Origin of the sequence: Tritonibacter horizontis (assembly GCF_001518015.1) — a bacterium.
GTDB lineage: Bacteria > Pseudomonadota > Alphaproteobacteria > Rhodobacterales > Rhodobacteraceae > Epibacterium > Epibacterium horizontis.
Genome location: NZ_LPUY01000134.1, coordinates 1 through 97,006 on the forward strand (window position 1 = coordinate 1; position 97,006 = coordinate 97,006).

83 protein-coding genes, 2 tRNA genes and 1 pseudogene are annotated in these 97,006 nt (G+C 61.8%); 46 read left to right on the forward strand and 40 right to left on the reverse strand.

Annotated features, from left to right (window positions below; translation table 11 throughout):
- Positions 1–135: 135 nt before the first annotated feature.
- Positions 136–597, reverse strand: a complete 462-nt coding sequence (locus tag TRIHO_RS20985) for a peroxiredoxin (RefSeq protein ID WP_068248449.1) — start codon at positions 595–597, stop codon at positions 136–138.
- 61 nt (positions 598–658) lie between these two features.
- On the opposite strand from TRIHO_RS20985, the gene TRIHO_RS20990 reads away from it, so the two are divergent.
- From TRIHO_RS20990 to arsJ, 7 genes are all read left to right on the forward strand, one after another.
- Positions 659–4,150: a YhdP family protein gene (locus TRIHO_RS20990; RefSeq protein WP_068248451.1), complete on the forward strand. Its 3,492-nt coding sequence runs from the start codon at positions 659–661 to the stop codon at positions 4,148–4,150.
- Between the two features lie 83 nt (positions 4,151–4,233).
- Positions 4,234–5,283, forward strand: coding sequence for a tRNA preQ1(34) S-adenosylmethionine ribosyltransferase-isomerase QueA (gene queA, locus TRIHO_RS20995; RefSeq protein WP_068248453.1), 1,050 nt, complete (start codon positions 4,234–4,236; stop codon positions 5,281–5,283).
- Positions 5,284–5,562: 279 nt separating this feature from the next.
- Positions 5,563–6,837: an MFS transporter gene (locus TRIHO_RS21000; protein ID WP_068248455.1), complete on the forward strand. Its 1,275-nt coding sequence runs from the start codon at positions 5,563–5,565 to the stop codon at positions 6,835–6,837.
- A 148-nt stretch (positions 6,838–6,985) separates the two neighbouring features.
- Positions 6,986–7,564 carry a DUF924 family protein gene (locus tag TRIHO_RS21005; RefSeq protein WP_068248459.1) on the forward strand — a complete coding sequence of 193 codons (579 nt, stop codon included), beginning with the start codon at positions 6,986–6,988 and terminating at the stop codon, positions 7,562–7,564.
- Between the two features lie 212 nt (positions 7,565–7,776).
- Positions 7,777–8,610, forward strand: a complete 834-nt coding sequence (locus tag TRIHO_RS21010) for an arsenate reductase/protein-tyrosine-phosphatase family protein (RefSeq protein WP_068248461.1) — start codon at positions 7,777–7,779, stop codon at positions 8,608–8,610.
- The gene (locus tag TRIHO_RS21015; protein ID WP_068248464.1) at positions 8,607–9,605 is read left to right on the forward strand and encodes an ArsJ-associated glyceraldehyde-3-phosphate dehydrogenase; all 999 of its coding nucleotides are present in this window, start codon (positions 8,607–8,609) and stop codon (positions 9,603–9,605) included. Before TRIHO_RS21010 ends, TRIHO_RS21015 begins: the two co-directional genes overlap by 4 nt.
- Positions 9,602–10,873 (forward strand): organoarsenical effux MFS transporter ArsJ, encoded by a 1,272-nt coding sequence (arsJ, locus tag TRIHO_RS21020; RefSeq protein ID WP_068248465.1) that lies wholly within the window; start codon positions 9,602–9,604, stop codon positions 10,871–10,873. The genes TRIHO_RS21015 and arsJ overlap by 4 nt, the downstream gene beginning before the upstream one ends.
- 12 nt (positions 10,874–10,885) lie before the next feature.
- Here the strand turns inward: arsJ and TRIHO_RS24445 are convergent, their stop codons facing one another.
- Positions 10,886–11,137 carry a hypothetical protein gene (locus TRIHO_RS24445; RefSeq protein ID WP_408646209.1) on the reverse strand — a complete coding sequence of 84 codons (252 nt, stop codon included), beginning with the start codon at positions 11,135–11,137 and terminating at the stop codon, positions 10,886–10,888.
- Between TRIHO_RS24445 and TRIHO_RS24450 the strand changes: the two genes are divergently transcribed.
- From TRIHO_RS24450 to uvrA, 4 genes are all read left to right on the forward strand, one after another.
- Positions 11,037–11,279 carry a hypothetical protein gene (locus TRIHO_RS24450; RefSeq protein WP_408646208.1) on the forward strand — a complete coding sequence of 81 codons (243 nt, stop codon included), beginning with the start codon at positions 11,037–11,039 and terminating at the stop codon, positions 11,277–11,279. The genes TRIHO_RS24445 and TRIHO_RS24450 overlap by 101 nt on opposite strands.
- A 139-nt stretch (positions 11,280–11,418) precedes the next feature.
- Positions 11,419–12,825 carry a dihydrolipoyl dehydrogenase gene (lpdA, locus tag TRIHO_RS21030; RefSeq protein WP_068248469.1) on the forward strand — a complete coding sequence of 469 codons (1,407 nt, stop codon included), beginning with the start codon at positions 11,419–11,421 and terminating at the stop codon, positions 12,823–12,825.
- Positions 12,826–13,054: 229 nt separating this feature from the next.
- A complete protein-coding gene (locus TRIHO_RS21035; RefSeq protein ID WP_068248471.1) occupies positions 13,055–14,239 on the forward strand; it encodes an MFS transporter in 1,185 nt (394 codons plus the stop codon).
- 93 nt (positions 14,240–14,332) lie between these two features.
- Positions 14,333–17,200, forward strand: coding sequence for an excinuclease ABC subunit UvrA (gene uvrA / locus TRIHO_RS21040; RefSeq protein ID WP_068248473.1), 2,868 nt, complete (start codon positions 14,333–14,335; stop codon positions 17,198–17,200).
- 105 nt (positions 17,201–17,305) lie between these two features.
- On the opposite strand, the gene mmsB is transcribed toward uvrA, so the two are convergent.
- Genes mmsB through TRIHO_RS21055 form a run of 3 tightly spaced genes read right to left on the reverse strand, consistent with a single transcriptional unit; the run spans position 17,306 to position 20,387 of the window.
- Positions 17,306–18,178 carry a 3-hydroxyisobutyrate dehydrogenase gene (mmsB, locus tag TRIHO_RS21045; protein ID WP_068248476.1) on the reverse strand — a complete coding sequence of 291 codons (873 nt, stop codon included), beginning with the start codon at positions 18,176–18,178 and terminating at the stop codon, positions 17,306–17,308.
- A 4-nt stretch (positions 18,179–18,182) separates the two neighbouring features.
- Positions 18,183–19,226: an enoyl-CoA hydratase/isomerase family protein gene (locus TRIHO_RS21050; protein ID WP_068248477.1), complete on the reverse strand. Its 1,044-nt coding sequence runs from the start codon at positions 19,224–19,226 to the stop codon at positions 18,183–18,185.
- A 15-nt stretch (positions 19,227–19,241) separates the two neighbouring features.
- Positions 19,242–20,387, reverse strand: a complete 1,146-nt coding sequence (locus TRIHO_RS21055) for an acyl-CoA dehydrogenase family protein (RefSeq protein WP_068248478.1) — start codon at positions 20,385–20,387, stop codon at positions 19,242–19,244.
- A gap of 289 nt (positions 20,388–20,676) precedes the next feature.
- Between TRIHO_RS21055 and TRIHO_RS21060 the strand changes: the two genes are divergently transcribed.
- A complete protein-coding gene (locus TRIHO_RS21060) occupies positions 20,677–22,521 on the forward strand; it encodes an O-linked N-acetylglucosamine transferase, SPINDLY family protein (protein ID WP_068248606.1) in 1,845 nt (614 codons plus the stop codon).
- Positions 22,522–22,648: 127 nt separating this feature from the next.
- Here TRIHO_RS21060 and TRIHO_RS21065 read toward each other — a convergent pair whose 3' ends face one another.
- A complete protein-coding gene (locus TRIHO_RS21065) occupies positions 22,649–23,251 on the reverse strand; it encodes a L,D-transpeptidase (protein WP_068248480.1) in 603 nt (200 codons plus the stop codon).
- Positions 23,252–23,461: 210 nt separating this feature from the next.
- Positions 23,462–24,961, reverse strand: a complete 1,500-nt coding sequence (locus TRIHO_RS21070) for a CoA-acylating methylmalonate-semialdehyde dehydrogenase (protein ID WP_068248482.1) — start codon at positions 24,959–24,961, stop codon at positions 23,462–23,464.
- 154 nt (positions 24,962–25,115) lie between these two features.
- Here TRIHO_RS21070 and TRIHO_RS21075 point away from each other — a divergent pair, with 154 nt between their 5' ends.
- The 3 genes from TRIHO_RS21075 (at position 25,116) to coaD (ending at position 27,128) form a co-directional block, all read left to right on the forward strand.
- Positions 25,116–26,012, forward strand: coding sequence for a LysR family transcriptional regulator (locus TRIHO_RS21075; protein WP_068248484.1), 897 nt, complete (start codon positions 25,116–25,118; stop codon positions 26,010–26,012).
- 55 nt (positions 26,013–26,067) lie between these two features.
- Entirely contained in the window at positions 26,068–26,502 is a 435-nt protein-coding gene (locus tag TRIHO_RS21080; RefSeq protein ID WP_068248486.1) for a CBS domain-containing protein, read from the forward strand.
- Positions 26,503–26,597: 95 nt separating this feature from the next.
- Entirely contained in the window at positions 26,598–27,128 is a 531-nt protein-coding gene (coaD, locus tag TRIHO_RS21085) for a pantetheine-phosphate adenylyltransferase (protein ID WP_068248488.1), read from the forward strand.
- Between the two features lie 21 nt (positions 27,129–27,149).
- On the opposite strand, the gene TRIHO_RS24000 is transcribed toward coaD, so the two are convergent.
- Together TRIHO_RS24000 and gap are read right to left on the reverse strand one after the other, a co-directional pair.
- Entirely contained in the window at positions 27,150–27,293 is a 144-nt protein-coding gene (locus TRIHO_RS24000) for a glyceraldehyde-3-phosphate dehydrogenase (protein WP_068248490.1), read from the reverse strand.
- 88 nt (positions 27,294–27,381) lie between these two features.
- Entirely contained in the window at positions 27,382–28,383 is a 1,002-nt protein-coding gene (gene gap / locus TRIHO_RS21095; RefSeq protein WP_068248495.1) for a type I glyceraldehyde-3-phosphate dehydrogenase, read from the reverse strand.
- A 264-nt stretch (positions 28,384–28,647) separates the two neighbouring features.
- Here gap and TRIHO_RS21100 point away from each other — a divergent pair, with 264 nt between their 5' ends.
- Positions 28,648–29,598 carry a DUF808 domain-containing protein gene (locus tag TRIHO_RS21100; protein WP_068248496.1) on the forward strand — a complete coding sequence of 317 codons (951 nt, stop codon included), beginning with the start codon at positions 28,648–28,650 and terminating at the stop codon, positions 29,596–29,598.
- A gap of 122 nt (positions 29,599–29,720) precedes the next feature.
- On the opposite strand, the gene tkt is transcribed toward TRIHO_RS21100, so the two are convergent.
- Positions 29,721–31,745 (reverse strand): transketolase, encoded by a 2,025-nt coding sequence (gene tkt, locus TRIHO_RS21105; protein ID WP_068248497.1) that lies wholly within the window; start codon positions 31,743–31,745, stop codon positions 29,721–29,723.
- Positions 31,746–32,060: 315 nt separating this feature from the next.
- Between tkt and TRIHO_RS21110 the strand changes: the two genes are divergently transcribed.
- Positions 32,061–32,987 carry a hypothetical protein gene (locus TRIHO_RS21110; protein ID WP_068248499.1) on the forward strand — a complete coding sequence of 309 codons (927 nt, stop codon included), beginning with the start codon at positions 32,061–32,063 and terminating at the stop codon, positions 32,985–32,987.
- Positions 32,987–33,400: pseudogene (locus tag TRIHO_RS21115) on the forward strand (cell division protein ZapA); the annotation flags it as partial. The gene TRIHO_RS21110 and the pseudogene TRIHO_RS21115, both read left to right, overlap by 1 nt.
- A gap of 340 nt (positions 33,401–33,740) precedes the next feature.
- Here the strand turns inward: TRIHO_RS21115 and grxD are convergent.
- The 4 genes from grxD to TRIHO_RS21135 all read right to left on the reverse strand — a co-directional run bounded on the left by grxD (position 33,741) and on the right by TRIHO_RS21135 (position 38,283).
- Entirely contained in the window at positions 33,741–34,103 is a 363-nt protein-coding gene (grxD, locus tag TRIHO_RS21120) for a Grx4 family monothiol glutaredoxin (protein WP_068248503.1), read from the reverse strand.
- A gap of 129 nt (positions 34,104–34,232) precedes the next feature.
- A complete protein-coding gene (locus TRIHO_RS21125) occupies positions 34,233–34,469 on the reverse strand; it encodes a BolA/IbaG family iron-sulfur metabolism protein (RefSeq protein ID WP_068248608.1) in 237 nt (78 codons plus the stop codon).
- A gap of 238 nt (positions 34,470–34,707) precedes the next feature.
- Positions 34,708–36,873, reverse strand: coding sequence for a phosphoribosylformylglycinamidine synthase subunit PurL (gene purL / locus TRIHO_RS21130; protein ID WP_068248505.1), 2,166 nt, complete (start codon positions 36,871–36,873; stop codon positions 34,708–34,710).
- Between the two features lie 504 nt (positions 36,874–37,377).
- On the reverse strand, positions 37,378–38,283 hold the full coding sequence (locus tag TRIHO_RS21135; RefSeq protein ID WP_068248507.1) for a LysR family transcriptional regulator: 906 nt from the start codon (positions 38,281–38,283) through the stop codon (positions 37,378–37,380).
- A 168-nt stretch (positions 38,284–38,451) separates the two neighbouring features.
- Between TRIHO_RS21135 and TRIHO_RS21140 the strand changes: the two genes are divergently transcribed.
- The 11 genes from TRIHO_RS21140 to TRIHO_RS21190 all read left to right on the forward strand — a co-directional run bounded on the left by TRIHO_RS21140 (position 38,452) and on the right by TRIHO_RS21190 (position 50,653).
- Entirely contained in the window at positions 38,452–41,871 is a 3,420-nt protein-coding gene (locus TRIHO_RS21140; RefSeq protein ID WP_068248610.1) for an indolepyruvate ferredoxin oxidoreductase family protein, read from the forward strand.
- 140 nt (positions 41,872–42,011) lie between these two features.
- Positions 42,012–42,890 carry a lysophospholipid acyltransferase family protein gene (locus TRIHO_RS21145; RefSeq protein ID WP_068248509.1) on the forward strand — a complete coding sequence of 293 codons (879 nt, stop codon included), beginning with the start codon at positions 42,012–42,014 and terminating at the stop codon, positions 42,888–42,890.
- A gap of 27 nt (positions 42,891–42,917) precedes the next feature.
- Entirely contained in the window at positions 42,918–43,727 is an 810-nt protein-coding gene (locus TRIHO_RS21150; RefSeq protein ID WP_068248510.1) for a glutamate racemase, read from the forward strand.
- An 85-nt stretch (positions 43,728–43,812) separates the two neighbouring features.
- Positions 43,813–44,841, forward strand: coding sequence for an N-acetyl-gamma-glutamyl-phosphate reductase (gene argC, locus TRIHO_RS21155; RefSeq protein ID WP_068248512.1), 1,029 nt, complete (start codon positions 43,813–43,815; stop codon positions 44,839–44,841).
- 16 nt (positions 44,842–44,857) lie between these two features.
- A complete protein-coding gene (ccmE, locus tag TRIHO_RS21160; RefSeq protein ID WP_068248513.1) occupies positions 44,858–45,301 on the forward strand; it encodes a cytochrome c maturation protein CcmE in 444 nt (147 codons plus the stop codon).
- 93 nt (positions 45,302–45,394) lie between these two features.
- On the forward strand, positions 45,395–46,003 hold the full coding sequence (locus tag TRIHO_RS21165; protein ID WP_068248515.1) for a holin-associated N-acetylmuramidase: 609 nt from the start codon (positions 45,395–45,397) through the stop codon (positions 46,001–46,003).
- A gap of 4 nt (positions 46,004–46,007) precedes the next feature.
- Positions 46,008–46,571 carry a holin family protein gene (locus TRIHO_RS21170; protein WP_068248517.1) on the forward strand — a complete coding sequence of 188 codons (564 nt, stop codon included), beginning with the start codon at positions 46,008–46,010 and terminating at the stop codon, positions 46,569–46,571.
- A gap of 72 nt (positions 46,572–46,643) precedes the next feature.
- On the forward strand, positions 46,644–48,608 hold the full coding sequence (locus TRIHO_RS21175; RefSeq protein ID WP_068248519.1) for a heme lyase CcmF/NrfE family subunit: 1,965 nt from the start codon (positions 46,644–46,646) through the stop codon (positions 48,606–48,608).
- Positions 48,605–49,075, forward strand: coding sequence for a cytochrome c-type biogenesis protein (locus TRIHO_RS21180; protein ID WP_068248520.1), 471 nt, complete (start codon positions 48,605–48,607; stop codon positions 49,073–49,075). The genes TRIHO_RS21175 and TRIHO_RS21180 overlap by 4 nt, the downstream gene beginning before the upstream one ends.
- A 186-nt stretch (positions 49,076–49,261) precedes the next feature.
- On the forward strand, positions 49,262–49,801 hold the full coding sequence (locus tag TRIHO_RS21185; RefSeq protein WP_068248522.1) for a DUF2087 domain-containing protein: 540 nt from the start codon (positions 49,262–49,264) through the stop codon (positions 49,799–49,801).
- A gap of 72 nt (positions 49,802–49,873) precedes the next feature.
- A complete protein-coding gene (locus TRIHO_RS21190; protein WP_068248523.1) occupies positions 49,874–50,653 on the forward strand; it encodes an enoyl-CoA hydratase-related protein in 780 nt (259 codons plus the stop codon).
- A 184-nt stretch (positions 50,654–50,837) separates the two neighbouring features.
- Here TRIHO_RS21190 and TRIHO_RS21195 read toward each other — a convergent pair whose 3' ends face one another.
- The 3 genes from TRIHO_RS21195 to gltX form a co-directional block, all read right to left on the reverse strand.
- The gene (locus TRIHO_RS21195) at positions 50,838–52,151 is read right to left on the reverse strand and encodes a calcium-binding protein (protein WP_068248525.1); all 1,314 of its coding nucleotides are present in this window, start codon (positions 52,149–52,151) and stop codon (positions 50,838–50,840) included.
- Between the two features lie 206 nt (positions 52,152–52,357).
- Positions 52,358–53,653 (reverse strand): citrate synthase, encoded by a 1,296-nt coding sequence (gene gltA, locus TRIHO_RS21200; protein ID WP_068248527.1) that lies wholly within the window; start codon positions 53,651–53,653, stop codon positions 52,358–52,360.
- A 141-nt stretch (positions 53,654–53,794) separates the two neighbouring features.
- The gene (gltX, locus tag TRIHO_RS21205; RefSeq protein WP_068248529.1) at positions 53,795–55,195 is read right to left on the reverse strand and encodes a glutamate--tRNA ligase; all 1,401 of its coding nucleotides are present in this window, start codon (positions 55,193–55,195) and stop codon (positions 53,795–53,797) included.
- Positions 55,196–55,274: 79 nt separating this feature from the next.
- Between gltX and TRIHO_RS21210 the strand changes: the two genes are divergently transcribed.
- Positions 55,275–57,308: a ComEC/Rec2 family competence protein gene (locus TRIHO_RS21210; RefSeq protein ID WP_068248531.1), complete on the forward strand. Its 2,034-nt coding sequence runs from the start codon at positions 55,275–55,277 to the stop codon at positions 57,306–57,308.
- Positions 57,309–57,551: 243 nt separating this feature from the next.
- Here TRIHO_RS21210 and lexA read toward each other — a convergent pair whose 3' ends face one another.
- From lexA to TRIHO_RS21245, 7 genes are all read right to left on the reverse strand, one after another.
- On the reverse strand, positions 57,552–58,259 hold the full coding sequence (gene lexA / locus TRIHO_RS21215) for a transcriptional repressor LexA (RefSeq protein WP_068248536.1): 708 nt from the start codon (positions 58,257–58,259) through the stop codon (positions 57,552–57,554).
- Between the two features lie 125 nt (positions 58,260–58,384).
- The gene (locus TRIHO_RS21220; protein ID WP_068248539.1) at positions 58,385–59,557 is read right to left on the reverse strand and encodes a molybdopterin molybdotransferase MoeA; all 1,173 of its coding nucleotides are present in this window, start codon (positions 59,555–59,557) and stop codon (positions 58,385–58,387) included.
- Between the two features lie 3 nt (positions 59,558–59,560).
- Complete coding sequence (gene moaC, locus TRIHO_RS21225) at positions 59,561–60,031, reverse strand: cyclic pyranopterin monophosphate synthase MoaC (protein ID WP_068248541.1); 471 nt, start codon at positions 60,029–60,031, stop codon at positions 59,561–59,563.
- 11 nt (positions 60,032–60,042) lie between these two features.
- Positions 60,043–60,855, reverse strand: coding sequence for an indole-3-glycerol phosphate synthase TrpC (gene trpC, locus TRIHO_RS21230; protein WP_068248543.1), 813 nt, complete (start codon positions 60,853–60,855; stop codon positions 60,043–60,045).
- Positions 60,848–61,567, reverse strand: coding sequence for a uracil-DNA glycosylase (locus TRIHO_RS21235; protein WP_068248612.1), 720 nt, complete (start codon positions 61,565–61,567; stop codon positions 60,848–60,850). The genes trpC and TRIHO_RS21235 overlap by 8 nt, the downstream gene beginning before the upstream one ends.
- Positions 61,567–62,589, reverse strand: coding sequence for an anthranilate phosphoribosyltransferase (gene trpD, locus TRIHO_RS21240; RefSeq protein ID WP_068248544.1), 1,023 nt, complete (start codon positions 62,587–62,589; stop codon positions 61,567–61,569). Before trpD ends, TRIHO_RS21235 begins: the two co-directional genes overlap by 1 nt.
- The gene (locus tag TRIHO_RS21245) at positions 62,586–63,167 is read right to left on the reverse strand and encodes an anthranilate synthase component II (protein WP_068248545.1); all 582 of its coding nucleotides are present in this window, start codon (positions 63,165–63,167) and stop codon (positions 62,586–62,588) included. Before TRIHO_RS21245 ends, trpD begins: the two co-directional genes overlap by 4 nt.
- A gap of 218 nt (positions 63,168–63,385) precedes the next feature.
- On the opposite strand from TRIHO_RS21245, the gene TRIHO_RS21250 reads away from it, so the two are divergent.
- Positions 63,386–64,957, forward strand: a complete 1,572-nt coding sequence (locus TRIHO_RS21250; RefSeq protein WP_068248548.1) for a divergent polysaccharide deacetylase family protein — start codon at positions 63,386–63,388, stop codon at positions 64,955–64,957.
- A gap of 167 nt (positions 64,958–65,124) precedes the next feature.
- Positions 65,125–66,918, forward strand: coding sequence for a methyl-accepting chemotaxis protein (locus TRIHO_RS21255; RefSeq protein WP_068248550.1), 1,794 nt, complete (start codon positions 65,125–65,127; stop codon positions 66,916–66,918).
- Between the two features lie 62 nt (positions 66,919–66,980).
- Here TRIHO_RS21255 and trpE read toward each other — a convergent pair whose 3' ends face one another.
- The 5 genes from trpE to fabI all read right to left on the reverse strand — a co-directional run bounded on the left by trpE (position 66,981) and on the right by fabI (position 73,160).
- On the reverse strand, positions 66,981–68,492 hold the full coding sequence (gene trpE, locus TRIHO_RS21260; protein WP_068248554.1) for an anthranilate synthase component I: 1,512 nt from the start codon (positions 68,490–68,492) through the stop codon (positions 66,981–66,983).
- 24 nt (positions 68,493–68,516) lie between these two features.
- Positions 68,517–70,352: a peptidylprolyl isomerase gene (locus TRIHO_RS21265; protein ID WP_068248555.1), complete on the reverse strand. Its 1,836-nt coding sequence runs from the start codon at positions 70,350–70,352 to the stop codon at positions 68,517–68,519.
- Positions 70,353–70,485: 133 nt separating this feature from the next.
- Positions 70,486–71,661, reverse strand: coding sequence for an aminotransferase (locus TRIHO_RS21270; RefSeq protein WP_068248556.1), 1,176 nt, complete (start codon positions 71,659–71,661; stop codon positions 70,486–70,488).
- A gap of 156 nt (positions 71,662–71,817) precedes the next feature.
- Entirely contained in the window at positions 71,818–72,348 is a 531-nt protein-coding gene (gpt, locus tag TRIHO_RS21275) for a xanthine phosphoribosyltransferase (protein ID WP_068248558.1), read from the reverse strand.
- A 5-nt stretch (positions 72,349–72,353) separates the two neighbouring features.
- On the reverse strand, positions 72,354–73,160 hold the full coding sequence (gene fabI, locus TRIHO_RS21280) for an enoyl-ACP reductase FabI (RefSeq protein ID WP_068248559.1): 807 nt from the start codon (positions 73,158–73,160) through the stop codon (positions 72,354–72,356).
- 145 nt (positions 73,161–73,305) lie between these two features.
- Between fabI and pdxH the strand changes: the two genes are divergently transcribed.
- From pdxH to TRIHO_RS21305, 5 genes are all read left to right on the forward strand, one after another.
- Positions 73,306–73,911: a pyridoxamine 5'-phosphate oxidase gene (gene pdxH / locus TRIHO_RS21285; RefSeq protein WP_068248560.1), complete on the forward strand. Its 606-nt coding sequence runs from the start codon at positions 73,306–73,308 to the stop codon at positions 73,909–73,911.
- A 127-nt stretch (positions 73,912–74,038) separates the two neighbouring features.
- Positions 74,039–74,581, forward strand: coding sequence for a cold-shock protein (locus TRIHO_RS21290; RefSeq protein WP_068248564.1), 543 nt, complete (start codon positions 74,039–74,041; stop codon positions 74,579–74,581).
- Positions 74,582–74,586: 5 nt separating this feature from the next.
- A complete protein-coding gene (locus tag TRIHO_RS21295) occupies positions 74,587–75,054 on the forward strand; it encodes a DUF192 domain-containing protein (RefSeq protein ID WP_068248566.1) in 468 nt (155 codons plus the stop codon).
- Positions 75,055–75,097: 43 nt separating this feature from the next.
- A tRNA-Pro gene (locus TRIHO_RS21300) sits at positions 75,098–75,174 on the forward strand.
- Positions 75,175–76,014: 840 nt separating this feature from the next.
- Positions 76,015–79,668 (forward strand): vitamin B12-dependent ribonucleotide reductase, encoded by a 3,654-nt coding sequence (locus TRIHO_RS21305; RefSeq protein WP_068248571.1) that lies wholly within the window; start codon positions 76,015–76,017, stop codon positions 79,666–79,668.
- 310 nt (positions 79,669–79,978) lie between these two features.
- On the opposite strand, the gene TRIHO_RS21310 is transcribed toward TRIHO_RS21305, so the two are convergent.
- Positions 79,979–81,526: a trimethylamine methyltransferase family protein gene (locus TRIHO_RS21310; RefSeq protein ID WP_068248575.1), complete on the reverse strand. Its 1,548-nt coding sequence runs from the start codon at positions 81,524–81,526 to the stop codon at positions 79,979–79,981.
- A gap of 417 nt (positions 81,527–81,943) precedes the next feature.
- Between TRIHO_RS21310 and TRIHO_RS21320 the strand changes: the two genes are divergently transcribed.
- The 4 genes from TRIHO_RS21320 to TRIHO_RS21335 all read left to right on the forward strand — a co-directional run bounded on the left by TRIHO_RS21320 (position 81,944) and on the right by TRIHO_RS21335 (position 86,517).
- Complete coding sequence (locus TRIHO_RS21320; protein ID WP_131811239.1) at positions 81,944–82,477, forward strand: hypothetical protein; 534 nt, start codon at positions 81,944–81,946, stop codon at positions 82,475–82,477.
- 275 nt (positions 82,478–82,752) lie between these two features.
- Positions 82,753–84,123 carry a cysteine--tRNA ligase gene (gene cysS, locus TRIHO_RS21325; protein ID WP_068248581.1) on the forward strand — a complete coding sequence of 457 codons (1,371 nt, stop codon included), beginning with the start codon at positions 82,753–82,755 and terminating at the stop codon, positions 84,121–84,123.
- Positions 84,120–85,751: a citramalate synthase gene (gene cimA, locus TRIHO_RS21330; RefSeq protein ID WP_207498762.1), complete on the forward strand. Its 1,632-nt coding sequence runs from the start codon at positions 84,120–84,122 to the stop codon at positions 85,749–85,751. Before cysS ends, cimA begins: the two co-directional genes overlap by 4 nt.
- A complete protein-coding gene (locus tag TRIHO_RS21335; protein ID WP_068248584.1) occupies positions 85,741–86,517 on the forward strand; it encodes a squalene/phytoene synthase family protein in 777 nt (258 codons plus the stop codon). Before cimA ends, TRIHO_RS21335 begins: the two co-directional genes overlap by 11 nt.
- Positions 86,518–86,542: 25 nt before the next feature.
- Here TRIHO_RS21335 and TRIHO_RS21340 read toward each other — a convergent pair whose 3' ends face one another.
- On the reverse strand, positions 86,543–87,766 hold the full coding sequence (locus TRIHO_RS21340) for an MFS transporter (protein WP_068248586.1): 1,224 nt from the start codon (positions 87,764–87,766) through the stop codon (positions 86,543–86,545).
- A gap of 78 nt (positions 87,767–87,844) precedes the next feature.
- Between TRIHO_RS21340 and TRIHO_RS21345 the strand changes: the two genes are divergently transcribed.
- Both TRIHO_RS21345 and TRIHO_RS21350 read left to right on the forward strand, forming a co-directional pair.
- Positions 87,845–88,477: a DNA-3-methyladenine glycosylase family protein gene (locus TRIHO_RS21345; RefSeq protein WP_068248614.1), complete on the forward strand. Its 633-nt coding sequence runs from the start codon at positions 87,845–87,847 to the stop codon at positions 88,475–88,477.
- A complete protein-coding gene (locus tag TRIHO_RS21350; RefSeq protein ID WP_068248587.1) occupies positions 88,474–89,139 on the forward strand; it encodes an alpha/beta hydrolase in 666 nt (221 codons plus the stop codon). Before TRIHO_RS21345 ends, TRIHO_RS21350 begins: the two co-directional genes overlap by 4 nt.
- Positions 89,140–89,141: 2 nt before the next feature.
- Here TRIHO_RS21350 and TRIHO_RS21355 read toward each other — a convergent pair whose 3' ends face one another.
- Positions 89,142–89,834 (reverse strand): pseudouridine synthase, encoded by a 693-nt coding sequence (locus TRIHO_RS21355; protein WP_068248589.1) that lies wholly within the window; start codon positions 89,832–89,834, stop codon positions 89,142–89,144.
- A 259-nt stretch (positions 89,835–90,093) separates the two neighbouring features.
- Between TRIHO_RS21355 and TRIHO_RS21360 the strand changes: the two genes are divergently transcribed.
- The gene (locus tag TRIHO_RS21360; RefSeq protein ID WP_068248616.1) at positions 90,094–90,678 is read left to right on the forward strand and encodes an HNH endonuclease; all 585 of its coding nucleotides are present in this window, start codon (positions 90,094–90,096) and stop codon (positions 90,676–90,678) included.
- A gap of 86 nt (positions 90,679–90,764) precedes the next feature.
- On the opposite strand, the gene TRIHO_RS21365 is transcribed toward TRIHO_RS21360, so the two are convergent.
- Together TRIHO_RS21365 and rocF are read right to left on the reverse strand one after the other, a co-directional pair.
- A complete protein-coding gene (locus TRIHO_RS21365; RefSeq protein WP_068248591.1) occupies positions 90,765–91,811 on the reverse strand; it encodes an ornithine cyclodeaminase in 1,047 nt (348 codons plus the stop codon).
- A gap of 111 nt (positions 91,812–91,922) precedes the next feature.
- Complete coding sequence (gene rocF, locus TRIHO_RS21370) at positions 91,923–92,852, reverse strand: arginase (protein WP_068248593.1); 930 nt, start codon at positions 92,850–92,852, stop codon at positions 91,923–91,925.
- Positions 92,853–92,962: 110 nt separating this feature from the next.
- On the opposite strand from rocF, the gene TRIHO_RS21375 reads away from it, so the two are divergent.
- Positions 92,963–93,394: an Lrp/AsnC family transcriptional regulator gene (locus tag TRIHO_RS21375; protein WP_068248594.1), complete on the forward strand. Its 432-nt coding sequence runs from the start codon at positions 92,963–92,965 to the stop codon at positions 93,392–93,394.
- Between the two features lie 8 nt (positions 93,395–93,402).
- Here the strand turns inward: TRIHO_RS21375 and TRIHO_RS21380 are convergent, their stop codons facing one another.
- The gene (locus TRIHO_RS21380; protein WP_068248596.1) at positions 93,403–93,867 is read right to left on the reverse strand and encodes a disulfide bond formation protein B; all 465 of its coding nucleotides are present in this window, start codon (positions 93,865–93,867) and stop codon (positions 93,403–93,405) included.
- Positions 93,864–94,442 (reverse strand): YqaA family protein, encoded by a 579-nt coding sequence (locus TRIHO_RS21385; RefSeq protein ID WP_068248598.1) that lies wholly within the window; start codon positions 94,440–94,442, stop codon positions 93,864–93,866. The genes TRIHO_RS21380 and TRIHO_RS21385 overlap by 4 nt, the downstream gene beginning before the upstream one ends.
- A 166-nt stretch (positions 94,443–94,608) precedes the next feature.
- Here TRIHO_RS21385 and TRIHO_RS21390 point away from each other — a divergent pair.
- Positions 94,609–94,694, forward strand: a tRNA-Leu gene (locus TRIHO_RS21390).
- Between the two features lie 122 nt (positions 94,695–94,816).
- On the opposite strand, the gene TRIHO_RS21395 is transcribed toward TRIHO_RS21390, so the two are convergent.
- The 4 genes from TRIHO_RS21395 to TRIHO_RS21405 form a co-directional block, all read right to left on the reverse strand.
- A complete protein-coding gene (locus TRIHO_RS21395) occupies positions 94,817–95,860 on the reverse strand; it encodes a tyrosine-type recombinase/integrase (protein ID WP_068248600.1) in 1,044 nt (347 codons plus the stop codon).
- A complete protein-coding gene (locus tag TRIHO_RS23455) occupies positions 95,857–96,066 on the reverse strand; it encodes a helix-turn-helix transcriptional regulator (RefSeq protein WP_082705267.1) in 210 nt (69 codons plus the stop codon). The genes TRIHO_RS21395 and TRIHO_RS23455 overlap by 4 nt, the downstream gene beginning before the upstream one ends.
- 152 nt (positions 96,067–96,218) lie before the next feature.
- On the reverse strand, positions 96,219–96,491 hold the full coding sequence (locus TRIHO_RS21400) for a hypothetical protein (RefSeq protein WP_068248602.1): 273 nt from the start codon (positions 96,489–96,491) through the stop codon (positions 96,219–96,221).
- A complete protein-coding gene (locus TRIHO_RS21405) occupies positions 96,491–96,778 on the reverse strand; it encodes a hypothetical protein (protein WP_068248604.1) in 288 nt (95 codons plus the stop codon). Before TRIHO_RS21405 ends, TRIHO_RS21400 begins: the two co-directional genes overlap by 1 nt.
- Positions 96,779–97,006 lie beyond the last annotated feature (228 nt).

Genomic DNA, 97,006 nt, shown 5'->3' on the forward strand with positions numbered 1-97,006 from the left:
GGGCCGGGCGCGGCCCCCGCCCGGCCCAACGCATCTTGCGATGAGGCTCTGCCTCTGTCGCAATGGGGCGGGAGGCCCCCCCGGTGCCTCAAAGGGGTCGAGTGGGCTGCCTGTGGCGGGCGTGCCGTCGTGAAATCAGAGGGATTTCACCGCTTCCAGCACCTCCTCGACGTGGCCGGGCACTTTGACCTTGCGCCAGATCCGGGCGATCTTGCCCTCGGTGTCGATCAGATAGGTGGCGCGCTCGATCCCCATGCTTTTCTTGCCATACATGTTTTTTTCGACCCAGACGCCATAGTCCACGCAGGTGGTGCCCTCCGCATCGGACAGCAGCGGCACGGTCAGGTCGTGTTTGGCGACAAATTTGTCATGTTTTGCGACGGTGTCACGGGAAATCCCGTAAACTGCCGCGCCGGCATCGGCAAAGGCTTGCAAATGTTCGGAAAAACCGATGGATTCCTTGGTGCAGCCCGGCGTATCATCGCGGGGATAGAAAAAAAGAACGACAACCTGACCCTTCAGGTCCGTCAGGGATACCTCACCACCGCCGTCTCGGGGCAGGGTGAACGCAGGGGCAAGGTCAGAGGGTTCGAGCATGTTTTGGGTCTCCAGACGTTTTCGCGCAAGGTGTCTTGCAAGTGCGAGCCATACATAGATCATGTCCGGCGAAGAAAAAGCAGAGATCGTCGCACCGCCGCAGGAAGATTTGCCGCAATTCGTGACGCCGGCCGATCTGAAGCTGGCACGCCGCCGCAAGCGACTGCGGCGGTTGCGGCGCTGGTCGGTCTGGATGGTGTCGATCGCGGCGGTGGTCGGGATCGGCATTCTGGCGCTGTTTGACAAGCGGATCGACGCCCCCGGCTGGCTGCGCGCCGCGGCAGAAGAGCGGATCGAAGAGCATCTGGGCGGGCTGCAGATTGAATTCGGGGAAATCCAGCTGGTCGTGCGGCGCGGTTGGCGGCCACGGTTGTCGTTGCGCGATGTGGCGCTGTTCTACCCGGACGGCTCGCCCGCGGTCCGGCTGGAGGATGCGCAGGCCGCACTGGCGATGCGGCCGCTGCTGCGCGGTCAGGTCCGGCCCCGCAGCCTGTCGCTGACCGGGCTGTTCGCCACCTTGCAACGGGACAGCGACGGCGCCGTTGCGCTCAGCTTTTCTGGTGGGGGCACACCGTTTCGCGAGGCCGGCAATCTGCCCCAGCTGATCGACGTCTGGGACAGCCAGCTGGAGCTGCCGATCCTTTCGGCCTTGACCCGGGTGGACACCCAGGCGGTGACGCTGCGCTATGAGGATCTGCGGATCGACAAGGCCTGGACCCTGGACGGCGGTTCCGTCCGGTTGGAGCGGGCCGGCGACAGCGTCACCATAGAGGCCGGGTTTTCGGTGCTGAGTGGCCGCGAATTTGCCAGCACGGTCGAGGCGCAATACCGGTCCGACATCGGCAATACGGCAGCGGAATTTTCCGTGGTGGTGGACCAGGTCGCCAGCGCGGATGTCGCCAGCCAGAGCCCGGCCTTCGGCTGGCTGGATGTGCTGCGGGCGCCGATCTCGGGATCGCTGCAAGGGGCGGTGGACAGCAACGGCGCGCTGCTGCCGCTCTCGGCCAGCCTGGAAATCGGCAGTGGCGTCATTCAGCCGAACGACACCCTGAAACCCGTGCCGATCCGGTCGGCCGAAAGCTTTTTCACCTTTGATCCGGCCCGGCAGGAGCTGGCCTTTTCGCGCCTGTCCGTGGACAGCGGCTGGGTCACTGGCGAGATGGAGGGCCGCGCGGAGCTGGTTGGCGTGCGCGATGGCCGCCTGACCGAACTGGTCGGACAGCTTCGGTTTTCCGATCTGCAGGTCAATCCCCTGCGGCTTTATCCGGAGCCGCTGGCCTTTTCCGGGGTGAATGCCGATTTCCGGCTGGAACTTGCGCCGTTTCGCCTGCGGCTTGGCGAAATGCTGATCCAGCGCGACGCGACCAATATCCTGCTGAGCGGTGATATCCGCGCCGGTGCGCAGGGGTGGGACTACGATCTGCAAGGGTCGGCGGATCATCTCGATGTGGAGATGGTGAAGGCCCTCTGGCCACCCTCGGCGCCGCCCAAGCCACGGGAATGGGTGCTGGAGAACGTTCTGCAGGGGGATATTCATGACGCGCAGGTGGCGCTGCGGGGCCGGGATGCGCAAAAGCCCTTTCTGGCGCTGGACCTCGGTTTTGAAAATGGCACCATCCAGTTCAACAAATTCTATCCGGCACTGCAACGGGCCAAGGGCCAGCTGAGCATCTATGGCAGTCGTCTGGTGGCCACCGCGACCGAGGGCTGGCTGACCGCGCGACAGGGGGGCGAGCTGGATCTTGGCGGCAGCTCCTTCATCATCCCGGATACCTCGCTGAAGGATGGCAACAGCATCGGGATCCTGCGGGCACAGGCCGAAGGCGCCGTGCTGGCATCGCTGTCGCTGCTGAACCGGACGCCGCTGGAAGTGCTGGACAAGGTCGGGTTGCCGGTGGATCTGGGATCGGGGCGGATTTCGCTGACCGGCACCGCCTCCCTGCCGCTGCGCGAGAAACTGAACCCGTCGGAGGTGGCCTATCACTATCAGGGTGACCTGCTGAATATTGAAACGTCCCAGTTGGTTCCGGGCCATGTCTTGTCGGCGCCCCGGCTGACGCTGAGCGGTGACAACGACTATGTCGAAGTGTCAGGGCCAGGGTTCTTTTCAGGTCTGCCGGTGAATGCCACCTGGCGGCAGCCGCTGGGACCGACCGAGGCGGATGCCGCTGCAGAGGCGACCGGCGCGGACAGCGAAACGGCGGGCGCGACGGGTTCGGTGGGGGCGGTGGCGGCGCGTGCGGGCCGGGTGACCGGCGACATCGAATTGTCCAGCCGCACCATCGAAACACTGAAGATCGGCCTGCCCGAGGGCGCCGTCAGCGGCACCGGACGGGCGCAATTCGAGGTCACGCTGCCGCCGGGCGAACCGGTCGCCATCGCGGTGTCCAGCGATCTGGCGGGGGTCGGGTTGCGGTTGCCGCAACTGGGGTGGCGCAAGCGTGAGGCCACCGCGGGCCAGCTGTCTTTTTCCACGGTTCTGGACGACACGCCAACGGTGGAGGCGCTGTCGCTGGACACCAGCGGCTTGCGTCTGGACGGGCGGGTGACGCTGAAGCCTGACGGGGGCCTGGACACCGCAGAGCTGTCGTCGGTCTCGCTCGATGGGTGGTTGCAAGGGGCGGTCACGCTGACCGGCCGGGGGGCGGCCACGCCTCTCATCGCGATGTCGGGCGGGCGACTGGATCTGCGGCGCGCCCCCTTCAGCAGCAGTGACGGCGCCGGGGGCACCAGCGCTGGCAATACCCCCATCACCCTGGCACTGGACCGTTTGCAGGTGACCGATGATATCGCCCTGTCACGGTTTCGCGGCCGGTTCGACACCCAGGGCGGGTTCAACGGCTCTTTCACCGGTAATCTCAATACGTTGACGCCGGTCGAAGGTGTGGTGGTGCCCCAGGACGGTGGCATCGCGATGCGGGTCCGGTCGCAGGATGCCGGCGGGGTGTTCCGCTCTGCCGGGGTGATCCGGCACGCCTATGGCGGCAGTTTCGAGATGACGATGATCCCGGCGCAAAAGACCGGCGAATACAACGGTCAGGTGCTGGTCAAGAATATCCGCATCAAACGGGCCCCGGCGATTGCCGCGCTGATCAATTCGCTCAGCCTGGTGGGGCTGTTTGATGAACTGGCGGGGCAGGGCATCCTGTTCACGGCGGTGGAGGCGGATTTCCGGCTTGGGCCGCGCTATCTGACGTTGAATTCCTCGTCGGCGGTCGGGCCGTCCATCGGGCTGTCGCTGGACGGGATTTATGATCTGACCAGCAGCAGCATGAACATGCGCGGGGTGCTGTCGCCGATCTATCTGATCAATGTGGTCGGCAGCGTGCTGACCCGCAAGGGCGAGGGTTTGTTCGGATTTTCCTTCACCCTGAAGGGCACGGCGGATGATCCCAAGGTGGCCGTCAACCCGCTGTCCGCTATTGCGCCGGGCTTCCTGCGCGAGATGTTCCGGGGCAGCCAGCCCACGGCGCCGGGCGCCACCGAGCCGGAAACCGGGCCCACCCTTGAGGAGCTGCGACAGGAGCGCAAGGAGCGCCAGGACCGGCGCTAGCCCACCGGGCCAATGCGGCCGGGACCCCGATGGGCAACAGGGAGCCATGGACATTTGTCCTGCACCGCAGTATCGCGCGATTCATGAAACTGAGTGATTTTGATTTCGACCTGCCAGAGGATCTGATTGCGACGCGGCCTGCCGTGCCGCGGTCTTCGGCGCGTCTGCTGGTGGCCGAACAGGACCGCCTGAGTGATGCGCGGGTCAGCGACCTGACGCAATGGCTGCGCCCCGGCGACCGGCTGGTGTTGAACGACACCCGGGTGATCCCGGCCCGGCTGAGCGGGCAGCGCCACCGCCTGTCCGCCCAGGGCCCGGTCGCGGCCCGGATCGAGGTGACGCTGCTGGAGCCGCAGGCCGATGGGGCCTGGACCGCGCTGCTCAAGCCGTTGAAAAAGATCAAACCGGGCGAGGAAATCGTCTTTGGTGCCGACCTTCGGGCCGAGCTGGTCGCGGTCATCGACGGCCAGGTGCGATTGCAGTTCAATCTGACGGGCGAGGATTTCGACGCCGCCCTGTCGGAGGCGGGCGCGATGCCCTTGCCGCCCTATATCGCCGCCAAACGGCCGGCGGATGCGCAGGACAAGACGGACTACCAGACGGTCTGGGCGAAACACGCCGGTGCCGTCGCCGCCCCGACCGCATCGCTGCACTTTGACGCGCCGTTGCTGGAGGCACTGGCGGACATGGGGGTGGCATTCACCTATGTAACGCTCCATGTCGGGGCCGGGACCTTTCTGCCGGTCAAGGTGGAGGATGTCACCACCCACAAGATGCATGCCGAGTGGGGCCAGGTGTCGCAAACGGCCGCCGAAGAAATCTCCGAAACGCGCGCTGCCGGGCATCGGGTGATCCCGGTGGGGACAACCGCGCTGCGGCTGATCGAAAGCGCGGCGCGCGCGACCGGTGCCATCGCCCCCTGGGAGGGCGAGACCGACATCTTTATCTACCCTGGTTTCACCTTTCGGGTGGCGGATGCGCTGATGACGAATTTCCACCTGCCGAAATCCACCTTGATGATGCTGGTCTCGGCGCTGATGGGACAGGAGCGGATGCGGCAGGTCTATGCCCATGCGGTGCAGGAACGGTATCGGTTCTTTTCCTATGGCGATGCATCGCTGTTGTTTCCGTGACGCCCGGCGGCATGGATCGCGCCCGCTCCACAGAGCGGGGTTTGACCGATCAAACAACTGTGGAAAGGTCGCCCCGACGACATTGCGAGTCGGAAACGCCGGGCCGCACGCGCCACATTAAGCTGATGTAGGGGGCGCGGGCGCGCAGGCAGAGGTCTGCACGCCACCCTTACGAGACAACCGGTCATCGGCAAGACACCGCCATGACCGGGCATTTTTCTTTTCCCGCGGGCGCGTTGCTGGCGGGCTCCTGACAAAGATCGAAGGAGACGAGACGACATGTTCCAAGTTCTGTCAAGCGCCTGGGCGCTGCTGCTGGGGATCGGGCTGCTGATGCTGGGCAACGGGTTGCAGGGGACGCTGCTGGGCGTCCGCGGCGGCATTGAAGGCTATTCGAGCTTTACCATGTCGCTGGTGATGTCCACCTATTTTGTCGGGTTGCTGATCGGGTCCTGGATGGCCCCTGGGATGATCCGTCGCGTCGGCCATGTGCGGGTCTTTGCGGCGTTGGCCTCGTTGATTTCGGCGGTGATGGTGATCTATCCGGCGTTGCCCAACCCGATTGTCTGGATGGTCGGCCGGCTGGTCGTGGGGTTCTGTTTCTCGGGCGTGTATGTGACGGCCGAGAGCTGGCTGAACAATGCCGCCGACAATGAAAACCGGGGCAAGGCGCTGTCGCTTTACATGGTGGTGATGACGCTGGGGCTGGTCGCAGCGCAGGGGTTCATCCTGATCGGGGATCCGGCGGGCTATCTGCCATTTGTCATCGCCTCGATCGCGGTTTCGATCTCTTTCGCGCCGATTTTGCTATCGATTTCACCGACACCGGCCTTTGGCACCACCAAGCGGATGACCCTGCGCCAGCTGATGGAGGCGTCGCCCCTGGGCTGTGTCGGCATGTTCCTGATCGGCGGTGTCTTTGCGGCCCAATTCGGCATGTCGGCGGTTTACGCAACCGAAATCGGGCTGAAGCTGCATCAGGTCTCGCTCTTTGCTGCCAGTTTCTATCTTGGGGCGCTGTTCTTTCAGTTCCCGCTGGGCTGGCTGTCGGACCGGATGGACCGACGCGTTCTGGTGATCTTTGTGGCCGGCACCGCCTCGGCGGCGTCGATCATGGCGATGATCCTCGGCAACAACTTCACTTTGCTGCTGGCGTCCTCCTTTGTGATCGGTGGGCTGGTCAATCCGCTCTATTCGCTGCTGCTGGCGCATACCAACGACTTTTTGGAACATGACGACATGGCGGCGGCCTCGGGGGGGCTGTTGTTCATCAACGGGCTGGGGGCCTCGACCGGGCCGCTGATCATCGGTTGGCTGATGACGGATGCGGTCTTTGGGCCCAATGGGTTCTTTCTGTTCATGGCGGTCTTGCTGGGGGTGATGGTTGTCTATGCGGCCTATCGTTCGACGCAGCGTGCCACTATCCCGGTCGAGGAAACCGGCAGCATGGCCGCGATGAGCCCGACGGCGACCACGGTCGCGGTCGAGGTCGCGCAGGAATATGCCATCGACACCGAGCTGGAAGAGCAGGAAAGCGCTGCCAACTCCGCCTGATAGCGCGATCATGCCGAAAATTCTGTCCCCCGATCACGAAATTCCTCCGGGGGGCAGGATTTGTAACCTAACGTCACTTGTACTTGGCAGGTGAATCAGGGTCATCTGGGGCTGTAGTGTTCCTTTTACAGCCGGTGGAGAAAAGCCAATGGCAGGCCCCGAAGAGATACTGGAATTCTGGCTCGACGACGTCGGAGAAAGTGGCTGGTATCGCCAAGACGACGCGCTCGACGCGGAAATCCGCAGCAGGTTCGAAGAGACCTGGACCCTCGCCAGCGAAGGCAACTTTTCTCTCTGGCTGACCTATCCCAGCGGTGTGCTGGCCTATATCATCCTGATGGACCAGTTCCCGCGCAATATGTTCCGCGGCGCGGGCAAGGCCTTTGCCACCGACCATCCGGCGCTGGCGGCGGCCAAGGCGGCGGTGGATCGCAAATGGGATCTGCGTATCGATGAGCCGGCGCGTCAGTTCTTTTACCTGCCGATGATGCATTCCGAGAGCCTGTGTGATCAGGACCGCTGCGTGCGCCTGATGCACGAGCGGCTGCCGAAAACCGGTGGCTCCAACCTGCTGCACGCACGCGCCCACCGCGAGGTTATTCGCCTCTTCGGTCGCTTCCCCTACCGCAACGACGCGCTGAGCCGGTCCAGCACTGCGCCAGAGCGCGATTATGTCGATGCTGGCGGCTATGTCACAACCGTGCGGGAGCTTCAGGCCATCGCCTGAGCCCCCCATATCAACCCAGATCCGACGCCATGCGGTAAGGTGATCTGACAATCGGCCCGGAGCGTTGCAACCGCTCGGGGCCGTTTTTGTGACCGGTCGCGCGCGCGGGCGGCGTGCCACCTGGGCCACCGGGGTGTCCTGCCATCGGTGCGGCCGTGCTGTCATGAAAATTTCACTTTGTCGGCGCTCCACAATTCAGTATTCCATGAAATATGGAAAAAGAAATTCCCGACCAACTGGCCACGCTGGGCCACCCGCAAAGACTGGCGCTGTTTCGGCTGCTGATGCGGCGCTTTCCCGACCGGGTTCCGGCGGGCGAACTGGCCTCCGTGCTCGGCATCAAGGCGAGCACCATGTCAACCTATCTGTCCGCCCTGACGCGGCACCAGCTGGTGGAACAGCAGCGGGCAGGGACCTCCATTCTCTACGCGATCAATATGACCACAGTGCAACGGCTGTTTGGCTATCTGTTTAGCGATTGCTGCCGTGGGCGCCCCGACATTTGTATGGATTTCAGCACAGGACCTGCTCCAATGACGGACCGGAAATACAACGTTCTTTTTATCTGCGTGGGAAATTCCGCGCGCTCCATTTTTGCCGAGTCGATCCTGCGCAAATCCGCAGGGGATCGGTTCAATGTCTTTTCGGCGGGCACCCGTCCGGGGTCACAACTGAACCCGTTTGCGGTGCAGGTTCTAAAGGACAAGGGACACGACATTTCGCCGCTGCGGTCCAAGGATGTATCAGAGTTTTCACAGGCAAATGCCCCGCATTTTGATTTTGTGTTCACTGTTTGCGATCAGGCGGCGAACGAGGAATGTCCCGCTTGGGAGGGGCAGCCGTTGACCGGTCATTGGGGGTTGCCCGATCCGGTCAAGGCCGAAGGAAACGATGCGCAAAAGGCCCTGGCGTTTCAGGAATCCTATGGTGCGCTGAAGCATCGGATCGACCTTTTTACCGCGCTCAACGTGGACCCGCTGAGCCGCCTGGCCCTGCAACACGCCATTGATGACATCGGCCGCTCCGGCGCGGAGGTGGGCGCATGACCACCTACGCATTGAACGGTCTTGGCCGCATGGGCAAGCTCGCCCTGAAACCGCTGTTGCAACGGGGGGCCAACATCGCCTGGATCAACGATGCGGTCGGCGATCCTGAGATGCACGCGCATCTGCTGGAGTTCGACACGGTACATGGCCGGTGGGCAGCAGAGTTTTCTCATGACGCAGAGAGCGTGACCATCGACGGCACGCGGCTGCCATTTGTCGGCGCAAAGGCGATTTCCGATCTGCCGCTGGCGGGCGTCGACGTGGTGATTGACTGCACTGGCGTGTTCAAAATCGAGGCCAAGCTGGCGCCCTATTTCGACGCTGGTGTGAAAAAGGTGGTGGTCTCTGCGCCCGTCAAGGACGGCAATGCGGCCAATATCGTCTATGGCATCAACAGTGAAACCTATGATCCGGTGCAACACCGGATCGTTACGGCCGCGTCCTGCACCACCAATTGCCTGGCGCCGTTGGTGAAGGTCGTGCACGAGACCTTTGGCATCAAACACGGCTCGATCACCACGATCCATGACGTGACCAACACCCAGACCATCGTTGACCGGCCGGCAAAGGATCTGCGGCGGGCACGTTCGGCGCTCAATTCGCTGATCCCGACCACGACCGGCTCTGCCACGGCGATCACGCTGATCTATCCGGAGCTGACGGGACGGCTGAATGGCCATGCGGTGCGGGTGCCGCTGCTGAACGGGTCGCTGACCGATTGCGTCTTTGAGCTCCAGCGCGAGACCACTGCCGAAGAGGTCAACGCCGCCTTTGAGGCCGCAGCCAATGGGGCGCTCAAGGGGATCCTCGGTTACGAGACCCGCCCGCTGGTGTCGACCGACTACACCAACGACCCCCGCAGCGCGATCATCGACGCGCCATCCACCATGGTCATCAACGGCACGCAGCTGAAGGTCTATGCCTGGTACGACAACGAATGGGGCTATGCGCATCGTCTGGCGGATGTGGCGCTGATGGTCGGAGCCTCGGTGTGACTGCCGCGTCCCGTCCCGAAGGCCTGTCCGCCTATATCGCCGTAACCGCCGCCTATTGGGCCTTTATGCTGACCGATGGGGCGCTGCGGATGTTGGTGCTGTTGCATTTCCACACGCTGGGCTTCAGCCCGGTCCAGCTGGCCTATCTCTTTGTTCTCTACGAGGTGGCGGGCATGGTCACCAATCTCGCCGCCGGCTGGATCGCGGTGCGGTTTGGTCTGACCTCGACGCTTTATGCCGGGTTGGCGTTGCAGGTCGTGGCGCTGCTGGCGCTGACGCAGCTCGACCCCAGCTGGAGCATCGCGCTGTCGGTAGGCTTTGTCATGTGTGTGCAGGGCCTGTCAGGGGTGGCCAAGGACCTGGCCAAGATGTCATCGAAATCGGCGGTCAAGCTGTTGGCGCCCTCCGGCGACGGCGGCCTGTTTCGCTGGGTGGCGGTGCTGACCGGATCCAAGAACGCGGTCAAGGGGCTGGGCTTTCTGCTGGGCGCGGCGCTGTTGGCCGTCTTTGGCTTCGTCTGGGCCGTGCTTGCCATGGCCGTCGTGCTGGGCGCGATCCTGCTGGCGGTGGTTCTGTTCATGCCCGTGGGTCTGCCCAAGGGCCGCAAGGGCACCAAATTCTCCGAGATCTTTTCCAAATCCGCCAATGTGAACTGGCTGTCGGCGGCGCGCGTGTTTCTGTTTGGTGCCCGCGATGTCTGGTTCGTGGTCGGGATCCCGATCTATTTCTACGCGGTGCTGTCTGATGGCACGGAAGAGGGCAACCGGGGCGCATTTTTCATCATCGGGACGTTTATGGCGGTCTGGGTGATCCTCTACGGAATGGTGCAGGCCAGCGCGCCGAAGATCCTGCGTGCCGCTGCCCGTCCCGAGGCCGAATTGATCCGGGCCGCCCGCACCTGGGCGCTGGCCCTTGTCGTCGTGCCGGCCGGGTTGACGCTGGCGCTGGCCCTGTCGCCGACGCCACAGCCCTGGCTGACGGGGACGCTTGTGGCGGGGCTCTTGGCGTTTGGTGCGCTCTTTGCGGTGAATTCGTCACTGCATTCCTACCTGATCCTCGCGTTTTCCCGATCCGAGCGTGTGACGATGGATGTCGGGTTTTACTATATGGCCAATGCCGGCGGTCGGCTGACGGGCACGCTGCTGTCGGGCCTGACCTACCAGATTGGCGGGTTGACGCTGGTTATGGGCACCTCGGCGGTGCTGGTGGCATTGGCGGCGCTGACCTCCGGCCGGTTGAGCGATCAAAACAGCGCGGTGACGGTCTGAATGTTTTGAACGCTACCTGAGCGTCCGGGCCGGACTGGCGATAATCGTCGGGGTGCTGATCGGGCAGGGCGCGCCCTGGCTGGTTAGTGCCATTGCCGCGACCGAGGTCGCCAGTGTGGCCCGGGTGGTGGCAGTGCAGATCTGGGCGATGGTCGATCCGATGATGGTCGGCGTGGAGTGTGGCGCCGTGGCCCGTGTGGCGCGCCAGCCCAAGGGGCTGCTGGTGACATTGGTGGTCAACTGGTTGATCAAACCCTTCAACATGGCGCTGGTGGCCTTTGCCAATCGAACCCGCGCCAGGTTTCCGGAGCCTCTGCCCTGCCACAGGTGGGTGCGGATCAGATTCCGGCGACGTTTTGCCCGCCAGAGGGATTTCTGTTTTACGGCAAGGCCAGGCTGTTGCTAGGCTCAATGTGCATAAATCAACCGCTCTCTGGCGGCAACTTCCCGCAGGGTGCGCCTGGCATCGCGTTGGGTTGTTGCGGCCTGCAGGAAATTAGTTTAACGGTGAACTAGTTTTGGATCTTTGTTCATGAGGGAACACAATGGCCGCAGCATCCTATGACGTGATCGTAATTGGCGCAGGACCGGGGGGCTATGTCGCCGCCATTCGGGCCTCCCAGCTCGGGCTGAAGACCGCCGTGGTCGAGCGCGACCACCTTGGGGGCATCTGCCTGAACTGGGGCTGTATCCCGACCAAGGCGCTTTTGCGCTCTTCGGAAGTATTCCACCTGATGGAGCGCGCCAAGGAGTTCGGCCTGAAGGCGGACAACATCGGCTATGATCTTGACGCGGTGGTCAAACGCTCGCGCGGGGTGGCCAAGCAGCTGTCGGCCGGCGTCAAGGGCCTGCTGAAAAAGCACAAGGTCGATGTCTTTATGGGCGCCGCCAAAATCCCCGCCAAGGGCAAGGTCGCGGTCAAGACTGAGACCGGCAACGAAGAGCTGAGCGGCAAGAACATCATCGTCGCCACCGGCGCGCGGGCGCGCGAACTGCCCGGACTTGAGGCCGATGGCGATCTGGTCTGGACCTACAAGCACGCGCTCGATCCCAAGCGGATGCCGAAAAAACTGCTGGTCATTGGCTCCGGTGCCATCGGTATCGAATTTGCCAGCTTTTACAACACGCTCGGCTCTGACACGACAGTCGTCGAAGTGATGGACCGCGTGTTGCCGGTCGAAGACGAGGAAATCTCGAAATTTGCCAAGAAGAAATTCGAAAAGCAGGGCATGAAAATCATGCAAAAGGCGATGGTCAAACAGCTTGACCGCGCGCCCTCTGCGTCTGGTGGCAAGGTCACCGCCCATATCGAGGTGGGCGGCAAGATCGAGAAACACGACTTCGACACGGTGATTTCCGCCGTCGGGATCGTCGGCAATGTTGAAGGCCTGGGGCTGGAAGAGCTGGGTGTCAAGATCGACCGCACCCATGTGATTACGGATGAATACTGCTTCACCGGGATCGACGGCCTCTATGCCATCGGTGATATCGCCGGGGCGCCCTGGTTGGCGCATAAAGCCAGCCACGAAGGCGTCATGGTGGCAGAGCTGATCGCGGGCAAACACGCCCATCCGGTCAAACCCGAAAGCATCGCGGGCTGCACCTATTGTCACCCGCAGGTGGCCTCTGTCGGCTATACCGAAGCCAAGGCCAAGGAGCTGGGCTACGAGATCAAGGTGGGGCGCTTTCCGTTCATCGGCAACGGCAAGGCGATTGCCCTGGGCGAGCCTGAGGGGCTGATCAAGACCATCTTTGACGCAAAAACCGGCGAGCTGCTGGGCGCGCATATGGTGGGTGCGGAAGTGACCGAGCTGATCCAGGGCTATGTGGTCGGTCGCCAGCTGGAGACCACCGAAGAGGACCTGATGAACACCGTCTTCCCGCATCCGACCCTGTCGGAGATGATGCATGAAAGCGTTCTGGACGCGTTTGACCGGGTCATTCACATCTGATCCAGGACGGTCGTCCGCGCCGGGTTGCGCGTGCAACAGACACATCAGACCAAGGTCAACAGCCGGGTGCAGCCGTCGCGCCCGGCTGTTTTCGTCTGTGCGTCTTCAGTGGCCCATTCAGGGTGCTCTGGGGGCTTTGTGTGGGTACAAAATACTTCCGCCCGATGCTGGTCACGCTGAAATTGCTCCACTAGGTTGACGCCTCGGATCAAGGGCGCGGGGCGAGCAGATGGATCAGCAGCAGACGGGTGGAAACTGGGGCATGATTGCGCTGGTCTGGATCGCGGGTCTTGGTGCGGCGGCGCAATATGGGAAGATCGGCGTGGTGTTCGACCGCTTGCCCGAGCTATATCCCGATGTTGGCGCTGCCCTTGGCTGGACCGTTTCGCTGGTCGGGGTGATCGGCATCGTCTTTGGCGTGGTGGCAGGGCTGTTCGTCGCCGCCTTCGGCTATCGCCGCACGCTGGTCTGCTGCCTCTGGCTGGGGGCGGCGATGTCGGCGCTTCAGGTGCTGGCGCTGCCGTTTGGCCTATTCCTGGCGACCCGGGTGGTGGAGGGGATCTCTCATCTCGGGATCGTGGTGGCAGGGCCGACGCTGATGGCGATCCTGGCGACGGGCCCCGCGCGCGGCGTGGCGCTGACGATCTGGAGCACGTTTTTCGGCGTTTCCTTTGCTTTGCTGAGCTGGCTGGGTCTGCCGCTGGTCGAGGCCCAGGGCGTGCGGGCGCTGTTTGCGGCCCATGCGGTAATCATGGTGGGGCTGGCGGTGATCCTGCACCGCGCGCTGCGGGATCTGCCCGTGCCGGCGCGCACGGCATTTCCAAAACTGCGCGCCCTGCCGGCACTGCATCTGGGGATCTACCGGTCGCCGTTCAAGCTGGCTCCGGCGGCGGGCTGGCTGTTCTATACCAGCTGTTTCCTGGCCATTCTGACGCTGCTGCCGCCGTTTGTCCCGGCTGAGGCGCGCGTGTTCGTGATGGGGGCGATGCCGCTGGTGTCGATCGCGGTGTCGATGAGCCTTGGCGTGGTGTTGCTGCGCGTTCTGCCCGGGGTCCGGCTGGTACAGATCGGGTTTCTGCTCTGTGCGGTGACGATGCTCTGGCTCTGGGTCAGCCCGGGGGACTGGCGGGCCTGTCTTGCATTGGCGGCGGCCTTTGGGCTGGTGCAGGGCGCCAGCTTTGCCGCCGTGCCGCAGTTGAACGCGACTGCCGCGGACCAGTCCGAGGCAAATGGCGCGATGTCCCAGGCGGGCAATCTGGGCAACGGGATCGGCACGCCGCTGCTGGTCGCGGTCATCGCAACTGGCGGTTATAGCGCCATGATCCTGACGGTGGCGGCGTTGCTTTTTGCGGGCGCAGTTGTGCATCAAATCCTTGCAAGCCAGCGGGGCGGCAGGCCGGCCGTGGCAGGCTGAGCAAGAGAATCTTCACGTTCTCCTTACGTTCTGTCTTTTTTCTTGGAGTCTCGCAAACGCTCGCCTATGTGTTAGGCAAAGTTTGAGGGTGATATGGCTGAGTTGAAGAAGATCGAAGTCCGTGGGGCGCGCGAACATAATCTGAAAAACATCGACGTCGACATTCCGCGCGACGAATTGGTGGTGATTACGGGTCTGTCTGGTTCTGGCAAGTCAAGCCTGGCGTTTGACACGATCTATGCCGAAGGGCAGCGGCGCTATGTCGAATCCCTCAGCGCCTATGCGCGCCAGTTCCTCGACATGATGGAAAAGCCCGACGTGGATCACATCTCTGGCCTGTCGCCTGCGATCTCCATCGAGCAGAAAACCACCTCGAAGAACCCGCGCTCCACCGTTGGCACGGTGACGGAGATCTACGACTACATGCGCCTGCTGTTCGCCCGCGCAGGCACGCCCTACAGCCCCGCCACCGGTCTGCCCATCGAAGCACAGCAGGTGCAGGATATGGTCGACCGGATCATGGCGCTGGAGGAGGGCACCCGCGGGTATCTGCTGGCCCCCATCGTGCGCGACCGCAAGGGCGAGTACAAAAAAGAGATGCTGGAGCTGCGCAAGCAGGGCTTTCAGCGGGTGAAGGTCGATGGCGCGTTCCATGATCTCGACACGCCCCCGACCCTCGACAAGAAATTCCGCCATGACATTGATGTGGTGGTGGACCGGCTGGTGGTGAAAGAGGGGCTGGAGACGCGGCTGGCGGATTCCCTGCGCACCGCGCTGGATCTGGCCGACGGCATCGCCATTCTGGAAACCGCCCCGCGTGAAGGCGACCCGGAGCGGCTGACGTTTTCGGAAAACTTCGCCTGTCCCGTCAGTGGTTTCACCATTCCCGAGATCGAGCCGCGGCTGTTTTCCTTTAACGCGCCTTTTGGGGCCTGTCCGTCCTGTGACGGGCTGGGGGTGGAGCTGTTTTTTGACGAACGTCTGGTGGTGCCGGATCAGACGCTCAAGGTCTATGATGGAGCGCTGGCGCCCTGGCGCAAAGGCAAATCGCCCTATTTCCTGCAGACCATCGAGGCCATCGCGCGCCATTATGAGTTCGACAAGAACACCCCCTGGAAGGATCTGCCGGCCCATGTCCAGCAGGTGTTCCTGTTCGGATCCGGCGATGAGGAGCTGGAATTCCGGTATGATGAGGGCGGGCGGGTCTATAATGTCACGCGGGTGTTCGAGGGGGTGATCCCCAATATGGAACGCCGCTACCGCGAGACGGATTCCAGCTGGGTGCGAGAAGAATTCGAACGCTACCAGAACAACCGCCCCTGCGGCACCTGCGAGGGCTACCGGCTGCGCGAAGAGGCTCTGGCGGTCAAGGTGGGCGGCCTGCATGTGGGTCACGTGGTTGAAAAGTCGATCCGCGAGGCCTTGGCCTGGATCGAGGATGTGCCCAACCACCTGACCGCGCAAAAGCAGGAAATCGCCCGCGCCATCGTCAAGGAAATCCGCGAGCGGCTTGGCTTTCTCAACAATGTCGGGCTGGAATATCTGACGCTGTCACGGGCGGCGGGCACGCTTTCGGGCGGCGAAAGCCAACGCATCCGGTTGGCCAGTCAGATTGGCTCGGGGCTGACGGGGGTTCTTTATGTGTTGGACGAGCCGTCCATCGGTTTGCACCAGCGCGACAACGACCGGCTGATCACAACGCTGAAAAACCTGCGCGATCAGGGCAATACCGTGATCGTGGTGGAACATGACGAGGATATGATCCGCCAGGCCGACTATGTGTTCGACATCGGGCCGGGGGCCGGGGTGCATGGCGGCCAGGTGATCAGCCATGGCACGCCTGACACCATCATCAACGATCCCGGTTCGCTGACCGGGCAATATCTGGCCGGCACCCGCGAGATCGCGGTGCCTGCGACGCGGCGCAAGGGCAACAAGAAAAAGATCAAGGTGGTCAAGGCCAGCGGCAACAACCTCAAGGATGTGACGGCCGAATTCCCGTTGGGCAAATTCGTCTGCGTGACCGGGGTTTCCGGCGGCGGCAAATCGACCCTGACGATTGAGACATTGTTCAAGACCGCCTCCATGCGCCTGAACGGGGCGCGTCAGACGCCTGCGCCCTGCGAAACCATCAAGGGGTTGGAGCATCTCGACAAGGTCATCGACATCGACCAGCGCCCGATCGGACGCACACCACGGTCCAACCCGGCGACCTATACCGGCGCCTTTACCCCGATCCGCGACTGGTTCGCCGGTCTGCCGGAATCCAAGGCGCGCGGCTATAAACCGGGGCGGTTTTCGTTCAACGTCAAGGGCGGGCGCTGCGAGGCCTGTCAGGGCGATGGGGTGCTGAAAGTCGAAATGCACTTTCTGCCGGATGTCTATGTGACCTGCGAAACCTGCCATGGCGCCCGCTACAACCGCGAAACGCTGGAGATCAAGTTCAAGGGCAAGAGTATCGCCGATGTGCTTGATATGACGGTCGAAGATGCGCAGACGTTTTTCGCCGCCGTGCCGACGATCCGCGACAAGATGGACGCGCTGATGCGGGTTGGTCTTGGGTATATCAAGGTCGGCCAGCAGGCCACGACCCTGTCAGGGGGCGAGGCGCAGCGGGTGAAACTGTCCAAGGAACTGGCCAAGCGCTCCACCGGGCGAACGCTTTATATTCTCGACGAGCCGACTACGGGTCTGCATTTCGAGGATGTGCGCAAGCTTTTGGAAGTGTTGCACGAACTGGTCGAGCAGGGCAATTCCGTGGTGGTGATCGAACATAACCTCGACGTGATCAAGACGGCCGATTGGCTGATTGATATCGGTCCCGAAGGTGGCGATGGCGGCGGCGAAATCGTTGCTGTGGGCACGCCGGAAAAGGTCGCTCAGGAACCGCGCAGCCACACCGGGTATTATCTGAAATCGATGCTGTCGGCGCAGGCCAAGAAAAAGGTCGCGGCGGAGTAATCTGTCTGGGCCCGGCCCATGGGGTGCATGGGTAGGGCCGGATCTGTGACGCATGCCTTGAGCCCACCGTTTTCGGGAGGGCTCAAGGTGGGTCAACGCGGGGCGTCAGCTGCGGCCACGCTCTTCGAAACGAGGCAGCATCGCCGAGAAATCCTTGCCCAAGCCGCCTTCGTGTTCGACGAATTGCGTGTAGAGCGCTTCGGCCAGTTTGCCCATCGGGGTATCCGCGTCAGACCCTGCCGCCGCCTGTTGCGACAACCGCAGGTCCTTGAGCATCAATTCCGCCGCGAAGCCGGGTTTATAGTCGTTGTCGGCCGGCGAATTCGGGCCGACGCCCGCTGCCGGGCAATAGGCGTTCATCGACCAGCTGTAGCCCGACGAGGTCGACACCACGTCGAACATCCGGTCCCGGTCGAGGCCAAGCTTGTCGGCCAGGGCAAAGGCCTCGCAGGTGGCGATCATCGTCACGCCAAGGATCATGTTGTTGCAGATCTTCGCCGCTTGTCCCGCCCCGGAGGTGCCGCAATGCACCGCCTTCTGCCCCATCACGTCGAACAGCGGCGCCGCCATGGCAAAAGCCGCCTTTGACCCGCCGGCCATGAAGGTCAGCGTCCCCGCGGCCGCACCGCCGACGCCGCCCGATACCGGGGCATCCACGGGCAGCAGCCCGGCCAGATCCGCCTGTCTGGCCACCTCGCGGGCGCTGTCGACATCGACCGTAGAGCAGTCGAGGAAAGCCGCGCCTTTGGTCATCGCGGGAATGATCTCCGCCGCGACATGGCGCAGGATCTGACCGTTCGGCAGCATGGTGATGACCACCTGCGCGTCAGTGGCGGCCTCTGCGGCGGTGCGGGCCAGGGCAACCCCCTCGATGTGGACCTCGGCCATGTCGAAACCAAGAACCTCATGCCCGGCCTTGGCCAGGTTGGCGGCCATTGGTCCGCCCATGTTGCCAAGCCCGATAAATCCGATCTTCATGCGTTTACTCCTCCTCAAACGTCAATGCGTCGGGCCCCAGGGGCATCAGCATCTGACTGACGGCGACGGCGGGCACGGTGCCGTCGGCGTATTGCCATTTTGGTGACTTGTCCTTGTCGATGATCAAGGCGCGCACCCCCTCCAGCAGATCGCCCCGGTCCATCGCGCGGTAGGTGAACCGGTATTCCAGATCCAGGGCGCTGCGCATCGTCGTGGTCTGGCTGCGCAGCCGATGGACCATCTCCACCGTGGCGGCCACCGACAGGGGCGCGCCGCGCGACAGGGATTTCAGGCTGTCAGTCGCAAAAGCATCCTCGCGCCCCTTGAGAACGGTCAGAATGTCGCTTGCGGTCTCGCCGGCGAAACAGGCGTCGATATCCGCTTGCATCGCCGCAAGCGGGCTATCGGTTGGTGCGGGCCGGGCGGCGGCCTCTAGGGCTGTGATCTCGCCGCTGCGTTCCAGGGTCGCGATCAGCTCCGGCCACTGGTCCTCGGGAATGTAGTGGTCGGCAAAGCCCGCAAACAGCGCATCGGCGGCTGTCATCCGATAGCCGGTGGTGCCGAGATACTCGCCGATCCGTCCGGGGGCCAGCGCCAGAATCAGCGATCCGCCCACATCCGGCACCAGTCCGATGCCGCATTCGGGCAGGGCGATCCGGGCGCTGTCGCCGACGATGCGATGGGTGCCGTGACAGCCGATGCCGACGCCGCCGCCCATGGTGAAACCTTGCAGGAAGCTGACCACCGGTTTGGGGTATTCAAAGATCCGCGCGTTCATCCGGTATTCGTCGCGCCAGAATTTGCGGCCATAGGCAAGGTTGCCCTGGCGCCCGGACTGATAAAGCGCGGCAATGTCGCCGCCGGCACAGAATGCCTTGTCGCCGGCCGCGTCCAGCAGGATCAGGGCAACCCGGTCGTCATCGGCCCAGTCTTTCAGCGCGGCGTCGATGGCCAGGCACATGTCATAGGTCAGCGCGTTCAGGGCCTTTTCGCGGGTCAGGGTGATCCGGCCCGCGCGGCCTTCGATACGGATGTGAATGTCGCTCATTGGGGCGGCCTTCTGTCAGTGGTGCTCCGCGAGCATATGTCGCGCGACGATCACGCGCATGATCTCGTTGGTGCCTTCCAGGATCTGATGGACGCGCAGGTCGCGCACCAGTTTTTCGATTCCATAGTCGGCAAGATACCCGTAGCCACCGTGCAGCTGCAAACATTGGTCCACAACCTTCGATCCGGTTTCGGTCACGAATTTCTTCGCCATGGCACAGAATTTCGAGGCATCAGGGCTGCCCTGGTCCAGCTTCCACGCGGCCTGACGCAGAAAGACGCGGGCGGCCTGAAGTTCGATTTCCATATCGGCGAGGCGAAACTGCAGGCCCTGGAACTGGTCGATGGATTTGCCAAAGGCTTTGCGCTCGGACATGTACTGCAGGGTCTGGGTCAACCCGGTCTGGGCCGCACCGAGCGAGCACGCCGCGATGTTGAGCCGCCCGCCGTCCAGCCCCTTCATCGCGTATTTGAAGCCCTGGCCTTCCTCGCCGACAAGGTTGCCGGCGGGCACGGTGCAATCGTCGAATTGTACCTGTGCGGTGGGTTGGCTTTTCCAGCCCATTTTGTCTTCCAGGCCGCCAAACGACAGCCCCGGCGTGCCGTCCTCGACATAGAGGGTCGAAATCCCCTTGGGGCCGTCTTCGCCAGTGCGCACCATGCAGACATAGGCGTCGGAATAGCCCCCACCAGAGATGAAGGCCTTGGTCCCGTTCAGGACATAGCCCGCGTTGCTGCGCTCTGCGCGGGTGCGCAAGGCGGCGGCGTCAGAGCCTGATCCGGGTTCGGTCAAACAATAGCTGAGCACGGTATTGAGGCTCATGACATCCGGCATCACCCGCGCCTTGAGCGCGTCGCTGGCGAACATGTCCAGCATCTTGGCGCACATGTTGTGGATCGACAGAAAGGCGGCAACCGAGGGACAGGCCATCGACAACGCCTCGAACACCAATGTCGCGTCAAGCCGGGCAAGGCCGGATCCACCGGCATCCTCGCTGACATACAATGCGCCAAAGCCGAGTTCGCCCACCTTGGGCCAGAGATCCTTGGGAATTGTGCCCTCTGCTTCCCACTGGCGCGCAAAGGGGGCGATATGCTCCTGTCCGAAGGCATGGGCCATGTCGAAAATGGCCGTCTGTTCTTCTGTCAGTGCGAAGTCCATGGGTTCTCCTCCCCCTGTTTCAGGCGGTCCCTCCCGGACCGCAAGAATTGAACACTTGTTTATTTAATACGCCGTCGCCCCTGTCGGTGCAAGGCGCGGATGTGCAAGACGACCTTGCAAACTTGCGCCAATGGGGCAGGCCGCCGCGCCGTTCGAGAATTTTTATTCTCAAATTCGGCAGAGATTTGAGGAGTTTTTTAAGAACTCCTTGTCACAACTTTGGACAAACCGCGCCTACCTTTTATCGCAGAGAGGCGCAAACGACAGTTTATAGAGGAGCGTGATCGCCGTGTCGCAGCCCAGCCAAGCCAGCAAAATCGCCCTGTTACAGACCGGGAAACCGCAGTTCCCTGAATTTGAAAAATTCGCAAAATCGATCCAGTCGCAGGAGCGGGCCCAGTTTGCCTATGACTTTAAACATGGGTTGCGCGAAGGCGCCAGCAAGGGCGAGACACCGGAACAGCGGTCGAAAAAACTATTGGCACAGTCGCGAAAGATGGTGCTGAAACATGACAACAAACAGGCCATCTCCTTGTTGCGCAAGGCGATCGAGCTGACGCCGGATAACGCGGAGCTGCATGCCCAGTTGGGCGATGTCCTGGTGAAGGACACAGACAACGTGGGTGCGGCGCTGTCCTGCTATATGAAGGCGATCAAGCTGGAGCCGACCACCGGCAGCCACTATGCCTGCGTTGCGACCCTGCTGATGAAAATGCAGCAGATGGAAGAGGCGATTGACTATTTTGAAATCGCGGTGAAATTCGATCCAAAAAACCTGATTGCTCTGTCGCGGATGATGCACATCAAGGCACATCGCCTGCGGTGGAATGATTTTGAAAAGGTGCCGACCTACCTCAAGGTCTTTAACGACAAGAACGTCGTTTCGGATCCTTTTGCCTTTCTGTCGCTCTGCGACGACGGGGCGTTTCAGCGTATGCGGTCCGAGGCCATCGTGCGGGCAAAATTCAAAAACCCAGGCCGCGCCGCGAAACCGTCGCCACGGGCTGAGGGGCAGAAGATCCGCATCGGCTACTTCTCGAATGACTTTTACAATCACGCCACGATGCACCTGATGGCAGGGCTGCTGGAACAGCATGACCGGCAGAAATTCGAGATTTATATCTACGACTACGGGTCCAAATCCAAGGACCACGAACATCAACGGGCCCGCCGCAATGCGGATAAGTTCCAGGATGTGCGCGGCATGAGCACGTCTGACCTGGTCGGTCTGGCGCGCAGTGATGCGATTGATATTGCGGTGGACCTCAAGGGCTATACCGAAGGCGGGCGGCTTGATATTTTCAACGACCGGATCGCACCGGTGCAGGTGGCCTATCTTGGCTATCCGGGCACCACGGGGCTGCAGTCGATGGATTATATGGTGGCAGACCGGATCACGGTGCCGTCGCATCTGCGCAAACACTTCAGCGAATCCATCCTCTACATGCCGAACTGTTATCAGCCCAACGATGAAAACCGTTACATCGAGGAGATGACGGCCACCCGCAGCGGCTTTGGCCTGCCGGAGGACGGGTTTGTGTTTTCCTCGTTCAACAACCCCTACAAGGTGACGCCGCAGGAATATGATATCTGGATGAACCTGCTGAAAGAGGTGCCGGACAGCGTCTTGTGGTTCTATGTCTCCAAGGCGGAAATTCGCGATGTGATCCGCAAGGAAGCGGAAAAGCGTGGCGTTGAAGGCGACCGGATCATTCCGACCGGGCGGATGCCGCCCGAACGCCACTTGGCGCGTTTGAAGTATGCCGATCTGTTCCTTGATACATTCAACGTGAACGCCCATACCACCGCCAGCGATGCGCTCTGGGCCGGGCTGCCGCTGGTGACCAAGACCGGCGATCAGTTTGCCGCGCGGGTTGCGGGCAGTATCCTGACCGCCGCCGGGCTCGAAGATCTGGTGACCGTGAGCGAAAAGAAATACCACGATGTGGCACTGCGGGTGGCGCAGGATCCCGAATATTTCGCGGATATCAAGACGCGTCTGGCCGCTGCCCGGACCTCAGCCCCGCTCTTTGATACCAAAGGCTATACCCGGGATTTCGAGCGGCTGCTGGAAAAAGCGTTCCAGAACTATCAAGCGGGCAATGCGCCCAAATCCATGGCGCTTTCGGCCTGATCTCGTCGCAAGGGCCAGTTCCTTCAAGGGGCAGTCGCCCCGCTGAAAACGTCAACAGCCGCGTCCCCTGTCAGGGCGCGGCTGTTGTTGCACAGGGGGACGGCGCCGGGGGCTCCGGGCGTGACGCTCAGAGCAGGCGAACCTGCGTGCCGATTTTCACCAGCGGATAGAGCTTTTCGACATGCTGGTTATAAAGGCCGATACAGCCAGAGGAGCTTTGGCGACCGATCTTGCGGGTGTCATGGGTGCCATGCACAAGGTAGGCCGGCCAGTCCAGATACATCGCCCGGGTGCCAAGTGGATTGCCCGGCACGCCGCCGTCAATGCGCTGAGGCAGGCTTGGGTCGCGCTCGCGCATGTTTGCCGTCGGGGTCCAGCTGGGGTTTTCGGTCTTGCGCACGATCTTGGAATACCCACGCCGGGTCAGTTCTTCGCTCATCGGGACGGAGGAGGGAAACAGCATGTAGGTTTCGCCATCGCCGCCCCAATAATGCAAGGCACGGCTATCGATGTCGGCCAGGAGGCAGCCGACCCCGAGGGCATCAAAATGATCCCGCCAATCCTGTTGCTGAAAGGCAGACAGGTTGCGCTGGACCGGGAACTGGTCGCGAATGGCCGGTTCGTTTTCAGGAAAGGCGTCCGTCGATTGCGCGCGCAGGACAGCGGGGGTGGCCAGGGTGGCCGCCGCACTGCTGATCAGCGCGCGGCGTGTCATCTTGAAGCGGGACATGGGTCCATCCTCGTCGGTTTGAGTGCTCGTTATTTGGGCCTTACCCTATGCGCAGCGACTGGCTTTCGCCAGTGGGGGCAGGGGTGACATTTCCGTGAAAGCGCGCTTCTGGCAATGACTTGCGCACAAAGGCCGAGCTGCGCATGAAAAAAGGCCGCCCGGTCGGGGCGGCCTTTCGCTTTGCTATGAAGGTCTGGGTTGACGCGGGCGTCAGTCCATCGCTTTGAAGTTGAATTCGCCACCTTCACGGATGCCCGAGGGCCAGCGCGAGGTGATGGTCTTGGTCCGGGTGTAGAATTTGAATGCATCCGGTCCGTGCTGGTTCAGGTCGCCAAAGGCAGATTTTTTCCAACCGCCAAAGGTGTGATAGGCCAGCGGCACCGGGATCGGAACGTTGATGCCGATCATGCCGATATTGATCCGGTTGGCAAAGTCCCGCGCGGTGTCGCCATCGCGGGTATAGATCGCGGTGCCGTTGCCGTATTCGTGATCCATCGCATAGCCGAGCGCTTCTTCATAGGTTTTGGCGCGGACCGTCGACAGCACCGGGCCAAAGATCTCCTGCGTATAGATGTCCATATCGGTGGTGACATGGTCAAAAAGATGCGGACCGACAAAAAAGCCGTCTTCATATCCCTGCAGGTTGAAGTTGCGGCCATCGACTACAAGTTTCGCCCCCTGATCGACGCCGGATTGCACCAGACGCAGGATGTTGGCCTTGGCAGCCGAAGTCACGACGGGGCCGTAATCCACTTCATTGCCAGCGGTATAGGGGCCGACCTTGAGTTTTTCGATGCGCGGCACCAGCTTTTCGATCAGCCGGTCGGCGGTCTCATCGCCCACCGGAACCGCAACAGAGATCGCCATGCAGCGTTCGCCGGCCGCGCCGTAGCCCGCGCCGATCAGCGCGTCGGCGGCCTGATCCAGATCCGCATCGGGCATGATGATCATGTGGTTCTTGGCGCCGCCAAAGCACTGGACCCGTTTGCCCTGCGCGCAGCCGGTGCCATAGATGTATTCCGCAATCGGAGTGGAGCCGACAAAGCCGACGGACTGGATGATCGGATCATAGAGGATCGCGTCCACAGCTTCCTTGTCGCCGTTCACGACCTGCAGGATGCCCTTGGGCAGGCCCGCTTCTTCCAGCAGTTCCGCCAGCATCAGCGGCACCGAAGGATCGCGTTCGGAGGGTTTCAGAATGAAGGCATTGCCGCAAACGATGGCGGGCGCGAACATCCACATCGGGATCATGGCCGGGAAGTTGAACGGCGTGATCCCGGCGGTGACACCCAGCGCCTGACGCATGGAGTACATGTCGATGCCGGGGCCGGCGCTGTCGGTGAACTCGCCCTTCAGCAGCTGCGGCGCACCGATGCAATATTCCACCACTTCCAGACCGCGCTGCACATCGCCTTTGGCGTCGGGCAGGGTCTTGCCGTGCTCGCGGCTCAGCGCCTCGGCCAGCTTGTCCATGTCGCGGTTCAGAAGATCCACGAATTTCATCATCACCCGCGCGCGGCGCTGCGGGTTGACGGCGGCCCAGGCGGGCTGCGCCGCGGCGGCACATGCAACCGCCGTGTCCATTTCGTCCTTCGAGGCCAGCGGCACCTTTGCCTGCACTTCGCCGGTTGCGGGGTTGAAGACGTCGGCAAAGCGGCCAGAGGTGCCTTTGACGTGTTCGCCGTTGATGTAATGCGTCAGTTCCTGCATCGGAGATCCTCCTGCAATTCAGTTCGCCGCCATCCTAGGCTTGCAAAAAACACGGGGAAAGGGGAAAGGTTTCAAAAAGGCTTTGCAGGAACGCAAATGGGTGCTGTAGCCTGATTGCGGATAATTTGTTTAAAAGACTAGAGGATTCCGCCAAATGGAACCCCAATGGGACGATATGAAGGTGTTCCTCGCCGTCGCGCGCGAGAGCAGCCTGTCCGGTGCAGGCCGGGTGCTGAAGATGGATCCGGCGACAGTCGGCCGTCGCGTGGCGCGGTTCGAGGGCGCGCTCAAGGCATCACTGTTTGTGAAATCGCCGCAGGGCTATGCGCTCAGCGCCGCCGGGGATCGGCTACTGGCCCATGCCGAGGCGGCCGAACTGGCGATGCGGGCCGGGGAGGAGGCGCTGACCGGGCCCAGCGATACGTTGTCCGGGCAGATCCGGATTGGCGCCCCGGATGGCTGCGCCAACTACATCCTGCCGCAGGTCTGTGCCGAAATTTCCAAGGACAATCCCGATCTGGACATCCAGATCGTCGCCTTGCCCCGGGTGATCAACCTGTCGCGGCGCGAGGCGGATATGGCAATCACGGTCAGCGCGCCAACGGCCGGTAAGCTGCTGGTGCAGAAGATCACCGATTATCACCTGCATCTGGCGGCATCCCGGCTCTATCTGCGGGATGTGCACCCGATCGAAAAGCTGGAGCACCTACGGGATCACAAGATGATCGGCTATATTGCCGATATGATCTTTGATCAGGAGCTGGATTATCTCAACGACCTTGGTGTCGAACGGGTCCAGCTGGCGTCGAACTCCGTATCGGTCCAGATCAAGATGCTGGCAGAGGGGGGCGCCATCGGCGTGGTGCATGATTTTGCGCTGCCCAGCCACCGCCCGCTGCGCAAAATCCTGCAGGACGATTTCAGCCTAACGCGGAGTTTTTATCTCGTGCGGCATCAAGGGGATCAGCGCAGCGAGAGGCTCAATCGCTTTGCAGAGGCATTGTCCAAAGGAATACGCCTTGAGGTTGAGCGGCTGGAAGGCTTGACTTGATGCGTTCTTGCGGCAACGCTTGGGAAAGTGAAATGAAAAGTTCAAGGGTGCTCAAATGCTTGTTCAGTCGATTCTGAAGTCCAAGGACGTCGCCGAAGTTGTCACAATCGGGCCCGATGCCACGATCGAGGCGGCGGCGAAGTTACTGTCCCTGCATGGTATCGGGACGGTCGTGGTGTCGTCGGACAAGAAGCAACCGCTGGGAATTCTGTCGGAACGCGACATCGTGCGCCAGTTGGCCAAGACCGGATCGGTCTGCCTGGAGCATACGGTTGACGCCTATATGACGCGCGAGCTGGTGACCTGCGGTCAGGAAAACAACGTCCAGGAAGTGCTGACCAAGATGACCGAGGGGCGGTTCCGTCACATGCCGGTGGTCGAAAACGGCGTGCTGGTTGGCATCATATCGCTGGGGGATGTGGTCAAGGCGCAGTTGGCCGAGATGGCAATGGAGAAGACCGCCCTTGAAGGCATGATCATGGGGCATTGACGCTGCGGCGCGATGTTTCGGTATTTTCACGCACTTGCATTGCGCCGCGCAGCATGATTGCTTGCACCCAATGATGACGCAGGCAGGAGGGGCCCATGCGCATAGGCTTGTATCCCGGTACGTTCGATCCGATAACGCTCGGACATATTGACATAATTCGCCGGGCTGCTGCGCTGGTGGACAGGTTGGTCATCGGTGTTGCGATCAACCGCGACAAGGGCCCGTTGTTTTCGCTCGAAGAACGCGTCGAAATGATCGAGGCGGAATGCGCCAAGCTCTCCGAACAGACCGGCACCGAAATCGTGGCGCATCCATTTGAAAATCTGCTGATTGATTGTGCCCGCGATGTCGGCGCGCAAGTGATCGTGCGTGGCCTGCGGGCGGTTGCGGATTTCGAGTATGAGTTCCAGATGGTCGGCATGAACCGGTCACTCGATGACAGTATCGAGACTGTGTTCCTCATGGCCGAAGCCCGCCACCAGGCCATCGCCAGTAAGCTGGTCAAGGAAATTGCCCGGCTGCACGGCGACGTCAGCAAATTCGTCACGCCTCTGGTCAATGACCGGCTGCAGGACCGTCTTGGTGTGGCGATCAAATCCAAATCCACACGTACCGCATCCGTCTGAGCGATTGTCCGAAGACTTCGGTCAGCGCCAGAACGCCATCCATTCGATCAGCAAAAACAGCTTTTTGCCGAGAAATACCAGGTTCTGGGTGCCAAAGAAGATCACATCTATGGCGATGCACGCCAACAGAAGCAGCCCGAGTGTGATCGCCAGAGAATTCGACATATAGGATGGCTCGCAAAATAACGCCCGGTCAGATATGCCTGACCGGGAGCAAAACCTCAACCCATTGAACGTGCGGCGGTAAATCCGATCAGTTCAGGCGCCCCATGGCGGTGGCAACATCCGCCATCCGGACTGAAAAGCCCCATTCATTGTCATACCAGGCCAGAACGCGCACCATGCGGCCATCGACCACCCGCGTCTGTTCCGGCGCGAAGATCGAACTTTCCTCGGTATGGTTGAAATCGGTCGAAACCAGCGGCGCGGGCTCATAGCCCAGGACCCGCGACATCGGCCCTTTGGAGGCGTCTTCCACTGCGGCATTGACCTCTTCGACAGTCACGGCGCGCCCGGCCCGGAAGGTCAGGTCCACCGCCGAGACGTTTGGCGTGGGAACGCGGATCGCCGATCCATCCAGCCGCCCCTTGAGGTTCGGCAAGACTTCACCAAGCGCCTTGGCGGCACCGGTGCTGGTCGGGATCATTGACATGGCGGCGGCGCGGGCGCGGTAAAGATCGTCATGACGGCGATCAAGGGTGGGCTGATCGCCGGTGTAGGAGTGGATCGTCGTCATGATGCCACTTTCGATCCCGAACGCCTCGTCGAGCACTTTTGCCAGCGGGGCGAGGCAATTGGTCGTGCACGAGCCATTCGAAACCATCTTGTCCGTGGTCAGAAGATCTTCGTCGTTGACACCAAAGACAACCGTGCGATCGACGTTCTTGCCCGGCGCCGACAGCAGCACCTTGCCTGCGCCGCGTTCCAGATGCTTGCGGGCTTTCAGGCCATCGTTGAACTTGCCTGTGCATTCCAGGACAACATCGCAGCCTTCCCAGTCCAGCGCATCCAGATCATAGGTTGAAAACATCTGCATGTCGCCGCGACCAAGGTTCAGGCGCCCTTCGCTGAAATCGACCGTGCCGGGATAGCGACCGTGAATACTGTCATATTTCAACAGATGGGCTGCGGTTTCGATTGGCCCTGTGGCATTGACCTTGATCACTTCGATGTCGTTGCGAAAGCTGCCGGCGATATGGGCCAATGTGCAGCGACCAATCCGCCCGAAGCCATTGATACCAACTTTGATCGTCATATTTGCATCCCCACAAAAGCCTGTCTCACGGGCAGGCTATAGCGGGCATCGGGGGGTGAAAAAAGTAAAAATATTAGTAAACACAAGTTGTTAGCGCAAAACGTTGATGGTTGCGTTAACAGTCGAAACCGGTTGGCGCTAACTTATGCTGCAATTGCAAAGTTGGCTTGCTGCAGAGCGGCATGCTTGAACCGCCCCCCGGGATTCGGCTAGGAAGAGGCGAGTAAACGCCACAGTATAATGCCACAGTACAAAGGGTGACGCATGAGCGGTCTTCTGGCCTTGTTGGACGATGTGGCAGCGATTGCAAAGGTCGCTGCCGCCTCCCTGGATGATGTGGCGACACAGTCGATGAAAGCGGGATCAAAGGCCGCCGGGATCGTCATCGACGATGCTGCCGTGACCCCGAAATACGTCACCGGGTTTCAGCCCGCCCGCGAATTGCCGATGATCTGGCGCATCGCGCGCGGCTCTTTCATCAACAAACTGGTGTTCCTGCTGCCGGTCGCCTTGCTGATGTCCTTGTTTGCGCCCTGGCTGGTGCCGCCCTTGCTGATCCTCGGCGGGTGTTACTTGTGTTTCGAGGGCGCTGAAAAGATCGTTCACGTCCTGATGCCACATGACGACCACTCCGGCGGTCCGGACGGCAGCCATGATGTCGGTGACCCGGCTCATCTGGAAGAACAAAAGGTCAAAGGCGCGATCAAGACGGATTTCATCCTGTCGGCGGAAATCATGACCATCGCACTCTCCACCATCGAAAGCGATGTGCTCTGGGTACAGGCGGCAACCCTCGCCGTGGTGGGAATTTTCATCACCATCATCGTCTATGGCGTGGTGGCGATCATCGTGAAAATGGACGACATCGGCCTCTGGCTGACCCGCGTCGGCCGTCTTGGCGCCACACGGGCCCTTGGCCGCGGCATCGTCGCCTTCATGCCCTGGTTTCTCAAACTGCTGTCCTTCGTCGGCACCATCGCCATGCTCTGGGTCGGCGGGTCAATCATTGTGCATTCGGCGCATCAGATGGGCTGGCACTGGCCCGAAGACAGCATCCACGCGCTGGCCCATGGCATCGGACAGGGCGACGCAATCCTCGAATGGCTGGCCAAGGCGGTGGTCGACGGCTGTCTCGGCTTTGTCGTCGGCTTGCTGCTGATCCCGCTTGCCACCAGGGTGATCGCCCCGTTGCTGGGCAACAAAGCCGCGCATTGAACACCCCCCTGGTCCAAATGCAAAAGGGCGCCCCCTGACGGAGCGCCCTTTCATCTTTTCCAAAATACCTCGGGGGAGACCCGACAGGGTCGGGGGCAGCGCCCCCATTGCCCAAAATCCGGTTAGCCCAGCAGTTCCTTGACCTTCGCGACGGTCCCGGCAGCGGTGATGCCAAAGCGTTCGAACAACTCGCCCGCCGGAGCAGAGGCGCCAAACCCCTCCATGCCGACAAAACCGGCCTTCTTCTCCTGACCGCGTTCGCCCAGCAGCAGGCGGTCCCAGCCGCCGTCCCGCACCGCCGCCTCGATGGCGACCCGGACCGGACCCGCAGGCAGAACCTTGCGACGATAGGCTTCGTCCTGCGCGTGGAACAGCTCCATGCAGGGAACAGAAACCACGCGGGTGCCAATGCCCTGGGCTTCCAGCAGATCTTTCGCCGCCATGGCGGTCGACACTTCAGACCCGGAGGCCATCAGGATCACCTGACGCTTGCTTTCCGCCTCGGCCAGCACATAGGCGCCCTTCTCGGTGAGGTTGGACAGCTTGTGCTCGGTCCGCAGGGTCGGCAGCCCCTGGCGGGTCAGCGCGATCACCGAAGGCGTCTCTTTCGCGGTCAGCGCGATTTCCCAGGCTTCCGCCGTTTCCACCGCGTCACAGGGACGGAACGTATAGGTGTTGGGCGTCGCCCGGCAGATCGCCAGATGCTCCACCGGCTGGTGTGTCGGGCCATCTTCGCCGACGCCGATGGAATCATGCGTCATTACAAAGACGGTCGGGATCTTCGACAGGGCCGCCAGGCGCATTGCCGGGCGCGCATAGTCGGTAAAGCAGAAGAAGGTACCGCCATAGGGACGGATGCCGCCGTGCAGCGCCATGCCGTTCATCGCCGCCGCCATACCGTGCTCGCGGATGCCCCAATAGACATAGCGGCCCTTGCGATTGTCGGTGTCAAACACCCCAAGATCACCGGTCAGCGTGTTGTTGGAACCGGTCAGGTCGGCAGAGCCGCCAACGGTTTCCGGCATGATCGGGTTGATCACCTCCAGCGCCATCTCAGAGGCCTTGCGCGTGGCGACCTTCGGCTGGCCTTCGGAAATCTGCTTTTTCAGCGCCTTGATGGTCGCCGACAGCTTCTTGGGGGCTTCCAGGGCAAAGACGCGGGTGAAGCGGTCCTGCTTTTGCTGGGATTGCTCGGCAAAGCGGCCTTCCCATTCAGCCCGGGAAGCGGCGCCCCGTTTGCCGATCTCTTCCCACTGGGACTTGATCTCGGCCGGCACGTCATAGGCGCCGACGCCGGTCCAGCCATAGGCATCCTTGGCCGCTTTCAACTGGTCCGCATCGGTCAGGGCACCATGGCCCTTTGACGTATCCTGGGCGGCATGCCCCAGCGCGATGTGGGTTTTGCAGGCGATCATCGACGGCTTCTTGGACTTTTTGGCGGCCTCGATGGCGGCATCAATCTGCGCCGGGTTGTGGCCGTCGATTTCCTGCACATGCCAGCCTGCGGATTTGAAACGCTGCACCTGGTTGGTGCGATCCGACAGGTCGACCTGACCGTCGATGGTGATGTTGTTGTTGTCCCAGAACACCACCAGCTTGCCCAGCTGGTGACGACCGGCCAGGCCGATGGCCTCGTGGCTGATGCCTTCCATCAGGCAGCCATCGCCGGCGATGACATAGGTGTGGTGATCGACAATCTTCTTGCCGAATTGGGCGCGCAGCATTTCCTCGGCCATGGCAAAGCCGACCGCGTTGGAAATCCCCTGTCCCAGCGGACCGGTGGTCACCTCGACCGCATCCAGCAGGAAGTTTTCCGGGTGACCGGCCGTCAAGGCGCCGGACTGGCGGAAATTCTTGATCTGATCCAGCGTCACCTGGGCATCGCCCATGAGGTAAAGGAGCGAATAGATCAACATCGACCCATGGCCCGCGGACAGGACAAAACGATCCCGGTCGGCCCATTTGGGTGCGCTGACGTCGAATTTCATGTGCTTTTCAAACAGCACGGTCGCCACATCGGCCATACCGATCGGCATGCCGGAGTGGCCGGAATTTGCGCCGGCGACTGCATCCAGTGTCAGTGCACGAATGGCGGCGGCTTTGTTCCAATGATCGGGGTTCTCGGAGCGCAGGGCTGTCAGATCCACTGAACTGTTCCTCTTTGGGTTCTCAGGGTTTGACGCTGGATAGCAGCCTGTTGCCAAAGATCAAGCTCCGAAGCCGGTTTTGCCGGGTTCCGCGCGAAGGTCCGCGCGCAAGTGGTTGAAACCAAAGAGGGGGTGTTTTAACCGATCTTGCGATAAGCTGTGCATAGCTATCGGCCGTTACGGCGATTCGGGCGTATGGACGTCTCGGGCCCTGAGGGTCCGGCAGGACCTGCGCCGCAATCAGTGTGATCGGCCGCGCAGGTCCGGTGGGTGCAGGCCCACAGACCTTTGCACCGACAAGGCAAAGAGGAACGCATGGAGCAGATCGAAGAATTGCAAAGCCGTATCCTGTCTGCGCTGGAGCGTATTGGGGGCGGGGTTGCGGCTTTGGAAGAAAAGCACGCAAATCAGCCGGTGCCGACGCTTGATGAGCTGGACATGCAAAAGCATGCCAGCCTGCTGGCGGAGATCGACGACGAAAAAATGGCGAATGCGCAGCTCGAAGAGCGGCTGAAAGTGCTGCATGCCCGTCTGGCTGAGATGGAAAAGACCGTTCAGGCGGTCAAGGGCGGCGAAGATCTGCTGGCGCTGCATGCCAAATTGGCCGAACAGGGCGCCGCGCCCGCGCCCTCTGGCGAGCTGACAGCGCTGCGTGGCGAGGTGGCGCGCCTAAAACAGGATCTGGAGAACGCCCAGAACCAGGCGGCAACGGCCCGCGAAAAACTTGAAGATGATCTGACCGAAGCCGTGGCGCAGAACGACCAGCTGAAGGCGCAGCTGGACGAGATTGCAACCGTGACGCCGGACGACACGCAGCCCGCGACCGACAGCGGTGCCAGCGATGAGGAGCTGAACACGCTGCGGATGGAACTCGAGGCCCTGCGGCAGCGGGCGGAAACCGCCGAATCCGCTGCTGCAGCGGCATCCGCCCCGTCGCAAGCCGATGTTCCGACGGATCACGGCGGCAGCAGCGAGCTGGACCAGCGTTTGACCGAGCTGGACCGCGAATTGCAGGCGCTGCGGGCCAGCAATGACCAGCTGCGAGAGTCCAACGCCGCACTTCGGGCGGCAAATGCCGATGGCATCGGCGATCCGTCGCTGATCAATACCGGCCTTGTGGCCGAGGTCGAAGGGCTGAAGGCGGCCCGCGCCACCGATCAGGCCGAGGTCAACGCCGTCCTTGCAAGGCTGGAACCGTTGCTGGCCACTGCGCCCAACCTGCCGGAAGGAGAAGAAGCCTGATGCCGGAAGTGACCATTCACATCGGAGGCCGCGATTTCGAGGTTTCCTGCCAGGAAGGCGAACAGAGCTTTTTGCAGATGGCTGCGGGGATGCTGGACGACGAGGCACAAGTGTTGTCGGATCAGATCGGACGCATGCCAGAAGCGCGAATGCTGCTGATGGCGGGGCTGATGCTGGCGGACAAGACCGCCGCGGTCGAGGACAAGATCAAGGAAGTCGAAGCCAAGCTGGCCGAAAAAGAGGCGCTGGTGGCGGAAAAAGACGCTGAGATCGAAGAGATGCGCGCCGCGCCGCCGCCCGAACCCGAGCATATCGAAGTGCCGGTTGTGCCGCCGCAGGTCTCAGAAACTCTGGCCGAACTTGCCGCGCGCGCAGAATCCCTTGCTCAGGAGATCGAAGCCAAGGCCGCAGCCGACGAACCGGCGGAGGCCGTGGATGAGGCCGGTGACCCAGAAACTCCGATCTTTTCGGATGCCGGGGCAGAACCGGAGTTGGAAAACGACAGCACCGAACAGGTCTGATCAGACAGATTTGATCCGACAGGTCAGACCTGATGATGGCGGGCCAGCGCCCGGCCATCCCTGGCAGGGCATGTCGCAAAATCAGGTCGGCTGAAACATGAAAAAGCCCGCCAGTCCCATGGGATGGCGGGCTTTCTTGACCTTCGTCCGTTGTGTTGATCCGTCGCAAGGATCCGCCGCACTGTGCCGCCGATCCCGCCGCCGTCACGGTGTTTTGGTCAACCTGTTTTGGTCAACCGTTGGCTTCGCGGATCTTGTCGGCTGCGGCCTTGTCAAAGGCGATATTGTTGCTCTCGAACATCCCGTCGAGCTCACCCGAGAGGGTCATTTCGGTGATGATATCGCAGCCGCCGACAAATTCGCCCTTGATGTAAAGCTGCGGGATCGTCGGCCAGTCGGAGTAATCCTTGATGCCGGCCCGGATGTCTTCATCCGCGAGCACGTTCACATCCGTGTACTCCACGCCAATGTAGTTCAGAACGCCCGCAACACGGGAGGAAAAGCCACATTGGGGCATTTCCTTGGTGCCTTTCATATAAAGCACCACGTCATTGGATTTTACGGTTTCGTCGATGCGGGTCTTTGCGTCGGTCATTTGTCCATTTCCTTTTGGCGTCGCCGCCGGTCGAGATCGGTTTCGATGTAGGGCAAGAGACATGCCAGAGTCCAGACAACCAAAAGCGCGATTGCGGCGCAGGCTGTCAGGACCTCGGTCACTTTAATGTCACTCGGGCGCCTTGGTGGTCAGGGCGAGGGCGTGCAGGTCGCCATCCGGGCCATCCATCTTGCCCTTCAATGCGGCATAGACAGCACGTTGTTGTTGAACGCGATTCTTGCCACGAAAGCTTTCGTCCACCACCATGGCGGACATATGCACGCCATCGCTGCCCCCGACCTGGATCTCGGCATTGGGGAAGCTCTCGCGCAGGAGGGTTTCGATTTCATGGGCCTGCATTGGCATGGGCTCATCCTTGCTGTGGTGATCTGCCGACAAAATGTAGGGCTGCGCAACGTCGGACGCAAGCAACTCTACTGTGAATGTAAGGTCTGCGTCGACGGGTCGCTCTCCCGCCTGCTTGTGGACCGGGCCGGTGGCCCCGCCCAACACAGTTGGGCCTGGCCCTGCGCCGGGGCGCAGGGCCAGGCCCAGTGTCGCGAGGTTATCGCAAAATCGTCCGCCTGTCGCGGTTTGCCTGCGGTCAGGCCACCGCCTCGGCAAAGCTGGAGCGGAAGATCTGCGACAGGTCGGCCAGCGGTGCTTCGGAGCTGCCGATCTTGACCGTGTCACCGGTAAAGCGGCCGATGGTCAGGATCGGAACACCCGCCTGGCCGGCGGCGATCATCAGCGCCTCGGCCTGATCAAAGTTGCAGGCAACGAGATACCGGCCCTGATCCTCGCCAAAGAGGGTCGGGGTATCGGCTGCGTCGATCTGCACGCCAACGCCGGCGGCTTCGGCCATTTCAAACGCGGCCAGGACCATGCCGCCATCGCTGATATCGGTGCAGCCCCGGATGAAATCGCGGTTGGCGCGGATGAACTCGCCGTTGCGTTTTTCCACCGCCAGATCGACCGCAGGCGCATCGCCGTCGAGGCGGTTGAACACCTCGTGCAGCAGGGCGGATTGCCCCAGATGGCCCGTGGTTTCGCCAATCAACAGCAGGATATGGCCGTCGCGGGCCTCACCCAGAATGGGCTCCTCATCCGCCGCGACCAGACCCACGGCGCCAATGGTGGGCGTCGGCAGGATCGCCTGGCCGTCGGTCTCGTTATAAAGCGAAACATTGCCGGATACGATGGGCATATCCAGGGCCGAGACCGCCGCGCCGATGCCTTTGAGCGCGCCGACGAACTGGCCCATGATCTCTGGTTTTTCGGGATTGCCAAAGTTCAGGTTATCGGTCGTCGCCAGGGGCTTGGCCCCGACGGCACAGAGATTGCGATAGGCTTCGGCCACGGCTTGCTTGCCGCCCTCGAAGGGGTTTGCCTTGACGTAGCGCGGGGTCACGTCAGAGGTGAAGGCCAGCTTCTTGTTGGTGCCATGCACCCGCACCATGCCGCCACCCAGACCGGGGCGACGGGCGGTATCGCCCATCACGGTGGTGTCATATTGTTCATAGACCCACTGTTTGCCGGCGTAGTTGGGGCTGGAAATCAGCGCCTTCAGCCCGTCAATCGGGTCAATGGTCGGCACGTCTGCATCTGTGAGCGGCGCAGGGGGCTCAGTCTCGATCCAGGGACGGTCGTATTCCGGCGCGGAGGAGGCGAGTTTCGACAGCGGCAGATCGGCCTTGACCGCGCCATTGTGCAGGATCAGGAACCGGTCCTCGGCAATGGTTTCGCCGACAATGGCAAAATCGAGATCCCATTTCTCGAACACCGCCTTGGCTTCGGCCTCAAGCTCAGGCTTCAGCACCATCAGCATCCGTTCCTGAGACTCCGACAGCATCATCTCGTAGGCGGTCATGTTCTCTTCGCGCTGCGGCACGTCTTCGAGGTTCAGTTTCACCCCAAGGCCGCCCTTGTCGCCCATTTCCACTGCAGAGCAGGTCAGACCCGCCGCGCCCATATCCTGAATGGAGATCACCGCGCCGGTTTGCATCAGCTCTAGCGTGGCTTCCATCAGGCGCTTTTCGGTGAACGGGTCGCCCACCTGAACCGTGGGGCGCTTGTCCTCGATGGTGTCATCGAATTCGGCCGAGGCCATGGTGGCGCCACCGACCCCGTCGCGGCCTGTTTTCGCGCCGAGGTACACCACCGGCATGCCAACGCCCGATGCGGCGGAGTAGAAAATCATGTCGGTCTTGACCAGACCGGCGGCAAAGGCGTTGACGAGGCAGTTGCCGTTGTAGGCCGGATCAAAGCGCACTTCGCCGCCAACACAGGGCACGCCGAAACAGTTGCCGTATCCCCCGACACCGGCCACCACGCCATTGACCAACTGGCGGGTCTTGTGATGCGACGGCTCGCCAAAGGACAGCGAGTTCATCGAGGCAATCGGACGCGCGCCCATGGTGAACACATCGCGCAGGATGCCGCCAACGCCGGTCGCCGCGCCCTGATAGGGCTCGATATAAGAGGGGTGATTGTGGCTTTCCATTTTGAAAACCACCGCATCCCCATCGCCGATATCAACGATGCCCGCGTTTTCACCGGGGCCGCAGATGACCTGCGGGCCGGAGGTCGGCAGATCACGCAGCCATTTCTTGGAGGATTTGTAGGAACAATGCTCGTTCCACATGGCAGAAAAAATGCCGAGTTCGGTAAACGAAGGCTCCCGACCGATGATCTCCAGGATCATGTCGTATTCATCTGGTTTCAGACCGTGGCTGTCGATCACTTCAGGCGTAATGGCTGGTTCCTGCATGGCGTTTTGATGGCCCCCGGGGTCGCTTCAGTTGTCCGGCCTTTTAGAGCAAGCCCAGCGGCGGGGGAAGGGGGCATGAGGTGGGGCATGGCCGCTTTGCCGTTTGCCAAATCCCTGTGCGAAGGCGCGCGGCATGCCTGTTTGTTGTGCGGCAGCGCGGTATCTGCGTCGCATTTGGTACCGCGCCATGGGACACATTCAAAAAATACCGTCAAAACCCATGTCAGAATGGTGGTCAAAGCTGCGCCAGATGGGGGTGAACGCCAGGCTCCCGCTTTGGCATCTGCCCGAGGGCAGGCAAACCGGCAAAAAAAAGGCCGAGCACTAAGCTCGGCCGAAGTCCAACAGGGAGGTATGAAGTGCGGTGTTTGCCGCGCTCTTCATACAGATGCATTTAGGGATCCCGTTCGCGTCTCGCAAGGGTTTTGGAACACATGTTAACTCAAGCCCGCCATGCACATAGTGCATGGCTTTGAGGCGCTGCGCCTGAAAATTAGGCTTACGTTATATTTTCCCTAACTCTTTCATGTGCTTGCGATGTGTAATGATTTCATCCTGCACAAAGTCCCGGAAGGCGGAGACCCGCTGAGAATGCCGTAATTCTTCTGGATAGGCGAGGTAGACAGGCACACCATTGGTGTCTTCGTTGGGCAACACCTGCACCAGATCTGGGAAATCTTCGGTCACGTAGTCGGGCAAAACGCCGATTCCCAGATCCTGCAAGACCCCCTGCAACACGCCGAAATAGTTGTTCACGGTCAGCAGTGACTTGGGATTGTGGGTCATCAGCTTTTGCACCAGCACCGAGGCCGACCCGACCTGGGCCGACCGCAGACTCTGACAGATCAGGCGGTGATCGCTGATTTCCTCGATGGTTTCGGGCCAGCCCGTCTTGTCGATGTAGCCGCGCGAGGCATAAAGCCGCATCTGCACGGTCATCAGCCGTTTGCGGATCAGGTCGGCCTGGCTCGGCTCTTTCATGCGGATCGCCACATCGGCCTCGCGCATGGGCAGGTCCAGCACCCGCTCCTCAAGCATCAGGTCGATCTTCAGGTTTGGATATTGTTCGTAAAGCTTGGCCAGACGCGGCGCCAGCCAGAGGGTGCCAAACCCGGTTGTGGTGGTGACACGCAGCTCGCCAAAGACGCCTTCTTCGCTGTCGCGAATCCTGGCGGAGGCCGTTTCCAGCCGCTTTGACATGGTTCTGGTGGCATCAAACAGCAATTCGCCCTGTTCCGTCAGGATCAGGCCACGGGCGTGTCGATGAAACAGTGTGGCGTTCAGGCTCTCTTCCAGCCCCCGAATCTGACGCGAAACGGCAGATTGGGACAGGTTGAGCCGATCGCCGGCGTGGGTCAAACTGCCCGCATCCGCCACCGCGTGAAAGATCCTTAGCTTGTCCCAATCCATTGGTTCTACTCTTTCTGCCTCTTTCCCTCAAACTACATGAAGAACATGCTAAGTTTCAAACCTTACCGGCGACTTACACGGATTCTTTGATAAACGGCTATACAGGTCAGTACTTATGACCTATTATTGGATCCAAAATGCAAGCTAGTCATGGTTGAGGAGGCCTGGATGAGCACGCAGAAAATTTCGCTCAATGACCGTTATGATCTTGAAAAATCGCCTGTTCTTTTGAACGGGACGCAGGCGCTGGTGCGCTTGATGCTGATGCAGAAGGCCCGCGACGTTGCGGCAGGCCTGAATACCGCGGGGCTGGTCACCGGCTATCGCGGCTCACCGCTGGGCGCGGTCGACATGCAGATGAAGCGCGCGGAAAAGCAGTTGCTGCAATCAGATGTCAAATTTCAGTACGGTTTGAACGAAGATCTGGCGGTTACCGCGCTCTGGGGGGCGCAGCAGGCGGAAATCCGCGGCGAGGGCAAATACGACGGTGTTTTTGGGCTGTGGTATGGCAAGGGGCCGGGCGTGGACCGCTCTGGCGATGCGCTGCGTCATGCCAATATGGCCGGCTCGTCCAAACACGGCGGCGTGCTGGTCGCCATGGGGGATGACCACACCGGCGAAAGCTCCACCGTGCTGCACCAGTCGGAATGGTCGCTGCTGGATTGTTACCTGCCGATTGTCAGCCCCGCCGGGGTGCAGGAAATTCTCGACTACGGCGTCTATGGCTATGCTTTGTCCCGGTTTTCCGGGCTTTGGGTCGGTCTCAAGACGATGAAAGACACCATCGAGGTCACCTCGGTCGTGGATGGCAATCCGAACCGGATGCAGCTGCAGACGCCGGAGTTCAACATGCCCGCTGATGGGCTGAACATCCGACTCGACGATGATCGCTTTCGTCAGGAAGACCGCATTATCGACTATCGTCGGTTTGCCGCCGAGGCCTTCAGCCATGCCAACAAGATGGACAAACGGGTCTGGGGCAAGCCCGGTGCCAAGATCGGATTCGTGGCCGCGGGCAAGAACTGGCTGGATCTGGTTCATGCGCTAAGCCTCTTGAATATCGACGAAAACATGGCAGAGCGCCTGGGTATCACCACCTATAAGGTGGGCCAGACCTGGCCGATGGACATGAAGGGTTTTCACGACTGGGCCGAAGGGCTGGATCTGATTGTCGTGGTCGAGGAAAAGCGCAAGCTGATCGAGATCCAGATCAAGGAAGCGATCTTTGACGACCGGCGCGGTCGGCGTGTTTATGGCTGGTACAAGGGCGGGGCAGGTGGCATCCATCGCGACGAGCTGTTTCCGACCAAATACGCGCTCGACCCGATTATGATCGCTGAAAAGCTGGGCAATATCCTGCTCGAAGAGGGCCGCGACGCAGAGGCGATCCGTGCCGGGCTGGCCGCGCTGGATGACGCCCGCCGCGCCGACAACGCCGAAGAAATCGCGGCCCGTTTGCCGTATTTCTGTTCGGGTTGCCCGCATAACTCCTCGACCAAGCTGCCGGACGGGTCGCGCGCGTATGCCGGTATTGGCTGCCACTTCATGGTGCAGTGGATGGACCGGGAAACGGTGGGCTTCACCCATATGGGCGGCGAGGGTGCAAATTGGATCGGCGAGGCGCCGTTTTCCAAAAGAACCCATGTTTTTCAGAACCTTGGCGACGGAACTTACAACCACTCCGGGGTGATGGCGATCCGTGCAGCGCTGGCTGAAGGCACCAATATCACCTATAAGATCCTGTTCAACGATGCCGTCGCGATGACCGGCGGACAGCAGGCCGAAGGCGGCCTGACGGCGCATCAGATCGCGCATGAGCTGACCGCGATGGGTGTCAAATCCATTGCCGTGGTCTACGACGAAAAAGAAGACGTCGACGCCAGGAATTTCCCCAGCGGCATGCGCATGCATGAACGGGCCGAGCTGATGACCGTGCAGCGGGAGTTTGAAAAACGCGAGGGCGTTTCCGCCATCATTTACATCCAGACCTGCGCGGCTGAAAAACGGCGTCGTCGTAAAAAGGGCCTGTTCCCGGATCCGGACCAGCGGGTGCTGATCAATTCGGATGTCTGCGAGGGCTGCGGCGATTGCGGGGTGCAATCCAACTGTGTCTCCATCGTGCCGAAAGAAACCGAACTGGGCCGCAAGCGGGCCATTGATCAGTCAAGCTGCAACAAGGATTTCTCTTGCGTCAACGGGTTTTGCCCCTCGTTCCTCACGGTGGAGGGCGCCAAGATCAAAAAAAGCGCCACCGCCAGCGTCGACTTGCCTGACCTGCCGGAACCGGACCTGCCCGTCATCAAGGGCACCCATAACGTCGTGATCACCGGCGTTGGCGGCACGGGCGTTGTGACCATTGGCGCGGTTCTGGCGCAGGCGGCCCAGATCGATGGCAAAGGGGCCGGCATGATGGAAATGGCGGGTCTCGCACAAAAGGGCGGCGCCGTGCATATCCATTGCCGGATCGCCGAGGCACCCGAAGATATCAGCGCCATCCGTGTTGCCACGGGCGAGGCCGATGCCTTGATCGGCGGCGACCTTGTCGTCAGCGCCGGGGCAAAGACCCTGGGGCTGACAGCCACCGGGCGCACCGGCGCGGTTGTGAACAGCCATGAAATCATCACCGGTGAATTCACGCGCAATACCGATTTTGCCATACCCAGCGATAGGTTGCAGGTCGCCCTTCAGGCGCGTCTGCGCGAGCGGGTCGACCTGTTTGACGCCTCAGAGCTGGCCCGCGTGTTGATGGGCGATTCCATCTTTTCCAACATGATGGTCTTTGGCGCCGCCTGGCAACGGGGGCTGATCCCGGTTTCTTTTGCGGCGTTGAAACAGGCGATCGAGCTGAACGGCGCGGCGGTGGACAAGAACCTGCGGGCCTTTGACATCGGTCGCTGGGCTGTCCTCTATCCCGAGCAGGCGGCCGAGGTTCTGGCCCCCAGCGTCGTCACGCTCCCGCAAACGCTGGAGGACAAGATCGCCTATCGCCGGGCGCAACTGGTTGATTACCAGGGCGAGCGGCTGGCGAAACGCTATACTGCGATGCTCGACCAGATCACCGACCCGGAGGTCAAGGAAGCCGTCGCCAAGGGCTATCACAAGCTGTTGTCCTACAAGGATGAATACGAGGTCGCGCGGCTGTTGTTGTCGAGCCGTGAGAAGGCCGAAGCCGAATTTGACGGCGATCTGAAGATCTCTTTCAACCTCGCGCCGCCGCTGCTGGGAGGGACGGACGCCAATGGGCGCCCGAAAAAGCGCAAATTCGGTCCCGGCACCGAGCGACTGTTCCGTCTGCTGGCGAAACTGAAACCCCTGCGCGGCACGCCTCTGGATGTCTTTGGCTATACCGCAGAGCGCAAGATGGAGCGCGCGCTGATCAAGCAATACGAGGCGGATATGAAAACCTGGCTGCCCAGGGTGGATACCGCCCACAAGGAGGCTCTGGTCGCGCTGGCGGAACTGCCGCTGCAGATCCGCGGCTTTGGTCCGGTCAAGATGAAGAGCGAACAAGAGGCTGCAAAGCGGCGCGAGGCGCTCTTGTCAGCCTTGACCCAGGGCAAACCGCCACTGGAGGTCGCCGCCGAATAGTGGCGGCTTGGTCACTGTCATCTTCTGTTGAGGCCATCAATGTGTTATCAAGGCTGGGCAAATATACTGTCCAGCCTTAGGGGGTCGTGCATCTGGAACACGGGTGCCAGATCTGCGGTCTGAATGGAGTTTCCCACGACATGATTGAGCGTCACCACATCGCTCGCGATATTTCCTATTCCCATTCCGCAGAAACGCGGCCTGGGCGGATCATGATCCGGCTGATGGAAAACACCACTGGTCGGTTGCGGTTGATCAAACGTGCCAAAGGCTACGACAGCGAAGTTGCCTCTGGCCGCAACTTCTGGGATGTGATTGTCGAACGCTACGGGCTGACCCTCGATGTGGTTGGCGGCAGCCTGGACAATATTCCGCGCGACAAACCCGTGATCCTGATCGCCAACCATCCCTATGGCATTCTCGACGGGTTGATGATGGGGCATATCCTGTCCCGGACCCGTGGCGATTTCCGCATTCTGGCGCATCAGGTGTTTCGCAAGGCCGAGGATCTGAACAAGGTGATCCTGCCGATCTCCTTTGAACAATCCAAAGAAGCGATCAAAACCAACCTGAACACCCGCAAGGATGCGCTGGACTACCTGTCGCAGGGCGGCGCAATCGGCATCTTTCCCGGCGGCACCGTGTCCACTGCGGCGAAACCCTTTGACCATCCGATGGATCCGGGCTGGCGCGGGTTTACCGCGCGCATGGTGGCCAAATCCGACGCGGTGGTTGTGCCGGTCTATTTCGATGGCCACACGTCGCGCTTGTTCCAGATCGCCTCGCATCTGCATTGCACCTTGCGGATGGGGTTGTTGATCAAGGAGTTCCGCAAGCGGGTGGATACGCCGGTCAAGGTCGTCGTCGGCGCGCCAATCGGGCGCGATGTGCTGGACCCCTTGTCCCGGGATTCCAAAGCAATGATGGATTTTCTGCGCAAAGCGACGTATGAGCTGTCTCCAACCCCGCTCAAATCCTATGACTACGGGTTCGAGTTCGAAGAAAAACACCGGGCCTGAACGGCTCTCGCACGAAGGCAGTGTGGCATGGCAGTTGGCATTTTTGATTCCGGCCTCGGCGGGCTGACGGTTCTGGATGCGGTGCAAAAGCGCCTGCCAGAGGTGGATTTCCTGTATTACGGTGACAACAGCCACGCCCCTTACGGTGTGCGCGACGCCGAGGACATCTTTCAGCTGACCCAGGCTGCAGTGCACAATATGTGGGACCGCGGCTGCGATCTGGTGATCCTGGCCTGCAACACGGCCTCTGCGGCGGCGCTGCGCCGGATGCAGGAGGCGGGCGTGCCACAGGGCAAACGGGTGCTTGGGGTGTTCGTCCCGTTGATCGAGGCGCTGACCGAACGCGAGTGGGGCGACAATTCGCCGCCTCGCGAAGTGGCCGTGAAACATGTGGCGCTTTTTGCCACCCCGGCCACGGTCGCCAGCCGCGCCTTTCAGCGGGAACTGGCGTTCCGTGCCATTGGCGTCGATGTCGAGGCGCAGGCCTGCGGCGGCGTGGTCGATGCCATAGAAGACGGCGACATGATCCTGGCCGAAGCGCTGGTCAAAAGCCACGTCGATGCCTTGCTGCGCAAGATGCCCAAACCGGAGGCGGCCATCCTCGGCTGTACCCATTACCCGCTGATGGAGCCGGTGTTTCAGGCCGCTCTCGGCGCTGATGTGCAGGTCTTCAGCCAGGGACGACTGGTTGCCGACAGCCTGGCGCATTACCTTGACCGGCGGCCACAGATGTTGGGAACCGGGGCAGGTGGCTATGTCACCACCGGCAATCCGGCCCGCGTCAGCAGCCGCGCGACGCAGTTTCTCCGACGAGAAATCACTTTTGATGCGGCGTGAGGTCTCCTAACCTGACGCCCGACCCCAGTTTCTTCGCTGCGGCCGCAGCGACCCCTTTCACTCGTGAAGTTTTCGAGGTTTAGACATGGCCCATAACGTGGCAATTCTTGGCGCGTCCGGTTACACCGGCGCCGAACTGATCCGGCTGATCTCTCAGCATCCGAATATCGAAATCACCGCGCTTGGGGCAGAGCGTAAGGCCGGCATGCAGATGGCAGATGTGTTCCCGCACCTGCGTCACCTGTCGCTGCCAACCCTTTGTACAATCGATGAAATTGATTTCTCTCAGATCGACCTGTGCTTTTGCGCGCTGCCGCATAAAACCAGCCAGCAGGTGATCGCGAACCTGCCCTCGGATCTGAAGATCGTCGATCTGTCGGCGGATTTCCGGCTGCGCGATCCTGCTGAATATGAAAAATGGTATGGCAATGCCCATGCCGCTTTGGCGCAGCAGGGCGAGGCCGTTTATGGCCTGACCGAATTTTATCGCTCCGAGATCACCTCGGCCCGTCTGGTGGCCGGCACTGGCTGCAATGCGGCGACCGGGCAATTTGCCCTGCGGCCGCTGATTTCGGCCGGGGTGATTGATCTGGACGAGATCATTCTCGACATGAAATGCGCGGTCTCCGGCGCCGGGCGGGCGCTCAAGGAAAACCTGCTGCACGCCGAATTGTCCGAAGGCTACAACGCCTATGCGCTTGGCAGCACCCATCGCCACTTGGGCGAATTCGATCAGGAGTTTTCCCTGATCGCGGGGCGCCCGGTCAAGGTGCAGTTCACACCGCATCTGTTGCCGGTCAACCGGGGCATTCTGGCGACCACCTATGTCAAAGGGGACGCGGTAGATATCCACGCCACCTTCGCGGCCGCCTACAGAGAGGAACCCTTCATCGAGGTGCTGCCCTTCGGCACTGCGCCCTCGACCCATGATGTGCGCGGCTCCAACTTTGTGCATATCGGTGTCGCCGCTGACCGCGTCGCCGGGCGCGCCACCGTGTTCGCGGCGTTGGACAACCTGACAAAAGGTAGCAGCGGTCAGGCCTTGCAGAATGCGAACCTGATGTTAGGTGAGGACGAAACTGCGGGGCTGATGATGGCGCCGCTGTTCCCCTGACCCGGCGGAGGCCCCGATGAAGTCCCTGAAGAAACAGCGGCGGATCCAGATCATTGCCCTGACCGCTGTGGCGCTTGTGGGTGCCACGGCGCTGATTGGCTACGCGATGCGGGACGGGATCAACTATTTCCGCTCCCCCTCGCAAGTGATGGCAGAGCCGCCGCAGGCGCAGGAGGTCTTTCGGTTGGGCGGTCTTGTCGAAGAAGGCTCGCTCAAACGTGGACAGGGCGAGGTGGTCATGTTCTCCGTCACCGATGGCGGCGCCAGCGTGCCGGTGACATTCAAAGGGGTCCTGCCGGATCTGTTTGAGGAAAACCAGGGCATGATCGGCACCGGAACATACATCAACGGTGTTTTTGAAGCCTCTGAAATCCTTGCCAAACATGACGAGACCTATATGCCCAAAGAGGTCACCGACGCGCTCAAGGAACAGGGCGTCTACCGCGACAGCGACAGCTGATCCGCGCCCGTTGCGCCCCCGCCGCACGCTCTGGGCAGAAGATGTCAAATCCTGAGTGCTAGTCTCTCCGCAGCCCGAAGTGGAGGACCAAGCATGGATGTTTCCCGAATTGCCAATGAAATCGTCACCCGTGAGGGGGGATTTGTCGACGACCCGGACGATCCGGGCGGGGCCACCAATCATGGCGTGACCATCCACACCCTGCGCCGCCTCGGGCTGGATCTGACCGGCGATGGCGCAGTCACCTCGTCGGATGTGCGCGCCCTTGATCGGGACACGGCGGTGGAGATCTTCCTGAAGGAGTATTTTCACAAACCCGGCCTCCCGCTGTTGCCGGAACCGCTGCAGGCCAGCGTCTTTGACATGTACGTCAACGCCGGCTCCAACGCGGTGCGGATCCTGCAAGGGTTGCTGAACCAGATGGGGCATGATCTCAGACGGGACGGGGTGCTTGGCCCGCTGACCGCCCGTGCCGCCCATGCGGCGGCGGCCGTGGATATGGCGGCCTTCGTCGATGCCTATGGGATCGCGCGCCGCAACTACTATTTCGATTTGGCGGACCGCCGTCCGGCCAGCCGTAAATTCGCCCGCACCCGCGCCGGCACCAAAGGGGGCTGGATCAAACGGGCCGAGGATTTCATTTCCGCGGGCTATCACCTGTCCGACGCGGCATTTGCCGCCCGGACTGCGGCCTGGGGGTAGGGACATGAGCGTGTTTTCCGGCCTTTGGGCCATGCTTTTTGGCGATCGCCGGAACGTGATCCGGGAAACGGCCGAGATTTTTCGTGAGAACAGCGAACAATCGGCCGTGCGGGCGCATGATCTTCAGTCGGCGGCATTGGCGCAGTTCGCGACCGAATTTGCCGTTGCAAATCGCGGCGGATTTGATCGTTTCATGGATGGCCTGAACCGGCTGCCGCGCCCGATGCTGGCGCTTGGCACCCTGGGGTTGATGATGGCGGCAATGGTCGATCCGCTCTGGTTCGCGGCCCGCATGCAGGGGATCGCCCTGGTGCCAGAGCCGCTGTGGTGGCTGTTGGGGATTGTGGTGTCGTTTTACTTTGGCGCCCGCAGTCAGGCCAAGACCCAGGCCTTTCAGGAAGGGATCGCCCGCAGTCTGGCCCGCGTGCCGCAGGTGGTCGCCAACCTCGACAGTCTGAACCAGGGTCAGGCGGCCACCACCGGGGATCCCGCGATAGAAACCGCCCGGCATCCGGCGGGCGAAAACCCGGCGCTGGCGGCCTGGCGACGTCGCGGTGCGGCCGCGTAATGCGCGCCTGCGACCGCGCGACGCGGGGAAATGTGATTGGCGCTGACAGGCGCTGCGGATATAGGAAGACTTATGATTACAGAGCTCGGTCACTTCGCCCTCATCCTCGCCTTCATGATCGCCATCGTCCAGATGGTGATCCCCATGATCGGGGCCCAGAAACGCTGGTCCGGCTGGATGGCGGTCGCAGAGCCTGCCGCTCAGGCGCAGTTCCTGTTCACCGCCTTTGCGTTTGGCGCGCTGATGTGGGCCTTTGTGACTTCGGATTTCTCGGTGCGGCTGGTGACGCTGAACAGCCATTCGGCCAAGCCGATGCTCTATAAAATCTCCGGCACCTGGGGCAATCACGAGGGGTCCATGCTGTTGTGGGTGCTGATTGTCAGCCTGTTTGGCGCGGCGGCGTCGCTGGGGGGCGCGGGTCTGCCACCGACGCTAAAGGCGCGGGTGCTGGCGGTGCAGGCCGCGATTGGCGTTGCGTTTTTCGCCTTTATCCTGTTCACCTCCAACCCGTTTGTGCGGCTGATCAATCCGCCTTTTGACGGCCAGGATCTGAACCCGCTGCTGCAGGATCCGGGGTTGGCCTTTCACCCGCCATTCCTCTATCTGGGCTATGTCGGCCTTTCGATGGCATTTTCCTTTGCGGTCGCCGCCCTGATCGAAGGGCGGGTGGATGCAGCCTGGGGCCGCTGGGTGCGCCCCTGGACGCTGGCGGCCTGGATCTTCCTCACCATTGGCATCGCGCTTGGCTCCTGGTGGGCCTATTACGAGCTGGGCTGGGGCGGGTTCTGGTTCTGGGACCCGGTGGAGAACGCGTCTTTTATGCCCTGGTTGCTGTCTGCGGCGCTGCTGCATTCGGCCATCGTTGTGGAAAAGCGCGAAAGCCTGAAAAGCTGGACCATCCTGCTGGCGATCCTAGCCTTTGGCTTCTCGCTGATCGGCACGTTCATCGTGCGGTCCGGGCTTTTGACCTCGGTTCATGCCTTTGCCAACGACCCCGAACGCGGGGTGGTCATCCTGTTCATTTTGGCCCTGTTTACCGGCGGCGCGCTGACGTTGTTTGCCTTGCGGGCACAGTCGATGGAGGCCAAGGGCGTGTTTTCCATGGTCAGCCGTGAAAGCGCCTTGGTCGCCAACAATCTGTTCCTCGCGGTCAGCTGCTTTGTGGTCTTTGTCGGCACCCTCTGGCCGGTTGTCGCCGAGATGCTCTTTGACCGCAAACTCTCTGTGGGGGCGCCGTTTTTCAATGCGGCCTTCCCGCCCTTCATGGTGGCGCTGGGGATCATCATGCCCATCGGCGCCATGCTGCCATGGAAACGGGCCCGGATCGGGCGGACGCTCTGGTCGCTGCGCTACGCGGGTGGCCTTGCGCTGGCGCTGGCGGGGCTGGTCTGGTCCTTGCAGAGCGACAAGAGCCTGCTTGGCCCGATAGGTGTCTTGCTTGGGACCTGGATCGTTTTCGGGGCCGCGATGGACCTGTGGTCCCGGATCGGCCATGTGGGGCGACTTCATCGTCTGTGGCGGCTGCCGCGTGCGGATTGGGGCAAATCGGTCGCCCATGCCGGGCTTGGCGTCACCTTGTTTGCCATTGCCGGGCTCACCGCCTGGGAGCAGGAAGACATTCGCATCGCGCAGATTGACGCGCCGTTCCAGGTCGGGGCCTATCAGCTGGTTCTGACCGGCGTCACCGAGGGGCGCGGGCCGAATTACTTCACCACCCAAGGCGTCGTCGAAGTGTTCCACGAGGGGCGCGCCGTCGCGACCCTGACCCCCGAAAAACGGATCTACCCGGTGGCGCAGATGCCCACCACCGAGGCCGCGATCGACTATCGGTTCACCCGTGACCTCTATGTGGTGATCGGCGACGCGCAGGAGGGCGGCGGGTATACGGTCCGGACCTATATCAAACCCTTTGCCAACTGGATCTGGGGCGGCTGTCTGCTGATGGCCTTTGGCGGTTTGCTCAGCCTCACGGATCGCCGGTTCCGGGTGGCGGCGGGGGCGCGCAAAACACCGGTGACAGGGGTGCCTGCGGAATGATCCGATTGCTAAAAACCGGAGTTGCGCTGCTGTTTCTGCTGGCCCTGCCGGTGGCCGTGGCCGCGGTCCAGCCGGACGAGGTGCTGCAGGATCCGGCGCTGGAGGCACGTGCCCGTGCGCTGTCCAAGGACCTGCGTTGCATGGTCTGCCGCAACGAGAGCATCGACGAGTCCAACGCCGATCTGGCCCGCGATCTGCGGCTGGTGCTGCGCGAACGTCTGCTGGCCGGGGACAGCGACGCAGCGGCGATGGCCTTTATGGTGGAACGCTACGGTGAATATGTGCTGTTACGGCCCACAACCCGCGGCGCCAACTGGATTTTATGGGCCGCCGGCCCGCTGATGTTGCTGCTGGCGCTGGGGGTGGCGATCCGCTACCTGCGTCACCGCGCCGCCGACACGCCGCAAGACAACACAACCCTCAGCGCCGAGGAAACCGCGCGGTTGCAAGAGATCCTCAGAGACTAGATTGCGCCGTAGGGTCGGATTTGCTATCAAAGCCTTGGTCCGCAGTTCACCAAGGCTCCGCCATTTGCTAAACCTGCGATTTACGGACGACATCGGCGTTTCCAATTCTGGATGCCTATGGACAAGGGCGGACCTCCGCGCGGGGGGATCTCTGCGACAGGCATCCTCTGAGCTTTGGAGGACAAGATGTCCAAGGACGTAATTCGCCTGACCATCCCGGATGTGTCGGGTTTTGCCAAACAACTGCGCCGCGCGTTGAGTGTGGAGCGCAGGACAGACCCCAGTCATGTCGAGATGCTGAACATCGTTGCCCGGGCCGCCGGGTTTCGAAACTTTCAGCACCTGAGCCGCCAGACCCCGCCGACACCGGTGATAGATGCCAGGCGCGTCGCGCGGGCGGCGCGCTGTTTTGATGCCCGTGGGCGATGGGAGGTCTGGCCGCACAAACGCAGCGTGCGGGCGCTTTGCCTGTGGGTGATCTGGGCGCGGTTGCCGGCCCGAGAAGGCTGGGATGAGCGGCAGATCAGTGCCATTCTGGACGAGTTGACCGTCTTTCGTGACGCCGCCCAGATCCGCCGCAGCCTGGTCGAAATGAAGCTCCTGACGCGCAACCCCGATGGCTCTGATTACGCGCGCGTGGAGACACCGATGGATCCGGAAGGGGCGGCTTTGCTGCGGGATCTGAATGCGCGGCAAAAAACGCAAGCCCCGTCCGGGAAATCCTGACGCGGCGTTTGTCTTTTCGTGGGCGAGTGCTTAGGTCAACATGCGGAGATCGCCAACAGGGAAGTATTACGCATGGACTATCGCGACATTCAGTATTCGCTCGACAACGGGCTTGCGACCGTGACTTTGAACCGCCCGCAGAGCATGAATGCATTGACCAGTCAGATGCGGGCGGAAATCACCCACGCCATGAAGGCCGCCGCCGGCGAGGCACGCGCGGTGGTCCTGACCGGCGCGGGCAACGCCTTCTGCACCGGACAGGACCTGAAGGATGCATCCTCCGGCGGCAACCAGATCGATCTGGAGCGCACGTTGCGCGACGAATACACGCCGATGCTCGAAGCGATCTTTGAATGTCCGGTGCCGACGATTTCGGCTGTGAACGGGCCGGCCGCCGGGGCCGGGGCCAATCTGGCGCTTGCGGCCGATGTGGTGATCGCCACCGAAAGCGCCTATTTCCTGCAGGCCTTTGCCCGGATTGGCCTGATGCCGGATGCGGGTGGGACCTGGGTGCTGCCGCGCCAGATGGGGTTGGCCAAGGCGATGGGGGCGGCCTTGTTCGCAGATAAAATCAGCGCCCGTCAGGCGAGCGATTGGGGCATGATCTGGGAGGCCGTGGCGGATGACGCCTTTGCCGCCCATTGGGCTGCGCGGGCGCGGCATCTTGCCAGCGGGCCGTCCAAGGCCTTTGGCGCGATCAAACAGGCGCTGCGGCAGTCCACCACCAACAGTCTGTCCGAACAATTGTCATTGGAGGCCACGCTGCAGGGCACGCTTGGCCACAGTCGCGATTTTATGGAAGGGGTCACCGCCTTCGTCGAAAAACGCAAACCGGATTTCGAGGGGCGCTGAGCCGGGTCAGGCCTGTCAGGTCGACCTGCTGACAGGTCGACCTGACGGTGCAGACTGACCGTGCAGACTGACCGTGCAGATCTGACGGGACAGAGCGGACGGGACAGATCAAAACGCCGCCGACCCTGCTGGGGCCGGCGGCGTTTTCTTGTTCGGGTGGTCTGGTTCGGGAGGTCTGCTGCGATCAGGCGGCAGGGGCGCTGCGAGCCTGCAGTTCCACCGCCGCAAGTACGGCCTCGGGATCGTCGTTGCCCCGGACCAGCGCCAACAGATCACCGTTCATGTAAAGCTCCACATCCGCGTCGCCATCGGAATCAAACGTGGTCTCGGCGGTAAAGGTAGCATCCAGGTCAAGGCCATGCTGGAACACGATTTTTTCGCTTGCCGGGTCGAAGTCGTTGATGATGACGGAGCCTGCATCAATCCAGTCCCCAACCAGAAAGACATCGTCGCCCGCGCCACCGCTCAGGATGTCGCCGGCATCGCCGACCAGCGTGTCGTTGCCTTCGCCGCCAAACAGCTCATCCTCGTCGTCTTCGGCAAACCCGTAGAAGGCATCACGGCTGACAATCGCCTCGCGCGGGTCAAATCCGTCGTTGAAGGCGTCGCGCGCTTCGAAGGTATCCATCGCGGTATCGGGCAGGAAGGTCGCGCCGTTCAGCAGGTCGTCGCCACTGCCGCCATAGATCGTATCGGCCCCGGCCGCGCCATGCAGGGCGTCATCGCCAGAGTTGCCACGCAGGAGATCGTCGCCGTTGCCGCCTTCGAGATAGTCATTGCCTGCGCCGCCAGACATCTGGTCATCGCCGTTGCCACCGAGCATCACGTCAATCCTGGTGCCGCCGGACAGGGTGTCGTCGCCCGCGCCGCCGTTCAGGATGTCAGAGCCGGTTTCGCCCAGCAGGCTATCATCGCCGGTCTCACCCAAAAGCCAGTCGTTGCCGTCGCGGCCGTTGAGATGGTCGTTGCCGGTGCCACCCGCAAGGGTGTCTTCGCCGGGTCCACCGCGCATTGTGTCCTCGCCGTCGCCGCCCAGAACCACATCGTCGCCGTCTTCGCCGCGCAACATGTCATTGCCGAGCTCGCCGAGGATGGTGTCGTCGTCATTGCCGCCATAGATCAGGTCATCGTCGGCGCGGCCGTTCAGCGTGTCGTTGCCATCAGAGCCGCGCATGGTGTCATTGCCGACGCCACCGCGCACGCTGTCATCGCCTTTGCCCGCGCGCAGGTCATCGTCGCCGGCCTCGCCTTGCAGGGTGTCGTCGCCCTCAAGCCCGTAGAGCGTGTCGTTGCCATCGCCGCCCAGCAACAGGTCATTGCCGCCAGCACCGCTGAGAACATCGTCAAAGATTGATCCGGTCAGCTGAATATCCTGATCCGGGCCGTCATCGGGCTCGCCGTCGTCGTCCGGTCCCGGACGGTTCGAGACATCATCATCGTCGTCGATGGAAATCAAAAGACCAGCCGCCAGTAGGGTTCCAAATATGGTCAAAAACAAAGTCGCGCCCTCGCAAATGATTTAAAAGTTAACAATATGTTACCACAAATTGTCTATTCGCAATCTTTTATTTTCAGAACTGGTCAGACGCGATTGTTTCCGCAGGGGCACCAATTCACGCATCGGGTTTGAGGGCATAGAAAAAGCCGCCGATGTCATCCATCGACGGCTCTATCTGTTTCAAGTCACTGAGAAGGCTCTGAAAATCAGCGGTTCTCGATATCCACGTAGTCGCGCTCGGTATCGCCGAGGTACAGCTGACGCGGGCGACCGATCTTGTTTTGCGGATCGCCGATCATCTCTTTCCACTGCGAAATCCAGCCAACTGTGCGCGACAGCGCAAAAATCGGGGTGAACATCGAAGTCGGGAAGCCCATCGCCTCCAGGATGATACCGGAGTAGAAGTCGACGTTGGGGAACAGCTTCTTCTCGATGAAGTAAGGATCGTTGAGCGCGGTCTGCTCCAGTTCCTTGGCGACCTGCAGCAGCGGGTTGTCTTCGACACCCAGCAGCTCCAGCACCTCATCGGCGGACTGTTTCAGAACCTTGGCGCGCGGGTCGGTGTTTTTGTAGACCCGGTGGCCAAAGCCCATCAGACGGAACGGATCGTTCTTGTCCTTGGCGCGGGCGATGAACTCCGGGATACGGTCGACCGAGCCGATTTCCTTGAGCATTTCCAGACAGGCCTGGTTGGCGCCGCCATGTGCCGGCCCCCAGAGACAGGCGATACCGGCCGCGATGCAGGCAAACGGGTTCGCCCCGGAGGAGGAGGCCAGCCGCACGGTCGAGGTCGACGCGTTCTGCTCGTGATCAGCATGCAGCGTAAAGATCCGGTCCATGGCGCGGGCCAGGATCGGGTCCACATGGTAATTTTCGGCCGGAACCGAGAAACACATGTTGAGGAAATTCGCAGCATAATCCAGATCGTTGCGCGGATATACAAACGGCTGACCGATGGAGTATTTATACGCCATCGCAGCGATGGTCGGCAGTTTCGCGATCAGACGGATCGCAGCCACTTCGCGCTGCCACGGATCGGCAATATCGGTGGAGTCGTGATAGAAGGCGGACATGGCGCCGACAACGCCGACCATGGTGGCCATCGGATGCGCATCGCGACGGAAACCGCGGAAGAAGTTGTGCATCTGCTCGTGCACCATCGTGTGACGGGTCACGCGGGTTTCGAAATCCTCAAGCTGCGTGGCCGTGGGCAGTTCACCATAAAGCAGCAGGTAGCAGACCTCGAGGTAATGCGATTTGCCGGCCAGCTGGTCGATCGGGTAACCGCGATGCAGCAGGATACCTTCGTTGCCGTCGATATAGGTGATGGTGCTGTCACAGCTCGCGGTGGAGGTGAACCCGGGATCATAAGTGAAGACGCCCGCCTGCGCGTAAAGTTTGCGGATGTCCAGAACATCGGGGCCCGCAGTCGGCGAGAATATCGGCAGCTCGTATGTCTCGCCATTCAGGCTGAGCTGGGCAGTTTTCTTTGTATCGGTCATAGATGTCCCTTCCTGTTACAGGCGCAGAAAGGGCGCCAAGCCCGTTCCGCGCAGCGGGGCGCCCGCGCCGACATTTGGCGCAGACGAAGTCCTACTCGAACGGGCTTACCCAGATCTTAACATCAGATCCCAGCGGGCGTGTCAGCCTGTTACGTCATTGAGCCGGGCCAGCGTTTCGTCCCGGCCCAGGCAGATCATCATGTCAAAGACCGAGGGCGTTACCGCACGGCCTGCAAGCACGGCCCGAAGGGGACCCGCCAATTTTCCAAACTTGGTTTCCTTGGTCTCCGCGAAGGCGTTCAGCGCGGTCTCCAATTCTTCTCGCGTCCAGCTAGCATTTTGCAGATGCGGCGTCAATTCACTCAGTATACCAATGGATACTGGATCCAGCGCCTTCTCTGCCTTGGCGTCCCGATCCAATGGACGTGACGTAAGCACAAAATGGGCTTTTTCAAGGAGTTCCGGGAACGTCTTTGCGCGGTCCTTCAGGCATGGCATGGCCCGTTCCAGCCCCTCCGCTTGCGGCGCTGACAGGGGGGGCTGACCCGCGGCGGCCAGGTAGGCCTCAATTTCACGCCGCAGCGCCGCATCTTCTGTAATTGCAATATGTTGGCCGCTGAGATTCTCCAGTTTCTTGGTGTCGAAGCGGGCCGGGCTTTTGCCGATTCCGTCCAGATCAAACCAGTCGCGCGCCTGCGCATCGGTAAAGAATTCATCGTCCCCATGTGACCAGCCAAGCCGGGCCAGGTAATTGCGCATACCGGCCGCCGGATAGCCCATGGCCTGATACTCCTGCGCGCCGAGCGCGCCGTGACGTTTCGACAATTTTTTGCCGTCCGGCCCGTGGATCAGCGGGATATGCGCCCAGACCGGTACATCCCAATCCATCGCCTGATAAATCATCATCTGGCGGGCGGCATTGTTCAGGTGATCGTCGCCGCGGATGACATGGGTGACGCCCATGTCGTGATCGTCCACCACCACCGCAAGCATATAGACCGGTGACCCGTCCGAACGCAGCAGGACCATATCGTCAAGCTGGTCATTTTTGATGGTAACATTACCCTGGACCTGATCTTGGATGACGGTCTCGCCCGTCTGCGGCGCCTTGATGCGGACCACAAAGGGGGCATCGGGGTGGCTTGCGGCCGCCGCATCGCGCCAAGGGGAGCGGAACAGGGTTGATTTGCCCTCGGCCTTTGCCGCGTCACGGAAGGCGGTGATTTCATCCTGCGTCGAAAAGCATTTGTAGGCCTTGCCCTCAGCCAGCAGCTGATGGGCCACCTCGGCGTGACGCGCCGCGCCTTCAAACTGGCTCACCACCTCGCCATCATGGTCTAGCCCCAGCCAGGCCATGCCCTGCAGGATCGTAGCGGCCGCTTCCGGGGTTGACCGCGCGCGGTCGGTATCCTCGATCCGAAGCAGGAACTTGCCACCGCGCCCCCGCGCATAAAGCCAGTTGAACAGGGCGGTCCGGGCGCCGCCGATGTGCAAAAAGCCGGTGGGCGAGGGGGCGAAGCGGGTGACGACCGGGTTGGACATATGGGATATTTACCTTTTGGAAACCTAGAAGGGCCTACGTTTGAGGCCTGTTTACCGAGCCAGAAGGCAGGGAGCAAGCGTGCGCATTTGGAGCGCCCTTGATGGAGTGCTACAGGCCCAGCGGGGACATCTGTTTCCCTGGGCGCCGGTGTTCTTCGGCCTTGGGATCGGTCTCTATTTCTGCAGCCCGCAGGAACCGGGCCGATGGGCCTATCTCTCGGTCCTCTGTCTCTGTTGTGTCAGTGGCTGGATGTGTCGCCGGGGCGATGCCAGCGGGATCTTGGCGGTGGCGGTGCTGCTCTGCGGCCTTGGGTTTTGCTACATGGGGGCGCGGAGCCATTGGGTCGCGGCACCGGTGCTGGAATTTCGCTATTACGGCGCCGTCGAAGGCCAGGTGATCGCAGTCGACCGCTCGGCCTCTGATGCGCCGCGTATCACGCTGCGGGCGGTGCGGCTGGACACTGTGGCCCCCGCGCGCACGCCAACCCGGGTCCGGCTGTCGCTCTTTGCCGGTGAGACCCCGGTGCCGGGGGCCTGGGTCATGACCACCGCCCATCTGTCGCCCCCACAAAGCCCGGCTGAACCCGGCGGGTTTGATTTCCGCCGACATGCCTGGTTCCTGCAGCTGGGCGCAGTGGGCTACAGCCGGGTTCCGGTTCTGCAATCGGCGCAGGCCGCGACCTTGCCGGTGGCAAGCCTACGCCGCGCGGTGTCGGACTGGGTGCGTGCGCAGATGCCGCCCCGAACTGGCGGCGTGGCGGCCGCATTGATCACCGGCGACCGCGCCGCGGTGCCCCGGGCGGTGATTGATGCCTTGCGGGCCAGCAACCTCGCCCATTTGCTGGCAATCTCCGGTCTGCATATGGGGCTTTTTGCCGGCTTGATCTTTGCCACTTTGCGGCGCGGTTTTGCGCTTTGGCCGCGACTGGCACTGCGCTACCCGATCAAGAAGATTGCCGCAGGCTTCGCCCTGGTGGCGGGCTTTGGCTATCTTCTGCTCTCGGGCGCCAATGTGGCCACGGAACGCGCGTTTATCATGGTGGCCATAATGTTGCTGGCGGTGATCCTGGACCGGCGCGCGCTCAGCATACGGGCGGTGGCAATCGCGGCACTTCTAGTCCTGCTGCGCCGACCGGAAACGCTTTTAAGTCCGGGTTTTCAAATGAGTTTCGCGGCGACACTGGCGCTGGTTTGCGTCTTTCAGGGGGCGCAGCGGTTGGTCACACCCGGACAGCGCGGCCTAAGGGGTGCCGTGTTACGCTGGGGCGCGGCGCTTGTTGTCTCCTCCCTGGTGGCGGGGTTGGCAACGGCGCCGTTTGGCGCTGCGCATTTCAATATGGTGTCGCATTACGGGTTGGTCGCCAATCTTCTGGCGGTGCCGGTGATGGGGGCTGTGGTGGTTCCAGGGGCGGTTCTGGCCCTCTGTCTGGCGCCGTTGGGGGCAAGCGCCTTTGGGTTCTGGATCATGTCGCAAGGCCTGTCGTGGATCCTGACCGTGGCCGAGACGGTGGCCGGCTGGCCCGGCGCGCGTGGATTTGTGGTCGCACCGGACATTTGGGTGCTGCCCGTTCTGGTTGTCGGCGGGCTGATGGTGCTGCTGTGGCAGGGGCGTCTGCGTTGGGTCGGAGCGCTGCCGGTCTGTCTTGCGCTGGCGTTCTGGCCGCAGGCGGAGCGGCCACAGCTCCTGGTGTCCGCCGACGGGGGGATTGTTGGCCTTCTGACCGATGCGGGGCGGGCGGTCTCGCGCCCCAAGGGCAAAGCGTTTGACGCCGGGATCTGGTTGGAAAACGACGGTGACGGCGCCGATCAGCGGCGCGCCTTTGATCGCTGGCCGGGCGGTGCGTCGCAAGGGCGTGTTCAGGTGGCCCTGCTGGGCGACCTGCGTGTTGTCCATGCGATTGGCAAAGCCGCCGCGGCCTCGCTGCCGCCAGGCTGCGCGGCTTCGGACATCGTGATCCTATCCGTCGATGCGAAAGGACCGGAGGGCGACTGTCGGCTGTTCACACCAACCACGTTGCGCCAGACCGGTAGTCTGGCCATTGACGACACAGGCAAGATCACGGCAAGCCAGCGCGATGATCAGCTGCGCCTGTGGTCTGGCCTGCGCAAATAGACGCGCGACCGGCCGACCTGCGCCACGTCCCGCCGCAGACAGGGTGTTTGGGGCAGGGGCCGCTCTGATCACATGCCGTACAATCGGCGGCCGTTTTGTTCACGGCCCGCCTGTGCCGCAGGCCACCGGGTGCAGGGCTGGCCGAAGTGCAGAGGGTGCCGAAAAAACAGAACCCGAAAAAACGAAACCCAAAGGGCAGCACCGGGCCAGCCGGTGCCGCACCTCGCAGGGATCACGAGCCGATCAATAGGTGCGGATGAGACCGACCAGGCGTCCCTGAACCTCAACCTGACCTTCGGCCAGAACACGGGTGGGATAGGCCGGATTGGCCGCAGCCAGTTCTATGGTCTTGCCCTTGCGGTAGTAGTATTTCAGCGTGGCCTCGTGACCCTCGACCAGCGCCACCACGATATCGCCGTTGTCGGCGCTGCCGGTTTCGCGGATGACAACCACATCACCATCGTTGATGCCTGCCTCGATCATCGAATCTCCGCGCACTTCGAGCGCAAAATGCTGACCGGTGCTGGACAACATGGCGTTGGGCACCGCCACATGCGCGGTGGCCTGATTGATCGCCTCGATCGGGACACCGGCCGCGATCCGGCCCATGATCGCCAGTTCGGTCACGCCGCTGTGCGGCGCCGGTTTCAATTCCGGTTCGGCCCCGGCATCGGATTTACCGCCCTCGATCACCTGAGGTTGAAATCCGCCATCCCGCTCTGTCAGCCCGCCGAGGTTGTCGGGCAGACGGATCACTTCGATGGCGCGGGCGCGATGGGCCAGGCGCCGGATGAAACCGCGTTCCTCCAGCGCCGTAATCAACCGGTGAATCCCGGATTTCGACCGCAAATCAAGCGCGATCTTCATTTCGTCAAAGCTGGGTGGAACGCCGTCCTTTTGCAAACGCTTGTGGATGAATTCCAGCAGCTGCAATTGCTTTTTGGTCAGCATGTTCGGCCCCTCTGCATGATGCTTTTGACTTTGTTCTAGTCATGTTCCCGTTTTGTGTCAACGGTTGGTCCATAACGGGAACAGAAAAAATCCCTGCCAAGTGGCCGAAAACACAGAAGGTTCACCTAGAGGGTGAGATATTCGACCAGATCGTCGACCGCGGCGGCAGGCGCATTGGGGGGGTGCAGGACCAAGGCCTCCGCCTGCGCCAGAACCGAAAGAAGCGAGCTGTCCTGATTGTCAAAGGGCGTCAGACGGTCACCGGTCCACATGGCGCGCATGTAATGGGCGCGGGGGCCGTTTCGCGGCAGGGCAATGGCAAGGGGCGCGCGCTTCAGCCGGTCCGGCTGGTCCGGCAAGCCCAGCATCGCCTCCACCATCGGAACCACGAAGAGACGGCCGCAAACCATTGCAGACACAGGATTTCCGGGCAGGCCGACCATGGCGCGCGGGCCGAAACGACCGGCCATCAGAGGCTTTCCGGGGCGCATCGCCACCTTATAGAATGACCGCTCCAGCCCGAGGCTTTGGGCGACGCCGGCCACCAGATCGTGATCGCCCACCGACGCGCCGCCGATGGTGACCACCAGATCGGCCCCTTCGGCAAGGGTAAAGGCAGTGCGCAACGCGCTGTCGGTGTCGCGCGCGATCGGCAGCACCCGAACCTCGGCGCCGTGCTGCTCCAGCAGTGCCTTCAGGCCGAAGGTGTTTGAAACGATGATCTGGTCCGGGCCGGGGGTCTGCCCCGGCATCACAAGCTCGTCGCCGGTCGAGAGCAGTGCGACAACGGGGCGCCGCCGCACAGGGAGCTCTGCGATGTTCATCGCCGCCAATAACGCCACATCGGCGGGGCTCAGCCGGCGAGGGGCGGTGACCGTCTGGCCGACGGCGAAATCACACCCGCGGGCGCGGATGTTGCTGTTTGTGCCGGGGTCGTTGCTGAGGGTGATGAGGTCGCCCTTGCGGTGCACATCCTCTTGAATAACCACAAAACTTGCGCCTTGTGGCACCGGCGCGCCGGTAAAGATCCGCACTGCCTGACCGGCGCCGACACGCCCCTGAAACCCATGGCCTGCGGCGGCTTCACCGACGACCTTGAACATGGCGTGCTGTTCGACCTCGGCCGCGTTCACCGCGTAGCCGTCCATCGCCGAAGCATCGAAGGGCGGCTGGTCGCGGCGGGCGGACACAGATGTTGCCAGCACGCGTCCCGCCGTATCGGCGAGGCGCAGGGTTTCCACATCCAGTGGCTTGACCAGATCCAGCAGCGCAGCCCGCGCGTCGGCAACGGAAATCATCGCTCAGGCCTCATAGCGGCCGGATTTGCCGCCGTCCTTCAGCAGCACCCGGATGCCACCGATTTCCATCGCCTTGTCGACGGCTTTGGCCATGTCATAGACGGTGAGGCAGGCTGTGGAGACCGCTGTCAGCGCCTCCATTTCGACGCCGGTCTGGCCGGTGGTTTTCACCGTGGCCGCGACCCGCACCCCGGGCAGATCCGGGTCAAGCGTCAGCTCGACCGCGACCTTGGTGATCGGCAGCGGGTGACACAGTGGGATCAGATCGGCGGTTTTCTTGGCCCCCATGATGCCGGCGAGGCGCGCGACGGACAGAACATCGCCCTTTTTTGCCCGACCTTCGGCAATGATATCAAAGGTGTCCTGCGCCATCTTCACGTGGCCTTCGGCAACGGCAACGCGGGCGGTTACGGCTTTGTCGGAGACATCCACCATATGGGCGTCGCCTTTCTGATCGAAATGCGTCAGGGCCATGTTTGCGGTCCTTAGATGGCGCCGGGGACCAGCGGGTCGGCCAGCAGGGTACGGGTGGCTGCGGTCACGTCCTGTTGCCGCATCAGGCTTTCGCCGATCAGGAAACTGCGGGCGCCGTAGCGGGCCATATCGGCCAGATCCGCAGGCGTGGACAGGCCGCTTTCACAGACGATGGACCGGTCTGGCGGCACCAGTCGCGACAGGTGGCGGGTGGTGTCCAGCGTCGTCTCAAAGGTCTTGAGATTGCGGTTGTTGATCCCCATCAAGGGCGATTTCAAATGGCAGGCGCGGGTCAGTTCGTCTTCGTTGTGGACCTCCAGCAGCACATCCATGTCCCATTCCAGGGCGCAGGCTTCCAGTTCGGCGGCTTGCTCGTCGGACACCGAGGCGAGGATGATCAGGATGCAATCGGCGCCCAGGGCGCGGGCCTCGACCACCTGATACGGATCATACATGAAATCCTTGCGCAGGCAGGGCAGATCGCAGGCGGCACGGGCCTGGACCAGAAAGTCCTTGGCCCCTTGAAAACTGGGCGTATCGGTCAGCACAGAGAGGCAATTGGCGCCGCCCTCGGCGTAGGCCTGGGCCAGAACCGCCGGATCGAAATCCTCGCGGATCAAGCCCTTGGAGGGGCTGGCTTTCTTGATCTCTGCAATCAGGCCATAGCCTTCGTGGGTTGCCTTGATCAGCTGATTGGCAAAACCGCGCACGGGGTCGGCGGCGCGGGCCTCTGCCTCCACCTCCGCCAGCGGCTTGGCGGCCTTGTCGGCGGCGACCTCTTCGAGTTTGTAGGCCTTGATCTTGTCGAGGATAGTGTCAGACATCGGTAGGGTTCCCTGGGTTTGCCGGCGCTTGAGGGGCCGGTGGCTCGGTCCATGAAATGGCCGTCTCACCGCGCGCGGCAAGCCATGCGTTGATCGCCGAAAACGGGCGCGAGCCGAAAAATCCACGCCGTGCGGACAACGGCGATGGGTGGGCCGTCCTGAGGATCAGGTGATCGCCGGGACGGATGTGTTTTTCAAGCGCCTGCGCCTGATTGCCCCACAGGACATAGGCGGTGGGGCGGCGCGAGGTGTGTTGCAGAACCTGATGCGCCAGCGCCTGCCAGCTAAGCGCCTTGTGGCCATTGGGGGTTCCGGCGGGCACGCTCAGAACAGTGTTCAACAACAAAACCCCCTGACGCGCCCATGGGCGCAGGTCGGCGGTCTTGGGACATGCACCAAGATCGGCCTGCATCTCTTTGAAAATATTGGCAAGAGACCGGGGCAGGGGATGGACATCTGGTGCGGCCGAAAAGGCAAGCCCATGGGCATGGCCGGGGGTCGGATAGGGATCCTGGCCGAGGATCACAACACGGGTCAGGTCTGGCGGCGTCAGCTGAAATGCGGCAAACCGCTGCGCGGCGGGCGGCAACACCGGCCGAGGTTCGGCCGCAAGGGCCGCCTCGATGCCCGGCAGGGTCTCGCGGAAGAACGCCAGATCCGCCCAGCCGCCCAGCCGGGCGTCCAGCGTCGACTGAGGCTCCGCCAGTGCCATCATGCCGCCTCTGAGGTAATCCGGGCGACCTCGGTGATTTTCTGCAACGCGGCTCCACTGTCGATCGCTTCGGCCGCGCGTTCGGCGCCTTCCTTCAGCGTGCCGACGACCCCGGCAACCACCTGTGCAGCGGCGGAATTCAACAGCACCGCATCGCGGTAGGCCGAAGCCTCCCCGTTCAGCAGGGCGCGAAACGCCTGCGCGTTCTCGCTGGGGCTGCCGCCCAGGATGTCCTCGAAGGGGTGCACCGGCAGGCCGGCCTCTTCGGGGTGGACCTCAAACTCTGACAGCGTGCCATCCTCGTTGACGGCGCAGACCCAGCTGACGCCGGTAATGGTCAGCTCGTCGGTGCCATCAGAGCCATGCACAAGCCAGGCTTTTTCGCTGCCGAGCTGTTGCAGGGTTTCCGCCATCGGCCGGATCAGGTCGCGGCTGAAGGCGCCCGTCAGCTGGCGGGTCACCCCGGCGGGATTGGTCAGCGGCCCGAGGATATTGAAGATCGTGCGGGTGCCCAATTCCTGACGGGTGGGCATGACATGGGCGATGGCCGGGTGGTGCATCGGCGCCATCATAAAGCCGATCCCGGCTTCGTTCAGCGACTTTTCCACCACTTTGGGGCCGACCATGACCTTGATCCCCATTTCGCCCAAGGCATCCGCCGCGCCGGATTTGGACGACAGGTTGCGGTTGCCGTGCTTGGCCACCGGCACGCCCGTCCCGGCCACCACAAAGGCGGTGGCGGTGGAGATATTCAGCGTCCCCTTGCCGTCGCCACCGGTGCCGACGATGTCCATCGCGCCCGCCGGGGCGGTGACCTTGTGGCATTTGGCGCGCATCACTGCGGCCGCGGCGGCGTATTCGTCCACCGTTTCACCGCGCGTGCGCAGCGCCATCAGCAGGCCGCCGATCTGGCTCGGGGTGGCCTCGCCGTTGAACAGCGCGGAAAACGCGGTCTCTGCTTCGGCGCGGGTCAGGGCACGATCGGCGGCAATGCCGATCAGGGGCTTCAGCGCATCACTCATGCCGGAACCTTCATTTCGTTCAGGAAATTCTGCAAGAGCGCATGCCCGTGCTCGGAGGCGATCGATTCCGGGTGGAATTGAACGCCGTGGATCGGCAGCGTCTTGTGCTGCAGGCCCATGATGGTGCCGTCTTCCAGCTCTGCCGTTACCTCTAGGCAATCGGGCAGGCTGTCGCGTTCCACCACCAACGAGTGATAGCGGGTCGCGGCAAACGGCGAGGGCAGCCCGTGAAACAGACCGGTGTTCTGGTGCTGGACCTTGCCCATCTTGCCATGAACGATCTCGTGGCAGCGCACGACCTTGCCGCCGAAGGATTGACCGATGGTCTGGTGACCAAGGCAAACGCCCAGCAGGGGGGTGCGCGTCGCCGCCGCCGCTTCGGTCAGCGCCAGACAGATCCCGGCCTGATCCGGATCGCAGGGACCGGGGCTGAGCAGGATGCCGGCGGGGTTCATTGCCATGGCCTGCTGGACATCCAACGCATCGTTTCGCCAGACCTCGATCTCGGCGCCCAATTCGCCGAGGTAATGCACGAGATTATAGGTGAAGGAGTCGTAGTTGTCGATTAGCAGCAACATCTTGGCACGCTCTTTTAAGGGTGGCGGGCCGGGGCCACGCCGAGATATAGTGGACGAACCATACATGTTCAGGGATGCAGGGCAGCGTCAAGGGCACATCCGGCAGACAACCGCATCCGGGCGTCGTTCGTGCGGTTGGACACGCGGCGGGATCCGAACAGGATGGCAGCCTAAAACGGGCAGCGCAGAACGGGCACAGGACAGAAGGCGACACAGGCATGCGAGGATTTCTGGGAGGCGTGAGCACAGGGGCACTGGTGGCGATGGCCGGTGCGGCAATCTGGTCGCTGTCGGCCCCATTGCCACGCCCCATTGATGTGTCCGGCGACACCCCGGCGCCGATTCTGGCCCCGCGCGAGAATAGCGCCCTGCCGCAGGACAGGCCCGGTGCGGATTCCGACGTGGTCGAGGTCGCGCCCGTTGCGCCGCAGGATCACGCCGGGGCCGACGATGGCAGCCCGGAGGACATTGATCAGGACGCACCGGACAGGCCCGAGGTGACCACCGCCGTGAGCGACGTGGACAGTGCCCGGACCACCGCGGCGTTGGAGACCTCCGATATTGCGCCAGAAATCCGCGCGGGCACCGATACGCCGGTGGCGCCGGTACCGCAGGAGAGCGGCGAAACGCTGGTGGCTCCGGGTGCGGAAACCCTGCCGGAGGCGCCCGCCGCATCGGTGGCCGCACCGCAAGCCGCAACGGATGTCGCCCCCGGAATGCAGGCCCCCGATACCGGCTCTGACGTGGCGGCGGTGACGGATCAGGCCACACAGGACAGTGAAACCGATGCGGCCTCGGACGCAGAGGGCACCACGCCGCAACCGCAAGCCCCGGTGGTGTTGAACCCCGATCTGGGCGCGCCGCCCGACACCACTTTGCCGCCCAGCATTGCCCTGCCGGCCCCGACGCCCGAGGTCCAGTCGGATCGCGCCCAATCGGATGTGGCAGAGCCGGAGCCTGGTTCCGACGAAAGGACCCAGCGCATTGCCGATCTGCCCCAGGCCAACAGCAACCCTGCCGGTGACGGGCCCCGCGTCGGAACCCGGGTCGTACCGCTGACCGAACGGGACACGCCCGGCACCGATCAGCCAGAGGCCGACGATCTGACGCCCTTCGCGCGCAACTCCGAACCGGTCGGGGCGCTGACAGACCTGCCGATGATGTCGATCGTGCTGATCGAGGAAGAAGGCGCCGTTGGCGCCGAGGCTCTGGCCGATTTCCCTTATCCGCTGGCCTTTGCAATCGACCCCAGCGACCCCAAGGCGGTGGAGCGGATGGCGGCCCGCCGTGCCGCGGGGTTTGAGGTCATGATTCTCGCCGATCTCCCGCGGGAGGCCAGCCCGCAGGATGCCGAAACGGCGCTTCCGATCTGGTTTGATCGCTTGCCCGGCGCATTGGGGGTGCTGGAGGGCATCGACACCGGCGTTCAGGGCAACCGGCCGCTGGCCGATCAGGTCGCCACCATTGTGCAGGATGCCGGCTATGGCCTGGTGCTGCAGGACAACGGGCTGAACACGGTGCAGAAAATGGCGCTCCGGGAGGGTGTTCCGGCCGGGGTGGTGTTTCGGGATTTCGACGGCGCCGGGCAGGATCCGCGCGCCATGCGCCGGTTCCTGGATCAGGCCGCGTTTCGCGCCGGACAGGAGGGCGGCGTCGTGATGCTGGGGCGGCTGAAGCCGGATACCATTTCTGCCCTGTTGGTCTGGGGGTTGCAGGATCGCGCCAGTACCGTGGCGCTGGTGCCGGTCTCCGCAACATTGAAACGGCTGCTTGATCCACTCGACAATTGAAGTCGTAAATTACCTCAATTTGTGTTTGTGCCGCACGCTAGTGTTGCGCCAGCGTTTTCCCAGAGAGCGCTGCGATATTAATGCGTGAATTCGAACTTCGTTATGTACTTTGTTAACGCGCCCCTTTGCAGGTTCTTTCATGCATTGAATTAATGAGGGGCTCCTTGATGTTTCGTCATGTCCATATGAAGGTCCGATTGGCGTTTTCCGGCTGCGTCTGTATCTTTGCCGTAATCGTGCTTTCCGGAATGGCGATCTATAGCCTTTGGCAAAGCGAGCTTGAATTGGAAAACCAGATCCGGCTGACCAATGCACTGCGCCATGAAATGACAGTGGATATGATGCATGACTCGGTCGAAGCGAGCGTGTTGTATGCGATTGTCATCGGCGAACAGGCAACAAGCGATGAAAAATCGCATGTGCTCGAAAAGCTCGAAACAGATATTGCCAGCCTCGAAGCCGGCCTGCAGGCGCTGCGCGGGATAGACCTGAACCCAAAAGCGACGATGTTGTTGAACGATGTGGCACCGCTTTTTGAGCCGTTTGAAAAACAGGCGCTTGAGATTGCAACCTTGGCCTTTTCAGACGTGGCCGGCGCCACCGCAAAGCTGGACCAATTCATGCAGGTTTTTGAACAGCTTGAAATCGGATTGGAACCTTTGGGCTCCGTCATCAAGGATGTGTCTCAGGCGGCTTCAAAAGCGGCGCGCAACCACGAAATGGCAATGCTGTTTGGAAATGTTTTGTTTTCCAGTTTCATGGTGGTGGTGATGATCTGGAATGTCCGCATTATTACACTCAGCATTACCAAACCGATCGAACGACTGCGTGCCGCCTTGAAAGAAGTGGCAGAAGGTGATTTTGGTCTGAAAATTGCCGATATCATGCGCAATGACGATTTCGGCGATATAGCCCGCGATATTGATGCCGTATCCGACCGGGTGCTTGTCGCCTTTGAGGAGCAGGCAGACCTGCGTCGCCAGGGCGAGGTGATTATTGCTCGTCTGCGGGACGGGTTGCGGCGGCTGGCCGATGGGGATCTGGGCGACCGGATTGAAGAGCCGTTCAACGAAACCTATGATCCCTTGCGGATCCATTACAACGAAACGGTGGACCGGTTGAACGAACTGGTCTCTGAAGTTGTGCTCGCAACCAACAAGATCCGCGAGCAATCGGATCGGATCAGCTCTGACTCCCAGGACCTGTCTCGTCGCACCGAAAGCCAGGCGGCAACGCTGGAGGAAACCGCAGCCGCGCTGGAAGAGATGACCGCCAGTGTCAACACATCGGCAGAGAACGCGCGCCAGATCGAAGCCGCGGTGGCCAGCGCCCGTCAGGACGTCGAACAAAGCGGTGTCGTGGTGCGCGGCGCGGTCTCCGCCATGAGCGCCATCGAGAAATCGTCAGAAAAGATCTCTCGGATCATCGGCGTGATCGACGACATCGCCTTTCAGACCGGGTTGCTGGCCCTGAATGCGGGCGTCGAGGCCGCGCGGGCAGGGGAGGTCGGACGTGGTTTTTCCGTCGTGGCATCAGAAGTCCGTGTTCTGGCCCATCGTGCGTCTGACGCAGCCAACGAGATCAAGATTCTGATCGACGACAGCAGCGCCCACGTAAAAGACGGCGTGACCCAGGTCCGCAGCACCGGCGATGCGCTCAACGGCGTGGTGGTCCAGGTTGGCAGTATTTCGGAACTGATGTCGGGGATATCCAACGAAGCGACCGAACAGGCCCAGGGCATCAGCGAGGTCAATATCGGCGTGTCGCAACTCGATCAGGTAACCCAAGAGAACGTGTCCATGGTCGAAAACTCCGACCAATCCATCCAGCGGATGACCCAGGAGACCATCCGCCTGTCCGAACTTGTGGGCCAGTTCAAACTGCGCGGCCAGCGGCGATTCCTCCAGGATGAGATCTTTGACATCAGCCTGGAGGAATCGCCGCTGCCGCTCAGCGCCTGACTGTCGCGCCCGTCTGTGGCCTAGGCTGCACGGGTCTGATCTGCCTCTCGGGTGCGCCGTCCCTAGCGATTGCCGTTGCCGGTAAAGCGGGAGGCATCGGCGGCTGCACGCCGGATGGCGTTGGATTTGTGGACCGTCTCCATATATTCTGCTTCCGGGTCGCTGTCGTAAACGACACCGCCGCCAGCCTGAATATAGAGCTTTTGATCCTGCACGATGGCGGTGCGCAGCGCGATACACATATCCATGTCGCCGCCGGCGCTGAAATAGCCGACGCCGCCGCCATAGACACCGCGTTTTTCCGGTTCCAGCTCGTCGATGATTTCCATGGCACGAACCTTTGGGGCGCCCGAGACCGTTCCGGCCGGCATTCCGGCAAAAAAGGCATCCAGCGCGTCCTTGTCCTCGTGCAGCTCTCCGACGACGTTAGACACGATATGCATCACGTGGCTGTAGCGTTCGATGATGAACTCTTCGGTCGGACGCACGGTGCCGATCTTGGCGACCCGGCCGACATCGTTGCGACCAAGATCGAGCAGCATCAAATGCTCGGCCAGTTCCTTTTTGTCGGCTAGAAGCTCCAGCTCCAGCGCCTTGTCCTCTTCGGGGGTGGCGCCGCGCGGACGGGTGCCTGCGATCGGTCGGATGGTGATTTCATTACCAAAGACCCGCACCAGAATTTCGGGCGAGGCCCCGATGACCTGAAATCCGCCAAAGTTGAAGTAGAACATGAAGGGCGAGGGATTGGTCCGCCGCAGACTCCGGTAGAGTGCAAAGGGCGGTTGCGGAAAATCCTGGGTCCAGCGCTGCGCGGGCACCACCTGAAAGATGTCGCCGGCGCGAATGTAGTCCTTGGCTTTGTCGACGGCGGCCATGTACTCGGCCTTGGTAAAGTTGGACACGGGCGGCGCGATCTCCTGGGCGTCGCCCAGGTCGCGGGTCTCGGCCGGCATCGCGCGTTCCAGATCGCGCACCGCATCCATCACCCGTTCCGCCGCCTGGGCATAGGCCGCGCGCGCGGACTGACCGTCGCTGACCCAGGCTGGGGAGACCACGGTGACCTCTCCCTTGACCCCGTCCAGCACGGCCACGACGGAAGGGCGGATCATCACCGCATCGGGCAGGCTGAGCGGGTCCGGGTTCACATTCGGCAGATGTTCGACATGGCGGATCATGTCATAGCCGAGGTAGCCAAACAGGCCCGCCGCCGCCTGCGGCAGATCCTCGGGCAGGTCGATCCGGCTTTCGGCCAGAAGCGCGCGCAGGGTGTCCAGTGGATTGCCGTCCTGCGGCGTGAACGCCTCTGCATCGAACCGCGCGGCGCGGTTGATGTCCGACCTTTCGCCAGAGGCACGCCAGATCAGATCCGGCTTCATCCCGATAATGGAATAGCGCCCCCGCACCTCGCCGCCGGTCACCGATTCCAGCATGAAGGCGTCCTTTTGGGCGCCTGTCAGCTTCAACATCAGGGAGACGGGCGTGTCGAGATCGGCCGCCAACCGGGTGTAGACCACCTGATTTTCACCGGCGTCATAGGATTTGGCGAAGGTGTCGAAGTCGGGGATCAGGGCCATGGGAGCGCGTGCCTTGCGGTCAGGTTACTGGAAGGACGCGTGAACGGCGTTCACGGCCTGTTGGTTGATTTGCGGGCGCGCCTGGGTCTGAACCGATTGCATGTAAACCCGGAAGAGTTCCGTCGCCAGGGACTGGTCGAGCTGCTCACCAAGCGCCTCGGCCAGGAAGGCCATATCGGTGCTGTCCTGCGGCGGCAGGATCTCGTCCAGGCGCACGACGACCACGCCTTCGCTGCCGGAGATCACCTGCAATGCGCCAGGCTCCATCTCGAAGATCTGGTTCATCATGTCCACCGGGGTCTGATCGAGGTAGGCGGTGCGAGTCAGCCCGACCTCTTCGCGGACCTCCAGATCCTCGGCGAACTGGCCGTCGTTGGCTTCGGCGGCGGTCTTGATGGCCTCGGCCTGCTCCGCAAGGGCGGTTTGCAGGCGCGCGGCCTTGACCTGCGCCAGAACCGTGTCGCGGGCGCTGTCGAAGGGTTCGGGGCGCGGCGGCAGGGTTTCATCAAGCCGCATCGCATAGAGGCTGCCATCGTCGACAAAGGCCACGGCCGGGAAATCCTCGGCGGTCAGGGCCTCGGCTGCGGTGCGGAAACTCTCGTAGCCCGCAACGCCTTCGGTGGTGTCGGCGGTCCAGTTGATCTGCCCCAGTTCAACGCCCGGTTCCTGCTTGGCCAGCTCTTCGAGGGTGGCACCGCCTGCCAGCAGATCATCGAGCCCTTCGGCCCGTGTTTCGATCACCCGGCGGGCCCGCTCCAGGGCCAATTCCTCGCGCAGCGTCGGCAGCGCGTCTTCGTAGCTGGTGTTGCTGGCCTCCAGAATGCCATTCACCCGGAACAGCGCCGGACCAAGGTCCGAGGGCAGCGGCCCGACAACGCCACCGACCTCTGCGGCAAAGATCCCATCACCGGCGGCCCCCAGGTCGCCATGGGCAACGTCGCCCAGGTCAATATCGCCCAGCGTCAGGCCGCGGTCTTCGACCAGGGTTTCAAAGGTGGTGCCACCAAGTTCCAGTTGCGCCATGGCGGTGGCGGCCTTTTCGGTGTCGGAAAACACCAGACGTTCCACCAGGCGGCGCTCGGGTACGTTGAATTCAGCGTCGCGTTGCTCGTAAAGGGCGCGCAGCGTGGCCTCGTCCAGCTCCACCTCATCGACCAGCGACTCCGGGCTGAGCAAGACATAGGTGATCACCTTGGTTTCCGGCAGGGTGAAGCTGTCAGTGTTGGCGTCATAATAGCTGCGCAACTCGTCCTCGGTCGGCTCTGCCGTGGTCAGCACCAGGTCTTCTTCTGACAGGCGCACATAGGCAAAACTGCGGCGAGCCCCGATATAGTCGGTCAGCGTGTCCCGCAGCACGACGGGCATCCGGGTGCCACCGACGACAGCGGCCTGCACCAGCGTACGGGCGGTTTCGGCGCGCAGATCCTCTTCGAATTCGGTTTCCGACAAACCGGCGTTTTCAAGGGCGAATTTGTAGTTTTCCCGGCTGAAGGCGCCGTCGGAGCCCTGGAAGGCCGGGATCTGGGTGATCTCCTGCAGCAGGCTGTCATCGCCGACCGACAGGCCGATGCGCTGCACCTCGTTGTCCAGCGCGGCGGTTGTCACCAGACCGGACAAGACGTTCTGATCCACCCCCATCGACACCAGCTGGCTGAGCGGGATGTACTGACCGGACTGTTGCTGAATTGCGCGCTGTTCCTGCTGGAGCGCGCGGGCATAGTCATCGACGCTGACCTCGGCCTCGCCCACACTGGCCAATGTCCGGGTGGTGCCGGACACATTGACGGCGCCAAATCCGGCAAGGCCGACGAACAACAGACCCATGAGGATCCAAACGAAGGTCTTGGAGAGGTTTTTCATGCCTGCGGCCCTTTTTATCGTCTTATCTCGGCGCGCCCCGGCAGTCGTGGCGGGCGGCCAAATCCTGTTGCGGCCCTGAATACGCGTCTGCCCGCAAAGGGGCAAGCACGCATGGGGTCGATCTTTTGTGAGGTCAGCCGTCGAAGCTGGCGAGGCGGGTGATCATCTCGGCAATCCCGGCGCGGTCCACATTGGCGAAGGCGACGCGGAACTGGCGCTGACCTTCGGGCGCGCCCTCGGGGGTGAACATGGTGCCGGGTAGCATGAGGATGCCGATCTCGGTCAGTATCTTCTGCGCCAGCGCGTCGGCAGAAGCCTCGAAGGGATGCGCGACATAGGCAAAATAGGCGCCGGTGCCGAGCAGGGTCCAGCCCTTGGCGGCCAGGGGGGCAAAGCCCTCCTCGATGGCGGCGCGGCGATCAAGGATCTCGGCGCGCTCGCCCGCCAGCCAGTCGGCGAGGTTCTCGATCCCCCAGGTTGCGCCGATCTGCCCAAGCTGCGCCGGGCAGATGGTGACGGTGTCGAGGAATTTCTCCATCTCGAACAGGCGGGCCTCGCCGGCGGCGATGGCGCCAACCCGGTGCCCGGTCAGACGGTAGGCTTTGGAGAAGGAATAGAGATGCACCAGCGTGTCGCGCCAGTCGTCGCGCTGAAACAATCCGTGTGGCGCACCGCTGCGGCTGTCGAAATCGCGATAGGTCTCATCCACGATCAGGGTGATGCCATGGCGTTTGGCAAGGTCGAAGAACCCGTCCAGCAGGGCCGCCGGATATTCCACGCCGCAGGGATTGTTCGGGGTCACCAGCGCGATGGCGCGGGTGCGGTCGGTGATCAGCGCCTCGGCCTTTGCGACCTCGGGCAGCATGCCATCACCAACGGGCAGGGGCAGGGTGGTGACGCCCTGCATGTCGAGCCACATCTTGTGGTTAAAATACCAGGGCGTTGGCAGGATCACCTCATCCCCTTCGCCGCAAAGGCTGGCAATGGCGGCTGCAAAGGCCTGATTGCAGCCGGAGGTGATGGCGACCTCTGCGGCCGTCACCGCAGCCGCGTAATGACGGCTCATCTGTTGCGCCAGCGCGGCGCGCAGGTCGTCGTTGCCCAGCACCGGCCCATAAAGATGGGCGCTGGTCTGATGCAGCACCGCCTCGGCCATGGCGCGGCGCAGCCCTTCGGGTGGTGGATCGGCCGGCGCGGCCTGGCTGAGGTTCAGCAGCGGCTGGTCATCGCGAAACTGCACGCCCTTGAGCCAGCGACGGGATTCCACAATCGGCGAGACGAAAGTGGCGGCAGTTCTGGCGAGGGGCATCGGGGTCTTCCTTCAACGTCGATATGAAACAGGCCAAATGGCCAGCGGCATTAGGGCGATTTCGTGCGGCACTTGCAAGGGCCACAAAGCCCCGGTGCCAAAAGAAAAAGCGCACCGGTTAGGGCGCGCTTTGACAAACTTCGGGGCCAGACCGGATCAGTCGGTGCCGCGATAGGGCTCGACATATTGCAGCGCCATGTCCCAGGGGAAAAAGATCCAGGTGTCCTGGCTGACACCGGTGATGAATGTGTCCACCTGCGGTTCGCCCTGCGGTTTGGCATAGACGGTGGCAAAATGCGCCTGCGGATAAAGCTCGCGGACCAGTTCCAGTGTCTTGCCGGAATCAACAAGGTCGTCGACGATCAGAATGCCGGTGCCATCGCCCATCATAGCCGCGTCGGGGCTTTTCAGCACTTCCGCTTCGCGGCGCTGATCGGCCTTGCCACCACCGGAGTGGTAGGATTTGACGCTGATGGTATCGACGGTACGGATATCCAGCTCCCGCGCGACAATCATCGCAGGCGCCATGCCGCCACGGGTGATCGCGACCACAGCGCGCCAGTGCCCGTCGTCGGGCCCAAGCCCATCCAGACGCCAGGCCAGTGCCCGGCTGTCGCGATGGATCTGGTCCCAGGAGATGTGGAACCCTTTTTCATGGGGCAGGCGGTTTGGATCCTTGGTCGTCATCAGCGTCAGCCTTTCTCGATATCCGGGGCGTCGACGGCCTTCATGCCCACCACATGATAGCCCGCATCGACATGCAGATTCTCACCAGTGACACCTGAGGCCAAGTCTGACAGAAGATACAGCGCGGATTTGCCCACGTCATCAGTGGTCACATTGCGACGCAGGGGCGAATTGTACTCGTTCCACTTCATGATGTAGCGGAAATCGCCAATGCCCGAAGCCGCCAGCGTCTTGATCGGGCCGGCCGAGATCGCGTTGACGCGGATACCGTCCTTGCCCAGATCCTCGGCCAGATATTTCACCGACGCCTCAAGCGCGGCCTTGGCGACCCCCATGACATTATAATGCGGCATCACTTGTTCGGCGCCATAGTAGGTCAGGGTCAGCATCGACCCGCCGGGCTGCATCAGCTTTTCGGCGCGTTTGGCGACGGCCGTGAAAGAATAGACCGAGATATCCATGGTCATGGTGAAATTGGCACGGCTGGTATCGACGTAGCGCCCGCGCAGTTCGTTCTTGTCGGAAAATCCGATGGCATGAACGACAAAATCGAGCGCGCCCCATTTTTCCTTGATCGCGGCGAACAGCGCGTCGATCGACGCCTCGTCGCCGACATCACAAGGCAGCACGGTATCGCTGCCAAGTTGTGCTGCGAGGGGATCCACGCGTTTGCGTAATGCATCACCCTGGTAGGAGAACGCAAGCTCGGCCCCCGCCTCGGCACAGGCCTTGGCAATGCCCCACGCAATGGATTTATCGTTGGCAAGGCCCATGATAAGGCCGCGTTTACCGGCCATCAGTTGACTAGACATGCAGGTTCTCCGCCTGTGATCGCTTAATGAACGTCCTTTAGCCCGCTGCGACAATCGCTTCAAGGGCGGACACCGCTGTCCAGTCTTTCATTTGGTGGCAAAGATGACTAACTTGCCACGCAAAACAGCAGATAGGACAGACAGAATGTCGGAGCGAGACGGTTTATTCGCCGGTGACGACCCGTTTGAGATCGCGCGCCGCTGGCTGGCGGACGCCGAGCAAACAGAGGTGAACGACCCAAACGCGATTGCGCTCGCGACTATCGATGCCTCGGGCATGCCCAACGCCCGTATGGTCTTGCTTAAGGAAATCGAAAGTTCGGCCTTTGTGTTTTACACCAATTACGAGAGTGCCAAAGCCCGCGAACTGGACGAGAGCGGCACCGCTGCATTTGTCATGCACTGGAAATCGCTGCGGCGTCAGATTCGGGTGCGCGGACACATCGAAAAGGAAGACGGCCCGCAGGCGGATGCCTATTTCGCATCCCGTTCGCTGAAGAGCCGGATCGGCGCCTGGGCCTCGAAACAATCGCAACCACTGAGCTCTCGAAGCGCTTTGATGGCCGAAGTGGCGAAGGTTACGGCAACCAAGGGGACCAACCCGCAACGTCCCCATTTTTGGGGAGGCTACCGTCTCAGCCCGATCGAGATCGAATTTTGGGCTGATGGTGCATTTCGGCTGCACGACAGATTCAAATGGCGGCGCGAGAATTCCAGCGAAAACTGGGGGGTTACACGGCTCAGTCCGTAACGCAACGTCACCTCCTGAATTCAGGAAGTCCGCAACTTCGAACTTTTACACTTGAACTCATGTGGTAAAATCGCGCAGTTAAGTATTTAACGCCGAAATTAAATACCCAAGTGGTGGGAACAGACTAGTGGCCGAAGATCTCAGCAGTTTGCAACAAGTCCGTGGGCTCGTGAAATGGTTCGATCCAACCAAAGGGTATGGATTCATTGTCGCACCGAACAACGGTGCGGACATCCTGTTGCACGTCAATGTTTTGCGCAATTTCGGTCAGAGTTCGATAGCGGACGGGTCCGAGATCGAAGTCGTCACCCATTCCACCGAACGTGGTGTCCAGGCGGTGGAAATCGTTTCGATCACGCCGCCCGAACGGGATGATACGCCGATCCTGAGTGATCTGGCCGAAATCGACGCTGCCGAGCTGAGCAACAGCCCGTTGGAACCCTCGCGGGTGAAATGGTTCGACAAGGCCAAAGGGTTCGGATTTGCCAATGTTTTTGGCAGCGACGAAGATGTGTTCCTGCATGTCGAAGTGCTGCGCCAGTCCGGCCTGTCAGATTTGCAATCCGGCGAAGCGCTGGCAATGCGGGTGATCGACGGCAAACGGGGCCGGATGGCGGTCGAGGTGCTGGCCTGGGAGGCCGCGATCTCTGACCAAGCCGACGACGACTGACGTCGATGCGGGCGGGCTCATATGTTTGGGCTGTAATCTTCTGGCTTGCTGCGGTCTGCGCGCAAGCCGCCTGCCAGGCCGATCAGGTTGAGCTGAGAGGCCCCTGGGGGCAGGCACAATTCTCCATCGAAATTGCCGATACCGCCGACAGTCGGGCCTTGGGCCTGATGCATCGGGCGGACATGCCACGGCGCCATGGCATGCTTTTTGTCTATGAGACACCGCAGCGGGTGGCCTTCTGGATGAAGAACACGCTGATTCCCCTCGATATGATTTTTGTCGAGTCGGATGGCGTCATCAGTCACATCCATGAAAATGCGATTCCCGGTGATCTGACGTCGATTCCGGGCGGCGATCAGGTGCTGGTGGTGCTGGAACTGAACGCCGGTCTGGTTCGGGATCTGGGGATCACCGTTGGCAGTCAAATGCGGCACAAAGTTTTTTCGCAAGAACGCGCAATTTGGCCGTGTTAGGGCTTTTCATTACAGAATCTTAGGGATAGGAAGGCGCACGGTCCGGGGCGTGGCGCAGTCTGGTAGCGCACCTGTTTTGGGTACAGGGGGTCGTGAGTTCGAATCTCGCCGCCCCGACCATTTTCTACAGAATGACACAAACGCACGCGGTTTCGACCGGGTGCGTTTGTCTGCCTGTGGCCTCGATACCCCCACAATTAATCCGGACACGTACGCCTTTTGCGGGGGTCGGTTGTTGCGGTCGGTGCAGTCACTGTTGCGCCAGATGGCCGGGCGCGGCGGGCCGCGGTTCGGGGCCATTCTGCGATGGAATCATTGCGGCGGCTTGCGCCTAGAATGGCGCCTCTCAGGCGCCCCGCATTAATCAAATCTTAATAAAATGACGCAACTAAGCGTCGAACCCCCGCGCGGCCTGCCGATTTTTTTTGCGATAGCGGTCGATGCGCATCCCTTGGCGGCAGCAGAGGTTACGGACCATCGACGCGGCAAAGAGTGGATAACCCGGCGCCAGAAATCACAAGGCACGGGGCAGGTGGTTCACCTCTTCGCGCCAAGCCCCTTACAGAACATAAATTTTTAATATCCTTTTACCGAGTTCCCTCCAGCCCGGGGGGCTGGTGCTGCTTGTGGATGAATCGGCCCGGCTCGGGGACCCTCAAAAGCGTTAATATCGTCAACCGGATTGTGCTGCGTAAAAATTAAATTTTGACGTTGACCATCTAGGGTCACTTACGCGAGATTGTGGGTGTCAGCAGGGGCGCTACTAAATCTTGTAGAGAATACGAAGACGCCCTTGCAGCAGTGCTTAGTGTAAACCGTTAAAATCGGGTCGGTGTATGACCTTTGTGCGTGGGGCTTCTCTGCGCTCGCTTACGGTTTTTCAAAGCGCTGGTTGACGTTTGGGGCAGGCGCAATTTGCGTCATTGCGGGACTACAGGACAGATTGGAACAGGTGTGGCCATGAAGATTGAACGTCAATTTACCAAAGCAGGGCAAGACGCGTATGCTGCTTTGAAATTCGTTGGGGCCACCTCTGAAATCCGGAATCCGGACGGCACAATCGTGTTTCGGCAGGAGGGCATCGAAGTGCCTTCTACCTGGAGCCAGGTTGCGAGCGACGTCATCGCGCAGAAGTATTTTCGCAAGGCCGGCGTGCCCTCCCGTCTGAAAAAAGTCCGTGAAAAGAACGTGCCGGAATTCCTGTGGCGCTCCGTACCGGCGGACGACAAGGTGGATTTCGGCGGAGAGACCTCCTCCAAACAGGTGTTTGATCGTTTGGCCGGCGCCTGGACCTATTGGGGCTGGAAGGGCGGCTATTTCTCCAGCGAAGCGGATGCGCGCGCCTATTTTGACGAAATGCGCTACATGCTGGCCAGCCAGCGCGCCGCGCCCAACTCGCCGCAGTGGTTCAACACAGGGTTGCATTGGGCCTATGGGATCGACGGCCCGGCCCAGGGGCACCATTATGTGGACTACCAGACGGGCAAGCTGACCAAATCCGACAGCGCCTACGAACATCCCCAGCCGCATGCCTGTTTCATCCAGTCCGTCTCTGACGATCTGGTGCAGGACGGCGGCATTATGGATCTCTGGGTGCGCGAGGCGCGCCTGTTCAAATATGGCTCCGGCACCGGCACCAACTTCAGCCATCTGCGGGCCGAGGGCGAAAAGCTCTCTGGCGGCGGTAAATCCTCCGGGCTGATGGGGTTCCTCAAAATCGGGGACCGGGCAGCCGGGGCGATCAAATCCGGCGGAACCACGCGCCGCGCCGCCAAGATGGTGATCGTGGATGCCGACCATCCGGATATCGAACAGTTCATCGACTGGAAGGTGCTCGAGGAGCAAAAGGTGGCCTCCATCGTCGCCGGCTCCAAGATGCATGAGAAGATGCTGAACGGTATCTTTGCCGCATTGCGCAGCTGGGATGGTCTGGCCCAGGACGCCTATGATCCGGCCGAGAATGACGCGCTGAAGAAGGCGATCCGCGAGGCGAAGAAAGTCGCCATTCCAGAGACCTACATCAAACGTGTGCTGGACTATGCCAAACAGGGCTACGACAGCATCGAGTTCCCGACCTATGACACCGACTGGGATTCCGAGGCCTATAGCTCGGTTTCGGGGCAGAACTCCAACAACTCCATCCGGGTCACCAACGCGTTTTTGCACGCGGTCGAAAAAGACGCCGACTGGGCGCTGATTAACCGGACCGATGACAAGGTCGCGCGGACGGTCAAGGCGCGGGATCTGTGGGAAAAGGTTGGGCATGCGGCCTGGGCCTGTGCCGATCCGGGCATCCAGTTCCACGACACCGTCAATGAGTGGCACACCTGCCCCGAAGACGGGGCAATCCGCGGCTCGAACCCCTGTTCGGAATACATGTTCCTGGACGACACCGCCTGCAATTTGGCCTCGATGAACCTCTTGACCTTCCTCAAGGATGGCGTGTTCCAGGCCGAGGATTACATGCACGCCTGTCGTCTGTGGACGCTGACGCTGGAAATCTCGGTGATGATGGCGCAATTCCCGTCCAAGGAGATTGCCCAGCGGTCCTATGACTTCCGCACCCTGGGTCTGGGCTATGCCAATATCGGCGGCTTGCTGATGAACATGGGCTATAGCTATGACAGTGACGAGGGGCGGGCGCTGTGTGGGTCGTTGACCGCGATCATGACCGGCGTGTCCTATGCGACCTCGGCCGAGATCGCGTCCGAACTGGGGGCCTTTGCAGGCTACGCGCGCAATGCGGACCATATGCTGCGGGTGATGCGCAACCACCGGAACGCCGCCTATGGGGCGACCGACGGCTATGATGCGCTGACGGTGAAGCCGGTGCCGCTGGATCTGGTCAACTGCCCGGATGCGCGCCTGACAGAACTGGCGATGAGCGCCTGGGACGAGGCGGTTCGCCTTGGCGAGAAATACGGCTACCGCAACGCGCAGGCGACCGTGATCGCGCCGACTGGCACCATTGGTCTGGTGATGGACTGCGACACCACCGGGATCGAGCCCGACTTTGCCCTGGTGAAGTTCAAAAAACTGGCCGGCGGCGGGTATTTCAAGATCATCAACCGGTCTGTGCCGTCCGCGCTGGAGGGTCTGGGCTATTCTTCGGCTCAGATCGAAGAGATCATCGCCTATGCGGTTGGCCATGGGTCCATCGGGAACGCACCGGGGATCAACCATACCTCGCTGACCGGGCACGGGTTTGGTCCCAATGAGCTGGCCAAGATCGACGCCGCGCTGGAAAGCGCCTTTGACATCCGGTTTGTGTTCAATCAATGGACCCTGGGCGAGGAGTTCTGCACCGGTGTGCTGGGCATTCCTGCGGCCAAACTGAACGATCCGACCTTTGATCTTTTGCGCCACCTTGGGTTTACCAAGGCCGATATTGATGCCGCCAATGACCATGTCTGCGGCACCATGACGCTGGAAGGTGCGCCCTATCTCAAGGAAGATCACTATGCGATCTTTGACTGCGCCAACCCCTGCGGCAAAAAAGGTAAGCGTTATCTGAACGTTGAAAGCCATATCCGTATGATGGCCGCCGCGCAGAGCTTTATCTCCGGGGCGATTTCCAAGACCATCAACATGGCCAATACCGCCTCGATCGAGGACTGTCAGAAGGCCTACGAGCTCAGCTGGTCGCTGGGGGTCAAGGCCAATGCGTTGTATCGCGATGGTTCAAAACTCAGCCAGCCGCTGGCCGCCGCGCTTGTGGAGGATGACGACGAGGCAGCCGAGATCCTTGAGAGCGGTTCGGTGCCGGAAAAGGTCGCGACCCTGGCCGAAAAGATCGTGGAGAAGATCGTCATCAAGGAAGTGATGAAATCCCATCGCACCAAGATGCCGCAGCGCCGCAAGGGCTATACGCAAAAGGCGGTTGTGGGCGGCCACAAGGTTTATCTGCGGACTGGCGAATATCAGGACGGGACCCTGGGCGAGATTTTCATCGACATGCACAAGGAAGGTGCGGGCTTTCGGGCGATGATGAACAACTTTGCCATCGCGGTGTCGGTCGGCCTGCAATACGGCGTGCCGCTGGAGGAGTTCGTGGACGCTTTCACCTTCACCAAGTTCGAACCGGCCGGCATGGTGCAGGGCAACGACTCGATCAAGAACGCGACCTCCATTCTGGACTACGTGTTCCGGGAGCTTGCGGTATCCTATCTCGACAGGACCGATCTGGCGCATGTGAAACCGGAAGGCGCGAGCTTTGATGATCTGGGCCGCGGCGACGCCGAAGAAGGCCTGTCCAACCTGTCGGAACTGAGCGACGGCGCGGCGTCCAAGTCGCTGGAAGTGTTGAAGCAAATCTCCTCCACCGGGTATTTGCGCAAACGGTTGCCGCAAGAGCTGGTGGTGTTTCAGGGCGGCCAGGGCAGCGTTGCAGTGACGGCGCTGACAGAGGGCACCGACCCGGTTCAGGCCTTGCAGACCCTGGTGCCCGAAGCGGGCAGTGAAACCCTGGCGCCATCGGGCATGGACGCGCGGGTCAAGGCAAAGATGCAAGGCTACGAGGGCGATCCCTGCGGTGAATGTGGCAATTACACCTTGGTCCGCAACGGCACCTGCATGAAATGCAACACCTGCGGTTCCACCTCGGGCTGCAGCTAAGAATTCCCGGCACGCCGGGATCGAGACCGCATCCGTCAAACGCCACCACTCTTGGGATGCGCAGGGGGAAAGGCCGCCACAATTGGTCGTCTTTTCCCCGACGAAACACGAAGCTGCACTGATGAGGCGGCTTCATCGAGATCAAAGAGGCCGGGCGCGTCTTTGAAACATGTCTGGGGCGGGTGCGCTCGCCTCATACGCCGAGAAGGACCAGGCAAAAAAACACCCCGGGCGGTCAACGAAAAAGAGCCTGATCGGCGAACCTAACCCCCTCCCGCAAGGAGGGGGTTTTTTAATGCTTATGAGAGCCTTAGGCGGGCAAATGAATGTTGAACTTCTGGCGTAGCTCGGCGTCCAGCTCTGGTGTGAACCGCGCCGAAGATCGCTGGGACAGGATCAGCTCCTTGCGCGCGGTTGCCTTGGCCAGCAGATCCGGTTTGCCCTTTTCGACCCATTCCTTGGGCGAGGTGCGGTCTCCCAGCGTCGGGTAAACATAATCGCGCTGCATCCGGCTGAGGGTCTGGTTGGTGCCCAGGTAATGCCCCGGTCCCCCCAGGCAGACCTCGGCGATCTGGTCGAGCGCCATGGTCTCTTCGGTGACTTCGATGCCACGCACGCAGCGCAGCGCCTGACCGATCAGATCGTCGCTCAGCACCAGGCTTTCGTGGCAAAACCCCAGCAAAGAGGCATGCATGCCCGCCGCCTCATAGACCATGTTCAACCCGGAGAGCCCCGCCATCACATTGGAACACATCTGTTCCCAGCCCGCCTGCATGTCGGGCAGTTTGCTGTCCGCAATACCCGCAGCCGCGCCACCCGGAAGGTCGTAGAACCGATGCATCTGGGCACATCCGGCCGAGAGCAGCGCCTGCTCGCCAGAGCCGCCCGTCATCGCGCCGGTCCGCAGGTCGAGACCAAAGGGCCAGGTTCCGAAAATTGCGGGGTGGCCGGGTTTTAGCGCGTTGACATAAACCAGACCGGCCAGGCATTCCGCCACGGCCTGCACGATCGCGCCCGCCACGGTCGAGGGCGCCGTGGCCCCCGCCATTCCCGCCGACAGCAGCAGCACCGGCATGCCAGCCCGGATACATTCCTCCATCACCAGACAGGCTTCGGTCGCGAATTTCATCGGCGGCACGACAAAGCAGTTGGAGTTTGACACGAAAGGGCGCGCGCGCCAGTTGTCCTCGCCGCCGGCAATCATATGCAACATCTCGATCGCCGGTGCGACATAGGCAGGATCGGTAAAGGATGTGCCGACATGTTTATGGGTGCCGGCGCAACAGGCGTAGATGGTATTGAGGTCCATTTCCATATTGTCGGCAATGTCCCGGCAGACCATGGGACGTTGCACAAAATGCAGGTTGTCCAGAACGTCGCAGATCCGGGCCGCGTCGTGGAGATCCTGCACCGTGCTGTCGCGGTAGTGCCGCCCCGCGACATCGACCATATGGACGGCAGCCCCGGCGGTGCCATAGTGGACCCGCGGCCCTTGCAGGTCGAGATCGGTCTTGCCATCGCGGCTGAAGAGAGTCACTGCACGGTTCGCCTTGGCCAGCATGTCCTCGACCAGGGCGCGGGGGAACCGCAAACGGCCATCCGCCCCAAGAGTGCAGCCGACGCTGGTCAGCAGGGCGATGCCGCTTGCTGGCGCGTCGGCAAGCCCGATGGTTTCAAGCGCATCAAGCGCCGTATGGTGGATGCGCAGAACGTCGGCCTCGGACATGACGTTCAGGACGCCACCCTGCAGGCCGGGTTGTATGGCGCGCAGATCGTTGGCAAGCGGTGCGGCGCGTGCGGCCCGGCGTGCAGCACGGCCGCCAGAGCGCCCTGCGGAAACAGGGGAGGCAAGTGTCATGGGAAATCTCTTTCTGATGGACTGAGGTTTAATCGGCGAAGATCAAAACCAGACCGTCCGGGCGGCCCCGCGCGGCCAGACCCCGGACCGCACCAATGGTGCGGACGACGATCACAATCATGCACATGGGTTCCTGCATGGCGCCCTCCTGTTGCACCAAGGCTAACCGGGAGATTTTCCGCGAATCTGTCTCACTTGCGACGCAAGGACCAAATGCGACGTTTTTCTGCAGTGCGGGCGGGCCGTCATTTGCGCGCCAAAACAGCCACACTTGCCGGCAGATCCGATGTTTGGCCCCCTCGGCGGGGCGTTCTGAACGAAGTGTTAATCATGATTTGCGAGCATCACAGTCAGGGAACAAACATGCAACATTCGGCCAGGGGCTGAATGTCTATGCGCAGCAAGCAGGCTCATGACATGAGAAACCGATCCGCAGATCAGCCCCGGCGCCAACCGCGCGGCGCCCTCGCATATGCGGTCTGCGCATGCGTGGCGCTGGCGCTGTCCGGGCCGGTGCAGGCGGCGGATTGGTCGGCGCGTTTTTTTGGCGCCCTGAGCAGCCAACCGGTCGCCGCCCAGGGGGGTCGTGTTGCGCCGCAGAAGCCGACCCCAGAGGGGGATGGGCGCAGTTTTCTGGCGCCCAGCCGACCGGACGGCAGCGAATTGCCGGGACTGACGGATATGTTTCCGGGCGGTGATCTGGGGCTGGACCCCGACATCTGGGGCGGCACCAGTTTCGGCTTGATGATGTCGGGACGGGTTGCCACTACAGCGGCGCAGGCGAAGCCGACCGCCGCCGCCGAGACCCGGTTTGGCCTTGGGGTGAGTATCCCGCTAGCGCCCAATGTCGCCCTGCAAGGGGGCGTGCTGAGCGGATCGGACGACCACGGTCGGCCATCGCTGACCAGCGAAAACCGGCAATTGTCACTGACCGCGTCATTCCGGTTCTAAGCCATGTGGCGGGGTGTCTGCCCGACCGCCGCGATTGAAGAGGTGACAGACGCGGCGTCAGAAATCCTTTGCCAGACGCAATCGCCATGATAAGAGACCGCCATGACATCGTTTGAAACCCTCATTACCATCTGTATTGCCTGCTGAATTCTTAGCGGGCTGGTTTCTGTCGTTCCCTTCTTTGTGACAAGTTGCTAAGCCCGCGCTGCGCGCTATGGCGTCGTGCCGATCCAGGCTGCCGCCCTGCAAGCCGACTTGTTGTCGAAGGAGCTGACATGACGACGATCAAACTGCACAACACAAAGACGCGGACGAAAGAGGTCTTTGTGCCGATCGACCGCAAAAACGTGCGGATGTATGTCTGCGGGCCAACCGTCTATGACCGGGCGCATCTTGGCAATGCCCGCCCGGTAGTGGTGTTTGACGTGCTGTTCCGGCTCTTGCGTCATGTCTATGGTCCCGACGCGGTGACCTATGCGCGCAATTTCACCGATGTGGACGACAAGATCAACGCGCGCGCCGCTGAACGCGGCCGTTCGATTGCCGAGATCACCGGCGAGACCACGCAATGGTTCCTCGACGATATGGGCGCGCTTGGCGCAGTTGAGCCGACGCATATGCCGCGTGCCACCGCTTATATTGCCCAAATGGTGGCGATGATCGCGGATCTGATCGACAAGGGCCATGCCTATGCCGCCGAAGGTCACGTGCTGTTTGCGGTCGACAGCTGGAAAGCCCACTATGGCCAGCTGTCGGGACGCACCGTTGATGACATGATTGCCGGCGCCCGTGTCGAAGTGGCGCCCTACAAGAAAAACCCGATGGATTTTGTGCTGTGGAAACCGTCCACCCCGGATCAGCCGGGTTGGGACAGCCCCTGGGGACGGGGGCGTCCGGGCTGGCATATCGAATGCTCGGCCATGGCGCATGACCTGCTGGGCGAGAGTTTCGACATCCACGGGGGCGGCAACGATCTGATGTTCCCGCATCACGAAAACGAGATCGCGCAGAGCTGCTGTGCCAACCCGCACGGCGAATTTGCGCGCACCTGGCTGCACAATGAGATGCTGCAGGTCGAGGGCAAGAAAATGTCCAAATCCTTGGGAAATTTCTTTACCGTACGCGATTTGCTCGACAAGGGGGTGCCGGGCGAAGTGGTGCGGTTTGTCTTCCTGCAGACCCATTATCGCAAGCCGATGGACTGGACCGACAAGAAAGCGCGCGACGCTGAGGCAACGTTGCGCAAGTGGCGGGCGCTGACAGCGGGCATCGAGCCCGCAGCCAGCGCGGCTGCCGCGGTTCTGGAGGCGCTGGCGGATGACCTCAATACCGCAGGTGCAATTGCGGAAATGCACAAACTGGCGGCCGCCGGCGATGCGGCGGGTCTGTTGGCCTCGGCGCAGATTGTCGGTCTCTTGACCCCGGCGATGGCGGCCTGGTCCGAGGCACCTGCCGTCGACCTGACCTCGCACGAGGCCCGGTTGTTCGCCGCCCGTCAAACGGCGATGGACAGCAAGGACTTCAGCGAAGTGGACCGGTTGAAGACCGCCTATACCGAGGCCGGGCTGGAGGTGCGCATGTCAAAGACCGGTGTTGAACTGGTGCCGGGGCCGGGCTTTGACGCGGCCAAGCTGGAGGATCTCTGATGGCCGAACGCCTCTACCTCTACGACACGACCCTGCGCGATGGGCAGCAAACGCAAGGCGTGCAATTCTCGACCGGTGAGAAAAAGCAGATCGCCCAGGCGCTGGACGACCTTGGGGTGGACTATATCGAGGGCGGCTGGCCCGGCGCCAACCCTACCGACAGCGCGTTTTTCGACGAGGCGCCGCAGACGCGCGCGCAGATCACCGCCTTCGGGATGACCAAACGGGCCGGGCGTTCGGCCGAAAATGACGATGTTCTGGCGGCGGTGATGAACGCCGGGACCGGGGCGGTCTGTCTGGTCGGCAAGTCGCATGACTACCACGTGACGGCGGCGCTTGGGATTTCGCTGGCGGAGAACCTCGACAATATCGCCCAGTCGGTGGCCCATGTGGTGGCCCAGGGGCGCGAGGCGCTGTTTGACGCGGAACATTTCTTTGATGGTTACAAGGCCAACCCGGCCTATGCGCTGGCGGCCTGCCGCGCCGCATTGGACGCGGGCGCGCGCTGGGTCGTTCTGTGCGACACCAATGGCGGGACGCTGCCAGGCGAGGTCGCAGCGATTGTGACCGAGGTCATCGCCGCGGGCTTGCCGGGCGACCACCTTGGTATCCATACCCATAACGACACCGAAAATGCCGTGGCCTGTTCGCTGGCGGCGGTGGATGCCGGGGTGCGGCAGGTCCAGGGGACGCTGAATGGTTTGGGCGAGCGCTGCGGCAATGCCAATCTCACCACGCTTGTGCCGACGCTTTTGCTGAAGGAGCCCTACGCCAGCCAATATGAGACGGGCGTGCCCCGCAGCGCGCTGGCGCGGTTGACCAAAGTGAGCCGGATGCTTGACGAGATCCTGAACCGGGTCCCGCAGAAACAGGCGCCCTATGTGGGTGCGTCCGCCTTTGCCCACAAGGCCGGGCTGCACGCCAGCGCGATCCTCAAGGATCCGTCGACCTATGAACATATCGAACCCTCGGTGGTCGGTAACGCCCGGATCATTCCGATGTCGAACCAGGCCGGCCAGTCCAACCTGCGCCGCCGTCTGGCCGAGGCCGGACTGGTGGTCGAAAAGGGCGACCCGGCGCTGGGGCAGATCCTGGAACGGGTGAAGGAGCGCGAGGCGGAGGGGTATTCCTACGACACCGCGCAGGCGTCCTTTGAACTGCTCGCGCGTGCCGCACTGGGAAAGATGCCGGAGTTCTTCGAGGTCAAGCGCTACAAGGTCACGGTGGAGCGGCGCAAGAACAAATACAACAAGATGGTCAGCCTCTCCGAGGCGGTTGTCGTGGTGAAGGTCGATGGTGAAAAGCTGCTGTCGGTCAGCGAGTCGCTGGACGAGACGGGGGGGGATCGTGGCCCGGTCAATGCGCTCGCCCGCGCGCTGAGCAAGGATCTGGGCCGGTATTCCCAGGTGCTGGATGATATGCGGCTGGTGGATTTCAAGGTGCGCATCACCCAAGGTGGCACCGAGGCGGTGACCCGTGTCATCATCGACAGCGAAGACGGCAAGGGCCGGCGCTGGTCCACCGTGGGCGTCAGCGCTAACATAATCGACGCCTCGTTCGATGCCCTGACCGATGCGATGAACTGGAAACTGCTGCGGGACGGGGCAGGGGTGGCCGATGCGGTTTGACGACGACCTGACCGCCTGCGCGGACACGGTCCAGAAAGGCGACCCGGACCGGTTTCTGGCCACCATGGCCGCGCCGGTCTCCGCCCGCCCGCTGTTGTTTACGCTCTATGCCTTCAACATCGAACTGTCCCGCGCGCCCTGGGCCAGCCAGGAAAGCATGATCGCAGAGATGCGGGTGCAATGGTGGCGGGATGTCGGGGCGGAGATTGCAACCGGCACAGCCGTCCGCCGCCACTATGTTGCAACGCCCTTGGCGGCGCTGCTGGACCAGGGGGCCGCCTCTGCCATTGATGCAATGGCAGAGGCGCGGCGGTGGGATATCTACCGCGATCCGTTTGAGGATGAGAGCGCGTTCGACCGCTATATCGACGCGACCTCGGGCGGGTTGATCTGGATGGCGGCGGCCTCGCTTGGATCCGCCGACGAGCAGGTCGTGCGCGACTATGCCTATGGTGTTGGTTTGGCAAATTATTTGCAGGCGATCCCCAACCTCGAGGCGCAAAAACGCGTCCCGTTGCTGGATGGATCAACAAACGGCGTGCGGCGGTTGGCCGATCGCGGGCTGGACCGGATCGCCACCGCGCGGCGCGCACGGAACACCGTGTCGCAGGCCGCGCGCCCGGCGCTGTTGTCGGGCTGGCAGGCAGAGGCGGTGTTGCGTCAGGTCCGGGCAGAACCGGCCCGCGTCGCGGCGGGGGCTTTGGGTACGTCAGAGTTTCGCAAGCGCATCGCATTGATGTGGCAGGCCGCAACCGGGCGCTGGTAGCCACGCCCGGCAGTTGCGCAAGACGTCACGCGGTCTGGCCGCGGGGCCGCAGCGCCAGCCAGATCAGCGCCCCACCGGCCAAAACCAGGAAGGGGGCCATCGCCATGTTGACGGCGATCCAGCCTTCGACCGGGGTGCCGCCCGAGCAATTCATCAATCCGCCAGACGACAGCGAGGCCAGGGTCACGCCGCCAAAGACCAGCAGGTCGTTCAACCCCTGCATGCGGCCCCGCTCCCAGCTTTCATGGGCGCCGGCCAGCATGGTGGTCGCACCAATAAAGCCAAAGTTCCAGCCAATGCCCAGCAGGATCAACGCGAAGAAAAAGTTCCCAAGGTCAACGCCCTGCAACGCCACAGCGCCGGCTCCGCACAGGATCACCAGCCCGGCGCCGACGATCTTTTCGACGCCAAAGCGGGCGATCAGATGGCCGGTGAAAAACGACGGCACATACATCGCCAGAACATGGCTGGTCACCACATCGGCGGCATTGTTCTGGGTGAACCCGCAACCAACCACCGCCAGCGGGGTCGAGGTCATCACCAGGTTCATCAAGGCGTAAGAGACCATGGCGCAGATCACCGCAACCGCGATCCGCGGGGTCTTGAGCAGCTCCAGACGGCTCCGTCCCTGGGGCGCGTCCGCCTGCGGGGCGGCGGGTCGGGGGATGCGCAGAAAGGCAAACAGCCCGACGCCGATGACATTGACCGCGATCACCGTAAGATATGTGCCCAGGAACGGGATCACAAAGGCATCGCTGGTGGCCTTGACCAGCTGCGGGCCGACAATCGCCGACAGCAACCCGCCCGCCATCACATAGGAAATCGCCTTGGGACGGAACGTGTCAGAGGCGGTATCGGCCGCGGCAAAGCGATAAAAACCCTGCGCGCTCATATAGATGCCGGTCATGAAACTGCCGATCAGAAACACCGGAAAAGACCCAAGATAAAGCCCGTAGCCGCCCACCAGCCCGCCAAGCGCGCCACCAAGAGCGCCAATTGCAAAACCGGTGCGACGGCCGAACCGCTGCATGATGGCGGAAATCGGCGTTGCCGAGACCATGGAGCCGGCGACGATCAGCGAAATCGGCAGGGTCGCCAGACAGGGATTGCTGGCCAGCGACTGACCGGCCAGGCCGCCGACGATAAAGATCATCGGCATCTGCGCGCCCAACAGGGCTTGCGCGAGCACGAGAATCAAAACATTGCGCTTGGCAACTTGGTCGTCGGGGCTGGGAATGGTCATTGTCATGGCGTTTGCGTAAACCTGAACTGACGCAGGAACAAGCAGCCTGCAATGCACCGATACAATTTTGAGCGGATGGCCAAAATGACAGAGGACCGCATCATCGAAACACCCGCCTGCGTGGCAGAGGGCGCCGCCTGGCTGGCCGCTCAGGATGCCAGATTTGCAGCCGCGCTGCGGGTGACCGGCCCCTTGCCGCTGCGGCTGAAACCGGATGGCTTTGCCCAGCTTCTCAGCGCGATTGTCAGCCAGCAGGTCAGCGTCGCCTCCGCCAATGCGATCTGGACCCGTCTGCAAGAGGCAAAACTGACCGCACCGCGCAACATCCAGCAGGCCAGTGACGACGATCTGCGCGCAGTAGGACTGAGCCGTCAGAAAATCCGCTATGCCCGCGCCCTGGCTGAGGCACGTATTGATTTCAACTCCTTGCGGGGCGCTCCTACGGCGGATGTCGTTGGGGAGCTGACGCAGGTTTCCGGTATCGGGGTCTGGACGGCCGAGATTTACGCGATGTTCTCACTCGGGCGGGCGGATGTGTTCGCGCCGGGGGATCTGGCCCTGCAGGAGGCAGCGCGGATGCTGTTTGACCTGCCAGATCGTCCGAAGGAAAAGGCACTGCGCGACATGTCGCTGAACTGGTCACCGTGGCGATCTGTTGCGGCGCGGCTCTTGTGGGCCTATTACCATGTGGAAAAGAACAGGGAAGGCATCCGATGACACGAGTTTTGAACGCCGAACGCAAAGAGGCGCTCTCGGGCGAGACCCGATCCGCAGTGGTATTCCTGCATGGCTACGGCGCCAACGGGGCCGATCTTCTTGGTCTGGCGGATCCGCTGGCGGAGCATCTGCCGGACACGCTGTTTGTCGCCCCCGACGCGCCAGAGGCCTGCGCCGGGGCGCCGTTTGGCTTTCAGTGGTTCCCGATCCCCTGGATCGACGGCTCCTCCGAGGAGGAATCGATGCGTGGCATGATGTCGGCCGTCGACGACCTCAATGCCTTTCTCGATGCGCTGATGGTGGACGAGGATCTGCTGCCGGAGCAGGTGGTCCTGTTCGGCTTTTCACAGGGCACGATGATGAGTCTGCATGTCGCCCCCCGGCGCGAAGATCCGGTTGCGGGTATCGTCGCCTTCTCGGGGCGCTTGCTGTCGCCCGAAACCCTGCAGGATGAGGTCGTCAGCAAGATGCCGATCCTGCTGGTGCATGGCGATCAGGACGATGTGGTGCCGCCGCAATCGCTGCCCGAAGCGGCGCAGGCGCTTCAGGACGCCGGGTTCCAGGACGTCTTTGCCCATGTGATGCAGGGCACCGCCCATGGGATCGCCCCCGATGGGTTGAGCGTGGCGCTCGCCTTCATGCGCGACAAGTTGAGCCTTTGACCCTAAGGCTTTGATTTAGATCTGGGTTTTCGTGGTTTCCGGGGGGCGGGCTTTGCCGTGCCTGTTCGGGCCTGCGTGGGCTGCGGCGCGGGTTTGCGCCGCGGCGGTTTCTGCGAGGGTTTGGGCGGGCCGGGGATACGTGGCGGCTCCAGCGGTTCCCACCGACCAGGCGGAAGCCCGTCCAGGCTCCAGGCGCCGATCGCACTGCGGATCAGCCGCAGTGTTGGAAAGCCGATTGCGGCCGTCATCCGCCGCACCTGCCGGTTCTTGCCTTCGGTGATGCGCAGCTCGATCCAGCTTGTCGGCACCGATTTGCGGTCGCGGATCGGCGGCGTCCGCGCCCAGAGGGCGGCCGGCTCCGGGATCTGGCGGGCCAGAGCCGGCCGCGTCATTCCGTCTTTGAGTTCAACACCTTGGCACAGGGTGTTCAGGTCATCCTCGGTGGGGATGCCCTCGACCTGCACCCAATAGGTTTTCTCCAGCTTGTGTTTGGGATCGCTGATCCAGGCTTGCAGGCGGCCATCGTCGGTCAGCAGCATCAGCCCCTCGCTGTCGCGGTCCAGCCGCCCGGCAGGATAGACGCCCGGACAATCAATGTAGCGGCTCAAAGTGGGGCGCGCGCTGCCGTCAGCGCCGCGATCTGTGAACTGAGGCAGCACATCAAAGGGCTTGTTAAAACGCAATAGTCGGGTCATGTCTTGGTCTTATGTCCGTCGGTGTTCTGGCGCAAGCGGCGTTTGGCAGGCGTTGGCGGTGCATTTCACGCAAGTTGCCCAATCTTTGGGCTGTGGATAACTGTCATGCATATGTAACGGAATCATCTTATTTCACACGATATCTGGTGTGTCATGGGGGCTTGTCAGGTCCCGGCCACGATATATAGTTCAAGTGAACGCAGGGGCCCAGCCCCCGCTCTGGTGCCAGGTTTCGGCAAGCAGAACGAGGTAAATGCAGATGGACGGCGACTTTAGGACTGAGTTCGTGCGCGAACCAAGCGCATTGAAACAACACCCGGCTCTGGTGTTGAACGCGGACTATCGTCCCTTGTCATATTACCCCTTGTCCCTGTGGCCCTGGCAGGATGCGGTCAAGGCTGCCTGGCTTGATCGGGTCGCCATTGTCGCGGAATATGACGAGGTTGTGCGCAGCCCGAGTACCGAGATCCGAATACCTTCGGTGGTCGTGTTGAAAGACTATGTAAAACCTCAAAAGCGCGTGGCCTTCACGCGCTTTAATTTATTCTTGCGGGACGAATTTCATTGCCAGTATTGCGGCACCCGCGGCGATTTGACGTTTGACCATGTTGTGCCGCGCGCGGCCGGCGGGGTGACAAGCTGGGAAAATGTTGTGGCCGCCTGTTCCAAGTGTAACCTGAAAAAGGGCTCCAAATCGCTGCATCGCGCCGGCATGTCGCTGCGCAAACCGCCGCGCCGTCCAGGGGCCGAAGAGCTGCGCAATGTGGGGCGGAAATTCCCGCCCGGCTATCTGCATGACAGCTGGATGGACTACCTCTACTGGGATAGCGAGCTCGAGGCCTGAACCGCCCCCCCCCAAACGCCTGATGACAAAGCGCGCCACAAAAGGCGCGCTTTTGGGTTAGGGCAGTGACGGTGGCAGGCGACAGATCAGGGCTGTGCGCGCAACAACATCCCAAACAGATCGCGCGGATCGTCCGGGTCCGCCAGCATATCGAGATCCTCAAAGAACGTCGTTCCCTTGATCCGGTCGCGCATGTAGCGCAGGGCCGAGAAATCCTCGATCGCAAAGCCGACGCTGTCGAACAGGGTGATCTGACGGGCGCTGGTGCGGCCCGGCTTGCGGCCCAGGATCACTTCCCACAGTTCGGTGACAGGGAAATCTTCGGGCATCTGCTGGATCTCGCCTTCGATGCGTGTTTGCGGCGGGTATTCGACAAACACGTCTGACCGGCTGAGAATGCCGGGGGCCAGTTCCGTCTTGCCGGGGCAATCGCCGCCAATCGCGTTGATGTGGACGCCGCTGCCGACCATGTTGTCGGTCAGGATCGTCGCACATTGTTTGTCGGCGGTGCAGGTGGTCAGGATCTGTGCGCCCTCGATGGCCTGTTCCGGCGTCTGGCAAAGGGTGACATCAACCCCAAGCCCGGCGAGGTTGCGGGCGCATTTCTCCGACGCGGCACGATCAATATCGAACAGTCGAACCGCTTCAATGCCACAGATGGCTTTCATTGCGAGGGTCTGAAACTCCGACTGGGCGCCATTGCCGATCATCGCCATGGTTCGCGCGTCTTTGGGGGCCAGGTGTTTTGCAACCATGGCGGAGGTCGCCGCCGTGCGCAGAGCGGTCAGGATCGTCATCTCGGTCAGCAGGACCGGGTAACCGGTGTAGACATCCGCCAGCAGGCCAAAGGCGGTCACGGTCTGCAGGCCTTCCGATGTGTTTTTCGGATGGCCGTTGACGTATTTGAACCCATAGGCCTCGCCGTCGGAAGTGGGCATCAATTCGATCACGCCCACATCGGAATGGCTGGCGACGCGCGGTGTCTTGTCGAACAGCTCCCAGCGTTTGAAATCCGCCTCGATATAGTCGGCAAGATCGCGCAGCATCGGTTCAATGCCGACATGATGTATCAGCCGCATCATGTTGTCGACGCTTACAAAAGGGACAAGGGCCTTGTCAGAGGGTTGGGTCATCGGAGTGTCCTTTGGGGGCTCTGAGGGGCGCGTGCGCTTTTGTGCCGCGCGGCGCCATCAGACGCATTTCAAACAGGGCGAGCGGCAGGAAATGCGCGCTCTGCCCGGCCATCAGGAATTGTAGCTGCGCGTCGGCCGGTCAAAGACCCGCCGCCCCATCGAGGAGGCACACAGATCGACCATCAGATGGGCTGTGCGTCCGCGATCATCCAGAAACGGGTTCAATTCCACCAGATCCATCGAGGTCATCAGACCGGAGTCATGCAGGATTTCGCAGACCAGATGCGCCTCGCGCACCGTGGCACCACCCGGCACCGTGGTGCCGACGGCCGGCGCGACCGAAGGGTCGAGGAAATCCACGTCCAGCGACACATGCAGCATACCGTTCTGGGCGGCCACATGCTCCAGGAACGTGGTCAGCGGGCGGGCGATGCCGTTTTCGTCGATTTCGCGCATGTCGTGGCGCCGGATGCCGACCTTTTCCATCGCCGCGCGCTCTGCGGTGTCGACGGAACGCAGGCCGATCATGCAGACATTCTCGGGCGGGACCGGATTGGGAACCGGGGGGAAACTGTCAAACGTCGCCGTCTTGGTGAAGTAGCGCACCGGCGTTCCATGTAGGTTGCCAGAGTCGGTACTGTCGAGCGAGTGATAGTCGGAATGGGCGTCCAGCCACAGCACGAATTGCGGGCGGTTCACGGTGGCGGCGTGGTTTGCCACCCCGCGCACTGTTCCCAGCGCCAGCGCATGGTCGCCGCCCATAAAGATCGGCAACCCCTGTGCCATAGCTGCTTCGGCTGCTTCGGACAGGCTCTCGGTCCAAGCCCGCGTCAGGTTCGGCTGGTAGAGTTTGCCCGTCTCGTCATCCGGTCTGTGAGCCGCCGGAGCGACATTGCCGATGTCCTCGACCGTATGGCCGAGGCTCTCCAATGCGGCAGCCAGTCCCGCGGTCCGATAGGCATCCGGCCCCATCAGACAGCCAGCGCGCCGTTTGCCGCTGTCGACGGGGGCGCCGACCAGAATACAATGATGATTGGACATGATGGATCTCCCTCGGTTGGGTCTGTCTCTGATATTTCTCCGATTTGAGGTGGAAAACAGAGGTCAAATTGCGCATAAGGAGAAAAGAAAATTCAAAACGGAGCCTTGTGATGGACAAAACGGACGAACGCCTCATTAGTGCGCTGCGCCATGACGCTCGCGCGTCGCTGTCCGATCTGGCCCTGCAGCTGGAACTGTCGCGCACAACGGTGCGCACGCGGATCGAACGGTTGCAGGCGCGCGGTGATGTTCTGGGGTTCACGGTCGTGCTGAAGGAGGACGTGCTGCGGGACCCGATCCGTGGCCTGATGATGATCGGTATCGAGGGACGCGGCACCGCCCGGATCACCCGACAGTTGCAGGGGCTACCCGAGGTGCGGGCGATCCACACCACCAACGGGCGGTGGGATCTGATCGTCGAACTGGGTACGGAAACGCTGGAAACCCTGGACGAAGCCTTGGCCAAGATCCGTATGTTTGACGGCGTGGTGACCAGCGAGACAAACCTGCTGCTGGCCACCAAAAAAGACAGCCGCGCCTGAGGTGGGCGTCAGCGCGCGGACCGCGCCGCAGCGATCCAGAGACCACACAGGCACAGCGACAGGACCGCGTTCCAACCGGCCATCGACAGTCCCAACATCTGCCAGGGGATCTCGTCACAGCGCACCAGCGGCGCGGACATGATCTGGTTCATCAGCTCTTCACTGCTGAGCCCACCGACCGGACCCGAGGTGCAGGTTGTCGGCCCTTGCCACCAGCCTTGCTCGACCCCGGCGTGAAAACCCCCGATGGCCGCCGTAACGAGTGTCGCCAGGGCACCGACATAGGCCAGACCAGCGCCAGAGATCACCAGTGCCAGGGCACCAATCCCGATCGCCGCCCCATGCGGATAGCGTTGCCAGATGCACATTTTGCAGGGGGCGAGATCTCCGATATATTGGAAACCAAACGCCCCAAGAAGCAACATAGCGGAACCCGCCGTGGCGATGAGAATGAGAAACCGGCTGAACGTCATAGATACCTCAGGACCAGAAAGCCGCCAAAGAGCAGGATGCAGAAGACGGTAAAGACCAGACCGAGCCGTTTTTCAATAAAGTCGCGCACCGGAGGGCCGAATTTCCACAGCAGGGCTGCGACAAGGAAAAACCGCAAGGCCCGCGCCAGAACCGAGGTCGCAAGGAAGGTGAGAACAGGCATGCCGGTCCAGCCCGACATGATGGTGATCACTTTGTAGGGGAACGGCGTGACCCCGGCGATCAGCACCGCCCAGAACCCAAAGTCATTGAAGCGGACGTTGAATTCCGCCATGGCGTCGCCTTTGCCCATGGCTTCGAGGATGGGCTGACCGATGCTGTCGTAGAAAAACGCACCAATCATATAGCCCAGCAGACCACCGGCGACCGATGCCACCAAGGCAACCAGCGCGATCAGCCAGGCGCGGGAGGGTCGGGCGAGGATCATGGGGATCATCAAAACATCAGGCGGAATGGGAAAAACGGAGCTTTCGACAAAAGCGATGGCGGCCAGCCACCACAACGCATGGCGGTGATCGGCCAGCGCCATGGTGCGATCATAAAGGGGGCGTAACATCGTTGACTAAATATCCTTGGGGAAAACGTCTTGGCCGACGTGGCATGTGATCGACGAGGCGTCAACTCAACAGTTTATGACCAGACGGAAATTCGGAACATTTCCGCAGCTCTGCGCAATTTTGCCTCTGGACCTTACGGAAAAGCGACGGTAGGAAAAGCTCCATGCCCAAGTGGCGGAATGGTAGACGCAGGGGATTCAAAATCCCCCGCTGGTGACAGCGTGCCGGTTCGAGTCCGGCCTTGGGTACCATCGCAAAGCATTGTTTTTGCTTGAGAAAGCCGCCGGTAACAAAACCGGCGGCTTTTCCTCTTCTGGGCGTTGCCCCCCATGCATGCCCCCCTTTCTCGTTTCGTACCTGTTCCGTTCACAGTCTAGTTGCGCCGATCCTGCGCCGATTTGGATAGTTTTACGCGGTTCGCGCGCTTCCGGTAGTAGGCCACCATTTCGGAGCTTTGGTTTGTCACGGCCTGAATCTCTGCGTCTGAGCATCCGGCCTCTGCAAGTTCGACAATTGCCAGCTTGCGCAGCCCGTGAAGAGTGAACTGTTTCGCATTATCGCCGAGTGTGAGCCGCCAAGCCCGGAAGGCCTTTTCAACCGCACTGTATCCAATTGGCTGGCGCAAGTTCTTGGCGATGAGGTATTCCCCGCTCGGTGGCCGCGCTTCTATGAACTGCCGCAGTCTTGGCGGGCAGTGCGTATCAAACAGTTCGTCGCCCTTCTCATCCAGCACGGTCATTGTGTCACCGTGAAATTGGCTGTGCTTCATGCGGATAGCAGCATTCGGGCGCTGGCCGGTGCCAAGGATCAAATGCGCGGCCATCTGCACGCTATCCGGTGCGGTGGGCAGGGAATCTACCAGCCAGGCGGGCCAAGGCTCGAATTCACGAACTGGTTTGTAGGCGGCTAGCTTCTTTGCCGGGTTCGGTCCAAGCGGCCAGTCCAGCTCGGTCTCAGCGTAGTTCCATAGGATGCTAACGGTCTGGGCATACTTGCTGGCTTTGCGCGGTTGGTTCGCCATCTTGGCGAGTGCGGCCTTCAGTGCGGGGCGCGTCGTCGCAGCCATGTCTTTATTTCCGTTCTTCTCCATGATCCGGTCCATGTCGCGGCGATAACTGGCCTTCGTGGACGCGGCTAAACCTTGCTGCACGATGTGGTCAGAGCGCCAAGCTTCGATGCAGGCGCGCCAAGTATGCTTGTGAGGGCGCAGCTGCGCTTCACTGCGACCCGAGCGGCATTCCCAATACAGCTTGTCCAGGCGCTCGGCGTCACCCTGCCAGTCTAGCGAGATGTTTTTCTCGCGACGTACCCCGTTTTCCGTCCATCGGATTCGGAATATCGGTTCCCATACCCCCCTTTCTGGGCGGTATCGCCACTTCAGCTTGTCCTTGGTGATACGGGGACGTGGGGGTTTCACAGTTCAAAGTCCTCGCTTGGGCGGGCGGCGTGGCCATCCAGGATTGCCTGAATGTCTGAAACGCGCCAGCGGACATGATGTCCAAGGTTGCAGGGTTTAGGCAGCGCGCCTGCGTTCACCAGCTTGTGAAACTCGGTGGCGGGCAGGTCCAGCATCTTTGCAGCAGTCGTGTCTCTCACTGCGATTGGTTGTGTCTGGTGTCCCATCTTTTCCTCCTAGCCTGTCTCGGTGATCATTCTGCCATCTCCATTTCCATCAGAGGCGAGATGAGCCGGGCATTCATGTGCGGTCGTCTTTTTGGTCTTTTTTGGTGGCGGTTCAGGTTGCAGTTGCGTCCCGTTGCCAGATCCCAGCTTCATCAATTCTTGCCCTTGGCGCGGCGCATCCGGCGGATGCAGCGGTTCATGATGGCCTGGCGCTCGGCGATCAGGTCGGCCAGGTTTGCCTTCTTCAGCTCGATGCGGACGTGCAGCTTGGCGAGGCGCTTCAATTCCAGATGATTTGCGAAGTGCAGCCACAGGGCGCGAAGGCCGAATGGTTCTGTGTTTACAGGGCATTGGCGGTGGTTCTTGCTTTGGCCCTGTGTAGTGGGGGCCGCTACACAGGGGTTGGGATTTTTTGCAGGCTGCATTACCGGCTCCTTCCGCGCGGCATCGCCTGTTTGCCGGTCCAGCCGTCAAAGCTGGTTTTCAGGGCCTCAAATGCCTGGGCGGCGGCTGGGTCCGTGGCCAGCGCACTGCGGCTGGTGATCCTGCAGCAGCTGCGCAGAAAGGCGGCGGCGGCGGTTTCGCCGAATTGCTGATCTGGCAGTCCGCAGCGCATGGCCGCGAACCGCTGAAACCTCGGATCATTGCACAGGATGCCGGCCTGCTGGGGCGCGGGCATTTGGTCGAAGGGGAGGCGTGGCGATGGCGGCATGGCGGTCTCTTGTTGATTTGGGCGGGGGCGCGGTGCGTATGCGTGAGTGGCGGGCTTGCCGCGCCCCCGATGCTGGCGGTGGGGAGGCGTGTCACCGCGCGCATGGGAATAAAGGGGCCGGGGCTGACGCTCCGGCCAGTTGCGTCACGGGCCGGTTTCGGGCCGCGTCGACGGGGACATCGGGGGCAGGGGCGCCTGCCCGTTGTAGGGGCAATCCATGCGGCCATC

Bases quoted from the DNA above. Each gene is read 5' to 3' on its own strand.
- TRIHO_RS21100 (WP_068248496.1), top strand. From the start codon at position 28,648: ATGAGCGGTCTTCTGGCCTTGTTGGACGATGTGGCAGCGATTGCAAAG.
- TRIHO_RS24445 (WP_408646209.1), bottom strand. From the start codon at position 11,137: ATGTTGAAGGGTTTGATCAACCAGTTGACCACCAATGTCACCAGCAGC.
- TRIHO_RS21015 (WP_068248464.1), top strand. From the start codon at position 8,607: ATGACCACCTACGCATTGAACGGTCTTGGCCGCATGGGCAAGCTCGCC.
- argC (WP_068248512.1), top strand. From the start codon at position 43,813: ATGGCCCATAACGTGGCAATTCTTGGCGCGTCCGGTTACACCGGCGCC.
- TRIHO_RS21080 (WP_068248486.1), top strand. From the start codon at position 26,068: ATGCTTGTTCAGTCGATTCTGAAGTCCAAGGACGTCGCCGAAGTTGTC.
- gltA (WP_068248527.1), bottom strand. From the start codon at position 53,653: ATGACCGATACAAAGAAAACTGCCCAGCTCAGCCTGAATGGCGAGACA.
- gltX (WP_068248529.1), bottom strand. From the start codon at position 55,195: ATGTCCAACCCGGTCGTCACCCGCTTCGCCCCCTCGCCCACCGGCTTT.
- TRIHO_RS21070 (WP_068248482.1), bottom strand. From the start codon at position 24,961: ATGCAGGAACTGACGCATTACATCAACGGCGAACACGTCAAAGGCACC.
- TRIHO_RS21255 (WP_068248550.1), top strand. From the start codon at position 65,125: ATGTTTCGTCATGTCCATATGAAGGTCCGATTGGCGTTTTCCGGCTGC.
- rocF (WP_068248593.1), bottom strand. From the start codon at position 92,852: ATGTCCAATCATCATTGTATTCTGGTCGGCGCCCCCGTCGACAGCGGC.
- lpdA (WP_068248469.1), top strand. From the start codon at position 11,419: ATGGCCGCAGCATCCTATGACGTGATCGTAATTGGCGCAGGACCGGGG.
- trpD (WP_068248544.1), bottom strand. From the start codon at position 62,589: ATGAGTGATGCGCTGAAGCCCCTGATCGGCATTGCCGCCGATCGTGCC.
- TRIHO_RS21150 (WP_068248510.1), top strand. From the start codon at position 42,918: ATGGCAGTTGGCATTTTTGATTCCGGCCTCGGCGGGCTGACGGTTCTG.
- TRIHO_RS21125 (WP_068248608.1), bottom strand. From the start codon at position 34,469: ATGCCAATGCAGGCCCATGAAATCGAAACCCTCCTGCGCGAGAGCTTC.
- TRIHO_RS21245 (WP_068248545.1), bottom strand. From the start codon at position 63,167: ATGTTGCTGCTAATCGACAACTACGACTCCTTCACCTATAATCTCGTG.
- TRIHO_RS21005 (WP_068248459.1), top strand. From the start codon at position 6,986: ATGGCAGGCCCCGAAGAGATACTGGAATTCTGGCTCGACGACGTCGGA.
- TRIHO_RS21180 (WP_068248520.1), top strand. From the start codon at position 48,605: ATGATCCGATTGCTAAAAACCGGAGTTGCGCTGCTGTTTCTGCTGGCC.
- TRIHO_RS21380 (WP_068248596.1), bottom strand. From the start codon at position 93,867: ATGACGTTCAGCCGGTTTCTCATTCTCATCGCCACGGCGGGTTCCGCT.
- TRIHO_RS21400 (WP_068248602.1), bottom strand. From the start codon at position 96,491: ATGCAGCCTGCAAAAAATCCCAACCCCTGTGTAGCGGCCCCCACTACA.
- TRIHO_RS21065 (WP_068248480.1), bottom strand. From the start codon at position 23,251: ATGTCCCGCTTCAAGATGACACGCCGCGCGCTGATCAGCAGTGCGGCG.
- TRIHO_RS21335 (WP_068248584.1), top strand. From the start codon at position 85,741: ATGCGGTTTGACGACGACCTGACCGCCTGCGCGGACACGGTCCAGAAA.
- fabI (WP_068248559.1), bottom strand. From the start codon at position 73,160: ATGTCTAGTCAACTGATGGCCGGTAAACGCGGCCTTATCATGGGCCTT.
- TRIHO_RS21405 (WP_068248604.1), bottom strand. From the start codon at position 96,778: ATGCCGCCATCGCCACGCCTCCCCTTCGACCAAATGCCCGCGCCCCAG.
- TRIHO_RS21345 (WP_068248614.1), top strand. From the start codon at position 87,845: ATGACAGAGGACCGCATCATCGAAACACCCGCCTGCGTGGCAGAGGGC.
- TRIHO_RS21320 (WP_131811239.1), top strand. From the start codon at position 81,944: ATGAGAAACCGATCCGCAGATCAGCCCCGGCGCCAACCGCGCGGCGCC.
- TRIHO_RS21365 (WP_068248591.1), bottom strand. From the start codon at position 91,811: ATGACCCAACCCTCTGACAAGGCCCTTGTCCCTTTTGTAAGCGTCGAC.
- TRIHO_RS21140 (WP_068248610.1), top strand. From the start codon at position 38,452: ATGAGCACGCAGAAAATTTCGCTCAATGACCGTTATGATCTTGAAAAA.
- TRIHO_RS21375 (WP_068248594.1), top strand. From the start codon at position 92,963: ATGGACAAAACGGACGAACGCCTCATTAGTGCGCTGCGCCATGACGCT.
- pdxH (WP_068248560.1), top strand. From the start codon at position 73,306: ATGTCGGAGCGAGACGGTTTATTCGCCGGTGACGACCCGTTTGAGATC.
- TRIHO_RS21360 (WP_068248616.1), top strand. From the start codon at position 90,094: ATGGACGGCGACTTTAGGACTGAGTTCGTGCGCGAACCAAGCGCATTG.
- TRIHO_RS21250 (WP_068248548.1), top strand. From the start codon at position 63,386: ATGCGAGGATTTCTGGGAGGCGTGAGCACAGGGGCACTGGTGGCGATG.
- ccmE (WP_068248513.1), top strand. From the start codon at position 44,858: ATGAAGTCCCTGAAGAAACAGCGGCGGATCCAGATCATTGCCCTGACC.
- TRIHO_RS21035 (WP_068248471.1), top strand. From the start codon at position 13,055: ATGGATCAGCAGCAGACGGGTGGAAACTGGGGCATGATTGCGCTGGTC.
- TRIHO_RS20990 (WP_068248451.1), top strand. From the start codon at position 659: ATGTCCGGCGAAGAAAAAGCAGAGATCGTCGCACCGCCGCAGGAAGAT.
- lexA (WP_068248536.1), bottom strand. From the start codon at position 58,259: ATGCTGACCAAAAAGCAATTGCAGCTGCTGGAATTCATCCACAAGCGT.
- TRIHO_RS24450 (WP_408646208.1), top strand. From the start codon at position 11,037: ATGGTCGGCGTGGAGTGTGGCGCCGTGGCCCGTGTGGCGCGCCAGCCC.
- TRIHO_RS21050 (WP_068248477.1), bottom strand. From the start codon at position 19,226: ATGAGCGACATTCACATCCGTATCGAAGGCCGCGCGGGCCGGATCACC.
- TRIHO_RS21145 (WP_068248509.1), top strand. From the start codon at position 42,012: ATGATTGAGCGTCACCACATCGCTCGCGATATTTCCTATTCCCATTCC.
- gpt (WP_068248558.1), bottom strand. From the start codon at position 72,348: ATGACGACCAAGGATCCAAACCGCCTGCCCCATGAAAAAGGGTTCCAC.
- TRIHO_RS21010 (WP_068248461.1), top strand. From the start codon at position 7,777: ATGGAAAAAGAAATTCCCGACCAACTGGCCACGCTGGGCCACCCGCAA.
- TRIHO_RS21295 (WP_068248566.1), top strand. From the start codon at position 74,587: ATGCGGGCGGGCTCATATGTTTGGGCTGTAATCTTCTGGCTTGCTGCG.
- TRIHO_RS21385 (WP_068248598.1), bottom strand. From the start codon at position 94,442: ATGTTACGCCCCCTTTATGATCGCACCATGGCGCTGGCCGATCACCGC.
- TRIHO_RS21305 (WP_068248571.1), top strand. From the start codon at position 76,015: ATGAAGATTGAACGTCAATTTACCAAAGCAGGGCAAGACGCGTATGCT.
- moaC (WP_068248541.1), bottom strand. From the start codon at position 60,031: ATGGCCCTGACGCATTTCGATCAGAAAGGCGACGCCCATATGGTGGAT.
- TRIHO_RS21165 (WP_068248515.1), top strand. From the start codon at position 45,395: ATGGATGTTTCCCGAATTGCCAATGAAATCGTCACCCGTGAGGGGGGA.
- TRIHO_RS21170 (WP_068248517.1), top strand. From the start codon at position 46,008: ATGAGCGTGTTTTCCGGCCTTTGGGCCATGCTTTTTGGCGATCGCCGG.
- TRIHO_RS21055 (WP_068248478.1), bottom strand. From the start codon at position 20,387: ATGGACTTCGCACTGACAGAAGAACAGACGGCCATTTTCGACATGGCC.
- TRIHO_RS21270 (WP_068248556.1), bottom strand. From the start codon at position 71,661: ATGCCCCTCGCCAGAACTGCCGCCACTTTCGTCTCGCCGATTGTGGAA.
- TRIHO_RS20985 (WP_068248449.1), bottom strand. From the start codon at position 597: ATGCTCGAACCCTCTGACCTTGCCCCTGCGTTCACCCTGCCCCGAGAC.
- uvrA (WP_068248473.1), top strand. From the start codon at position 14,333: ATGGCTGAGTTGAAGAAGATCGAAGTCCGTGGGGCGCGCGAACATAAT.
- mmsB (WP_068248476.1), bottom strand. From the start codon at position 18,178: ATGAAGATCGGATTTATCGGGCTTGGCAACATGGGCGGACCAATGGCC.
- TRIHO_RS21310 (WP_068248575.1), bottom strand. From the start codon at position 81,526: ATGACACTTGCCTCCCCTGTTTCCGCAGGGCGCTCTGGCGGCCGTGCT.
- TRIHO_RS24000 (WP_068248490.1), bottom strand. From the start codon at position 27,293: ATGTCGAATTCTCTGGCGATCACACTCGGGCTGCTTCTGTTGGCGTGC.
- TRIHO_RS21355 (WP_068248589.1), bottom strand. From the start codon at position 89,834: ATGACCCGACTATTGCGTTTTAACAAGCCCTTTGATGTGCTGCCTCAG.
- TRIHO_RS21185 (WP_068248522.1), top strand. From the start codon at position 49,262: ATGTCCAAGGACGTAATTCGCCTGACCATCCCGGATGTGTCGGGTTTT.
- TRIHO_RS21340 (WP_068248586.1), bottom strand. From the start codon at position 87,766: ATGACAATGACCATTCCCAGCCCCGACGACCAAGTTGCCAAGCGCAAT.
- coaD (WP_068248488.1), top strand. From the start codon at position 26,598: ATGCGCATAGGCTTGTATCCCGGTACGTTCGATCCGATAACGCTCGGA.
- trpC (WP_068248543.1), bottom strand. From the start codon at position 60,855: ATGTCTGACACTATCCTCGACAAGATCAAGGCCTACAAACTCGAAGAG.
- TRIHO_RS21135 (WP_068248507.1), bottom strand. From the start codon at position 38,283: ATGGATTGGGACAAGCTAAGGATCTTTCACGCGGTGGCGGATGCGGGC.
- TRIHO_RS21220 (WP_068248539.1), bottom strand. From the start codon at position 59,557: ATGATTTCCGTTGCCGACGCGCGGGCTGCGCTGCTGGATCTGGTCAAG.
- gap (WP_068248495.1), bottom strand. From the start codon at position 28,383: ATGACGATCAAAGTTGGTATCAATGGCTTCGGGCGGATTGGTCGCTGC.
- trpE (WP_068248554.1), bottom strand. From the start codon at position 68,492: ATGGCCCTGATCCCCGACTTCGACACCTTCGCCAAATCCTATGACGCC.
- TRIHO_RS21235 (WP_068248612.1), bottom strand. From the start codon at position 61,567: ATGGCACTGGCGGAGCCTCAGTCGACGCTGGACGCCCGGCTGGGCGGC.
- cysS (WP_068248581.1), top strand. From the start codon at position 82,753: ATGACGACGATCAAACTGCACAACACAAAGACGCGGACGAAAGAGGTC.
- TRIHO_RS21175 (WP_068248519.1), top strand. From the start codon at position 46,644: ATGATTACAGAGCTCGGTCACTTCGCCCTCATCCTCGCCTTCATGATC.
- TRIHO_RS21110 (WP_068248499.1), top strand. From the start codon at position 32,061: ATGGAGCAGATCGAAGAATTGCAAAGCCGTATCCTGTCTGCGCTGGAG.
- TRIHO_RS21190 (WP_068248523.1), top strand. From the start codon at position 49,874: ATGGACTATCGCGACATTCAGTATTCGCTCGACAACGGGCTTGCGACC.
- TRIHO_RS21000 (WP_068248455.1), top strand. From the start codon at position 5,563: ATGTTCCAAGTTCTGTCAAGCGCCTGGGCGCTGCTGCTGGGGATCGGG.
- queA (WP_068248453.1), top strand. From the start codon at position 4,234: ATGAAACTGAGTGATTTTGATTTCGACCTGCCAGAGGATCTGATTGCG.
- TRIHO_RS21350 (WP_068248587.1), top strand. From the start codon at position 88,474: ATGACACGAGTTTTGAACGCCGAACGCAAAGAGGCGCTCTCGGGCGAG.
- purL (WP_068248505.1), bottom strand. From the start codon at position 36,873: ATGCAGGAACCAGCCATTACGCCTGAAGTGATCGACAGCCACGGTCTG.
- TRIHO_RS21265 (WP_068248555.1), bottom strand. From the start codon at position 70,352: ATGAAAAACCTCTCCAAGACCTTCGTTTGGATCCTCATGGGTCTGTTG.
- TRIHO_RS21075 (WP_068248484.1), top strand. From the start codon at position 25,116: ATGGAACCCCAATGGGACGATATGAAGGTGTTCCTCGCCGTCGCGCGC.
- TRIHO_RS23455 (WP_082705267.1), bottom strand. From the start codon at position 96,066: ATGGGACACCAGACACAACCAATCGCAGTGAGAGACACGACTGCTGCA.
- grxD (WP_068248503.1), bottom strand. From the start codon at position 34,103: ATGACCGACGCAAAGACCCGCATCGACGAAACCGTAAAATCCAATGAC.